This window comes from Pseudomonas cichorii (genome assembly GCF_019719005.1).
GTDB lineage: Bacteria > Pseudomonadota > Gammaproteobacteria > Pseudomonadales > Pseudomonadaceae > Aquipseudomonas > Aquipseudomonas cichorii_E.
Window position 1 is genome coordinate 55,760 of record NZ_JAIGPJ010000001.1, and the last position, 115,343, is coordinate 171,102.

Genomic DNA, 115,343 nt, shown 5'->3' on the forward strand with positions numbered 1-115,343 from the left:
CTTCCAGAACTGGCAGAGCGTGCGCTGATGAACAGCGAGCTGGCAGAGCCTCTGCTGGCAGTCTCCATCGATGCACGCAATCTCCCGAGCCACCTGACGCGTTTCCCGCAGATCCTCGCCGAACTTCGTGCACTCAATATCCAGTGCGACGTGCTCTACCTGGACGCCGACGAAGCGACGCTGCTCAAACGCTTCTCCGAAACCCGTCGTCGTCATCCGCTGAGCACGGCGAACCGATCGCTGGCTGAGGCCATACACGACGAAACGACATTATTGGGACCGATCATCGATCTGGCCGATCTCAAGATCAACACCACGCACCTGAACCTCTATCAGCTACGCGACACCCTCAAGCTTCGCCTGCTGAACAGGCCAGAAGCCGGTACCGCCTTCCTGATCGAGTCGTTCGGTTTCAAGCGCGGCATGCCGGTCGATGCCGATCTGGTGTTCGATGTGCGCTGCCTGCCCAACCCTTACTGGAAGCCGGAACTGCGCGATCACTCAGGCCTTGATGCCCCCGTTGTCGAATACCTGTCAGCACAGCCTGATGTCGAAGAGATGTTCCAGGACATTTTTTCCTACCTCAACAAATGGCTGCCTCGTTTCGCTGCCAGCAACCGTTCATACGTCACCATTGCCATTGGCTGCACAGGCGGGCATCACCGCTCCGTCTACCTGACAGAGCGCCTGGGTCAGGTCCTGCAACAATCACTCAAGAACGTTCAGGTCCGCCACCGCGACCTCAGCTGAAGGATTTTCACTGCGATGCCCGCTCGTCAAATCACCATCATCAACAAACTGGGCCTGCACGCCCGCGCAGCCGCCAAGTTCGTTGGCGTAGCAGGCAAGTTTCCTTGCCAGATCAGGGTTGGCCGCTCACCGGAGAGCATGGTCGACGGCAAGAGCATCATGGCCGTGATGATGCTGGCTGCCGGCAAAGGCACGGATATTCACCTGCTGACCGAAGGCGAAGGCGAGCAGGAAGCTCTGGACGGGCTGATCGAACTGATCAATAACAAGTTCGATGAGGGCGAGTAAGGCACCGATTGGCTAATGCCAGGCAGTCAAGAAGCTTGGGGAAAAATCCATGGGAGGGACCTTGGCCGCGCCCTTCACCTTGACTGGCACATTCCTCAATCAGGCACACAACTCGCGCAGTGCAGCAGTAGCCAGAAAGCCTGATCGCGAAGCGTAGCGGTGATCCTTCTGAACCTTTTCATCAATCCTGTTCAGAAGATGCTCTGGCAGAGAAGCGTTAAACCTCACCGACTTCCCCAGATAAGGAGTCAAGTCGAAGTCAACCAAAGCCCATATGCCATCTGCGTAATCCGGATTACCGAGATGCGCGTCTACTTCTTGCGCCTGAGGTAAAGCCTCATCATCAGCAACGAGCCCCTCCAGGTGCAGCGCCAGTGCTTCGTGTACATTTTCAAGCGCTTGCGAGAAGGTGGTACCGGCCGAGAAGCAGCCAGGCACATCGGGCACAGTCACACTAAAATCAGAGTCGGCATCTTTATGTATTACAACCGGGAATTTCATTAACGTAATTCTCCCTTGAGAATTAAAGCGCTCGTTACACAGAGCCCTTGAGAGCAGTAACTGTAGGTTTGAGAGCCCCGTAAGGCCGCTCAGTCGCCCAGTACTACTTTACTGACACCCTACCGGACCTCGGTAGTCACTCCGAACTCACTTGAGGCCGGCGCTTTTCAATATGTTGTGTAGCGTTCCTTTAGCTATTTCAGACTTGGGGTGTGGAACAGTCACCCGGCCTTTTTTAGTTGGATGTTTGAACTGATGATGGCTTCCCTTCACCGCCACTTCAAACCATCCATCCGCCTCAATCATTTCAATCAAATCTCGACTTCGCATCTGCCCACTCATCACGCCTTATGGTGTGTACGATACACACGCATAATGACTTCGTCAAAGCAGAATACACACGATACACAATAATTTTGTCAGCGCTCTCACGGCTGCTGCCCCTTCAAACCAGCGCCGTATCCAGCACCATCATCAAGCAAAAACCTGCAATCAATCCCAGACTGGCAATCTTGTTATGCCCGTTCAGGCGGGACTCAGGGATGATTTCATGGGTCACCACCAGCAGCATTGCGCCAGCCGCCAGGGCCAGACCGAATGGTAGCAGTTGCTCGGCAATGCCCACCAGCCAGGCACCGAGCAGGGCAAAGAGGGGTTCGACGAGGCCGGAAGCCGCGCCAATCAGGAACGCCTTGCCGCGCGACATTCCAGCACCTGCCAGCACCATGGCGATCACCAGCCCTTCGGGGACGTCCTGCAAGGCAATGCCGATGGCCAGGCTATCAGCCTCCGACAGGCCACCACCCGCCGAAACGCCAATCGCCATGCCTTCCGGGATGTTGTGAGCCACGATGGCAATCACGAACAGCCAGATTCGTGGAGCAATCACAGGATGTTCGGGAGTGCCGCTCAATGGCGAGCCTCTGGAGACGCTGTAATCGACCATGAACAGGCACAAGGCTCCCAGCACAATGCCCGCGCTGATCAGGCCACCCGCGCCCCAGGCCGAAAAACCAAGACCTTCGGCAGCTTCAAGTCCCGGCACAATCAGGGAAAACGCCGTCGCTGCCAGCATGACACCAGCACCGAAGCCGAGCAGTCCATCGGACACCATGATCGGCATGTTACGGATCACCAGTACCGGGACCGCCCCCAATGCCGTGCCCAACGCACAGATCGCGCCGCCTTCCAGCGCCCGCATCAGGCGCGGCTCAAGGTCGAGCCAGGCCAGCCCTTGTGCGCCCAGCAATGCCATGCCGGCCAACAGCAGAACTGTCCCGATCGCCAGACGAAACAACCGCACGCTGCTGACTGTAAGTATTTCCGAACGCATAAACTGCCTTAGGTCTTTATTGGAGAATCAGGCCACAGCGGCCTGGTAGCGCCGGGATACCTCATCCCAGTTGACCACGTTGTAGAACGCGTTGATGTATTCGGGGCGACGGTTCTGGTAGAGCAGGTAGTAAGCGTGTTCCCAGACGTCCAGGCCGAGGATCGGCGTGTTGCCGTTCATCAACGGGCTGTCCTGGTTACCGCTGCTTTCCACCACGAGCTTTTTCTCGGGCGTCACGCTCAGCCAGGCCCAGCCACTACCGAAACGGGTCAGGGCCGCTTTGGTGAAAGCGTCCTTGAAACTGTCGAAACCGCCCAGTTGCTCATCGATAGCCTTGGCAACCTCACCTTGAGGAAGACCACCGCCGCCAGGAACCATGACGGTCCAGAACAGGGTGTGGTTGGCATGGCCGCCACCTTGATTGATCACCGCCGGGCGCAGTTTTTCAGGCAATTGCTGGACGCTGGCCACCAGTTTCTCGATTGGCCACTCAGCGAACTCGGTGCCCTCGACAGCGGCGTTGAGGTTGTTGATGTAGGTCTGATGGTGTTTGGTGTAATGGATTTCCATGGTTTGCGCATCAATGTGCGGTTCCAGGGCGTCGTAGGCGTAAGGTAGTGCAGGCAAGGTATAAGGCATATCAATGTGCTCCGTAGAAAAGGCCAGGAGTGGCGGCTGAATCTCGCTGCAACGATGAGCGCGTATGCTCGCCGTTGCTGTTCAGCAATCTATGCGTCCTTGGGTATTCGCCGTGTTCGCTGATGAAGCCCAACAGTTCGGCATAGGTCTTGTTGCTGTGGCGCAGCGCGGCCTCACGCAAGGCCTTGGGCAGACGCGGTTCCTGCATGGTTTGCAGCAGGTGTTGATGGATCGCGCACAAATACTCGGCGCTCTCCTCCGGCTGCCCCAGGCTCAGGTGCAGATCGGCCAGGTTGTGATGGGAAATGACACAGGCCGCGACCGCTTCGTCGGCATCCGGCCAGCGTTCAAACAGCACTTGAGCCAGTGCCAGCGCCTGAAGGTAAAGCTCGCGGGCCTCGACCCACTCACCCTGGTTGAAACAGCGATTGGCCAGTTCGATGGTGCGTTTCCAATGCTGCATGACATACCTCCAGGCGGGCTTGAATCAGATGCCGCCAGCAGTGAGTTTTTCGGGATTGAGCAGCACTTCCAGCTGACTACGCTGCAAATCGGTGTGTTCAAGGGCTACATCGATGATCGGACGTCCTTGCTGGTACGCCTTCTTGGCGATTTCGGCGGCCTTCTGGTAGCCGATGATCGGATTGAGCGCCGTCACCAGGATCGGATTACGCGACAACGCTTCCTTGAGCTTAGCTTCGTTGACCTTGAAGCTGGCTATCGCTTTGTCAGCCAGCAGACGACTGGAGTTGGCCAGTAATTCGATACTACTGAGCAGATTCTGGGCGATGATCGGCAGCATCACGTTCAGCTCGAAGTTGCCGGACTGCCCTGCCACGGTAATCGCCGCATCGTTGCCGATGACCTGCGCCGCAACCATCGCGGTCGCTTCCGGGATCACCGGATTGACCTTGCCCGGCATGATCGACGAACCCGGCTGCAAGGCCTGCAGCTCGATCTCACCCAACCCGGCCAGCGGGCCGGAGTTCATCCAGCGCAGGTCATTGGCGATTTTCATCAGGGAAACAGCTGTTGCCTTGAGCTGCCCGGACACGGCCACGGCGGTGTCCTGGGAACCGATCAGGGCAAAAAGATCCTTGCCCGGCTCGAACTGCACGCCACTCAAAGCGCTCAGGTGCGTGCTGAAACGCTTTGCGAATTCAGGATGCGCATTGATGCCGGTGCCCACTGCCGTGCCGCCTTGAGCCAGGGCCTGCAGGCTTGGCTGCAGACCTTGCAGATGTTCGATGTTGGCGCGGATCTGCTGAGCCCAACCATTGAGGACCTGGCTCAGGCGAACCGGCATGGCATCCATCAAGTGGGTACGCCCAGTCTTGACGAAGGCGTGTACCTGCACAGCCTTGTGCTCGGTGACCTGAACCAGATGATTCAGGGCCGGCAGCAGTTGTTCGTGCAAGGCCAGGGCAGCGCTGACGTGAATGGTAGTCGGAATGATGTCGTTGCTGCTCTGGCCACAGTTGACGTGATCGTTCGCATTGACCGTTTCACCCAGCACGCGGGTCGCCAGGGTGGCAATCACCTCGTTGGCGTTCATGTTGGTGCTGGTGCCGGAACCCGTCTGGTAGATATCCACCGGGAAGTGAGTCATGAAATCACCGGTCAGCAGCTCTTTCACGGCGCTGACTATGGCTTTGCTCTGCCCTTCGCTGATCTGCTCCAGCTCAAGGTTGGCTTGAGCCGCTGCCGCCTTGGCCAGCAACAGCGCACGAATGAACTGCTTTGGCATGCGCTGCTGGCTGATCGGAAAGTTATCCACCGCACGCTGAGTCTGTGCGCCATACAAGGCCTCTGCCGGGACCTGCAATTCGCCCATGCTGTCGCGTTCGATACGGGTATTACTCATCGGAATGTCCTTGCACCAGTTCAGTGAGAGAAATCGAAGGCTGCAAAACGCAGGACGCCAGTTGATGCGCGCAGGCTGCCCAGCGTTGCTGTCGTGCGGGTGTGGAAGCCAGCGCCTTTACGTCGCGCAACGGCCGCCAGGCCTGATCCAGACACAGGCAGCGCCAGTGCCACGGCAAGACCGTGTCGCGTGCCGTGTCCATCAACAGGCGGAAAGTGGTTTCGGCGATAAGCATCTGTGGCGTAGCCGTGAAACGCGCCAGATAGCGCCCTTCGGCCAGGTAATGATCGATGAGGCGCGGTTCATCAGGCTCAAGGGCACAGCGAATCCGCAGACTCAGACCGCGCCAGTTTTCCAGGTAAGGCAGCTCGTGTAACACAGACCCCATGACCGCATCTCATTTCGGAAATGATATTCATTATTGAATGAGATTAAGAATCAAAACAAGTGTGTAGTTTGAGCGAACCGAAAGAGGAGGATATGAAAAGAGGAATGGAGGGATGGTTTTGATGCAATGGATTCGGTCCCCCCCTTGGAGCGGAGTCATTTTCGGAGAGGGGATTTTGGTACCCGCCCCAGTCATGCGCTCGATCAGCACCGAGCCTGTTCGAATGTTGCTGCGCAGTTCAAGATCGCTGCCAATCGCGACAATCTGCTTGAACATTTCACGCATATTGCCGGCAATGGTCACTTCCTGAACCGGGAACTGGATCTCGCCATTCTCGACCCAGAAACCCGCCGCGCCACGGGAGTAATCACCGGTCACGATGTTCAGGCCACTGCCCATCAATTCGGTGACCAACAGGCCGCGCCCCATGCGACGGATCAGTGCAGCCTGATCTTCGCTGCCATGAGTGACGAACAGGTTATGCACGCCACCGGCGTTCGCCGTGCTGGGCAGGCCCAGTTTGCGGCCTGAATAGGTGCTCAGGATGTAGGAAACCAGCGTGCCGTTTTCCACAAACGGCTTGGCGTAAGTCGCCAGGCCATCGCCATCGAAAGCGGAGCTGCCCATGGCGCGCATCAGGTGCGGACGCTCATCAATGGTCAGCCACTCGGGGAACAGCCGCTCCCCCAACGTGCCTTCCAGGAAGGAAGACTTGCGGTACAGGTTGCCACCGGCAATGGCTGACAACAGGCTGCCGAACAGGCCGCCCGCCATCTCGGCCGAGAACAGCACCGGAACCTCGCAGGTCGGAACAGGACGCGCGCCCAGACGACTGGCAGCACGTTGTGCAGCCTTGCGACCAATGCTCTGGGGATCTGCCAGCAGAGTGCCGATACGGTTGACGTCATACCAGTAATCACGCTGCATCTGGCCTTCACCTTCGGCGATCATCACGCAACTGAGGCTGTGACGTGTCGAAGCGTAACCACCGACGAAACCATTGCTGTTGCCATAGACCCGGCAAGCCTGATGGGTGTTGAGCGTGGTGCCATCGGCGTTCTTGATACGGCTGTCGGCGTCAAAGGCTGCGGCTTCACAGATCAAGGCCTGCTCGATGGCCTGCTCGGGCGTGATATCCCAGGCATGGAACAGATCGAAATCCTTGTTCTCTTTGGCCATCAACGCGGCATCGGCCAGACCGGAGCTTTCGTCCTCGGAAGTATGTTTGGCGATGGCCAAGGCTGCTGCCACGGTTTCGCGAATCGCGCCTGCGCCACTGGCCGAGGTGCTGGCCGAGCCTTTGCGCTGCCCCAGGTACAAGGTGATACCAAACCCCTGGTCGCGGTTGAACTCTACGGTTTCCACTTCGCGCTGACGAACGGATGTCGACAGCCCCTGCTCCAGCGACACGGCAACTTCACAGGCACTGGCGCCCTGGCGCCTGGCTTCGGCAATGATCTGCTCGACCTGTTCCTGCAGTTCGGGCAAGGCCTGAGGGCCGACGCTTTGGGTTGCACTCATGATTTTCTCCATCAAATTCTGCTTTCGGCACACGCCGAATACCGACCGGACCGGACAAGCGGCCCTCGACTGGTTATCATGGCGGCGTTTATTTGCGGACGGCCCCCATGGTTGATTCTTACGACGACTCCCTCGACGGGGAGAAAAGCAAAAGCCAGGTAAAACGCGAGCTGCATGCTCTGGTTGATCTTGGCGAGCGACTGACGACATTCAAACCCGATGTACTGGCCAAGCTGCCTCTGACCGACGCCTTGCGCAAGGCTCTGGCGGATGCGCCGAAGCACACCGCGCACATTGCCCGCAAGCGCCACATCCAGTTCATCGGCAAGCTGATGCGCGATCAGGACCAGGAAGCCATTCTGGAATTACTGGACCAACTCGATGCCTCCACTCGCCAGTACAACGAACGCTTCCACGCTCTGGAGCGCTGGCGTGATCGCTTGATCTCGGGCAACGACGACGACCTGGAAAAGTTCGTCATCGACTACCCGGACGCTGACCGCCAGCAACTGCGCTCATTGATCCGTCAGGCTCAACACGAAGTTGCACGCAACAAACCGCCGGCCACCAGCCGCAAAATCTTCAAATACATCCGTGACCTGGACGAGATTCAACGCGGTCTGCGTTGATCACGACCCTGGGGCTGACCGCAAGGGTCAGCCCCGTCACATCCTCACCCGCCAGTGCCACCGACCGTGATCGCATCGATCTTCAGGGTCGGCTGACCAACACCTACCGGTACTGACTGGCCATCCTTTCCGCAGACGCCCACACCGCTGTCCAGAGACATGTCGTTGCCGACCATCGACACTCGACTCATGGCTTCCGGCCCGTTGCCGATCAGGGTCGCGCCTTTGACCGGAGCGGTGATCTTGCCGTCTTCGATCAGGTAGGCTTCGCTGGTGGAAAACACGAACTTGCCGCTGGTGATGTCGACCTGACCACCGCCCAGGTTGGCGCAATAAATACCTTTCTTCACCGACGCGATGATTTCCTGTGGATCACTCTCGCCGCCCAGCATGTAGGTGTTGGTCATGCGTGGCATCGGCAGGTGTGCATAGGATTCGCGACGACCGTTGCCCGTACGGGCGACGCCCATCAGGCGCGCATTGAGCTTGTCCTGCATGTAGCCCTTGAGAATGCCATTCTCGATCAGGGTCGTGCATTCGGTCGGCGTGCCTTCGTCGTCCACGCTCAGCGAGCCACGACGCCCGGCCAGCGTTCCGTCATCGACGATGGTGCAAAGGCTGGAGGCGACCTTTTCGCCCATCCGGCCGCTGTAGGCTGAACTGCCCTTGCGGTTGAAGTCGCCTTCCAGGCCATGCCCGACCGCCTCGTGCAGCAGTACACCGGACCAGCCGGAACCCAGCACCACAGGCAAGGTGCCCGCCGGTGCCGGAATCGCTTCAAGGTTGACCAGTGCCTGACGCAGCGCCTCGCGGGCGTAGCCCATGGCGCGGTCTTCAGCGAGGAAATAACGGTAGTCGGTACGTCCGCCGCCACCATGACCACCGCGCTCGCGACGACCGTTCTGCTCGACGATAACGCTGACATTGAAACGCACCAGCGGCCGCACATCGGAGGCGAGCGTGCCATCGGCGGCAGCCACCAGAACCTGCTCCCAGACGCCAGACATGCTCACCGACACCTTCTGGATACGCGGATCAAGGGCGCGGGTGGCAACATCGACGCTCTTGAGCAGTTCGACCTTCTCGGCACGGGTCAGCACTTCCAGCGGGTTATCCGGCGCATACAAGCGGGCAACATCCTGAGAAGTGAATGCCTGAACCCGGCCATTCTGGCCTGCACGGGAAATCGAGCGAGCGGCACGAGCCGCCGTGTTCAAGGCTTCCAGAGTGATCGCGTTACTGTAGGCGAAACCGGTTTTCTCACCCGACTGCGCACGCACGCCGACACCCTGGTCAAGGTTGAAACTGCCTTCCTTGACGATGCCGTCCTCAAGAGACCAGGACTCCGAGATCATCCCCTGAAAGTAGAGGTCAGCCGCATCGATTCCCGGGCCGGCCAGCTCGCCCAGAACCGATTGCAGGCTATCCAGCGTCAAGCCACCGGGCGCCAGAAGATGTTCGCTGACAGAGGACAAGCCACTCATATTCACTCCGAAGCAGGCCGCACGGCGTCCTGCGAAAAAAAGCGCCGGTGACTGGACACCGGCATCCGCGCCCGTATGGACGCCTGTTCTTCATTGTCCCGTTCAGCCAGCAGCACAGCTTCACCCTGTTCCTGCCGACTCAGCACGCGACCCCATGGATCGACAATTGCCGCGTGCCCGTAAGTTTCCCGAGGCCCCGGATGAGTCCCACCCTGGGCAGCCGCCAGCAGATAACACTGGGTTTCGATGGCGCGCGCCCTGATCAGGACTTCCCAATGCGCCGCGCCGGTCACTGCCGTGAAGGCCGACGGCGCGGTAATCAATTCAGCCCCGGCTTCGCGCAGGGCGGTGTAAAGCTCCGGGAAGCGCAGGTCGTAACAGACACTCAGGCCCAACCGGCCTACGGGTGTGTCGGCAACAACCAAGTTGTTTCCATGAGCATAGTCATCGGATTCACGATAGCGACCGCGATTGTCCGCGACGTCCACATCAAACAGATGCAGCTTGTCATAGCGGGCAACCTGCTCGCCCTGCTCGTCCACCAGCAGCGAGCAGGCCGTGACCTTGCCCTCGGGCTGGTCATCGGGCGGCAGTGGCAATGTTCCGGCGACAATCCATAACTTGAGGTCACGGGCAGCCAGTTTCAACCACGGCAGGATCGGGCCTTGCCCACTGGCCTCGGCGCGGCCGATATCGGCAACGTCACGACGCCCCATGGCGGCAAAGTTCTCGGGCAACACCGCAAGGCGCGCACCGCTTTCGGCTGCTTGCTCCAACAGCCTGCGAGCCTGGGCAAGATTGCCCTGCACGTCGCTCTGGCTGACCATCTGAATCACGGCAAAAGACATGACGCTTCCCTTAAATGGCCTGCCGCCACTGTACTCCATGACGCGCTATTGAGGTTTTTCAAAAGGCTTGTCGAACGTGATTTTCGGTTCTTTCCAAGGTCCTTCGACCTTGTACTGCACGCTGGCAAAACGCGCAACGCGATCGCCCAGCAACTTGTCCACCAGAAACAGCGCACCACCGATGGCCGGAGCACCGACAATCAGCGCGGCAATCGGCAGGTTGTTGGTCACCGGCAAGGTCACCAGCAGCTTGGCATCGACCCGGTCACGCACCATGTCCAGCGTGCCGTTGAGTTCAAGATTGCTCGACGGCCCTGTCAGGGTAATAGGCTTGCGCGTGACGTAAACGCCGTCACTGGCCACCAGCAAGCCTTTGACCCGATCGTAACTCAGGCCTTTGCCCAGCAGGTCGGAGAAGTCCAGGCGCAGACGACGGCCAATGGAATTGAAGTTCAGCAAGCCGAACACCCGCAAAGCCTGAGCGCCACCTTCCACTTCAACGAACTGCCCCTGACGCAATGTGGCGTCCAGGCTACCGGAGAAACGCTTGAGCCCGACCCAGGCAGGCGAACCCGGCCAACGGCCATCGGCGTCCATCTCGAAGCTTTCGCTGGTAACCGTGGGCGCAAAACCCCATGCCTTGAGCACGTCAGCCAGATTCTTGCCACTGAGCTGACCTTTGAACCAACTGCTGCTGGTGCCCGGCGCGCCTTCCCAACTGCCCTCGCCCTTGAGCAACAGACCCTTGAGTTCAAGATTCATTTCGGACAAGCGAAGTCCGGTCGCCGAAGGCCTGATCTTCAAGGCCCAGCTCCCCAATAATTGCTCGCCCTGATACAGCTGGGCAATCCTTATATCCGTCGCGGGAATCTTGCTCGGGTCGACATCGGCCAGTGGGTCTGGCGGGTTTTCGACCACGGCAGCGTTTGGATCGGGAGCTGGCAAGCGCACATAAAGCAGATCGATGCCAATGGGTACGGATTTGCTGTCGGGCAACGTGGCCGAGCCCTTGACCAGCGCGCTGTCCAGAGACAACGCCCAGGCAGCGGCATTGCGCTGCAACTGCACCCGGACCTGATCCAGAGTCGTGCCCATTGCCGTCAGCTTGCCGACCTGCAGGTCCACACCACTGAGCAACTGCTTGGCACTGCCGCCAGGATCGTTACCCGAATAGCGCTGTGCAATGGCCTGCCAGGGCGCCACGTCCAGCTCCGACAGGTTGCCGCGTATGCGCAAGCCCTTGGCATCGGGAACCACAGCGTTACCCTGGCCCAGAAACAATTCTCCGCGCCCTTCGGTCAGCTTGCCGGCCGGCGTGGCAAAAGCCAGATTCGCCAACCCGCCATAAGCTGCATCAAAGCGCCGCTCGGCCCCCTGCAGCGTCATGTGAAACTCACTGTCACGCTCTTCTTCGGCGGCCTTGCCGAACGGTGCCGGCAGATCGACTGTCACGCCCTTGAGCCCGGAATTGATGAGCAACGAGCTGTCGCCCTCGTTGAGGGTCAGTTGCAGTTGATAAGGCAAGTCGCCTGAAACCGGCAACGGCTGAGTGATGCCCAGCCATTCGGTGAGTTTTTTCAGTGCCACCTGCCCGCTGCCAGCGACACGAGTCACGTTGGCGCCAGGCTTGCCTTCGGCAAAGACCTCGGCCGTCACCGGGCGATCAAACACTTGGGCACGAATCCCCTTGCCGCTTACACCCTTGGCACTGTCGAAGCGGAAATCGCCTTTGAGCTGAGTCAGCTCCAGCACCGGATCGGCGATCTTCAGGCGTGCGCCTTCAGTACTGAAATCCACCGCGACCTTGGGTTCAACTCCCTTGGCCAGCGGGATATCCAGCTTCAGCTTGCCCTTGAGCGGCCCTTCGCCCTGCCAGCCCGCAAAGGTGCTGCCGGTGCCGATGGGCGCTTCCTGGAGAATCTTCATGCCGTCGGCCACAGTGCCGGCAAATTCGCCATCCACCAGCAGATGACTCGGCTGCCCGGCCGGAACGTGGGGAATGTTCACCACGACTTTGCTGACTTGGGTATTGAGCAATTGCCCCTTACTGGCCTTGACCCTCACGCCGCTGTTTTCCACATAGACCTGACCATCGACGCCCTTGAGCGATGGCCAGCCCGGCTGGAAGTCCAGAGTGGCGTCATGCACATCGAAAAACAGACTGATGACGCGGGCCGTATCCGGCGAACCATGGTTAAGCGAACCCTGATACTGGAAATAGCCCTGATTGACTGCACCGCCCACTACCGCCGTGCGTAACCACTTGTCCAGTTCCGGGCTCAGCACGGCTGGCAGGTACTTGCCGGTGTAGCGACCATCGCCATCGACCATGCCGACCCGCAGGTCCATGTAGTCTTCCTGATCGTGGTTGAAATGCAGACGGATCAGGAAGTCGGCGGCAATCTTGCCCTCTTCCCCCAGCACCTTGATGTACGGTGCGATGAGGGTGAAGCCCTGATCATCCAGCTTCCAGGTCAGGCGTGCGTTGGCTTTCAGGTAATGCCATGGATTCTTGAAGATCGGGTCCAGGTGCAGCATGAAGTCATCGGTGGCCAGACGCAGTTCGCCCTGCCCCAGATCACCGCTGATGGCGCCACTGACGTTTCCGGCTGCCGGAGCGCCGTGATAGGCATTGAAACCCACCTTGTCCAGATTGGCAGCAAAGCTCAGACGCTTGTCGCCCACCGCCTGAGGCCGGTAATCGAGCAGCACATTGCGCAGTCCACCGCTAGCCTTGAGATTGTTGAGCGCCGCGCGAAAACCTTCCGGTAGCGGCGCGACGGAATCGAGCAGCGGCGTGACCGGTGTCAGATCCAGCCTGTCGGCCTGCACATGCCAGAGTTCTTCCTGGCCATCGCTGGCAACCGTCTGGGTCAGCTTCAAACGGCTTTCCCAGCGATCCTTGCCCAGACTCATGGCCAGCGAATCCAGCGTCAGGTCAAAACCTGTATCGCTGCGCTGGAACCAGGCATTGAGGGCCAGATTGTCGATGACTGCGGGCTTGCGCTCGGCATAACCCGTTTTGATCTGCGGTGCATTGAGACGTGCGACACCGCTTTGAACAGTCCCCTTGCCCCAGCTCAGCCAGAACTCGCCACCGGTCTTGAGCGTGGAAACCTTCCATTCACGGGTCAGGGCCTTGGGTAGCCACTTGGCCCAATCGCTCTGAGGCAGGCTCAGATACAGATCGGCTTCGCCGTCCTTCCACTGGCTGGCCTGGATTCGCGAGCGCAGGTTCAGGCTCAGCGGCTGGCCGTCCGGAAGGGTCATGCGCGCATCGAGGCGCTGATGATAGCTGCCGGTGAGCAGAGTGAAGTTGACATAAGTAAGGGTCAGCGGCGATTCGTCGAAAGGCTGCAGTGTCACCTGGCTGTCGAGCAGCGACAGGCGCGACACAATCTGCATCTGGTTGAGCAGCTTCTCGGGATCGAGGGAGGCGTTGTCCTGGACAGGCAGCCCCTGGACTGCCCAGGCCCCGTCCTTGTCCTGCTTGAGAATGACCTGCAGGCCGCCGACCTCAAGATGAGCGATACGCACATTTCGGGACTTCAGGCTGTCCCAGATATCAGGCAATACCGTGACCTGATCAAGACGCAAGGCACTGGCGCCCTCGCCCACCATCACATCATGGGCAACCAGCACCGGAGAGAACCCGCTCCAGCTTCCTTCCAGACTGCCGATGCTCAACGGCATGCCGAGCGCCGCACTGGCACGGGTTTCCACATCGACCCGATACTCGGCGACCATCGGCATCAACTGACGCCCGAGGCTGACATACAAGGCAGCCAGAATCAGCGCCAGCGCGCAAAGACCAAGCCCCCAGCGAGTCAGGGCAGAAAAGAAACGGGACAGACGCTCCATTCAGAGAGCCCTCCGCAATAAAGCCAGCCAGTCAGCGTTGCTGAAATGAACCCGGCTCAATAGTGCAGGTGCGGCCCGGTACAGGTTTTGCTCATTTACCACGCATCATTCTCGTTATAAGGGCGTACGGCTCGTCGTCGTGGGCATCAGGCTTTCACGACACGAGCAACTTCAGAGCAGCACCACGTCATATTGTTCCTGTGAATACATGGTTTCTACCTGAAAACGAATGGTGCGTCCGATAAAGCTCTCCAGTTCCGCCACATTGCCCGACTCTTCATCGAGCAACCGGTCAACCACGCGCTGGTTGGCCAGTACCCGATAACCCACCGCCTGATAGGCCCTGGCCTCGCGCAGGATCTCGCGGAAAATCTCGTAACAGATGGTTTCCGGCGTCTTGAGCTTGCCGCGTCCCTGACAGCAGTGGCAGGGCTCGCACAGCACTTGCTCCAGACTTTCACGGGTGCGCTTGCGGGTCATCTGCACCAGACCCAGCTCGGTGATACCGATGATGTTGGTCTTGGCGTGATCACGCTCCAGCTGTTTTTCCAGGGTGCGCAGGACCTGACGCTGGTGCTCGCCATCTTCCATATCGATAAAGTCGATGATGATGATGCCGCCCAGATTGCGCAGACGCAGTTGCCGCGCAATGGCCGTCGCGGCCTCCAGGTTGGTCTTGAAAATGGTTTCTTCCAGATTGCGATGGCCGACGAACGCGCCGGTGTTGACGTCGATGGTGCTCATGGCCTCGGCAGGGTCGACCACCAGATAGCCACCCGACTTGAGCGGCACCTTGCGCTCCAGCGCCTTCTGGATTTCGTCTTCCACGCCGTACAGGTCAAAGATCGGACGTTCACCGGGGTAATGTTCCAGACGGTCGGCGATTTCCGGCATCAGCTCGGCCACGAACTGCGTGGTTTTCTGGAAGGTTTCCCGGGAGTCGATACGGATCTTCTCGATACGCGGGCTGACCAGGTCGCGCAGTGTGCGCAGCGCCAGGCCAAGATCCTCGTAGATCACGTTGGGCGGGCTGATGGTCTTGATCTGTTCGCCAATCTGGTCCCACAGCCTGCGCAGATAACGGATGTCCATGAGGATTTCGTCGGCGCCCGCACCTTCGGCGGCGGTGCGCAGGATAAAACCGCCTGCTTCCTTGATACCTTCCAGTGCCACGCAATCGCTGACGACCTTCTTGAGTCGCTCGCGCTCGCCCTCGTCCTCGATTTTCAGGGAAATGCCCACGTGAGCCGTGCGCGGCATGTACACCAGATAGCGCGACGGAATCGACAGTTGCGTGGTCAGGCGTGCGCCCTTGCTGCCAATCGGGTCCTTGGTGACTTGCACGACCAGACTCTGGCCTTCATGGACCAGGGAACTGATGGTTTCCACTGCCGGGCCTTCACGCATGGAGATTTCCGACGCATGAATGAAGGCTGCACGATCCAGACCGATATCGATGAACGCGGCCTGCATGCCGGGCAGCACCCGCACCACCTTGCCTTTGTAGATATTGCCGACGATGCCGCGACGCTGGGTCCGCTCGACATGGACCTCTTGCAGGACACCGTTTTCCACCACTGCCACCCGCGACTCCATCGGGGTGATATTGATCAGAATCTCTTCACTCATGGCTTTTCACCTTCCAGGCATTGCCAACAGGGTATGCCGAAACTGCCCAGCAGTTCTGCGGTTTCGCACAGAGGTAGCCCAACGACTCCAGAATAGCTGCCATGCAGCTCTTCGACGAAAATCGCTGCAAGGCCTTGGACAGCATAACTGCCCGCCTTGTCCTGCGGCTCGCCGCTGGCCCAGTAGGTCCGGGCTTCATGGGGTTCGACAGGGCGAAAGCGCACGCGGCTGGTCACGATGCGAGCCTCGCTGCGCTGGTGATCGACCAGCGCAATGGCGGTCAGTACCTGATGTTCACGCCCGGACAGCGCAGCCAGCATTGCCAGCGCATCGGCCTGATCCACCGGCTTGCCCAGAATGCGACCATCAAGCACCACAGCGGTATCGGCACCCAGCACGCAAGCGTCTTCATCGCCCAGCAAGGCCAGACCGGCCGCGGCCTTGCCACGCGCCAGACGCTCGACATAGGCCGTCGGGGCTTCATCGTTGAGAGGAGTTTCGTCGATTTGCGCACTCAGCGCAGTGAAAGGCACACCGATCTGAGTGAGCAGTTCACGCCGGCGCGGTGAGCCAGAGGCCAGATAGAGCAAGGGCATAAGGACATCTCCGTGTCTGTGACGATAAGCGCAGCACGACGCAGTCCTGCGCTCACGCTGCGCTTAGTTGATTTTCAAACGCTTGCTCAACCCACGCAGACCATAACTCACCCATGGCCACAACAAGGCACTGACCAGTGCGGGCAGCACGAGCGCCAGGGTTGGCTGTCGATTGCCGTTCAGGGCACTGATCCACAGTTGCACAAGCTGCGCCAGACCAAAGACCACCAGCAACACCAGGCATTGCTGCCACATGGGGAACATGCGCAGACGCTGCTGCAAAGACATGACCAGAAAAGCGATCAACGTCAGGATCAGCGCGTTCTGACCCAGATAGTTGCCGTATAGCACGTCTTCCATCAAGCCCAGCAACCAGGCCGTGGTCATACCGACTTTATGCGGCAGGGCCAGAACCCAGAAACTCAGAAGCAACGCCAGCCACAGCGGACGAAAGATTTCCATGAACTGCGGCAGTGGCGAAATGCTCAGCAACAGGCCGATGGCGAAGGTGAGCCAGACCACCCAGCCATTGCGCCCGGAAACATGACTAACCATCGATTCGCTCCCGAGAGTTGGAAGGTGCAGACGCAGGAGGCTGTGACGTGGCAGGCCTTGCAGCAGGCCGCGCCGGGGCTTGCTGGGTTGCCGGCGCCGGGGTTGCAGCCGGAGCCGAAGTACCCTGGGCAGCCGGTCTGGCATGTGTGGTGCCGGTCGGGAACGATGGGACCGTTGGCATCGGCACCATCGGGAAAGCCGGTGATAGCGGCGGGAGCGTTGGCGCGACGGTCGGCTCAAGGCCCTTGTCGAGGGATTCCTGGGCCTGCGCCGCGTCGGCAGCGCGCTCTTCCGGCGAACGACCATCGGAGAACACCAGCAGCAGATAGCGACTGCGATTCAAGGCAGCAGTAGGAACGGCGCGCACAATGGCAAACGGCTGCCCGGAGTCATGAATGACTTCCTTGACTGTCGCTACCGGATAACCCGCCGGGAAACGCTGACCGAGGCCGGAACTCACCAGCAGGTCGCCTTCCTTGATGTCAGCGGTATCCGCCACATGCCGCAATTCCAGGCGTTCCGGGTTACCGGTGCCGCTGGCAATGGCGCGCAGACCGTTGCGATTGACCTGTACGGGAATGCTGTGGGTGGTGTCCGTCAGCAACAGGACACGGGAGGTATAGGGCATCAGTTCGACCACCTGCCCCATCAGGCCACGGGCGTCGAGCACCGGCTGCCCCAGGACCACGCCATCGCGCTCGCCCTTGTTGATGATGATGCGGTGGGTGAAGGGGTTCGGGTCCATGCCGATCAGTTCGGCGACTTCTACCTTCTCGTTGACCAGCGCCGAAGAGTTGAGCAACTCGCGCAGGCGAACGTTCTGCTCGGTCAGTGCCGCCAGCTTTTGCAGGCGACCTTGCAGGAGCAGGGTTTCGGTCTTGAGTTTCTCGTTTTCGGCGATCAGCTCGGTACGGCTGCCGAACTGGCTGGCAACGCCCTGAAACATGCGCTGCGGCAGATCGACGATCCAGTAGGTCTGCATCAATACCAGCGACATCTGGCTGCGCACGGGCTTGAGGATCGTGAAGCGTGCGTCCACCACCATCAACGCGACCGACAGCACGACGAGCACCAGAAGACGTACGCCCAGCGATGGGCCTTTTGCGAAAAGCGGTTTAATAGGCCGCTCCTCCCGGGCATGCGATCAACGGATCAAGCTTCAATTGGCTGTTATTCATGGGGTATGAACCGGCCTGGACAGATGAAAGAAATAGGCACCTTGTTTCGGCGTCAGCCTGACGCATACAGGTAGCACAAGCGCTACCTGCATACAAAAGACCCTATGAACAGCGCGCCGGCGAATTACTCGCTGGAGAGCAGATCCATGGTGTGCTTATCCATCATTTCCAGCGCACGGCCACCACCACGCGCCACACAGGTCAGCGGGTCTTCGGCAACGATGACCGGCAGACCGGTTTCCTGGGCCAGCAGCTTGTCCAGGTCGCGCAGCAGTGCGCCACCACCGGTCAGGACCAGACCGCGCTCGGCGATATCGGAAGCCAGCTCTGGCGGAGATTGCTCCAGGGCGCTCTTGACGGCCTGAACGATAGTCGCCAGAGACTCCTGAAGGGCTTCGAGCACTTCATTGGAGTTGAGGGTGAAGGCACGTGGAACGCCTTCGGCCAGGTTACGGCCGCGCACGTCGACTTCACGAACTTCGCCGCCCGGATAGGCTGTGCCGATTTCCTGCTTGATGCGCTCTGCGGTGGATTCACCGATCAGGCTGCCGTAGTTGCGACGCACATAAGTGATGATCGCTTCGTCGAAGCGGTCGCCGCCGACACGTACGGATTCGGCATAGACCACGCCGTTGAGCGAGATCAGAGCGATTTCAGTGGTACCACCACCGATATCGACGACCATCGAACCACGTGCTTCTTCAACCGGCAGACCGGCACCGATGGCAGCGGCCATAGGCTCTTCGATCAGGAATACTTCACGGGCACCGGCGCCCAGAGCCGATTCGCGAATGGCGCGACGCTCGACCTGAGTGGACTTGCACGGCACGCAGATCAGCACGCGAGGGCTGGGCTGCAGAAAGCTGTTTTCGTGAACCTTGTTGATGAAATACTGCAGCATCTTTTCGCACACGCTGAAGTCGGCGATAACGCCGTCTTTCATTGGACGAATGGCTGCGATGTTGCCTGGAGTACGGCCCAGCATACGTTTGGCTTCTGTACCGACAGCCACGACACTCTTCTGGTTGCCATGAGTACGAATTGCAACTACAGAAGGTTCATTCAGAACGATACCGCGCTCACGCACGTAAATAAGGGTGTTGGCAGTGCCCAGGTCGATGGAAAGATCACTGGAAAACATGCCACGCAGTTTCTTGAACATGGGATATGGGACCCTAGGGAACGCGTGGGTAAAAAAGTGCGGCAAACTCTAACAACGACAGGGATTTTGGGCAAGGAGCCAATATGTTAAATTGGCGGTTTTCTGAACACACCCCGCGACATTAGCGGCTTTAAGACCGCATAAATGCGGTGGTGTTCCGCAATTTGCTGGCAGACCGATCAGCCGGCATTCCACTGGAGATACCCCATGGCGCTTGAACGCTCCGACGTGGAAAAGATCGCCCATCTGGCCCGACTGGGCCTGGATGACGCCGATATCCCGCGTACTACCGAAGCACTTAACAGCATTCTTGGGCTGGTCGATCAGATGCAAGCGGTCGATACCACAGGCATCGAACCTCTGGCACACCCGCTGGAAGCTTCCCAGCGCCTGCGCGAAGACGCCGTTACCGAGCACAATCGTCGCGACACTTACCAAGCCATCGCACCAGCGGTCCAGGACGGGCTTTATCTGGTTCCGAAAGTCATCGAGTAAGGGAAAGAGCCTGCATGCATCAAATGACTCTGGCCGAGATCGCCCGCGGACTCGCCGATAAAAAGTTTTCTTCCGAAGAACTGACCCGTGTCCTGCTGGCGCGCATCGCGCAGCTCGACCCTCAGCTCAACAGCTTCATCACCCTCACCGAAGACCTGGCGATCACTCAGGCCCAGGCCGCCGACGCACGTCGCGCTGCCGGTGAGAACGGCGCTCTGCTGGGCGCGCCTCTGGCGCACAAGGACCTGTTCTGCACCCAGGGCATCCGCACCAGTTGCGCCTCGCGCATGCTCGACAACTTCAAGGCACCGTATGACGCCACCGTGGTTGCCCGACTGGCAGCAGCGGGCACCGTGACCCTTGGCAAGACCAACATGGACGAATTCGCCATGGGTTCGGCCAACGAGTCCAGCTACTACGGCGCAGTGAAAAACCCGTGGGATCTGGAACACGTGCCTGGCGGTTCGTCCGGCGGTTCGGCGGCTGCCGTTGCGGCACGCCTGTTGCCTGCGGCCACCGGCACCGACACCGGCGGCTCGATTCGCCAGCCAGCCGCACTGACCAACCTGACCGGCCTGAAACCGACCTACGGTCGCGTTTCCCGCTGGGGCATGATCGCCTACGCGTCCAGCCTCGATCAGGCTGGCCCCATGGCCCGCACTGCCGAAGACTGTGCCCTGCTGCTGCAAGGCATGGCCGGCTTCGATCCGCAGGACTCCACCAGCATTGATGAGCCTGTGCCGGATTACTCCGCCAGCCTCAATACCTCGCTCAAGGGCCTGCGCGTCGGCCTTCCGAAAGAGTACTTCAGCGCAGGTCTGGACCCTCGCATCGCACAGCTGGTACACGAAACCGTCAAGGAGCTGGAAAAGCTCGGCGCGATCGTCAAGGAAATCAGCCTGCCGAACAACCAGCATGCAATTCCGGCCTATTACGTCATCGCTCCGGCAGAAGCTTCGTCCAACCTGTCGCGCTTCGACGGCGTACGCTTCGGCTATCGCTGCGAAGAGCCAAAAGACCTGACCGACCTGTACAAGCGCTCCCGCGCCGAAGGCTTCGGCCCTGAAGTACAGCGCCGCATCATGGTCGGTGCCTACGCCCTGTCGGCTGGCTACTACGACGCCTACTACCTGCAAGCGCAGAAGATTCGACGCCTGATCAAGAACGACTTCATGAACGCCTTCGCCGAAGTCGACGTGATTCTCGGCCCGACCACGCCAAACCCGGCCTGGAAAATCGGTGCCAAGAACAACGATCCGGTTTCTGCGTATCTGGAAGACTTCTACACCATCACCGCCAACCTCGCGGGTCTGCCGGGCTTGTCCATGCCTGCAGGCTTCGTCGACGGCCTGCCGGTCGGTGTGCAATTGCTTGCGCCGTATTTCCAGGAAGGCCGTCTGTTGAATGTGGCCCATCAGTATCAGCAAGTCACTGACTGGCACACACGCACACCTGAAGGCTTCTGAGGAGCAACTTATATGCAATGGGAAGTCGTCATCGGGCTGGAAATTCACACCCAGCTTTCGACCCAATCGAAGATTTTCTCCGGTAGCGCCACCACGTTCGGCTCCGAGCCCAACACCCAGGCCAGCCTTGTGGATCTGGGCATGCCGGGCGTGTTGCCGGTGCTCAACAAGGAAGCCGTGCGCATGGCCGTCAAGTTCGGCCTGGCGGTCAATGCCGAAATCGGTCAGCACAACGTATTCGCCCGCAAGAACTACTTCTATCCGGACCTACCCAAGGGCTACCAGATCAGCCAGATGGAATTGCCGATCGTCGGCAAGGGCCATATGGACATCACCCTTGAGGACGGCACGGTCAAGCGCATCGGTATCACCCGCGCTCATCTGGAAGAGGATGCGGGCAAGAGCCTGCACGAAGACTACAGCGGCATGACCGGCATCGATCTGAACCGCGCCGGTACGCCGCTGCTGGAAATCGTTTCGGAACCGGACATGCGCAGCGCCAAGGAAGCCGTGGCTTACGTCAAGGCCATCCACGCGCTGGTTCGTTACCTGGGCATCTGCGACGGCAACATGGCCGAAGGCTCGCTGCGTTGCGACTGCAACGTGTCGATTCGCCCCAAGGGCCAGGTCGAGTTCGGTACACGCTGCGAGATCAAGAACGTCAACTCGTTCCGCTTCATCGAGAAGGCGATCAACAGCGAGATCCAGCGCCAGATCGATCTGATCGAAGACGGTGGCAAGGTCATCCAGCAAACTCGCCTGTACGACCCGAACACCAACGAAACCCGCGCCATGCGCAGCAAGGAGGAAGCCAACGACTACCGTTACTTCCCCGATCCGGACCTGTTGCCGGTGATCATCGAAGACTCGTTCCTCGACGAAACCCGCGCCACCCTGCCGGAATTGCCGCCACAGAAACGCGAGCGCTTCCAGAGCCAGTTCGGTCTGTCGGCCTACGATGCAAGCGTGCTGGCTTCCAGCCGCGAGCAGGCCGATTACTTCGAGCAGGTTGTGAGCATCGGCGGCGACGCCAAGCTGGCAGCCAACTGGGTCATGGTCGAGCTGGGCAGCCTGCTGAACAAGCAAGGCCTGGAAATCGAAGAATCACCAGTCAGTGCCGAGCAACTGGGCGGCATGCTCAAGCGCATCCTGGACAACACCATTTCCGGCAAGATCGCCAAGATGGTGTTCGAGGCCATGGCCAATGGTGAAGGCAGCGCCGACGAAGTCATCGAAAAACGTGGCCTGAAACAGGTTACAGACAGCGGCGCCATCGAATCGATGCTCGACGAAATGCTCGCCGCCAATGCCGAACAGGTCGAACAGTACCGCGCCGCAGACGAAGCCAAGCGCGGCAAGATGTTCGGTTTCTTCGTCGGTCAGGCAATGAAAGCCTCCAAAGGCAAGGCCAACCCGCAGCAAGTGAACGAACTGCTGAAGGCCAAGCTCGAAGGCTGACCCAAGCCGTAGGAGCGAATTTATTCGCGAAAGTCTTCACCGGGCTTTTCGCGAATGAATCCGCTCCCACATAAACAGGCATCACAGGATTAGACCCATGCGCCGACTTGCCACTGCCTGTTCCCTGTTCACCCTTCTGGCCGGTTGCGCCAGTCATGACATCGATCCCCACGGCTACGACGAAACCGGTCGCGCTTCGTATTACGGTGCCCGACATCACGGCAAGCGTACCGCCAGTGGCGAACCCTTCAATCAGAATGCCTTGACTGCTGCTCATCGCGAGCTGCCTTTCGGCACCCGCGTCAAGGTCACCAACCTCGACAACGACAAGACCGTCGTCGTGCGCATCAACGATCGCGGCCCTCATGTACGAGGCAGGCTGATCGACGTATCCCGCGAAGCTGCCGAACAACTGGGCATGCTGCGCAGCGGAACCGCGCCAGTGCGCGTCCAGAGCCTCGACTGAGGACAGCCCGAATTATCCAGCTATCGACCCTTCCCGCCCCCGCGCTCATCCAGTTGGTGAGTGGTCTTCTGCTGTTGCTGATCGGCGCAGAATTATCAGTGCGCGCTGCCGTGCGCCTGGCCTCGATCCTCAGGATTCGACCGCTGATCATCGGCCTGACGGTCGTCGCACTGGGCAGCAGCGCGCCCCAGATGGCCGTCAGCCTGCAAGCCGCCTTCTCCGAAAGCACCGACATTGCCGTGGGCAGCGTCATCGGCAGCAATATCTTCAATGTGCTGGTGATTCTGGGCCTGTGTGCCCTGATCATTCCCCTGCGAGTCGCCCGTCAGGTGCTGCGCATCGATATTCCGCTGATGATCGGGGCCAGTCTGCTGGTCATCGGTCTGTCCTGGAATGGTGAGTTCAGCAAGCTCGACGGGGTGCTGCTGCTGGGCACGATGCTGGGCTGCCTGTTCATCGTCCTGCGCCAGGCCAGTCATGGCGCACGTCACGGGCACACCCACAGCACTGAAAAACCACGCTCACTGACCTGTATCGCCCTGCTGACCAGCGGCCTGCTGTTGCTGGCGTTCGGCGGTCATCTGCTGGTGGATGCTGCGGTGGTGGTCGCGATCAATCTGGGGCTTTCAGAGAGGATAATCGGCCTGACGCTGATGGCCATCGTCACGTCCCTGCCCGCTCTGATGACGTCCCTGATCGCAGCCCTGCGCGGCGAGCGGGATATCGCGGTGGGCAACGTGATCGGCAGCAACCTGTTCAATCTGCTGGGCGTGCTGGGCGCGACCGCGCTGATCTCGCCAGTGCCGTTGTCGATATCCCCCAACGCGCTGGTTTTCGACCTGCCGATCATGCTCGGCGTCGCCGTGCTCTGCCTGCCGCTGTTTTACGCCGGTTATCGCATCACCCGCTTCGAAGGGCTGCTGCTGTTGGCGTTATATCTGACTTACGGGCTGCATATCGTGTCGTTCAGTACTGGCATGCTGTTGGCCGAAAGGCTTGAGCACCTGATGCTCCAGTTCATCCTGCCGCTGCTGGGGATCGCAGTAGCCTTTGGCATCGTGAAGGCCTGGCGGCGTCAACATTGACGGACGACTAGATCCAGCCGCCCCACTGCAACAGGAAGATCCCGATATTGGTTGTCACAGCCGCCGCCAGCGTGGTGATGACGATGATTGCGGCGGCCAGCTCGTAATTGCCGTTGGCCGTGCGGGCCATGATGTAACTGGCCGCCGCCGTCGGGCTGCCGAAATACAGGAACAGAATTCCAAGCTCCGCACCGCGAAAGCCCACCAGCCACGCTGCAAAGGTGCAGATCAGTGGCAGCCAGACCATTTTCACCATGCTCGCACTGATCGCCAACGCACCGCTTTTGCGCAAGGACGCCAGCGACAGCGTGCCGCCGATACAGATCAACGCCAGCGGCAGGGTCATCTGCGCCAGATAGCTGCCGGAGGTTTCCAGCCATTTGGGCAGGCCGATGCCGAAATAGGCGAAAGGCGAGGCAGCGATGACACTGATGATCAGTGGATTGGCCAGCACACTCTTGAAGATACTCCACGGGTCGGACTTGATCACCGGGCTGTAGACCGCCAGCACAATGGTCGAAAGCGCGTTGTAGAACACGATCACCAATGCCGCGAGAATCGCACCCAGGGAAATACCGTACGCCCCATACATACTGGCGGCCAGCGCCAGGCCCACCACGCCATTGTTGCCACGAAACGCGCCCTGGACGTACACCCCCCGATCTTCAGGGGGGCAATGCCAGATCGCCCAGCCCCAGGTGACCGCGAAACTCAGCAGGGTCGCAACGCTGAAGAAAATCAGCAGCTTGGGTTGCAACGCTTCATTCAGATTGGCGTGAATGATCCCCAGAAACAGCAGAGCCGGCATGGTGACGTTGAACACCAGTCCCGAAGCCACGACGATAAAGCCATCATTGATCGCATGGATGCGCTTGAGGATCACCCCCAGGAACAGCATGGCAAATACAGGCGCGGTGATGTTCAGGGTTTCAAGAAAAATAGCCAGCATGCCGCAGACCTGGTCCTGTCGTTAGGTCCCTCATCATAAGCCAGCAGGGAGTGAAGGTGTTGCAAGGAATTTCAGTTCCTGGCGTTCCAAGCACATTGTGGGAGGGGCCTTGGCCGCGACGACATCATGTGAGGTGCGCCCCAAAAGTTGGACACCCATCCAACCTTTGGGGCGCACTTCAGGGCGCTGTCGCGGCCAAGGCCCCTCCCACGAAAGCACACATGGCAACGACAAACTAAACCACAGGCTGCAACTTGCGCTCAAACACTGACACTCCATCCAGATCCCGCAGGGTTACGGTCATTTCTGCGGTCTGGCCATCGATGTTCACTTCCCCGAAGAACTGGAAGCCTGCAAAGGGCGAGGTGTTCTGGGCGGGCGGGGCTTTCTGGAAGACCAGCTCCGGGCCGAAGGTCTTGTCCAGTGGGTTGGGACCGAAGCTGCCGGCATTGAGCGGCCCGGCCACGAACTCCCAGAACGGGTCAAAATCCTGAAACACCGCAAGGTCCGGTTGATAGTGATGCGCAGCGCAATAATGCACATCGGCGGTCAGCCAGACGCAATCGCGGATCTTTTGTGCCCGCATGAACGCCAGCAATTCAGCCACTTCCAGTTCGCGCCCCAGGGCCTGGCCATCGTTACCGTTAGCGATGGCCTCCCAGCGCGCCACACCGGGGCTGACTTCGCCGTCCGGGACACCAAGACCAATGGGCATGTCTGCCGCGATAACCTTCCATTGCGCCTTGGAGGCCTTGAGTTCGCGCTTGAGCCAGTCCAGTTGCTCTCGGCCCAGAAAGGCCGTGGTCGGCCCCGGTTTGTCTGCAAGGTTGGCGTCATTGCCATCACGATAACTGCGCATGTCCAGCACGAACACATCGAGCATCGGGCCATAAGGGATTTTACGGTAGATGCGCCCGCCGTTATCGGCCTGCTGCAAACGCATGGGTGCATACTCCAGAAAGGCCTGCCGCCCGCGAGCCGACAGCAACTGGATGTCCTTGACCTTGTAGCGATCATCCAGCTGTTTGCTGGGCGACCAGTTGTTGGTGACTTCGTGGTCGTCCCACTGCCAGATCTGCGGCACCTCGGCATTGAAGCGGCGCAGGTTTTCATCCATCAGGTTGTAGCGGTAGTTGCCGCGATACTCGTCCAGAGTCTCGGCAACCTTGCTTTTCGCTTCGCTGGTGATGTTGCGCCAGATACGTCCGCCTTCGGTCGTGATCTGCTCCGGGATCGGTCCGTCGGCGTAAATCGTGTCGCCACTATGGATAAAGAAGTCAGGCAAGCGCAGGCGCATGGCTTCGTAGATACGCATGCCGCCAATGTCAGGGTTGATGCCGAAGCCCTGGCCGACGGTGTCGCCACTCCACACGAAACGGATGTCGCGACGCTGTTGCGGCATGCTGCGCAGATGGCCGAACCAGGGCTCGCTGGCCACACCCGACTGGGCATCCTCGAAATGAACACGGTAGAAGATCGCCTGATCCACAGGCAGGCCGCTCAGTTCGACCCGGGCCGTGAAGTCGGTGCGCTGATCGGCAAGCGCCGACACCAGCCGACGCGGATTGGGGAACATGCTGCGGGTGTCCCATTCGACCACCATGCGCGATGGCCGATCGCTGCGGCTCCAGACCATCGCCCGATCACCCAGCAGATCACCGGACTGCACACCGTCGGTCATCTTCGGGCGATCCTGCACCGAAGCAATCACTGCCGGTGCCAGGCCCGGCAACAGAAAGCCGGCTCCGACAGCCTGAATCACACGACGACGCTTGAGATCGAACTGGCTCATGGTTAACCCCTTTCAAGATGCGAAAGGGGAAACCTAGCAGGCCAATGTTGGAGGGATATGACAGCCAACGCCCACGTATCAGGCGGTGGCTTTGGCCAGCTCCATCTCTACCGCTTCAGGCCGTTTGAGCACTGCGTAGATCACGCCGGTCGCCACGCTGCCCACGACAATGGCCAGCAGATACAGCAACGCATGGTTGATGGCGTTGGGGATCAGCATCACGAACAGACCGCCATGGGGCGCCATCAGCTTGCAGCCGAAGTACATCGACAGTGCGCCAGTCAGCGCTCCGCCTATCACGCTGGCAGGAATCACCCGCAGCGGGTCCTTGGCGGCAAAAGGAATCGCGCCTTCGGAAATGAAACACAGCCCCAGCACGAACGCGGCCTTGCCAGCCTCACGCTCGCTCTGCGCGAACTTGCGGCGCGCCAGGATCGTGGCGATGCCCATGCCGATCGGCGGCACCATACCGGCAGCCATCGCCGCCGCCATGGGCGCATAACTCTGGGATGCCAGCAGGCCTACGGAAAACGCATAGGAAGCCTTGTTGATCGGCCCGCCCAGATCCACACACATCATTGCGCCCAGCAGCACGCCCAACAGAATCGCGTTGGTGGTGCCCATGCTGTCCAGGAAAGTGGTCAGGCTGGCGAGCATGCCCGCAACCGGCTGACCCACCACATAGATCATGACCAGGCCGGTGAACAGACTCGACAGCAACGGAATGATGAGAATCGGCTTGAGTGCTTCGACACTGGCTGGCAAGCGTGCGTAGCGATTGATCAACCACGCGCTATAGCCCGCCAGGAAACCGGCCACGATACCGCCGATGAAGCCCGCGCCCAACGTACTGGCCAGCAAGCCGCCGATCATGCCCGGAGCCAGACCTGGACGGTCGGCGATGGAGTATGCGATGTAACCCGCGAGCAACGGCACCATCAGTTTGAATGCCGACTCACCGCCGATCTTCATCAAGGCTGCCGCCAGAGTTCCCTCTTGCTCATAAGCCTTGATGCCGAACACGAACGACAGCGCAATCAGCAGACCACCCGCCACCACCATCGGCAGCATGAACGAAACGCCGGTCAGCAAGTGTTTGTAGACGCCGGTCCCTTCTTTTCTGGACGGTGACTTGGTCACTTCATCAGCCGACTCGACCTGCCCCTCAGCCAAGGCTTTTTTCAAGGTTGCATCGGATTGCTTGAGGGCAATGCCGGTGCCGCAGCGGTAGATTTTCTTGCCTGCAAAACGATCGGTATTGACCTCGATGTCCGTTGCCAGCAGCACCACATCCGCATCGGCAATGGCTTGCGGGCTGAGCGGGTTGCGCGCCCCGACCGAACCCTGGGTTTCCACTTGCAGGTCGTAGTTCAGACGCTTGGCAGCCTGCTGAATCGCCTCGGCCGCCATGAAGGTGTGCGCAACGCCGGTCGGACAAGCAGTAATCGCGACAATGCGCGGCTGGCTGCCGGAGCTGCCGACGGCGACAGCCTCATCGGCCACAGGCGCGGTATAGACTTGAGCATCCTCGGCGGCGCGCTTCAGGAAACCGTCCACATCCTGCAAGGCATGAGCGGGCGTGTCCTGGAACAGGCGCTTGCCGACAAAACGGCTCAGGTCCAGCGGGCCGGTATTGACCACCAGCACCAGATCGGCTGCTTCGATATCCAGCGCCGAAAGGTGTTGTTCGGGCTTGTTCGGGTCCACGACTTCGACGCTGGTTTCCCAACCCTGACGCTGGGCTGCCGCATCGAGCAAGCGTGCGCTGAGGACGCTGCTGACCTTGCCGTTCGGGCAGGCCGTTACAATGGCTAACTTCATCACGATCCTCTCTTATTGTTCTGTCAGGCTGCGTACAGTGACGCCGCTTTCAAGTCGTTTGAGTTGGGCGGCATCGGTAATGCCGAAACCGATCTGGGTCACTGCCATGGCGGCAATCGCGGTCGCCGTGCGCAAGGTTTTCTGTGGTTCATGGCCGCCGAGCAAACCGTGAACCATGCCTGCCAGCAGAGAATCCCCGGCGCCTACGGTGCTGGCGACGGTGACTTTCGGGGGCAGCGAATGCAGCGCGGTGCCGGAACTGAACCAGTGAACACCTTCGGAACCTTGGGAAATCACCACATGCTCGATGCCCTGGGCGCGCAGGCGAGTCGCCGCTTCGGCCTGGGCAGCAATGGAGATGATCGGTGCATCGAGCGCATCGGCCAGTTCTTCAGTGTTGGGCTTGATCAGCCAGGGGCCTGCCGCAAGACCGGCACGCAAGGCCAGGCCGCTGCTGTCCAGCGCCACCTTGAGACCAAGGTTCTTCAGCATGAGCAAGAGCTTTTGCAGCCACTCGGGCGTTACGCCACGAGGCAGGCTGCCAGCGACCACCACGGCATCGAAACCGGGGGCAATCTGCTCGACCCTGGCGAACAGGGCTTGCTGGGCCGCTTCGCTGACCTGCGGGCCAGGGCCGTTCAAATCCGTGATGCGACCACTGCCTTCGGCCAGTTTGATGTTGCTGCGGGTTTCGCCCGGCACGCGCACGAACTCGTCGACAAAACCACGCCGGGTGAACAGGGACTCGAACGGCTGTTGATTATCGATGCCGAGAAACCCGGCCACGGTCAGCTCATGCCCCAGATCGGCCAGCACTTGAGCCACGTTCAGGCCCTTGCCGGCCGCATGGCTGAGCATGGCGTCACTGCGATTGACCTGTCCGAGCTCCAGCTGGCACAACTGCACGGTCAAGTCCAGCGCCGGGTTCATGGTCAGGGTAAGAATTTTCGCCATTACAAAGCCTCCACCAGCGCACGCACTTCGGCTGCGCTGCCTGCCGTCAGCGCCTGTTGCGCCAGTTTTTGAGCGGTGCTCAGTTCCAGCTCACGTACGCAAGCCTTGACCTCGCCAATGCTGCGCGCCGAAACGCTCAACTCATCCACACCCAGCCCGACCAGTACCGGCACCGCCAGCGGGTCCGCCGCCAGCTCGCCGCAGACACCCACCCACTTGCCATTGGCATGGGCGGCACGCACGGTCATGTCGATCAGTTGCAGCACGCTCGGGTGCAAGCCGTCCGCCTGAGCGGAAAGAGTTGGATGACCACGGTCGATGGCCATGGTGTATTGGGTCAGGTCATTGGTGCCGACGCTGAAGAAGTCCACTTCCCTGGCCAGTACCGGTGCCAGCAACGCCGCTGACGGAACCTCGATCATGATGCCCAGTTGCAGATCGCTGACCGGGATTTCTTCACGCAGGCGCTGAGTCATGTCACGGGCCTGACGCCACTCTTCAACGGTGCCGATCATGGGAAACATGATGCGCAGCGGGCCGCTGTCGGCTGAGCGCAGCAAGGCGCGCAACTGGCTTTCCATCACGTCCGGGCGTTGCAGGGTCAGGCGAATGCCGCGCACACCGAGGAACGGGTTTTCTTCCTTGTCGATGGGCCAGTACGGCAACGGTTTGTCACCGCCGACGTCAAGAGTACGGACCACCAGAGGTCGACCGCCCAGATCGGTGAGCACGCGACGGTATTCGGCTTCCTGAGTCGCTTCGTCCGGTGCCTGGGAATGAGCCATGAACAGCAATTCGGTGCGCAGCAGGCCGATGCCTTCGGCGCCCTGCTCTACCGCTGCCGGAGTGCCGGTGCTGTCGCCGATGTTGGCGAAGACTTCGACGGCATGACCATCGCGAGTCACTGCAGGCTCCATGCGCGAGGCGGCTGCAGCCTTGAGACGCTGTTCACGGGCATCGCGGTCCTGTACGGCACGCTGCAGGACCGACTCATCCGGCGCGACAGTCAGACGACCCCGCTGGCAATCGAGCAGCAGAACGGTGCCCGGCTTGAGTTGCAATACTTCATCACCAGCTCCCACCAGCGCCGGAATACCCAGGGCACGGGCCACGATCGCGCTATGCGCCGTTGCGCCACCCCGAGCGGTGAGGATGCCCGCGACATGCGCCGGGTCCAGTCGCGCCACGTCGGACGGGCCGACTTCATCCATCACCAGAATGTAAGGTTCATCAGGAGCGGCAACGGTTTCGACGCCACAGATTTGCGCCAGCACACGGCGCCCGACATCCCGCAGATCAGCAGCACGCTCGGCCAGCAGCACATCATTCAACTGCTCTTGCTGGGAAGCGGCGGCATCGATCACTCCGGCCCAGGCGGCAGCGGCGCTTTCACCCTTGTTCAGGCGCAGTTCGGTCTCGCTGCCCAGCTCCGGGTCATCGAGCATTTCCTGATGGGTGATGAAAATTTCGCGAATGGCCTTGGCCTTGCTGCGCTGGATCAGGTTTCCGATATCCCGGCGCACTTCGGCCAGAGCCTGTTGCAGGCGCTCACGCTCGGCAGCTACAGACTCGCCCTGCTCTGGATAATCGAAGGCTTGCAGCACTTGAATATGAGCAGGCCCGATGGCAATGCCCGGCGAGGCCGAGACGGCTTGCAGCACCGCTCCATCAAGAGGTGCAGCCACGGCCTTGGCCACAGCCGCTTTTTGTGGCGCGGCTTGCGGCTCGCTTGCGACCGGCAATGGCTCGACTTCTTCACCCAAGCCTTGTTCTACAGCCGCCAGCAAGGCAGGCAAAGCGTCGTCTGCAACAGTCGGTTCCGCGATGAATTCCAGCGTCTGTCCGCGACGTGCGCCGAGGCTGAGCAACTTGCTCAGGCTCTTGGCCGACACGGCGGTTTCGCCGGTTTCCACCACGCGCACACGAATCTCGCCTTCAAATTCCTTGGCCAGTTGCGCCAGCACCTTGGCTGGACGGGCATGCAGGCCGTGGGCGTTGGCCAGGCCAATCTGCCGGGTCGGCCACTCAGCTGGCAATTCACCGCCCAGAGCTTGCAGGATGACGCGGCTGTTGGTGGCATGGCCCAGTTCGTGACCACGCCCTTCGATCAACAGCGAGCACAGGCGCTCAAGCAGTGTCTGGTGAGCTTCCCCGAGGCTGGCCAGGCAGAACAGTCCCGTCAGGGGTTGGCCCAGATAGCGCAGAGGTTTGTCCGGTGTCACGAAGGCAAGGCCAGGACGCTTGACCGTCTGCTCGCTGTGCAGCCACCACAGGCCATCACCCAGCGGCAGGGCTTCGACCTGCTGGAGAATCGCGGCAAAACCGTTATTGACGCAATCGGCCCGGCGCAGCAGTCGCGCACCGCGCCAGACCAGTTCTTCAAAATCGTCGGCCGATACGCCGAGGCTGATCATCTGTGCGTCAAGGGCCAGTTCCTGAGGTGCGCCCTGCAAGAGCCGCAGCAGGTCTTCCGGGGTTTTCGCCTCACGCAGAGCCTGACCAAGGTCCGCTTCACCCAAGGCGCGGGTCAGCAGTTGCAGCAGTCGCAAGTGCTCGTCCGACTTGGCAGCAATACCGATGGCCAGGTAAACGATTTGCCCGTCACCCCAATCCACACCTTCAGGGAATTGCATCAGGCGCACGCCGGTACTGAACACCAGATCGCGGGTTTCAGGGGTGCCATGGGGGATTGCGATGCCTTGGCCAAGAAAGGTAGAACCTTGCTGCTCGCGATTCATCAGCCCGTTGAGGTAACCCTCGGCAACCAGACCGTCAGCGACCAGATGGTCGGCGATCAGTTGCAACGCGCCCGACTTATCCACAGCCGTGCGGCCCATGGATATTTGCTCCAGAGAAAGTTCGAGCATGTCCTGACTCCTGTGCAGCGCCATAGCGCTACCTGATTCTTGTTTTAATGACGACCATTGAGTGATCGACAGCCTGGGAGATGAAAGTGCTGCCTGTCGGATGGCAATTTCATCCTGATTTGCAGCAAATATCAGCTTGCTGAATCGTTTAATCTACAATTGCACGGCACGTTACTCGATTATGGCCTCTCGTTGAAGCCCAGTCGGTCCGATAGCTGTAGGAGGCGTCTCAAAATACACCGAGCACTTGGGCATCCCCTATGGTCTGGTGTAAAGATGCTCCGCGATCAGCGAAACTCCTCGTTGATACGAGACAACCACGAAAAGGAACTTTTCGCGTGAAACTCAGCGATATTGCGCGTCTGGCAGGTGTCTCCGTCACCACAGCCAGTTACGTAATCAATGGCAAGGCCGAACAGCAACGCATCAGCCCCTCGACCGTCGAGCGTGTGAGGGCGGTGGTCGAAGAACATGACTTCCGCCCCAACCCTCAAGCCGCAGGCTTGCGTACCCGTCACAGCCGTACCCTGGGCTTCATACTGCCGGACCTGGAAAACCCCAGTTACGCCCGTATCGCCAAGCTGCTGGAGCAAGGCGCCCGCGCCCGCGGCTATCAGTTGCTGATCGCAAGCTCCGACGACGATCCTGCCAGCGAACTGCAACTGCTGCAGGTCTTTCGTGCCCGACGCTGCGATGCGTTGCTGGTCGCCAGTTGCCTGCCCGCCAGTAACGACAGTTACCGCGAACTGCAGAACAAAGGCCTGCCGATCATCGCCATTGACCGGGAAATGAACGCCGAGTTCTTCTGCTCGGTGGTCAGCGATGACCACGACGCCAGCCTGCAGCTGACCCGCAGCCTGTTACAGACGAATCCCGAACACATTGCCTTACTGGGTGCGCGCCCTGAACTAAGCGTCAGCCAGTCGCGTGCCGACGGTTTCCGGCATGCGCTCGGCGGCTTTACCGGCACGACCACGATCGAACATGGCGAGGCGTTCAGCCGCGAGTGCGGCCAGCGTCTGATGAGTGACATGCTGCAACGCCTGGGGCACTTGCCAGATGCACTGATCACTACGTCCTACGTGTTGCTACAAGGTGTTTTCGATGTGCTGCAAAGCCAGTCACTCAATCCGGCGCAATTACACCTGGGCACTTTCGGTGACACCCAGTTGCTGGACTTCCTGCCGCTGCCGGTCAATGCCATGGCCCAGCAACATCAGTTGATTGCCGAAAAGGCCCTGCAACTGGCACTGGCCGCCATCGAAAACGATCAGTACGAACCCGGCGTGCATGCCATCGTGCGGACCTTCAAGCAGCGGATTCACGAGGGCTGACCGGCAATGCTGATCGACACCCACACGCACCTGGACTTCCCGGATTTCGACGATGATCGTCAACAGGTGCTCGACAGGTGCCGCACCCTGGGCGTGGAGCGCATGGTGGTGCTGGGGGTTTATCAGCGTAACTGGCAGCGGCTGTGGGGCCTGACACTGGAGCATCCGGCGCTGTCTGCGGCGTTCGGCCTGCATCCGGTCTATATAGACGAGCATCGCCCCGAGCATCTGACTGAACTCGGCGACTGGTTGAGCCGCCTCAAAGGTCACCCTCAACTGTGCGCTGTGGGGGAGATCGGGCTGGATTACTACGTCGAAAAACCGGACCGCCAGAACCAGCAGCAGGTCTTCGAGGCGCAACTGCAACTGGCGGCTGACTTCAATCTACCGGCACTATTGCATGTACGGCGCAGCCACGCGGATGTGATCGCGACGCTCAAGCGCCACAAGCTCAGGCACAGCGGGATCATTCATGCGTTTGCAGGCAGTCGGGAAGAAGCTCGGGAATATATAAAGCTGGGGTTCAAGCTCGGCCTTGGCGGTGCCGCGACCTGGCCGCAGGCGCTACGCATGCACCGGGTCATCGCCGATCTGCCACTGGAAAGCATTGTGCTGGAAACCGACTCGCCGGACATGGCTCCGGCGATGTATCCGAATCAGCGCAACAGTCCAGAGCATTTGCCGCAGATATCCCAAGCGCTGGCCGGGCTGTTGAACGTCAGCCCGGAGCAGTTGGCACAGGTGAGTACGCGCAATGCCTGTGAGCTGTTCGGGTGGCCTGTTCGCGAATGAATTCGCTCCTACAGATCAGATCAACAATGTCCACAGCGCAAAACCCGCATACCAGACGACTGCGGCGCGCACCAGCAACTCCCAGAGCATATCGAGGCTGGTCACGCCATCGGCGCCCATGACAGGTGCCGGGACTTCGCTGGCAACACGGCCGATGCGGGTAATCAGTTGCGCGGCGCTGATGTTCCAGTTGAGCAATTCATGCAGCATCACCCGGCTGACCGCCACGAAGTTGCCCACCAGCGCGAAGCTGGCCGCCAGCAGCCTGACCGGCACCCAGTCGAAGGCATGACGCAATTGCGTCGCCCGCTCCACCAGCGCCGGAGTCTTGCCATATTCAGCCGCCAGGGCCAGTAAGCGATAAGCCAGCGCCGCGACAGGCCCCAGCAGGAAGTACCAGAAGATCACCACGAAGAAGCTCTGATAAGCCTGCCAGAGCATGTAGCCCTGAACGCCCTCAAGCAGTTGCTCGCCGTTGTCGGCCTGCACGCCCATGTCTCTTTCGGCCACATGCACGGCAGCCTGTTCATCACCACGTCGGCAGGCATCGCGAAACGGACCGAGCGCGGCCAGCAGATCACCACGGCCAAGGCTATAGATCAGCACCAGAAGATGCACAGGCAGCGCCAGCCAGCCGTAAGCCACCGAACCGACGATGGTCAGCGCCAGGTGCAGTATCAGAAGCGGCAGCAGGACCAACAGAGCCAGCATGATCCAGGGGCGAGAAGCGGTTCGCGGACTTGACTCGAGCCTGGCCAGTTCCTTCAGCCATGGCCCGTCACGTTGTACACGCTGGCGCAGCGCCGAAAACTTTTCGACCCACACTGCCAGCAGCAACACCAGAAAACTCATCGCTTGATCCTCACTTCAGTCCTGCAAGGCGGCTTGAAAACGAGCCCAGTCGAAACACGGCCCCGGATCGGTCTTGCGTCCGGGTGCGATATCGCTGTGCCCACAAATGCGATCGGGCGTGATCGCCACAAATGCCTGGCGCAACTGGCGCGTCAGAGCGATCAAGGCGGCATATTGCGCATCGGTAAAGGGCTGGTCATCCGTGCCTTCCAGCTCGATACCGATGGAGAAGTCATTACAGGCTTCGCGCTCCTGGAAACAGGAAACGCCAGCATGCCAGGCCCGGTCAAGACATGAGACGAATTGAGTCACCTCGCCATCACGTTCGATCAGAAAATGCGCCGAAACACGCAGATCGGCAATACCCTCGAAATAGGGATGCTCGGTAATATCCAGCCGGTTCTGGAAAAACTCCTGGACCTTGCCTGTCTTGAACTGAGCAGGCGGCAGGCTGATGTTGTGGATCACCAGCAGCGAGATTTCACCTTCGGGTCGCGCATTGAAATTGGGTGACGGGCAATGCTGCACATCGTCACACCAACCGCTTGCGAGGTCCAACTGCATGAAAGCTCCTTGAAGATGGGTTTCGATAGGCGCAAGTATGCCCAAACAGCACCTGCGGTAGGAACGAATTCATTCGTGAAGGTATTTCAGGCGATGGATCTTCGTGGGCCGCTTGCCGGGCGGCCCTCTCCCCGATCAGGTTTATGCGCCCTTGAGCTTGCGCAGGCTGCTGATCACCGACTCAAGCGCACGGTCGAACAGCAAGGCGTCGTCGAGGATGCGGATGGTGCCGCGACGCAATTCGATGGCCAGCCCCATGCGGGACTTCTCCAGAACCTTCATGCCGGTACGATTGACGAACACGTAACGCCCGGAAGGCTCGACGATAGCCGTGAGCTTGCAGCGCAGCTTGTTCTCTTCGTCTTCCTGGATCTCGACCCAATTGCCAACGCGCAGCTTGTCGACCATCTGCAGGCCTGCATCGTCATTGGGCAATTGCAGGACACTTTCATTGCTCAAAGGCTCGTCCGGCGCAGTCAGAACGATCTCTTCCATCACGACCATCATGGCCGGACCTTCAGCAGGCTCAGCGTCAGTCAATGCTGCTACAGACTGAAGCTCATCGCCTTGCGCATCCTGCAGGCGGGAAAAGTGCTGGAAAGCCTGAACATGGAGCACTTCAAGCTGACTGAAGAATTCACTGGTAGCGAACGGGTCAAAGGCAGCGCTGGTCAGACCCTCGCGCAGTGACTTCAGCAGTCCCGGCACCAGTTCGAGCAGCTTCTGCCGTGACTCCGGGTCTTCGTGCAGTTCGACACTCCAGACCAGATCGTCCATGGCTTGCAAACCCGCCAGCCACTCGCTCGAACCTTCGCCATGCTTGAGGCAGGTCAGCAGCAGCACCTTGCTCCAGGCCTGTTCCAGCAGACGCACCACCGCTTCGGGCAGAGTTTTACCCAGCAAGCGCTGATTCAGTTCATGCTGAACCAACTGACGCGCCAGCTCGGCACGGGTGCGACCCTCTTCGGCATCCCGAGTACGTTGCTCAAGCAGTTCGCTGCGACGACGCTCGTCACTGGTGAAGGCCAGGAAGTCCGCCAGCAATTCGGAGAAAATCGCCGGATCATCGACAAAATCGTTGAGCAGACGCTGCACGATCTGGTCGACACGCATGTACAGCGAGTCGCGCTGATAATCGTCGCGCCCGCCCCAGCCCAGTGCAGCAGTGGCAATTTCGTTAAGCAGACGACGGGCAGGATGGCTGCCACGACTGAAGAAACTCTTGTCGATCACTGCAACCTTGAGCATCGGGATCTGCAAGCGCCCGATCAACGCCCGCAGCGAGTGCGGCAGGTTGCGGTCATCGAGGATGAATTCAAAGAGCATGGCGATCAGGTTGATGACGTCCTCGTCACCAGCACCAACGCCACGAGACTTGCCGCTCTTGACGCTGACACGTGTCAGCAGTTGCTCGAGCTGGTTGCGCAGGTCGAAATCTTCAGGGGCATCCGAAGTCGGCACGTATTGCTGCAAGTGCGAAAGCAGACGCAGCAGGTCTTTGCTGGAGATGGGGCGAACCTCAGAGCTCGGGCCATGGCGCGGCGTCAGGTTGCCGCGCACTTGCAGCAAGAGTTCCTGCAGCGCCGAAAACACTTCGAGCACGCCCTTGTCGAGCTTGTCCGCCGCCTGCGCCAGTGCCGGACCGGACAGTTCGCTGACCCGCGCCCTGGGAACAGAACGGTCGGAAGAACGACGGGCAGGCAAGGCTTTCATTTCAGGCAGGATGCCGGTGGCGATCAACAGCTGGTTGGCCTCGCCATACAGGTGATCGATGTTGGTCAGGATGTATTTCTCGAACAGCTTGAGAACGATCAGCTTGACCTTGATCTCGACCCCCAGGCTGCGCTTGGCCTGGAGGAAGAAATTGCACAGCATTGCCGGCCCCATGGGGTTGGTTTCGACAGTGATGGGCTGGGGAATCAGCTCGTTCAGGCGCGCCGTCAACTGGCTCAGGGCAACGCCATCACGGCTCATGACCTTGGCGACCATCGAATCGACGGCCACGGTTTTTTCCAGCTCGTCGTTGGGCACCAGCGACAGCTTGTCGAAAGCGACCGCTGCAGGCAGCACAGGCTCGGTGATCTGGTATTGGCCCAGTGCCAGGAAAGACTCGTAGAACTTGTCGAGAAACGCCCGCTCGATGCTTTTGCGCTTGAGGCGCAAATCGCGCATGGCCTCGAAAAACAGGTTCTGCTCAGTGTTGCTGACAGCGCGGTCGGCCATCTCGAAGAGGGTGTCGTCAGCGTTGTCGAACAACGCCTGCAAAGCATCCTTGAGCTGCTGTGCGGCTTTATCACGCACCTGCAACAACACGACGGGCAGCCGGGCCAGAGGCGTACTTGTACCCTGGGCAGGAATTCCCTTGCTCAACGGCACAACGTTTTCGTCGTTTTGCATCAAACCCCCTGACAGGAAACGGCTTAAATCCCATCACAAACGCGGCTTGCAACCTTCGCCTGTGAAGCGATCCCCATGGTCTTTGCGCTACGTCAAAGCTATGACGTCAAATACAAGTCGGATTATCTTTCAAAACTTGTATCGAACGCCAGCGAAGTATTGCGTCTTGTAACAAGCGCATTACAGATCAGGGGATGTGCAGCGATAGACAACGCTAATCGACATATATCGCAAAGGAATTTACAAAACCGACCAACTGCACGCTTTGCGAGCGTGACCAGCCGTACAGGTGGGTTACAAAGGTGCGGTGCCTTATACTCCTGCGACTTTGTTAGTGGAGCCCGCTATGCCGAATTTACGACTCGCCGACCTGACAGCCGAAATAGAAGCCAATGTGCGGCGCGCATTGCTTGAAGACGTCGGCAGTGGCGACATCACCGCTCAACTGATCCCTGAAGAGCGGCTGGCCAAGGCCACCATCATTTCTCGCGACGAAGCCGTGATCGCTGGTGTGGCATGGGTCGACACGGTTTTTCGTCAGCTCGACCCTCGGGTTGCCGTGCACTGGCAAGTGACCGATGGCGACCGGGTCAGCCCCAATCAGGCGCTGTTCCATCTGGAAGGTCCGGCCCGCTCGCTGCTGACCGGCGAGCGCAGTGCGCTCAACTTTCTGCAACTGCTGTCTGGCGTTGCCACCCGTGCGCAGCACTATGCCGACATGGTGAGCGACACTCAGGTCAAGCTGCTCGATACCCGCAAGACCCTGCCCGGCCTGCGTCTGGCGCAGAAATATGCCGTGACCTGTGGCGGTTGCCACAACCATCGCATCGGCCTGCATGATGCCTTCCTGATCAAGGAAAACCACATTGCTGCCTGTGGCGGCATTGCCCAGGCCGTTGCCGCCGCGCACAAGATCGCCCCCGGCAAACCTGTGGAAGTCGAAGTGGAAAGCCTGAGCGAACTCAAGCAGGCGCTCGAAGCCGGTTCCGACATCATCATGCTCGACGAATTGAGCCTGGATGACATGCGTGAGGCCGTGCGCCTGACCGCTGGACGCGCCAAGCTCGAAGCCAGCGGCGGTATCAATGACGATACCTTGCGGGTGATTGCCGAAACCGGCGTGGACTATATCTCCATTGGCGCGATGACCAAGGATGTGAAAGCGGTGGACCTGTCCATGCGCTTGAGCCTCTGACCTGTCCACAGCTCAAAAGAGAGGAGCCGTCATCTTGGAACAATGGTTTGTAGTGAATGCGGGCAAGCAGCTCGGCCCCATGGACGCAGCGGCGGCTCGCCTCATTGCGCGTGAAGCGCCGGGCGCATGGTGCTGGAAGCAAGGCATGCCGGACTGGCAGCCGATTTATCAGGTGCAGGAAGTGCGGGCCATGAAGAAGGATGGCATCACGCCGTTTCCAGACCCGTCGCCCGACATGATCCAGCCACGGCCATCGGCCTTGCCCGCACACGCTGCTCCAGCTCCAGCTCCAGCTCCAGCTCCAGCTCCAGCTATTAGACGACCTTCGTTCACGCCCGATCCAAACAGCTCAAGCGGTTTTGGCTCCGGGCAAGCCACCGATGGCGTGGACTTCAAGCTGTACGGCACCGAAACGCAGTTCGTCGAGCTTGAGCTGGACCGTGGCGAAAGCGCCGTGGCCGAGGCCGGCTCGATGATGTACAAGACCTGCGACGTGCAGATGGAAACCATCTTTGGGGACGGCAGCAACCAGTCTTCAGGGCTGCTGGGTTCGCTCTTCGGCGCGGGCAAACGCATGCTCACAGGCGAAAGCCTGTTCACGACCGTGTTCTCGCAACAAGGCTCCGGCAAGGGTCGCGTCGCATTTGCAGCGCCCTACCCCGGCACCATCCTGCCCCTGCACCTGCGCGACTTCGGCGGCAAGCTGATCTGTCAGAAAGACAGCTTTCTGGCAGGCGCCAAGGGTGTGTCCATCGGCATTCAATTCCAGAAGAAAATCCTCACCGGCCTGTTTGGCGGCGAAGGCTTTGTGCTGCAAAAGCTCGAAGGCGACGGCTGGGTGTTCGTTCACATGGGCGGCACCGTTCGCAAGATCGAACTGTCGGCGGGCGAATCCCTGGACGTGGATACCGGCTGCCTCGCGGCCATGACCCAGAGCGTCGATTACGACATCCGCATGGTGGGCGGCATCAAATCCATGCTGTTCGGCGGCGAAGGTGTGTTCTTCGCCAGACTGACAGGTCCCGGCACGGTATGGCTGCAAAGCCTGCCCTTCTCGCGCCTGGCCGGGCGCATGCTGGCGGCGAGCCCTGCAGGAGTGGCACGAAGCGAGCGCTGAATAATCCCCGGGCCGGTTTGCGGCCCGGAATGCACAAGGAAGAGACATGCAAATCACCCAAGGCCAGCGAATCCCGCTTTCCAGCCTGATTCAGGGCTCGGATCTCACCCTGTCCATCGACATCAAGTCCGCCCATGTGATCGATTACGTCTGCTTCGGCGTCGACGCCCAGGGCAAGCTGTCGGATGACCGCTACATGATCTTCTTCAACCAGCCCAACAGCCCTTGCAACAGTGTCAGGCAGGTAAACGGCGGTGACTTTCAGATTGCCCTCGCCGGGCTGCCCGCCTCTATCGACCGACTGGTGTTCACCGCATCCATCGATGGCGCGGGAGCGATGAGCGACATTCAGACCAGCCATTTCAGCATCAAGGACGCAGGTCGCGAAGTCGCTCGCGGCGAGTTCTCTGCCGCAACCTTTGCTGCCGAGAAAGCCATCATGGTCACCGATATCTATCGCAAGAATGGTGAATGGCGCATTGCATCTAACCTGCAAGGCTACAACGCCGGCCTGGATGCATTGGTGGTGCATTTCGGCGGCGAAGTCTCGCAAGCACCGGAGCCTGCGCCAGCCAGGGTTTCCCTGGAGAAGAAAATCGCCGAGGCCGCGCCTCAACTGGTCAGCCTGGCGAAAAAAGCTCAGGTCAGCCTTGAGAAAGCCAGACTGACTGACACCAAGGCTCGTGTCGGTCTGGTACTGGATGCGTCCGGCTCCATGAACGCGCAATACAGCCGTGGCCATGTGCAGGAAGTGGTCAACCGCCTGATTCCGCTGGCGGTGCATTTCGATGATGACGGCGCACTGGACTGCTGGGCCTTCGGTGCCCGACCTTGTCAGTTGTCGTCGGTGTCGCTGAGCAACTTCAAGGACTTTATCCAGACCGACAACGGCGGCTGGAAAAACTGGGAGTTGGGCGCACGGGTGAATGATGAGCCCAAAGCCATGCGCATGGTCATCGACTACTACAAGCAGTCAGGCGACAAGACGCCGATCTACATCCTGTTCATCAGCGATGGCGGCGTTCATCAAGACAGGGAAATCACCCGACTGATGATCGAGGCGGCAAAACTGCCTATCTTCTGGCAATTCGTGGGCCTGGGCGGACGCGGCTACGGAATCCTGGAAAAACTCGACGACATGACCGGACGGGTTGTGGATAACTGCAACTTCTTCGCCCTGGACAGACTGGATGAAGTCCCGGAAGAGAAGCTTTACGACTTGCTGATGGAAGAGTTCCCGGACTGGCTCAAGGCAGCCAAGGGTGCCGGGATTCTGTAGGTTTTCGCTCCTGCACCAATAAAAAAACCCTGCCATCGCTGGCAGGGTTTTTCATGACGCGGACCGGGTTTAGCCGATCGATACGCCGTGAGCTTCTGCCAGTGGCTTCAGGCCGCCTGCGAAGCCTTGGCCGATGGCCTTGAACTTGAACTCGTCGCCATGGCGATACAGCTCGCCGAAGATCATCGCGGTTTCAGTCGATGCGTCTTCCGACAGGTCGTAACGAGCGATTTCCTTGCCATCCGCCTTGTTCAGAACGCGGATGTAGGCGTTGGCCACTTGACCGAAGCTTTGCTTGCGCTCGTCAGCGGAGTGGATGGTGACGCCGAAAACCAGCTTCTTCACAGCAGCGTTCAGGGTTGGCAGCTTGACCAGAACAGACTCGTCGTCGCCGTCGCCAGCGCCGGAGCGGTTGTCGCCCAGGTGCTCGACCGAACCGTCAGCCGACTTCTTGTTGTTGTAGAAAATGAAGCCGCTGTCGTCCAGCACCTTGCCGTTCTCGCCCACGATGAATACCGAAGCGTCCAGGTCGAATTCGGTGCCGTCGGTCACACGTGGGTCCCAGCCCAGGCCTACGGTGATTTCGGTCAGGCCTGGAGCCTCTTTGGACAGGGAAACGTTACCGCCTTTACTCAGACTTACAGCCATTTGCGTAATCCTTTTCTAAAGAAGTAATAAGGGTATGAATCAGAAATTCATACCGTGAGCGTTGGCAACAGCCTTCAGGCCACCGGCATACCCCTGGCCTACGGCGCGGAATTTCCACTCACCGTTATTGCGATACAGCTCGGCAAAAATCATCGCGGTTTCGGTCGAAGCATCTTCGGCCAGATCGTAGCGAACGATTTCAGCGCCAGACTTCTCGTTCAGTACGCGGATGAAAGAACCGCCCACCTGACCGAAGTTCTGCTTGCGGCTGTCAGCGTCGTGAATGGTCACGACGAATACGATCTTATCGACATCGGCAGGCACGCGAGTCAGGTCGACCTTCACGACTTCATCATCACCATCACCAGCGCCGGTACGGTTGTCACCGGCATGCTCAACGGAGCCATCGGCGCTCTTGAGCTGGTTATAGAAAATGAAGTCGGCTTCGCTGCGGACTTTACCGTTGGCACCGAGCAGGAATGCGCTGGCGTCCAGGTCAAATTCCTGGCCGTCAGTGGCGCGCGGGTCCCAGCCCAGGCCGATCAATACATTGGTCAAGGTCGGGTCGGTTTTGGACAGCGAAAGGTTGCCACCTTTTTGCAGAGTCAAAGCCATGATTCGTTTATCTCCTTTTTCCAGTGTTTACGCTTTTTCTTCAGCCGACTCGTCTTTTCCCGGGAAGAGCAGGCTAGCGACAATACCGATTACCAGCACCACCATCACAACCATGAGGCTGGCGTTGGCGCTGATGCTGTAACCATGATGGAACAAGTGGTCAGTTGCGTTCAGGCCCAGTTTGATCGCGATGAAGAACAGCAGTGCGATAACCGCTTTCTCCAGGTGAACCAGGTAGCGCTTCAGGGCTTCGAGTACGAAGTACAGGGTACGCAGGCCCAGGATCGCGAACAGCATGGCCGAGAATACGATCAGCGGCTCACGGCTCACGGCGATGATTGCCGGCACCGAGTCGAAGGCGAAGAGTACGTCGGAAATTTCAGCCACGACCAGACACAGGAACAGTGGGGTCGCAAAGATCGCGCCTTTGGCAGCCAGGGTGATGCCGCTGTTCTCAGGCTTCTTGATTTCTTCTTCCAGGACAGCGCGGCGTACGAAGAAGTTGTTGCCGTGCAGTTTTGGCCACACCGGGAACAGTTTCTTGGCGAAGCGATATGCCATGTGCTGGGAGTAGTCGATTTCTTCGTCGTCGTTATCGCCAGCTCTGAGCATCATGATGGCAGTCCAGGCAACGATTACCGCAAACACCACTTCGACCCACGGGCCCAGAGCCAGAAGGCCTGTGCCGATGGCGACGAAAATGCCGCGGAAGACGATTGCGCCGATGATGCCCCAGTACAGAACGCGATGGCGCAGGCCATCCGGGATCTTGAACCAGGCGAACAAGGCCATGAACACGAAGAGGTTATCGACGCTCAGGACTTTTTCCAGTGCATAACCAGTCACGAACAGCGTGGCGACTTCAGAGCCGTGCTGAACGTACAGGAAGCCGGCGAATGCCAGCGAGATAGCCACCCAGAAAATCGACCAAGCCGATGCCTGGGTCAATGTGATCGGCTTGTTTCCCCGGTGGGAAAACATGTCGACGGCCAGGGCCGAGATGGCCAGACCGATAAAAACGGCCATGGTAAGTGGAGGGAAGCCAAGAGCGGTGCTTTCCATTTAACTGCGTTCCTCAAGAGGGTCAAAAATTACAGGTCAAAGTCGGAAGGATTCAGGCCGAGCTCATTACAGATGGAGCGGCAGACAGCACGTTCCTTCTCGTCGAAGCTGCCATCTGCGCCACCGATGGCACAGCAGACGCGCACCAGAAGGCGGGCAGCATCTTCTTTTTTCTTGATCTTGCCGATGGTTTTCAGCGCTTCGGCGCGACCGATTTCGACATCGAAGTCGAATTTGGCGCATGCATCCTGAAAAGCCTGGATGACGTCTTTCATGTCAAAAACTTTCAGTTCCTGAGAGTTCTGAATGAAGCCGGCCATTTTCTGTTTTTCACTGGAGCTGATTTCGCCATCGGCTGCAGATACCAGGGCACAACCTGAAACCACTGCATCCATGAACTCACGGTTCTTGAACTTCGAGACTTCGGAAGCAAGCTTGTCGCGAGCTGCTGTTGCGTTTGTTTTCAACCAGTCCAGCATTTCAATCCCCTACGAGGCAGCCAGGCCACCTCAGAAAAATCAATCGTGTTGTTTACTTGGAACCAGCAGCCCAGCGCATGCCCCAGCCATAGGCCTTGTCCATGTTGCTGTGACCGTTGTGGAAGTCCACGCGACGGGTCACCTTGACGGCACCATTGTCGTTTTCCAGCAGAGCGATCGCACACATGCCCTGACGACCGCCTTCCTCGTTGAGGCGAACCTCGATAGGTGGCTGGCCCGGGGCGTGGATGGTGACAACACCGTCGGTTTCTTTCCAGTTCGGTGCGCCTTCATAAATGAATGCGTAAACCAGAATGCGGCGGATCTTGCCCCAGTGGGCGCCGTTGATATGCAACCACTCGCCGTCGCTGATGGAGCCAGTACGGTCATCGCCCATCAATTTGATGAAAGGCTCGGTGTTGAGCGATCCAAACGAATTGCCCAATGCCTGGACCGCGCCTTTGTAACCGTCCTGTAACTCGAACAGGCAGCCTACATCAAGGTCGATCGCATTGCTCTTCTTCATCGAGAAGAAGCCGCTGCTTTTGCTCTCGCTGCGGCGGTTCCAGTTCAGGTTGACCCTGATTTCACCGAAACCGGCACTGGTTTTCTCCAGGCTGACGGAAGCTCGAGTCTTGTCCAGCGTGATCTTGCTGAGGCTGACCGTGGGTTTCGGCGCGGCGACTGGTGCAGGTGCAGGTGCAGGTGCAGGTGCAGGTGCAGGTGCAGGTGCAGGAGGCTGGGCCTCTGGCGCAGCGACTTCAACACCAAAGTTCTTCGCCAGAGGCTCAAGGCCACCGGCAAAGCCCTGAGCGACGCAACGGAATTTCCAGGCGCCCTGACGCAGGTAGAACTCACCGAGAATCAGCGCGGTTTCCTTCATGCCACTGGTAGGAATGGCCGCTTCGATTCCGCCGGTGACGGTCAGGGCAAGATGCGACACGCTGTCGAAGCTGGCCTTGTTTTCATAAATGGTCGCAGTGAGTGCGACCTTCTCGATGGCTGCATCCAGACGGCTCGGATCAAGACTGAAGACAGCGCGGCCCGCTGACGCCTCCGTCAACTGCACCGCACCGCCACTCACGCTCTTCTGGCCGAAGAAACACATGTCGTGATCGCCACGGACCTTGCCGGCACTGGTCAGCAGGAACGCGGAGACATCGATGTCCGCGCCCGCTATAGGGGAATAGCTGACGTCGACCGTCAAGGGTCCAGCAGCTACTGGCGCATTGGCGCCTGGGACAAGTTGAGTCATGCGCGTACCGCTCCGATGGCCAGGTCGACCAGATCGTCAGCGGTACGGCCATTGGTGGCCTGACCTACAGCGGTGAAATCCCAGCCGCTGGAGGTGCGCGACAGGTAGGACATGACTACGCCTGTATGCTGACCTTTTTCGGACAGATCGAAGCGGCCCAGCTCATTACGAGTGCTCAGGTCGACGATACGGCAGTAGGCATTGGCGACTTTTTCGAAGTTCTGGCCGGTGAACGAGTTGACAGTGAACACCAGATATTTCACGGCTGCCGGCAGTTTTTCCAGATCGACGCTGATGGTTTCGTCATCGCCTGCGCCTTCACCGGTACGGTTGTCGCCGGAGTGATGAATGGCACCGTCACGCGATTGCAACTGGCGGAACCAGACCAGATCGAGAGGTTTCTTGTCGGCATCGAGCATGATGCAGGAGGCGTCCAGATCGATATCCCCGCCACCGCCGCCCAGCAGCTTGCCGAAGAAACCGCTCGGCTTTTCAGGGTCCCATCCCAGCCCCATGCTGACTTTCTTAAGGCCTGTACCAGCGGTTTTCTCAAGCGAGATCGTCTGGTTTTTTGCCAAAGTGAGTGCCATTTTTCGCTCCATGTGAACTACGGAATTCGGATAAAAGTGTTACAGCCTTACCGCGATGAGCCATCATTGCCATCCCGATTATGTAACTTGGCGTTAACGGGGCCTTTATAACGGCCCCGACGCCACGCCGGGTGGAACAGGCGCCAGTGCGCATCCTGTGCCGCCGCGAGCAATTCGTGGTCACCCCGCGTGTCGCCCCAGGCCCGTACGCGAAATTGTGAAAGCGGCCCGTAAACTCCTTCCAGGCGCATCACCTTGGAGTCGCAGCGACAGTTGCTGCCTTCGATAAGACCGGTGAGTTTGCCGTCGATCACTTCCAGATTGGTGCCGATCAGTTCGACTTTCAGGCGATCTGCGAAAGGTTGCAGGACCATAGCAGGCGATGCTGAACATAGCGTGACAATGGCGCCCTTTTCGATTTCCGCTGCCACGGACTCCAGCGCCGCAGGACGCATCAGGCGCGACCAGTACAGCTGGCAGAAGGCTTCGGCCTTCTGTTGCAGCCAGTCCACCTCAACGCCGGTCAGAAAGGCCTTGATCAGACGGCCCTTGAGCTCATCGCGGGTCACGCGCTTGGCAAGGTAGCCCAGGCTCGGCAGTACCAGCCGGGCCATACGAACGGAAAAAGCACGCTGCCCAAAAGCGAATTTGAGAAATGGGACAAAGCTGTCATGGCGGGTCAATGTCCCGTCAAAATCGAACACCGCCAGCAGGCGCTGCTCCACTTCCACTTCAAGATCAGGCTCTATCATTTAACTAACTGCCTCAGCGAGTCGAATGCTGGCATCCACGATCGAAGCGGGGGTCGGCAGGACTCCATGCCATTTGGCGCGCTCCATGATGTGGGTTGCCCATTTGTAATGAGTGGCCGGTTCACACATCGCATCGTTGTACTTGAACACCGCCGGAGCGACAGAGTTCAAAATCATCCGGGCGCAATTCAGGTCTGCCAGGCTCACACGAAACGCATTCTGAATGATATTGACCTGCGAGGGGTGGATTGCTGTCTTGCCTACCATACCGTTGGAGATATCCAGCGCCAGTTCCTGCTCCATGATGTCGGGAGTCGCCAATTGCTCAAAAACCGGTGCGGTCAGGGCAAACCCCTGGGAACCCATCACGCCGGACAGCATCGGAATCACATAGCCCATGGGCGTGCCATACAGCGTCATGGCCGGATTGCGGCGCAGCCCCAGACAGCCCATCAGATCGTTACCACCAATACGCAAGGCAATGATCCGCTCACCCAGATTCACCTTGAGTGCCTGCCCCAGTTCGACCATGGCCGTGGGGTTGAACACTTCAGGCGTCTCCAGTGTAGGCATCAGGGCCAGCTCTGGATTGGTAACGGCGTCCTCCCAACTTGTCAGACTTTGCAGCGAGAGCTTGGGAACAACGAACCCGTCGACGTGGGCCATCAGCGGCCAGTCATTGAGAATTTTCGCCATTGCCGCATCACGAGGACGAACAAACAGCAACGGGCCATTGGCCGGCCGTCCGCCACGGTCCTGAATGCGTGTCAGCACATTGCGCAGGTTGACCAGCGCCGTCTCGACATCAATCAGCGCCACGGCGTCTTCCAGGCACACGACCAGCGAACGCAGTTCGGGGATCTTTTCTGCGAATACCACATCGAGAATGTCGTCGCGGGTGGCAGGCATATACAGCGTTGCACCCAAAGCATAAGGCGAAGGTATGGCCATTAGCTGAGACTCCGAATGATGGTTACCGCCCGATAGGGCCCCAGGGCATTTGCGGCTTCCTCGACAGGGATGCCCGCTTTTTCAGTCAGGTGCATGAGCAGTTGCACATCGCTGTCAGTGGTATTGCGTACCAGCACATGATCGGGCACACGGCGCATGACGGCACGGGTGGCCTCGGCAATCCCCGGTTTTACCCGGTTGAGATTGTTGATACCGAACCTCTCGGCCAGAGTGTCGATCACTTGCCGGGCTGTACTTTTAAGCTCGCTGCGCTGCTGCGGCGTCCAGGGTTGCGCCGCAACGACGCCCTGCAGATTGCGGCGCAGACTTTCGATTCGCTCGATGAACGAGCGGGTCACGTCATGCTCTTGCAGGTGATCGTAAACGACACACCCGTGCAATCCGCCATCAGCAGGCCATATGGAACGTGAAACCAGGCCTGATACCGTAGCGCCCAGAATACCGGACGGGATGACCCAATCCTCCGAAGACGCCGCCAGCCACGCACTGCCGCACGGGTCGGCCAGCACCACCAGACGCGGCTCTTGGGGGAACCGCGCATCGCCCGCCAGACTGCGCTTGATCTCCCCGGAAATCGCGCCCTTGCCGGTCCAGCCATCCACGAAAACAATGTTCTGCGCGCCATGAGCCTGAATGATGGCCTCAAGCGCTACCGAGTCGATGCCCCGGTCACGAATGATGCTGATGCCATAGTGATGCGCTTCACGGCCCAGCTCGATCAAGGCGCGACGCAACAAGACACCCAATGGCAAACCGGCACGCACGAATGACACCAGAACGATCTCGCGCCCCTGGTACGCCTGATCGAGGGCCAGCGCCAAAGCCTGCACGTCGGTCGCCATGCGCAGACCATTCTGCATCAGCGCACGTTCGAACAATGCGCCATGCGCCTCGCCCGGAGCTGACTCCAGGCTGATCATTTCTGAATAATGCTTTTGCTTCGTCTGGATCAGACGCTCTTTTTCCTCGACATCGGTGGTGTCCATCTCGACGCCGCGCAGCAGAAAATGCACGTCATCCGCGAGATAGCTACCGCTGCCCACTGTATCGAGCCCGTGAACGGGATTACTCATGCGCAGCACCGGCGAACATCTTCGCTAACTGGCTGCGGGCAGGCGTTGCCCACCAATGGCACTCGTCCATGAAGCCCAGATCAGTGATGCTGTCACCAAAGCCCAGCACCGGACGCTCGCCGTTAACGGCCCGATCACGACGCAGCCATTCCTGCACGGCATAGCGCTTGGCCAGACCGTTGGGCAGGAACGCCAGGTTATTACCGTTGCCATGAACATGCATGTCGTCGAGCAGGCCACGTGCCTGCACTTCGGCAAGCACGCGAGTCAGGATGCTGTCATCGCTTTCATTGTGCTTGGTCACCACATAATGGAAAAGTTTCGCCTCCTCCACTACCCAGCCACGCAACGAAACGCCCATTTCCTGACCAATGGCCAAGGTTGCGGCGCTCAGCTCATGCAAACGTCCCTGATAAGCGGCCAGGGTCTGTTTCATCTGCGCATTCCAGTCGCTGTCCAGGCGACCGGCAGCATCGAGCATCACGCCGCCATGGGAGCAGATTGCGCCCGAGCTGAACGGCAACTTCACCCGGCTGTAGGCCTCTACGCTACGCGCCGTGACCGGCACCACATCGGAATGGGCCAGCAGCCAGTTCACGAAGGACTTCTGCACATTGGTCATGTAGCCATTGGCATTGCCGGTGAGGTCGACGGTTGCCACATGCTTCTCAATACCGGGAGCCGTTTTGCGGGCGGTCTGGAACAGGGTGTCGTCCAGATCCACGAATATCAGCGGGCGTTCGTTACTCATCACAGATGACCTCGGCATTCAGCGCTTCGACCAGCTCGGCGGGCACAGCCTGCTGAGGGGTTTCGGTGCAGATCAGTACGCGATCGAACTGACCGGGCCGTACGTTGTAAAGAAAATTGGGAATCCCCAGGCCGTAGTTGTCGGAGAACGACAAGGCATGATCGATGGCATGCCCCAGCGCAATCGGTGAACGGCTGGTGGAACTGAAATGCACGTCGGCACCGGCCTTTTCCAGACGCTCGGCCAACAGGAACGGGCGCCAGACGAATTCGCTGGTGCCCACCACCAGAACACGCTCGCCCTTGGCGACCTGAATGTCGGGGGCCAGGGTGTCGAGTACCGAGCGAACACCGAGACGTCCCCAGTCATTGGCCGTAACCAAAGGCCAGTCACCCATGGCGACGGTGCCGACTTCCGGCATGTCCGGCAGTGGCGCGGCCAAGTCCTCGGCAAAGGAGTAAGAACCTTGCAGCAACGAAACCTGCTCGGCCACATCGCCCATGGTGGTACTGACCGCACCGGCCGACCAGTCGGTGAGAACGCAGGTCACAACACGCTCGACCTTGCTCAGCCCAGCCTCGACAAGCGCCCGATAGAGATTGATGAATGTCTTGCCGGTGGACGCTTCGTCATCCACCAGCACCAGCGAACGAGCGCCCAGCATCATCTCGCGCAGCGCAGGGTCGGTGGGCAAGTGAATCAGGTGAGCACTGGCGTGGCTGTGTTCTTCCTCGAAACGGGCGAACAGCTCGGTGCCCGTCGGGTGGCGAGTGCTGACCAGATACAGCGAATCCGGACGCGACTCGCTGTAGGCGCGATGCACACCGGCACCCAGCCCTACAGCCGTCTCGGCCATGCCGATGACCAGCACCGGACCAGGAAGATCGGCCGGAATCTTGTGGGCAAGGTCCTGGAAGCTCTTGAGCATCACGCCCGGACGCACCGGGATATGTCGCCCCAACACGCGGGAAACGAAGAGAAACGCCCGCTTGGGATTGCGTCGCTCGGCAAAGCCGAACAGGGAGTCCGGCGCGATGGTGGACGAGTCGACCATCACATCGAGACGACCACGAAGCAGATCAGCGCGAAGCCTTGTAGGGGTTGAAAGAGCTGAACTGCTGTCCATCGATAGATTCCTGGTTAACGGGGCCAATGCCCCTTGCGCCTGCCCGTTTCCCGGAGGAAAGCGGTCGTTACGTGCGCGAGGCCTCAAGGAGCCAGAGCGCCGACTGGGCAGAGCGTGTAATTTCAGTTGTGGTGTACGTCCTCTCAGGACGGGCATGGGATGCCGTTACGCGGCAGGCTTCCAGAAAAGACAGAAGCAATGCCGACTTCACCGCGAAATTCATGTTCTGTGCATCCGGCACACTTGAGGTCACCATCCCGATAACCGCGCCACCGTTGTCGAACAGTGGACTGCCACTGGAGCCCGGCTGAATGGGCGCCGTGAACTGAAACAGGCTGGCATCGCTGTGCAAGCCGAACAGGCCGGATATCCCGCCCTGAGTCACTTGCAGGCTGCCGCCAGAAATAGAAGCCAGTGGATAACCCAGCGCCACCACCGTATCACCAGGCTCCGCGCCCGTGCCTTCCCGGAACGTGACCGGTTTGAGCGGCGAAGCGCCTTGTACCCGCAACAAGGCGATGTCGTTGCGTCGATCAACCACCACCGGCTCGACCTTGAAACGCCCTTCCAGGGAGCTGATATGCAGCACGCTCATGTCTTCGATGACATGGGCACAGGTCATCACATGGGAAGGCCCGACCACAAACGCGGTACCGGTAGCCGACTGATGCTGGTGACCGCCCGGAGAGTTGATGGAACTGCGCCGAGGGTGATGATCATCGACATCCAGCCCGATCTTGCGCCCAAACGCTGCCAGCCCGTAGGCAGAGCCTTCATGCAGCGCCCGAAACTTCCATTGATCGTTGCGCTGGTAAAACTCACCGATGATGATCGACGCTTCACCGTTGTCCCGCAGATCCGCCTGGACTTCGATTTCCTTGTCGATCACCAGCCGCAGACTGGAAATTTCGCGGATCGGGCCAGTGGCGGCATAGACGTAAGCCATCACCAGAACACGGTCACTGCCCGCGGGCAGTCGATCAAGCTTGAGGGAACAACCGACACGCTCCGGCCCGTCGCTCCACTCCATCCAGTCCTGCTCGCGATGCAGCAAGGCAGGATTGCCCTTGGGCTGACGTTTTTCGTCGACCGGCAGCAACGCTACCGCCACGTATTCGCCAAATACCGACGCCTTGCCGCTTTCCAGCAGCCACGTGCAATGTGCATTCGCAATAGCTGTATTTGCGCCCGGTGCCAGCAATTTCATGCCCAATCCTCCCTGATAAGAGCAAGGCAATAGCAAAAAACTATTATCCCGATCAAACCGTAGCCAGTACAGCCACGGTTATGGCCTTGACCCGAATATTATCCCGCCAATGTGTTTCCGGTTCTTTCAGCCCAAGCCGCCGGGTCGCGAAAATACCCGGCAGATTGATACCTGTTTCCCGCGTGTAACCAATACCGCCCGAGTAGCGCGGGTTGATTTCCAGCAAGTGCGGCTTGCCATCGGCGTCGTCACGGGTCTGCACGTTGATCAGGCCGTCGCAGCCAAAGTGCTCGGCGGCCTCCACGGCCAGCCGGACAGCCTCGCTGTCGCGCTCGAACGTCTGGTTCATGCCCTGCTTGCGGCGCCCGACGAAGGCCACCGCCTTGCCGTGCTCACACACCATGTCCACCGAACACTCACTGCCCGGCATATACGGCATGAGTAACATGGGCGGCCTGTCATCGGACTGGCGATAAGCGTTCAGGTACGCCTCGAAGCTGGTTTCCCGAGCGTCGGGGTTGGCGAAGCAACGGAAGTCATCGACGCCTGCCTTGAAGCGCCAGAATCCATGCCCGAAAATCCCCACCGTCGGCTTGATGCACACCTCTCCCGTGCTAGACAGGGTTTCGTAGGCGGCCTGCAACTCTTCGGTATTACTTGCGCTGATCCCCGGTATGCACGCCAGACCAGCCTGTTCGGCAGCGGCAGTGAAAAGGCTTTTGTCGTCTACATTGATAAAAGTCTGCATGCTGGTGCCGCCGGTGACCAGATCAAAACCCTCCGCCACGAAACGCTCACGATGCGCTTCATAAAAACTGCCGACACGCCCGGCAATAATGACTTTTACGCCCAGCTCGCGGGCCGTTTCGAGGACCCAGTCAATGCGCTCTGCGTTATTGCGCGGCTCCTGCAAGGCAACGTCGGCCTGCCCGGTAATTTCCGAGCGATCCTGACGATGGGACGCGATAATCCGCACCGAGGCCGGCAACGCCTCACGCGCGCCCATGATGACTTCGCGCTGGCTGGACTGGCCTTCAAGGAACCAAATCATGTGACTCTCCAGAAAACAAAGCAGCGTTCTAAGCAGCTTTGACGAATTTTGTAATAACTGTTTTGCTTCAAAATGTACGGATTAAGGCAAAGTCACGCCATTTTTCACTAGGGGACAATGACATGAAGTGGCTCAAGCGGTCGATTTGGCTTTTGGTTTTCGTTGCATTCGGGCTCGGCGCACTCAGCCTCTACTACGTATTGCCGCGCCATGATGTCGTGATGGTCACGGGCGTGGAAGTAAAAAGAATGGACGCAGACGGCGTGATCAACGCCGACAACGTGGCCGACGGCCCGACCCGCGATGTCTACTTCATCAACACCGAAGACCCGGACACCAAGAAAGTCGTGGTCTACCGCAACGAAGACACCGGCTGGAGCTTCCCGTGGTACTTCAAGTTCGACTCGGCAGACATCCAGGCCAAAGCCCAGGGTTATTCTCGTGATTCACAACAACTGGCCCTGATCCGCTACTACGGCTGGCGCATCCAGATCCTGTCGATGTTCCCCAACATCACTCAGGTCGAACTCACCAACAGTCGCGAGCAACCCTTTCCGATCTTCAACGCGATCTTCTTCGGCGTGCTGATTCTGTTGGTGCTGGTCGTGGTGATTGCGGTCAAGCGCCGGTTTCGCAAGCAGCCGCGGGTGGATGGGGTTGTGAGGGGGTAGGCGAATTTATTCGGGGGGATGCGCAATGCTCCCCCGCAGCCAGAAACGAGGCAGAGAAGGACCTCCAAAACTCTGCCCGGACTGCTGCTGAAGATTCTCCAGGTCGGGAAAGTCGCGAATGATCGTATAGAAAATCAGGCCTGCTCCCAGAACAAGACAGGCCATCCATAAACGATCAAGAATCAGGTTGCGCGAAACCGGTGTGACCTGCCACTCATGCAAGGCCAATAACCAACCAATAACTATTGCCAGCCATAACTGCGAATACGGCATGACAATGACGCCATCGACCATGGCCTGTGTCAGCGCACCAACCAGACTTGCGGACAGGCAAAGCCGTAGCAGATCGACAGGTTCTAGAGAGTAAGCTCTCTTGCGTAACAAGAGGCCGGTCACCACAAGTCCATAAAGAGCCAGCCCGGCCACGCACAATGTGGAAGGTATTCCCCACTCGCTTGCCCACTGCAGGATCGCCTGATGTGGATGCGCGCCATAAGGGTTCCAGATATCAGCAAAATGCATCGGCCCAAAACCCAGCAGCGGACGCTCCTTGATCATGGTCCATGCCTGCTGCCACAACAGCTCACGGGCAGACAGCGAAGTATTCAGCCGCTCACCGGCAAAGTTGACGACGTCAATGCCCATCCAGGCTGGTAAAAGACTGAAAAGAAGAAGAAACAGTAATACCCCCACTGAGGCGGCCGCCAGTTGCCAGCCTACCCAGTGGCGTCCGGCACGTCCGAAACAGGAAGCCACGACCACAGCAGCGCCCATCCCCAGCCATGTACCTCGCGTACCACCTGTCACGGCGATCATCCACCAGAGACTCAACAGGATAAAGATCGATACCTTGATAGAACGCCGCGCAGAAACCAGAAGCAGCGGCAAGGCGAGTAACGGCAACGTAAACGTCTGAAACTGGCCATAGAAACGCTTGTTGGAAAAACCTTCCAGCAACAGATCGGTATCCAGGGCAGGAGGAAAACTCAGGAAGGCTGCGGCAGTTGCAGAAAGAAACTGAAGTATTTTGATAGAGCAGATGAAGACAACGAAGCCAATGAAAAGCCGGTCAAGCTGAGCGCCGTGATTTTGTCGCTGTTGGGCAAATGCACTGGCGATGGCACAACACAGCAACAAGACCGATAACTCGATCAATGCCCAAAGAGGCTGATGGGCTGTCAGGCTGGAAATGATTCCGCCCAGCAATACACATGAAAAAACAGCCTTGATGCCCGGTTGAAACACACTGACATTCAGGCCCTTGATCGAATATAGACAGAGGGTCAATACGGATAAGGTGCCAATAAGAAACTGTGCCAGTCTCTGGAAGTTGTGGCCGGAAAACTCAAAGGTGCCAGCGCAGATAAAAAGCGTGATGCAACAGAAGAAGAAAAAAATATGTTTTTTTGCTGTAGATAACACTTGGAGACTCCAGACCTCCGACATCAAAAAAGGCGCCGAAGCGCCTTTCTTTCAAGCTATTACGAGCCTTGGCATGTTGCAGGAGAGGCGTTCGTCGGGCTGACAGTACATGTCCAAGTGATGCTTCCGCCTACGCTTCCAACACCCGTAGTTGGAGGTGGTGTTGGAGCCAAGATAACGGTAACAGGAGCACGAGTAGCTGTTAATGTGCCGTTGCCTGAGCAGCCTGTAATAGCAGTAGCCCCCGTACCACAAAGAGCAGTGCCAGTGAGGCCATTGCTCCAGTTCTCTGCTACCGCAATCTTGGCGGAGTCCAGCGTCGCGAGCAGAGCAGAGGCCTGCGCGCGCAAGGTGTAATTTTGATAGGACGGAATGGCTACTGCGGCCAGAATACCGACAATCGCAACCACGATCATCAGTTCGATCAACGTAAAACCTTTTTGTGTTTGCATGGATACATCTCCAAGGCGTCAATGAGGTGGTGCCTTGCAGGAATAAAAGCACAGGCCATGCCAAATCCAGATACCGCGCAATTGATTGACCAAAACCAGCCATAAGTGCTCTTTGCGACCACCGAAATCATCAGAAACTGACAATTTTCGTCACATGCCACACTGCCATTTGGCAGCAAAGCCCGACTGCGCTATAAACCTCACACTGTCTGTGTCTGGTGGTTTTATGTCTGATGTCGTCCTCACCGGTCTGGCCAAGCAATTGGTCGAAGCCGAGCTTCTTACTGAAAAAACTGCGCAGCAGGCTTACCAACAGGCACGGCGCGACAAGATTTCGCTGGTCAGCTATCTGGTACAGAACAAACTGGTCAAAAGCCTGGTGCTGGCAGAGCTGGCATCCGATCAATTCGGTGTGCCATTCCTCGACCTCAACTGCCTGGATAAAGAAAGCCAGCCCAAGGGACTGGTCAGTGAAAAGCTGGTACGCCAGCATCATGCCCTGCCTTTATGGCGGCGCGGCAACAAACTGTTCGTGGGTGTATCGGACCCCACCAATCATCAGGCCGTCACCGATATCCAGTTCAGCACAGGCCTCAATACCGAAGCGATTCTGGTTGAAGACGACAAACTCAGCGATGCCATCGAAAAACTCTTTGACACAGGCATGGGTCTGGGAGAAATGGCCGATGTCGATCTGGGTCTGGATATCGAGCAGGCCGATAACGCCAAAGAAACCTCGATCTCTGGAAAAGACGACGCCGACGACGCGCCCGTAGTGCGCTTCGTCAACAAGATGCTGATGGATGCCATCCGTATGGGCTCCTCGGACTTGCACTTCGAGCCTTATGAAAAGGTCTTTCGCGTGCGCTTTCGTACCGATGGCATCTTGCACGAGGCCGCCAGGCCCCCTATCCATCTGGCCAGCCGGATTGCCGCACGCCTGAAAGTCATGGCGAGCCTGGATATATCGGAGCGGCGTAAACCTCAGGATGGCCGGGTAAAACTGCGAGTGTCCAAAAGCAAAGCCATCGATTTTCGTATGAACACCCTACCAACGCTGTGGGGCGAAAAGATCGTGATGCGGATCCTTGATCCTACCAGCGCCCAGATGGGCATCGATGCGCTGGGGTATGAGCCGGAGCAAAAGGCCTTGTACCTGGAAGCACTCAAACAGCCACAAGGCATGATTCTGGTCACCGGCCCAACCGGCTCGGGTAAAACCGTTTCGCTCTATACCGGCCTGAATATCCTCAATACTGTGGATATCAATATCTCTACCGCAGAAGACCCGGTGGAGATCAACCTCGAGGGCATCAACCAGGTCAACGTTAACCCACGTCAGGGCATGGACTTTTCCCAGGCACTGCGGGCCTTTCTGCGTCAGGACCCGGATGTGATCATGGTGGGCGAGATCCGCGACCTGGAAACCGCCGAAATCGCCATCAAGGCCTCCCAGACCGGCCATATGGTGCTGTCCACCCTGCACACCAATAGCGCGGCGGAAACACTGACTCGCCTGCATCATATGGGTGTCGCGGCCTTTAACATTGCCACGGCCATCAACCTGATCATTGCACAGCGACTGGCCCGTAAACTCTGCCCTCATTGCAAGAAAGAGATCGATGTGCCACGGGAAACACTGCTCAAGGAAGGTTTCCCGGAATCGGAAATCGGCAAGTTCAAGATCTATGGCCCAGTAGGCTGTGACCACTGTAATGGCGGCTACAGAGGCCGGGTCGGTATTTACGAAGTGGTCAAGAAAACCCCGGAGCTGGAACGCATCATCATGGAAGAAGGTAACTCACTGGAAATTTCAAAACAGATGCGCAAGGACGGTTTCAATGACCTGCGCACCTCGGGCTTGCATAAAGCGATGCAGGGCATCACCAGTCTTGAAGAAGTCAACCGCGTGACCAAGGATTAAACATGGCTAGCAAAGCAGTCAAAGTCACTGTTTACACCTGGGAAGGCCTGGACAAGAAAGGCTCGAAAATGAGTGGAGAGTTGAGTGGCCATAACCCGGCACTCATCAAGGCACAACTGCGCAAGCAAGGCATCAACCCCACCAAGGTGCGGAAAAAGTCCGTCTCGATATTCGGCAACGGCAAGAAAATCAAACCTCTGGATATCGCCTTTTTCTCAAGGCAAATGGCAACGATGATGAAAGCGGGGGTTCCGTTGCTGCAATCCTTCGACATCATCAGCGAGGGTGCCGAAAACCCGAACATGCGGGCGCTGGTGGACTTCCTGAAGCAGGAAGTGTCGGCGGGTAACAGCCTGGCAACGGCCCTGCGGCAAAAGCCCGAATACTTTGACGACCTGTATTGCAACCTGGTGGATGCAGGCGAGCAGGCCGGAGCCCTTGAAAGTCTGCTGGATCGGGTTGCCACCTATAAGGAGAAGACCGAGGCACTCAAGTCCAAGATCAAGAAGGCCATGACCTACCCCATCGCAGTCATGTTTGTAGCGGTGATTGTTTCGGGTATTTTGCTGATCAAGGTCGTGCCGCAATTTCAGTCGGTATTTGCAAACTTCGGAGCAGACCTTCCCGCCTTTACCTTGATGGTCATCGGGCTATCAGAGATCGTGCAAAATTGGTGGCTGGCCATCGTCGGTCTTTTTTTTGTGGGCTTTTTCATGTTCAAACGAGCCTACAAGCAATCTCAGAACTTTCGTGACCGTATCGACAGATTCCTGTTGAAAGTTCCGATCATTGGCCCGCTGATTTTCAAATCTTCCGTAGCCCGCTACTCACGAACCCTTGCAACAACCTTCGCAGCAGGTGTTCCGCTGGTGGAAGCACTTGACTCGGTAGCCGGCGCTACCGGCAATGTGGTGTTCAAGAATGCGGTCAACAAGATCAAGCAAGACGTTTCAACCGGTATGCAACTGAACTTCTCCATGCGTTCAGTGAATGTATTCCCGAGCCTGGCCATTCAGATGACCGCGATTGGTGAAGAATCCGGCGCTCTGGATTCCATGCTCGACAAGGTTGCGACTTACTACGAGGACGAAGTCGATAATATGGTCGACAGCCTGACCAGCCTCATGGAGCCGATGATCATGGCAGTACTCGGCGTTATCGTGGGAGGCCTGGTGCTTGCCATGTACTTGCCTATCTTCAAACTCGGAAACGTCGTCTGATATGCCCCTTCTCGATTTCCTGGCCAGCTCCGTGCTGGCCTTCGTCATTTTCACCTCTGTTCTAGGCCTGCTGGTTGGCAGCTTCCTGAATGTGGTGGTTTATCGACTGCCCAAAATGATGGATCGCGACTGGAAGATTCAGGCACGGGAAATACTGGAGCTGCCCGCCGAACCCAAGCCAGACACGTTCAACCTGATCCTTCCGCATTCCAGCTGCCCGCAATGCAACCATCGGATTCGCGCCTGGGAAAACATTCCGGTCATCAGTTATCTGGCCCTTGGCGGTAAATGCTCGAACTGCAAGACCCCCATCAGCAAGCGCTACCCACTGGTCGAGCTGACTTGCGGAGTGTTATCAGCCTATATCGCCTGGCATTTCGGTTTTGGCTGGCAGGCTGCGGCGATGCTGGTGCTGAGCTGGGGCTTGTTGGCCATGAGCCTGATCGATGCCGATCACCAGTTACTGCCGGACTCTCTGGTTCTGCCCTTGTTATGGCTAGGGCTTATCGTCAATGCCTTTGGCCTGTTCACATCCCTCAACGATGCCATCTGGGGAGCCGTGGCCGGCTATCTGGCGTTATGGTCGGTGTTCTGGCTATTCAAGCTGCTGACCGGCAAGGAAGGCATGGGCTATGGCGACTTCAAGTTGCTGGGGATGCTCGGGGCCTGGGGCGGCTGGCAGATCCTGCCGTTGACGATCCTTTTATCGTCGCTGGTGGGCGCTGTGCTGGGCGTGATTCTGATGCGCATTCGCCAGGTCGAGGCGGGGACGCCGATTCCCTTCGGTCCCTATCTGGCCATTGCGGGGTGGATCGCTTTGCTCTGGGGTGGTCAAATAACCGACTCCTATTTGCAGTTTGCCGGTTTCAAATGACCAACCCTGCTTTCAAACCTTGGATTCTTGGCCTGACAGGCGGCATCGGTAGCGGTAAAAGTGCGGCAGCACAGTGCTTTATCGACCTGGGCATCCATACCGTGGATGCCGACCATGTTGCCCGCTGGGTGGTCGAGCCCGGACGTCCGGCGCTGGCGAAGATTGCCGAGCACTTCGGCAGCGATGTGCTTCAAGCCAGCGGTGAGCTGGACCGCGGCGCTCTGCGCGCACGGATTTTCCAGCACCCTGAAGAACGGCGCTGGCTGGAGGCCCTGCTGCATCCGCTGATCAATCAGGAGATCGTCAGCTATCTGGCCCAGGCGCAATCGCCTTATGCGATTCTGGTTTCGCCGCTGCTGATCGAGTCCGGGCAATACAAGATGGTGCAACGGGTTCTGGTGATCGATGCTCCCGAAAACCTGCAAGTAGAACGCACCATGCAGCGCGACGGCTCCAGTCAGGAGCAGGTCCAGGCCATTCTCAAGGTCCAGGCGCAACGTGAAGAGCGCCTGCGCCACGCCGACAATGTGCTGACCAACGATCGCGACCCGGCATGGCTGAAAAGCGAAGTCGAACGCCTGCATCACTTTTTTCTTACTTTGCCCGGAGGCCAATCGTGAGCCAACCAACAATCGTCCAATGCCCGACCTGTGGCGCCCCGGTGGAATGGAGCACCGCCAGCCCTGCCCGACCGTTCTGCTCCGACCGCTGCAAGCTGATCGACCTGGGCGCCTGGGCGTCCGAAGAACATGCGATTCCGGTCAGCCCGGATGCCGAGGACGAACTGTTCTCCGGTGATCTGGACCGGCCGCTACGCGATCACTGACCTTGCCGTTCAAGCGCGGCCAGTAACTGCTCGGCACTGCTGAACTGTTGCTGGCTCACCAGTTGCCCGTCGCGCAACTGCAACCACAGCACCTTGTCTTCATCCCCCGCATACTGCGGCACGATGCGCGCATCGCGGTCGAGGATGACGCGGTAGGAATAGTTACGCATCTTGGGGATCGCAAACAGGCTGGCAATCAAACTGGGCATCTTCTGGATATCGGCCACAAATACGGTTTGCCGAGACTCCAGAAAACCCTTGGGCTTGTCCTTGAGCGCTACATTGACCAGCTTGGCTGCGTCCATGCTGCGGGCGACCAATAGCGTCTGAGTCTGGTTGTTCAGGGTATAAGGCTGATCGTGCTGGTCGAGCAGCGTCCAGGGTGTCAGCCGCTCACCGACTTGCAAAGCCTGTGCGGTCAGAGGCAATAAGGCCAGAAGCAGGATGGGCAAGAGTTTCAATGTGCGAGTCCTTGAGCATGAGTGGCAGTGGGCATGAATGCTTTCACAGACATGCCCACCCAAGTCAACTGCCCAGCGTGTTTAAGGCGTACATTTTCGGCGCCTTCAAACTGGCTGTCGCGGCCAAGGCCCCTCCCACGGTTCCCAACCACCGACTGACGTACACCGTCTCTACAAGCTAAACCTCAGACATTGAAACGCCTCAGCAAACGATCCTGCTGATCGACCTGCTCCACCATCAAAGCACACTGGCGCACCTGAATTTCGGCACTGGCCGCCACTTCATGGCTGATGTCGCGGATATTGGTGGTATTGAGATTGATCTCTTCAGTGGTCGCGCTCTGCTGTTCTGCGGCAGTGGCGATCTGCATGTTCATGTCATTGATGCGGATGATTGCCTGACGGATATCCGTCAGCATTTCATTGGCCGCGCCCGCCTCTTCAGCGGTCTTGCTGGCACTGTCGCGGTTCAGTTGCATACGCGACTCGGCTTGCTTAACGCCGGTCTGCAACTGATCGATCATCTGACGAATTTCCTGGGTCGATTGCTGAGTACGCGAGGCCAGGGAACGCACCTCGTCGGCAACCACCGCAAAACCACGCCCGGACTCACCTGCACGTGCCGCTTCGATGGCCGCGTTCAGGGCAAGCAGGTTGGTCTGCTCGGCAATGCTGTTGATCACCGACAGAATCGACTCGATATTCTGGCTGAGCCTGGCTAGTTCGGTAATCGCCTGGCTGGCCTCATCCATCTCCACGGCCAGGTTCTTGATGGCATTGGTCGAACGCGACACCACACGCACACCGCTGTCGACCTCATCATTGGCAGAGAGCGCCGCCTGAGCCGCTGCCTGAGCGTTACGCGCCACCTCTTCGGCCGTAGAAGCCATCTCCTGCATTGCAGTAGCCAATTGATCGAGTTCCTGCAGTTGTCGTTGCAGGCGGCCATCGGCCTGATTGGCTTCGCCGGAAGTCCGGTTGGTGCTTTCATGAACCTGCTTCGAGCTGCCCATCACCTGCACGATGAGGGTTTGCAGGCTTTCCATGAAGCGATTGAATTCACGGGACAACAAGGCAATTTCATCATTGCCGGAGTCAGGCAAGCGTCGGGTCAGATCGCCCTCACCGCTGTTGATTTCCCGCAAGGAGGTGTGAAGCAGATCAAGGGGCTTGAGCAGCCGCTTCATCAGCGCGCCCAGCACCAGCAAGCTGATCAGAACACCCAGCAGCGTGGCAATAGCAGCTCGCCAGCTCAGGCTATTGGCCTCGGCCATGACGATACTGTTATCCAGTACGACGCCGATGTACCAGTTCATGCCCTTGAGGTTGGACAGCGGAGTGAAAGACACCAGCAGGTCCTTGCCTGAGGCGCTGACCGGCTGCAGCCTGTTTTCCAGAACCGGGCTCTTGCCCTCGAACAGCTCGCTGTAGCTCTTGCCATTCAAAGCACTGTTCGGGTGAGAAATGATGTTGCCGCTACTGCTCATCAGAAAAGCGTAACCGGCACCATTGAAGTCCATGGTATTGATCGTATCGGACACGCTTTTCAAGCGGACATCGCCGCCGATCACACCAAGAAACTCACCCGCATTGCGCAATGGCGTAACCGCAGAAATCAGCGTCTCTCCGGTTGTGGAGTCGACATAGGGTTCAGTGAGCACAGCCTGCCCGGTCGCCTTGCCCGTCGCATACCAGGGACGCGTGCGGCCATCCCATTCAGGCTTTGGCTTCCAGGAATCCAGGTTCTTGATGGGCTTGCCATCGCTTTGCAAGGCACCAAAAACCAGAATGAACTCGTCCTTGAGCAGAGGGCTGCCAATCAGGTGCTGAAGGTTCTCGGCGCTGTAATTGCTGTCGATATTCTGGCTCAACAGATCCATGAGTTTGAGCTTGGAGTTCAGCCAGTTCTCAATCTGTCTGGCCAGCGTATTGCTCGATTCGGCAATGCTTGCCGATACCTGACTGTGAAGAGTGTCACGAACCTTTGCGACCTGCGTCACCGACAATAAACTGGTGGTACAGAACAGTACGAAAGCTGCGGCAAGGCCAGCCTTGTGGACAATCTTCATCAAGTCGCTCCATGCGTTTAGAAAGAAGATTCATCGTAAACAGGATGGTAGCCATATGCAATCAAGCGTTTGATTGAATAGAGCTTTTGTACTATGTCTGTTTTGAATGTGAATTTTCGGAAATACCGAAAAGCATGCTTGTAAACGACAAAGAATGCCAACACACGACAGAATTCAACGATGCAGAAGAGATTTTCAGAGTAATAATCTCTTTCGCAAACACCCGGAAATGTCCCGGAATTCCCCCGCTTACAAAGGCGAAATGGTACCCAGCAGACCAATGCCGATGGTCAGGATCAAAAAACCAATCAGGAAGAATGCAAGCTTAGCCATCTCAGGCCTCCTACAGGGACAGAGTTGCGATACAGCGCGTGGCAGATGACTCGGGGAGCGCTGCGGTGTGGAGATTGTGAGGTGAGGGTGGATTTCGGTACAGATTCAGGTGATGGAGAAAAATGCGGATCAGATTGGATGCATCAATTCAGGGGTTAGTATGAAACTGCACAGAATCACAGTTCAAAAAATTTGGTGAGCGAATCTTAAATAACGCTCACCAGACACGGTCATTTTTTCCTGGTTTTCATTTCTGCCTGCGGATCATCACAGCTTGGTCTTTGGCAAGGTTGAACAGAAGCATCTCCTGTCATTGTAAAGGTTCCTTTTCGCTGCCCATCTTTTGCGCACCTATCACACCAGACCTCAGATGAGTTATCTCGAGCTTCAACATTTCCTGTTTGCATAAAAACTCCTTAAGTTTTCATAAAGCTTTACGGACTGACGATTTATTTAAATCAAGAAACTCTTCCACACACGAAAGCCTATCTGAACGCACAAACCTTCAACTCTCTTTAAAAAGAGGTGCACCGTTACCGGCACACCTCTTCCCAATACTTACTGCCAGTTAGCAGCCAGCACTGCCTCCAGTTGCGTTTGTTGTGCAGCCGTCAGGTTTCTCTCTGCTCCTGCATCGACTCCGAATGACGCCATGCTGTCGACCAGGTTTTGTACCTGGCTGTCGAGCAAGGTTTTGCCATCGGCCGTTTTGAACTGATCCACCTGGTAGTCGTTGGCCGCGTACCAATTGCTCACCAGCACTTTGTCATTAGTGTCGATGATGCTGACTTCCAGATCGTTGCCACTGCGACGGAACCACAGGTCTTCCAGGCTGACATCGGCACCGAACTGCAACACATCCGTGCTGCTGCCGGTGTCGTAGTTGCTGATGGTGTCTCTGCCCGAACCGATGCCGAACTCGTAGGTATCACTGCCATCACCACCGCTGAGGTAGTCATTGCCAGCTCCGCCATTGAGCACGTCATTGCCCGTCCCACCATAGAGCGTGTCGTTGCCGGCATCACCGAAGAGGTTATCGTTGCCTGCGTCGCCATACAGCGTATCGGCACCGGCACCGCCGGTCAGGTTGTCATTCCCGGCATCACCAAAGAGACTGTCATCGCCATCGCCAGCGCTGATGACATCGTCACTGGTGTAGCCACGCAGGGTCTGATCGGATGTACTGCCGAGCAGTACGTGCGACTTGATGAGCGACTGGCTCCAGATCGTGCCATCGGCAAATTGCAGCTGGTCGATCTGATAGCCGCTTGTTGCGTCCTCGGAGAAGTGACTCATCACTCGCAGACTGTCGGTCGTACCGTTCACGCGAATGATCAGATCATTGCTCTCACGAACGATGCTGACATCGTTCACGTTGAGATCAGCAAGCTTCACGGTATCGAGTTTGCCGGTACGGCTTTCATGGGCGTAGTAGATGGTGTCCTGGCCTGCGCCTTTACCGAACAGGTAAGTATCGTCGCCGTTACCGCCGTTCAGTTGGTCATTGCCTGCACCGCCGTCCAGGACGTCGTTGCCGTCTCCGCCGTAGAGCGTGTCATTGCCGATGCCTCCTTGCAGCCAGTCGTCGCCAGCATCGCCGTTCAGGGTGTCAGCGCCAGCGCTGCCTGAGAGAGTGTCGTTACCACTGCCGCCATTGACCGTATCGTCACCAGCACCCGCGTCGATCACGTCATTGCTGGACGTTCCCGAGAGGGTTTCATCAATGTCCGAGCCTTGCAGGACCCGGAACTTGATCTGGTTCTGATCCCAAACAGTGCCATCGGCAAACTCGATGCGGTCGATCTGGTAGCCATAAGTTGCATCGCTGGTGAAGTGGCCGACTACACGCAGGCTATCGGTGCTACCCAGCACGCGAATGAGCAAGTCGTTACCTTCACGAAGCACACTGACATCTGCCACGCTCAAGTTGGTCAGTTTTACGGTATCAAGCTTGTCGGCACGACTTTCATAGGCATAGTAAATGGTGTCCTGACCCGCCCCCTTGCCGAACAGATACGTATCGTTGCCATCGCCCCCGTCGAGTTGATCGTTGCCCAGGCCGCCATCAAGGATGTCATCACCGGTGCCGCCATTGAGCGTGTCGTTGCCCGAACCGCCCTGCAGCAGATCATTGCCCGCACCGCCGTTCAGCGTATCGGCACCGGCATTGCCCATCAGAGTGTCGTTGCCAGCAGCACCATTGATGACATCGTCGCCCGCTCCGGCATCGATGACATCGTCACCGTCGGTCCCTGTCAGGGTTTCCTCGGCTTCGCTGCCCTGAAGCACCTGATTCCTGATGGCTGCCTGATCCCAGAAGCTGCCATCGGCGAACTGGATGCGATCAATCTGGTAACCATAGGTCGCATCACTCATGAAGTGATAAACAACGCGCAGGCTATCAGTGCTGCCCAGCACTCGAATGAGCAGGTCATTACCATCACGACGCACGCTGATATCCGCGGCGTTCAGATCAACCAGCTTGACGGTATCGAGCTTGCCTGCACGATTCTCATAGGCGTAGTAAATGGTGTCCTGACCGGCCCCCTTGGCAAAGAGGTAAGTATCGTCGCCATCTCCGCCATCGAGACGATCATTGCCTGCACCGCCATCAAGGATGTCGTTACCAAGCCCACCATTGAGGGTGTCGTTGCCCAGACCGCCCAGCAACAGATCATCCCCGGCGTCGCCATTGAGCGTATCTGCGCCCTTGCTGCCTGACAGCGTATCGTTGCCGCTGCCACCATTGACGGTATCGTCACCTGCACCCGCATCAATGCTGTCGTCACTGGCAGTGCCTGCCAGTGTCTCATCGGCATCGGTGCCTTGCAGAACAGCGGACTTGATCGCGGCCTGATTCCAGATGCTACCGTCAGCGAACTGGATCTGGTCGATCTGGTAACCATAGGTTGCGTCGTTGGTGAAGTGGCTCACCACTCGCAGACTGTCGGTGGTACCCAGCACGCGAATGAGCAAGTCGTTACCCTCACGACGCACACTCACATCCACCGCATTCAAGTCGGTCAGTTTCACGGTATCGAGCTTGTCGGCGCGACTTTCATAGGCGTAGTAGATGCTGTCCTGACCCGAGCCTTTGCCGAACAGATACGTGTCGTCACCGGCACCACCGTCCAGCATGTCATTGCCGGCGCCACCATCCAGTTGGTCGTTTCCGTTGCCTCCATAGAGAGCGTCCTTACCGTCGCCTCCATTCAGCACGTCATTGCCATCCTCGCCATTCAAGGTGTCGGCACCGCTACCGCCCGAAAGGGTATCGTTGCCGCTGCCGCCGTTGACGACATCGTCACCCGCAGCGGCATTGATGATGTCATCGCTGCCCGTACCGGCCAGGGTTTCATCCGCTTCAGTCCCTTGCAGCACTTGCGCCTTGATCGCGGTTTGATCCCAGAAACTGCCGTCAGCGAAGCCAATCCGATCAATCTGGTAGCCGGCTGTGGCATCGCTCATGAAGTGATAGACGACACGCAGGGTATCGGTTGTGCCGTTGATACGAATCACCAGGTCATAACCGTCACGCGCGACGCTGACATCGGCAGCATTGAGGCCAACCAGTTTCACCTGATCGATTTTGTCTGCACGGCTTTCATTGGCGTAGTAGATGGTGTCCTGGCCCGAGCCTTTACCGAACAGATAGGTATCGTCACCGGCACCGCCATCCAGGCGATCATTGCCAGCACCGCCATCGAGGATGTCATTGCCGCTGCCACCGTAGAGGATGTCGTTGCCCGATCCGCCTTGCAGCAGATCGTTACCCTCGTCGCCATTCAGGGTATCGGCACCATCGCCTCCCGACAGGCTGTCGTTGCCTGCTGCGCCACTGAGTGCGTCGTCGCCTGCACCGCCATCGATCAGGTCATCGCTGGCAAAGCCGGTGAGGGTCTGATCGGCTGGAGTGCTGGTAAGCACTTGCGCCTTGATTGCGCTCTGATCCCAGAAGCTGCCGTCGGCAAATTCGATGCGATCGATCTGATAGCCCGCCGTGGCGTCGCTCATGAAGTGATAGACAACACGCAAGCTGTCGGTCGTGTTGTTGATACGAACAACCAGGTCATAGCCATCGCGTGCAACGCTGACATCCGCTGCATTCAGGTCAACCAGCTTGATGGTATCGAGCTTGCCTGCACGACTTTCATTGGCGTAGTAGATGGTGTCCTGGCCCGAGCCTTTACCGAACAGGTAGGTATCGTCACCGGCACCGCCGTCTAGACGATCATTGCCAGCACCACCATCAAGGATGTCATTGCCTGATCCGCCGTTGAGGATGTCGTTGCCCGCTCCGCCTTGCAGCAGATCGTTACCTTCATCGCCGTTCAGGGTGTCGGCACCTGAGCCACCGGACAGGCTGTCGTTGCCTGCTCCGCCACTGAGGGTGTCGTCACCGGCACCAGCCTCGATCAGGTCATCGGTGGCGTAACCCGCCAGAGACTGGTCAGCCTCATTGCCTTGCAGTACCTGAGTCTTGATCGCGTCCTGATCCCAGGCGCTGCCATCGGCGAACTGGATACGGTCGATCTGATAACCGGAGGTCGCATCACCCATGAAGTGATAAACAACACGCAGGCTGTCGGTCGTGCCGTTGATACGAATCACCAGGTCATAACCATCACGCGCCACGCTGACATCAGCGGCATTCAGATCAACCAGTTTGACCTGATCGAGCTTGCCTGCACGGCTTTCATTGGCGTAGTAGATGGTGTCCTGACCCGCCCCTTTACCGAACAGGTAGGTGTCGTCACCGGCACCACCATCCAGACGATCATTGCCTGCGCCGCCATCAAGCACATCGTTGCCAGCACCGCCGTTGAGGGTGTCGTTGCCCGATCCACCTTGCAGCAGGTCGTTGCCCTCATCGCCGTTCAGGGTATCGGCACCGGAGCCACCGGACAGGCTGTCGTTGCCTGCCCCGCCATTGAGGCTGTCATCACCGGCACCACCGTCGATCACATCATCGGTGGCGTAGCCCCACAGAGACTGGTCGGCATCACGCCCTTCCAGCACCTGGGTCTTGATGGCCTGCAGATCCCAGACGCTACCATCGGCAAACTGGATCTGGTTGATCTGATAGCCGTAGGTCGCATCGTTGATGAAGTGATTGCTGACTCGAATGCTGTCCGTGGTACCGATTACCCTGATCACAAGGTCACTGCTTTCACGGGAAACGATCACATCGCTGCTGTTCAGCCCGACCAGTTGGACGGTATCGACCTTGTTCTGGGTTGAATCATAAGCCGAGACAATATCCTGGCCCGAGCCCTTGCCGAACAAGTAAGTATCATTACCGGCACCGCCATCCAGACGGTCATTGCCTGAACCGCCATCAAGCGCATCGTTGCCAGCACCACCGTTGAGGGTGTCATTGCCCGACCCGCCTTGCAGCAGATCGTTACCGTCCTCACCGTTCAGAGTATCGGCACCCGCACCACCCTCGATCAGATCATCGCTGGCATAACCCCACAGAGACTGATCGGCATCACGCCCCTTCAGCACCTGGGTCTTGATAGCCTGCTGATCCCAGACAGTGCCATCGGCGAACTGGATCTGGTTGATCTGATAGCCATAGGTCGCATCGCTGATGAAGTGACTGCTGACTCGAATGCTGTCAGTGGTACCGGTTACCCTGATCACAAGGTCACTGCTTTCACGGGAGACAATCACATCGCTGCTGTTCAGCCCGACCAGTTTGATGGTATCGACCTTGTTCTGCGCTGGATCATAGGCAGAGACAGTATCCTGGCCTGAGCCCTTGCCGAACAGGTAGGTATCGTCACCGGCACCGCCATCCAGACGGTCATTGCCAGCACCACCATCAAGCACATCGTTGCCGGCACCGCCGTTGAGGGTGTCATTGCCCGATCCGCCTTGCAGCAGATCGTTGCCCTCTTCGCCGTTCAGGGTATCGGCCCCCGAACCACCGGCCAGAGTGTCGTTGCCAGCACCACCACTGACGGTATCGTCACCAGCACCGCCGTCGATCAGATCATCGGTGGCGTAGCCCCACAGAGACTGATCGACATCGCTGCCCTGTAGCACTTGAGCCTTGATGGCCTGCTGATCCCAGATGCTGCCATCGGCAAACTGAATCTGGCTGATCTGATAGCCATAGGTCGTATCGCTCACGAAGTGGCTGCTGACTCGAAGGCTGTCCATGGTACCGATGACCTTGATCACCAGGTCACTGCTTTCCCGAGAGACGGTCACATCACTGCTGTTCAGCCCGACCAGCCTGACGGTATCGACCTTGTTCTGAGCTGGATCATAGGCCGAGACAGTATCCTGGCCCGAGCCTGCGCCAAACAGATAGGTGTCATTGCCAGAACCACCGTCCAGACGGTCATTACCGGCACCACCGTCTAGCACATCGTCGCCACCATAACCGTAGAGCGTATCGTTACCGGCGCCACCGGTGAGGGTTTCGCTTCCTTCCGTGCCGGAGACAGTCAAAGCACTGACCACTGCAGGTGTGAACAGATTGGTGTTGATATCCTCCTTGCTCCAGATCACACCGTCGGCAAACTGCACCTGATCGATGCCATAGCCGTAGATGGCACTGCTGTAGAAGTGCGCGCTGACCCGCAGGATTTCGCCACTGTCCTTGATCTGAATGATCAGGTCATCGGACTCACGGCGCATCACCACATCGGCAGCATTCAGGCCTTCCAGACGAATCACGTCCAGTTTGTTGGCCGTGGTGTCGTTGTAGGCGTAGTTGTTGATGGTGTCCTGGCCTGAGCCCTTGCGGAACACATAAGTGTCGGAGCCATAGTCACCACTCAACGAGTCATTGCCACTGCCACCATCCAGAGTGTCGTTGCCATCTCCACCATTGAGGGTGTCACGGCCATCGCCACCATTGAGGATGTCATCACCGGCACGGCCATTCAGGGTGTCGTTGCCCGACAGGCCGAACAGACTGTCTGCCGAATCGTACCCTGTCAGGGTCTCATCGACTTCCGTACCGGTCAGCAGCGCTGTACGAATCTGCTCATTGCTCAGCACCGTACCATCGGCAAACTGCACCTGATCAATGTTATAGCCGTAGAGAGCGCTGGTGCTGAAATGCGAGCTGACCCGCAGGGTTTCGCCACTGTCCTTGATCTGAATGATCAGGTCATCGGACTCACGGCGCAGTACCACATCGGCAGCGTTCAACCCTTCCAGACGAATCACGTCCAGTTTGTTGGCCGTGGTGTCGTTGTAGGCGTAGTTGTTGATGGTGTCCTGGCCTGAGCCCTTGCGGAACACATAGGTGTCGGAACCGTAGTCACCACTCAACGAGTCATTGCCACTGCCACCATCCAGAGTGTCGTTGCCATCTCCACCGTTAAGGGTGTCATTGCCATCGCCACCATTGAGAATGTCATCACCAGCACGTCCATTCAGGGTGTCGTTACCCGACAGGCCGAACAGGCTGTCTGCCGAATCGTACCCTGTAAGGGTCTCATCGACTTCGGTACCGGTCAGCAGCGCCGTACGAATCTGCTCATTGGTCAGAATCGTGCCATCAGCGAACTGCAACTGATCAATGCCATAGCCATAGATCGCACTGCTGTAGAAGTGCGAGCTGACCCGCAGGGTTTCACCGCTTTCCTTGATCTGAATGATCAGGTCATCAGACTCACGGCGCAGCACCACATCGGCAGCGTTCAGGCCTTCCAGACGAATCACGTCCTGCTTGTTAGCCGTGGTGTCGTTGTAGGAATAGTTATTGATGGTGTCCTGACCCGAACCTTTGCGGAACACGTAGGTGTCGGAGCCGTAACCGCCATCCAGCGAATCATTTCCGCTACCGCCGTCCAGAGTGTCGTTGCCATAGCCACCCGTCAGGGTGTCATTGCCTGCGCCACCCAGCAGCGTGTCGTTGCCATCGTCACCATTCAAGGTGTCACGGCCATCGCCACCGTCGAGGATGTCATCACCGGCACGACCATTGAGGGTGTCGTTGCCCGACAGGCCGAACAGGCTGTCGGCCGACTCGTAACCTGTAAGGGTTTCATCGACTTCGGTACCGGTCAGCAGAGCCTCTCTGATCTGGGCATTGGTCAACACCGTGCCATCGGCAAACTGCACCTGATCGATGCCATAGCCATAGATCGCACTGCTGTAGAAGTGCGAGCCGACCCGCAAGGTTTCACCGCTGTCCTTGATCTGGATGATCAGGTCATCGGACTCACGGCGCATCAACACATCGGCTGCATTCAGGCCTTCCAGACGGATTACGTCCAGCTTGTTGGCCGTGGTGTCGTTATAGGAATAGTTGCTGATGGTGTCCTGGCCCGAGCCCTTGCGGAACACATAAGTGTCGGAGCCGTAGCCGCCATCCAGCGAGTCGTTACCAGCGCCGCCGTCCAGAATGTCGTTGCCATAACCACCGGTCAGCGTGTCGTTGCCTGCACCGCCCAGCAACGTGTCGTTACCGTCTTCACCGTTGAGGGTGTCACGGCCATCGCCACCGTCGAGGATGTCATCACCGGCACGACCATTCAGGGTGTCGTTGCCCGACAGGCCGGACAGACTGTCCGCCGACTCATAGCCTGTAAGGGTCTCATCGACTTCGCTACCACTCAGCAACGCTGTACGAATCTGTTCGTTGCTCAGCGTCGTACCATCGGCAAACTGAACCCGGTCAATGTTATAGCCGTAGAGAACGCTGGTGCTGAAATGCGAACTGACCCTTAGGCTTTCACCGCTGTCCTTGATCTGGATGATCAGGTCATCGGACTCACGGCGCATCACCACATCGGCAGCATTCAGGCCTTCCAGACGAATTACGTCAAGCTTGTTGGCCGTGGTGTCGTTGTAGGCGTAGTTGCTGATGGTGTCCTGGCCCGAGCCCTTGCGGAACACATAGGTGTCGGAGCCGTAGCCGCCATCCAGCGAGTCATTACCAGCGCCGCCGTCCAGGGTGTCATCGCCATAACCGCCAGTCAGCGTGTCATTACCTGCGCCACCCAGCAGAGTGTCATTGCCGTCTTCGCCGTAGAGAATGTCCTTGCCGCCACCGCCTTCAAGCAGATCATTACCAGCACGGCCACTGAGGGTGTCGTTACCTTCAGCACCGGACAAACGATCATCGCTGGCGTAACCAGTGATGCTGTCGTCGATTTCTGTGCCGATCAGCAAGGCTGCTGTGATCTGAGCCTGATCCCAGACGACACCGTCGGCGAACTGCAACTGGTTGATCGCATAGCCATAGCTTTGATCGCTGTAGAAGTGCGAGCTGACCCGCAGGGTTTCACCGGTCTGGCGAATCTGGATCACCAGGTCGTCAGACTCGCGACGAATGCTGACATCTTCTGTGGTCAGCCCCTCCAGACGCACAACATCCAGCTTGTCCGGCGTGGTGTCGTTGTAGGCATAGTTGTTGATCGTGTCGCGGCCATAACCCTTGCCGAATACATAGGTGTCAGAGCCTTTGCCGCCGTCCAGGGTGTCGTTACCGGCACCACCGTCAAGCAGGTCGTTACCTGTTCCACCGCTCAGAGCATCGTTACCTGCGCCACCCAGCAGCGTATCGTTACCTTCCTCGCCGGAGAGCGTGTCCTTGCCATCGCCCCCATCAAGCAGGTCATCGCCGGCACGGCCACTCAGGGTGTCATTGCCCGACTGACCGATGAGGTTATCGTCACTCGCGTAGCCAGTGATGCTGTCATCGCCCTCAGTACCAATCAGCAAGGCTGCCGTGATCTGCGCCTCGTCCCAGACAGTGCCATCGGCAAACTGCAACTGGTTGATCGCATAGCCATAGCTTTGATCGCTGTAGAAATGCGAGCTGACCCTCAGCGTTTCGCCGGTCTGGCGAATCTGGATCAGCAGGTCGTCGGATTCGCGACGAATACTGACATCATTGGTATTCAAACCCTCCAGGCGAACGACATCCAGCTTGTTGGGCGTACTGTCGTTATAGGAGTAGTTGCTGATGGTGTCCTGACCGGAGCCCTTGCGGAAGATATAAGTATCCGAGCCCTTGCCACCCTCCAGGGAATCATTACCGGCACCGCCATCGAGCGTATCGTTACCAGCGCCACCGGACAGGGTGTCGTTGCCAAGTCCTCCCAGCAGCGTGTCATTACCCTCTTCGCCGTAGAGGGTATCGCGACCATCACCACCGCTGAGCAAGTCGTCACCAGCACGACCACTCAATACGTCGTCACCTTCCAGACCAGTCAGCTCATCAGCTGTCGCATAGCCGGTAATGTTGTCGCTGCCCTCCGTGCCAATCAAAAGTGCCGAAGTGATTTTGGCCTGGTCCCAGACGGTGCCATCAGCGAACTGCAACTGATCGATCGCATAGCCATAGCTTTGATCGCTGTAGAAATGCGAACTGACCCGCAGAGTTTCGCCCGTTTGACGGATCTGAATAATCAGATCGTCGGACTCGCGGCGGATACTCACGTCATCGGCGTTCAAGCCTTCCAGACGGACAACATCGAGCTTGTTCAGCGTAGTGTCGTTGTAGGCATAGTTGCTGATGGTGTCCTGGCCCGAACCTTTGCGGAACACGTAAGTATCGGAGCCAAAGCCGCCGTCCAGCGAGTCATTGCCGCTGCCGCCGTCCAGAATATCGTTGCCAGAACCGCCAGAGAGCGTGTCATTGCCAGCGCCACCCAGAAGGGTGTCATCACCCGCCTCGCCGTTCAGGGTATCTCGACCGTCACCGCCATCGAGTACATCATTGCCATTACGCCCGTTGAGGGTGTCATTGCCAGCCAACCCGGACAGCGTATCGGCAGTGTCATAACCCGTGATGGTGTCGTTGCCTTCAGTGCCATTGAGAAGGCTGGCGGTAATTTGCGCTCGATCCCAGACGGTTCCGTCGGCAAATTGCAGTTGATCGATGGCATAACTCCAGTTGCTGGATTCAGCACTGAAATGCGAACGGATACGCAGGGTTTCGCCAGTCTCACGAATCTGCACAATCAGATCATCGGACTCGCGACGCAGACTGACATCTTCGCCATTCAAGCCATCGAGACGTACTACATCGAGTTTGTTGGCAGTCGTATCGTTGTAAGTCGAGTTATCGATTGCATCGGAGCCAGACCCTTTGGCGAAGATATAGGTGTCCGATCCCTTGCCGCCTTCAAGCGTGTCATTACCCGCACCGCCATCCAGAACATCGTTACCGTTTCCGCCACTCAGACTGTCGTTGTCGGCACCGCCGAGCAGCGTGTCATCACCGTCGTCGCCATATAACGTATCGCGCCCGGCACCTCCCAGCAGAGTGTCGTTGCCAAGGGCACCATACAGCGTGTCATTACCTGCCAGACCTTGAAGGGTATCGTCTGTTTCGTAACCGGTAAGCGTGTCGTTGAACTCGCCGCCCGTCAGCAGCGACGCCTTGATTTGCTCCACGCCCCAGACCGTACCGTCAGCGAATTGCAGTTGATCAATGGCGTAGTTGTAGTAAGTGCTGGCAGGAGAGAAGTGTGAGGAAACACGCAGGGTATCGCCGGTTTCCTTGATCTGGATGACCAGATCACTGGACTCGCGACGCAGGCTGATGTCGCCCAGGTTGAGCCCTTCCAGACGGATCACATCCTGCTTCCCCACCGCAGTTTCGTTGTAGACGCTGTTGTAAATGCTGTCCTGGCCCGAGCCTTTGCGGAAGACATAGGTATCGGAGCCGGAGCCGCCATCCAGCGAGTCGTTACCGCTACCGCCATCCAGCACGTCATTGCCATAGCCGCCACTGAGCGAGTCATTACCTGCACCGCCCAGCAAGGTGTCGTTACCTTCGTCACCATTCAGGGTGTCTGCCCCGTTACCGCCGTCGAGCACGTCATCGCCTGCACGGCCACTGAGCGTGTCATTCCCGTCCTGCCCGGAAAGGTTGTCGGCTGTGGCATAACCTGTAAGGGTGTCAGCAACCTCCGAAGCCTGGATAACGGCAGACTTGATCTGCGCGCCGTCCCACACGGAACCATCGGCAAACTTCAGTTGATCGATTGCATAGGCCGTGGTGCCTTCCTGACTGAAATGCGAGCGTACCGTCAGGGTATCGCCTGTCGCCTTGATCTGAATGACAAGGTCGTCACTCGAACGCGAGAACCGCAGATCGGCTGGATTGAGGCCATCGAGCTGGATGGCATCAACCTTGTCTGCAGCTGTTTCGGAGTAGGTACCATTATTGATAACGTCCTGACCATAGCCCTTGGCAAACCGATAAGTGTCGGAGCCACGACCACCGTCGAGAGTATCGTTGCCGGTGCCGCCATCCAGGATGTCGTTACCGTCTTCGCCATACAGGTAATCCGAGCCGGCACCACCGTTCAAGGTGTCCTGGCCAATGCCGCCGTACAGGGTGTCGTTACCGCCATCGCCATTCAGAACATCGTCACCGGCAAGGCCGTTAAGGGTGTCGCCTCCCAGACCACCACTGACACGGTCATCAGAGGCGTAACCAGTAAGAACATCACTGCCGTCGGTACTGGTAAAAGCAGCCATGATCTTGACTTGCTCGACGCTCCACTGCGTACCGTCAGCGAAGCGAATCTGCTCTATAGCGTATGGAGTATCGCCGTCATTCTGGAAGTAGCTGGAAACAGTAACCTTGTCAGTGGCATTTTTCAGCGACAGCACCAGATCATTGCCTGACCGGGTGATGATGATATCGCCAGGAAGAATATCGGCTGCGAACTCGATAACGTCGGTCTTGCCGGTACTTGAGTCGTAGTTGTTGATCGAGTCCTGACCCCAGCCACGGCTGAAGAGGTAGGTATCGGAGCCATCACCTCCAGTCAGATAATCGTTGCCGATACCGCCATCCAGTTGATCGTTGCCCGAGTCGCCATAAAGGTTGTCGTTGCCTGCATCGCCTGCCAGGGTGTCATTGCCATCGCCACCCGTCAGGTAGTCCGAGCCCTCGCCACCGGACAACTGATCGGTACCAGTGCCACCGTACAGATAGTCATTGCCAGCTTCACCGAGCAGAGTATCGTCACCGGCTTCGCCCGAGAGACTGTCAGCACCGGCTCCACCTTGAAGGGTGTCGTTACCTGCCTGACCATACAGGCTGTCATCACCCAGGCCACCGCTCAGCGTGTCATCGGTCGCGTAACCCCAGACATTGTCATTGCCGTCTGTAGTGACGATGGCAAAGGCTTTGATCTGATCGAGATTCCAAGTGGTGCCGTCAGCGAAGCGGATCTGCTCCAGGGCATATGGGGTAACACCATCATTCTGGAAATAGCTGGAGACCGTGATTCTGTCCGTAGAGTTTTTAAGTGACAGGATCAGGTCGGTGCCTGAGCGAGTGACAACGATATCTGTCGAGAGAATATCTGCCGCAAACTCGATAGCATCGATCTTGCCAGTGCTTGAATCGTAGTTGTTGATCGAGTCCTGGCCCCAGCCACGGCTGAAAAGGTACGTGTCGGAACCTTCTCCGCCAGACAGATAATCGTTGCCAATACCGCCATCCAGTTGGTCGTTGCCCAAGTCGCCATATAGCGTGTCGTTGCCTTCATCGCCTGCCAAGGTGTCATTGCCATCGCCACCCGTCAGGTAATCAGCACCCTCGCCACCAGACAACTGATCGGTACCAGTGCCACCGTACAGATAGTCATTGCCAGCTTCGCCGAGCAGAGTATCGTCACCGGCTTCGCCCGAGAGACTGTCGGTACCAGCTCCGCCCTGAAGGGTGTCGTTACCTGCCTGACCATACAGGCTGTCATCACCCTGGCCACCGCTCAGAGTGTCATCGGTCGCGTAGCCCCAGAGATTGTCATTGCCGTCAGTAGTGACGATGGTAAGGGCTTTGATCTGATCGAGACTCCAGACGGTACCTTCAGCAAAGCGGATCTGTTCCAAGATGTAGGAGCTAACGCCATCATTCTGGAAATAGCTGGAAACCGTGATTCTGTCAGTAGAGTTTTTAAGTGACAGAACCAGATCATTGCCTGAACGAGTGACAACAATATCGCTCGGGATAATGTCGCCTGCAAACTCGATAGCATCGGTCTTACCCGTACTTGAGTCGTAGTTGTTGATCGAGTCCTGGCCCCAGCCACGGCTGAAGCGGTAAGTGTCGGAGCCTTCTCCACCAGTGAGGTAATCGTTACCCAGACCACCATCCAGTTGGTCATTGCCCAGGTCACCATAGAGGTAGTCAGCCCCCTCACCACCAGATAACTGGTCGTTACCAGTGCCTCCGTACAGATAGTCATTGCCGGCCTCACCGAGCAAGGTGTCGTCCCCGGCTTCACCCGAAAGGCTGTCAGCACCGGCACCACCTTGAAGCGCGTCGTTGCCTGACTGGCCATACAGGTTGTCATCACCCAGACCGCCGCTCAGGGTGTCATCAGTGGCGTAACCCCAGAGATTGTCATTGCCGTCAGTAGTGACGATGGCAAAGGCTTTGATCTGATCGAGGCCCCAGGTGGTGCCGTCAGCAAAACGGATCTGCTCCAGGACGTAGGGGGTACCACCATCATTCTGGAAGTAGCTGGAAACCGTGATCCTGTCCGTAGAGTTTTTCAGCGACAGCACCAGCTCATTGCCTGAACGGGTGATGATGATATCTGTCGGGAGAATATCTGCTGCAAACTCGATAGCATCGACCTTGCCGGTGCTTGAGTCGTGGTTGTTGATCGAGTCCTGGCCCCAGCCACGGCTGAAAAGGTACGTGTCGGAGCCTTCTCCGCCATAGAGGTAATCGTTACCCAGGCCACCATCCAGTTGGTCATTGCCCAGGTCGCCATAAAGGTAGTCAGAGCCCTCACCACCTGATAACTGATCGTTACCAGTACCTCCATACAGATAGTCATTTCCGGTTTCACCGAGCAGGGTATCGTCACCTGCCTCGCCCGATAGACTGTCCGTACCGGCACCACCTTGAAGGGTGTCGTTACCTGACTGACCATACAGGCTGTCATCACCCAGACCGCCCCTCAGGGTGTCATCGGTGGCGTAACCCCAGAGATTGTCATTGCCGTCAGTAGTGACGATGGCAAAGGCTTTGATCTGGTCGAGGCCCCAGGTGGTGCCGTCAGCAAAACGGATCTGCTCCAGGACGTAGGGGGTAACACCATCATTCTGGAAGTAGCTGGAAACCGTGATCCTGTCCGTAGAGTTTTTCAGCGACAGGAGCAGATCATTGCCTGAGCGGGTGACAACGATATCTGTCGGGAGAATATCTGCTGCAAACTCGATAGCATCGACCTTGCCGGTGCTTGAGTCGTGGTTATTGATCGAGTCCTGGCCCCAGCCACGGCTGAAGCGGTAAGTGTCGGAGCCTTCTCCGCCATAGAGGTAATCGTTACCCAGGCCACCATCCAGTTGGTCATTGCCCAGGTCGCCATAAAGGTAGTCAGAACCCTCACCACCAGATAACTGGTCGTTACCACTACCTCCGTACAGAGAGTCATTTCCGGCTTCACCGAGCAGAGTATCGTCACCGGCGTCGCCCGAGAGGCTGTCAGTACCGGCACCACCTTGAAGGGTGTCGTTACCTGACTGACCATACAGGTTGTCATCACCCAGACCGCCACTTAAAACGTCGTTCGAGGAGTAACCCCATATCACGTCATTTCCAGACGTAGGTACCGAAACGAAAGCTTTTATTTGTTCCAATTCCCACATGACACCATTGGCGAACTGAATGGCTTCAAGCTGATAACTGCTAACCGCATCATTTGAAAAATAGCCATAAACCGTAATCTTGTCGGCACTCCCCCTAAGCGAGAGAACCAGATCTAATTGGCTACGTGAAACCTCAATATCGGCAGGCGAAATATCAGCAGAAAATTCGATTACGTCACGTTTCCCGGTACTGAGATCATAATTCCTGATGGTATCTTGCCCCCATCCACGGCTAAAATAATACTTATCCGAACCCGCACCACCGTACAGATCATCATTACCTGCCCCACCATTTAGCAGGTCATTGCCCTCATCACCCGAAAGTGTATCGGCCCCCACGCCGCCAACAAGAATGTCGTCTCCTACACCACCGTAAATTGCGTCATTACCTTCCCCTCCCATCAGAACATCATTACCCTCATTACCGATAAGATTGTCCCCCCCCGCTCCACCGTGAAGATAATCCCCGACAAGAGATCCCATCTGTGAGTCATGGTTTGAATCCCCTATGAAAACTTTATTTGCCCCTGAATACAATTGACTCAGTTGCAACTTCTGGGCATCGGTCAATTCAGCCACCCAGATACTCAGTTGCTCACTCCACTCTCCATTCTCCATACCAATAGAAAGCTCTGACGCATCCACAATGCCCTGAATGGGGTCAGCGGCATGGGTTTCAATGAGTTTCTGGGTTATACGAGATGTATCAACTCCCACGCCCTCGGCGCTAAGAGTAAAACGCACTTGCGACACATAATCACTTAACCGTGTCTGAAGCACCAGACTTGTATAAACCGAAGACGTCAGAGTATCGTAAGCCTTGTTGATCTGAACGATCTGCTGTGCCTGAAATGAAAACATCTCCTCCGTGACATAAACAATTCCAATTGGATAAGAAACAGAACGAACCACGCCCGTTTTACGATCACCCGTGGAAGATGAAACCAATACCTGTTTCTTTTCCTCTTCACCTGACTCCTCTTTGGCGAACCTGAAATACTCAATACCAGTAAAGGCCTCAAGAATCTTGATCTTTTCGATCAGAGCCTTAGTTTCTAGCTGGCTGGCAGTCGGTTCACGAGACTGGATGGGCTGACTACCTGCACCGCCATTGTTACTGGCGATGAATTCAGTATTGGGCTTTTCCCAAGAATAGGAGAAGCGAACCTGATAACCCGCGGTAGAAAGGTCTTCGACCCGATCGTCAAAACTCTTGAGCGTACTGGTGCCGGCCCAGGCAGCCACCAGACCATCTATCAATGCAATCTGTCCCTGACGGCTGGTTGTCGATTTGTAAACGGCCAGCACATCCTGAAGATCGCTATTAATCATCGCTGCCTGCCGCAGATCGCGCACAGCACCGGAGCCCGTCATTTCAGGCAAAGCTGCTACTTCAGAGCTGATCTCAATCTCGTCAGCAAACTCTCGATAAAAGGTATTCTTTACAAAGTTAATGCTACCTACCGCGCTGCTCACAGACTCCCCGCTCTGAACGTCGGTATGTGTGTAGGAGCCTGTCGCGGTAATGATATTACCGTTACTTCCATAGCCGCTTTCAACACTCTGTAACCCGACACCGGTAATTCCCAGTTCGTCTAGAGTCTTGAGCTCTGACGTCTGAGAAATACCGTCTTGGTTAGCATCACGCCAAACCTTGACCAAGTTAAAGTTCTCATCCGCCACATCAAAAATGCCGTCGGCGTTACTATCCAGATCAGCCAGAGCTTCAAAGCCATTAGTGGCCTTGACACCATTGGACATCACCCGGTCCACACCAAATAATTCAGTACCATTATTGATAATGTTGTCGCCATTGAGGTCCATGACCAGCAAGCCGTCATCAGAGCCTACCCACCCTGTGCCGGTCTTATGACCGTCGCCATCATGATCGAAAACAATTCCGATATTGCTGGATACCGTTTCGATTCCGTCACCGTCAAGATCAAGAATCAAAGGGTCGACAAACTGAAGCGCAGCACTTAACTGGGAATAAGTACCAAAACCGACTCCTGGATGTCCAAGTTTCTGTTTTAGCCACTCAGCGTGAGACAAGTCTGACTGCGAATCAATCCATTCGCCACGCGTTTTCATGAGTTGACCGGTCCACGACCCTTCTACCAAGTTATAGAAAGACTCCGCAATATCAGTGAGACTCTGACCTAAAATTTTTGCCCCTTGTTCAGTTTCCAGGGTCCAACCGCCCTCAGGGGTATAGGTCGCTTTCGGTTGCCCTGTCAGTTCTATTGCACCATAGGGACTTTTTATGCCGATTTCGGGTCCGGATATTTCTGCCTTGGTCAGAGTGGCACCGCTACCGTTCACCTGCCCAGACAGCTCTACCGAAGCGCCGCCAGGCAGGCCAACAGAGATACCAACCTCCCCGTTTCCATTACCTTTTACCGTTGTATTACCCGCCCCCCAAGTATAGGAAATATCTCCACCAGAATATCCGATCTCATTACCATTTTTATCTGAAATCTTGATATCTCCGCCGGTACCAATATTCAGAGTATTTCCTGCCGAATCTTTGACCGTAATGCCGTCAGCACCAATAGACACGCCCATAACCAAACCCCTTTTAATATAGAGAGTAAATCTGTTAACCAGCACTGGCATCACGATCCCAAGATCGCAGAAGCACACCAAATACAACTAAAAGCTCAGTTAAAAACAACCACTAGAAGCAAAACATTAAACTACCGCTCCCTCAAACTCTCCTGCGCATGCTGCTGCAACGGACTCAAGAAATACTCAATCACCCGCCGCTTGTTCGTCTTAACTTCCGCCGTCACCGCCATACCCGGCGACAATTTGATATCCGTGCCATTGATATTCAGCGTGTCGCTGTTAAGGCGGATCTTGCTGCTGTAGATCAGGCCGCGTTTTTCGTCTTCGATGGCGTCGTTGGAGACGCTGATGACTTCGCCTTCGATGGTGCCGTATTTGGTGAAGGTGAAGGTTTCGACTTTGACGGTGACGGGCTGGCCGGCGCGGACGAAGCCGACGTCCTTGTTTTCCAGCATGGCTTCTACTTCCACCGGCTGGCCATCGGGGACGAGGACCATCAGGGGTTGTGCGGGGGTGACGACGCCGCCGACGGTATGGACGTTCAGTTGCTGAACGGTGCCGTCCACCGGGGCTTCGAGGGTGGTGAGGTCTTCCTGGTAGCGGGCTTTGGTGAGGTCCTGGCTGAAGGTGGCGATTTTCTGGTCGGCCTGTTGCAGCAGGTCGAGCATGGCGCGGCGGGTCTGGGCGACGACGCCTTCGCGGCGGCGTTCGGCTTCCTGGCGGGCGGCGGTGGATTGCAGCACGCTGGCTTGCTGGACGCTGAGCTGGCGTTCGAGGTCAAGGCGGGCCTGTTCCTTTTCCAGGTAGGCGTGGCGGGCGATGTATTGTTTTTGCAGGAGGCTTTCGTAGTCGTTGGCCAGTTTGGTGGCGATGGGCAGGGTTTTCTGCAGGCTCGCGACCTGGATGCGGGCGGCCTGGATATCGGCCTGGCGTTGCTGGATCTCGGCCTCAACCAGATCCAGGCTGCTGCGGTACTCCTGATATTGACCTTGCAGCCAGCGCTCGGCGGCCAGCACGTGTTCGGGATCGGCTTCAGGGATGGTGCCCGTCAGGTCCCGAGGCGGTTTGCGCTGGTTGATGGAGTCGAGCATCGCGGCAGCGCGGGCGCTGTCGATGCGGGCTGCCAGCAGGTCGCTGCGCACGCGGCCAACATCGGCATCGGCAGAGGTGGAGTCCAGTTCCAGCAGCAACTGGCCAGCCTTGACCGACTGTCCGTCACGCACATGAATCGCCTTGACCACCGCCGTCTCGCTGGACTGAATGGTTTTGGTCTTGCCGCTGGGGATGACCTTGCCGCTGGCGGTGGCCACTACATCGATCCGGCCCAGGCAGGCCCAGAGCAATGCTAGTGTGGCAAAGGCCATGATCGCCCACATGAAGATCCGCGGCGCGGGGTGGCTGGGTTTGTCCTGCAGCTCCAGAGCGGCGGGCAGAAATTGCACTTCATGGGCCAGACGCTTGGGCGCATCCATTTCATGACGGCGACGCCATGACTGGCGCCATACCCGGCGATAACGTTGCATCAACCCGCTGGATTCGGCGTTAGACATGACCACCTCCTTGCTGCAAACGATGCAGACGTGAGTAATGGCCGGCCTGATGCGTCAGCAGTTCGGCATGGGTGCCTTGCTCGACGATCTGTCCGCGATCAACGACCACGATACGGTTGGCATCGCGCACCGCCGACAGCCGGTGAGCGATGATGATGACGGTGCGGCCCTTGCAGATGGCCTGCATGTTTTGCTGGACGATACGTTCGGACTCATAGTCCAGCGCACTGGTGGCTTCGTCGAAAATCAGGATGCGCGGGTTGCCCATCAAAGCCCGGGCGATGGCGATACGTTGGCGCTGGCCACCCGAGAGCGAGGCGCCGTGCTCGCCGACCATGGTGTCGTAGCCTTCCGGCAGTTCCAGAATGAAGTCATGGGCACCTGCCAGTCTGGCCATTTGCATGACGGTTTCCAGCGGCGCACCGGCATCGCTCAGGGCGATGTTTTCGCGGATGCTGCGGTTGAACAGCATGTTGTCCTGCAGCACCACACCGATTTGCCGACGCAGAGAGGAAACGTCAGCCAGAGCGAGGTCCATGCCATCCACCAGCACGCGGCCCCGCTCGGGTACGTAAAGCCTCTGCAACAGGCGCGTCAGAGTGCTTTTGCCGGAACCAGAGCGCCCCACGACGCCAATTACCTGACCCGGCATGATGGTGAGATTGATGCCGCGCAGGATCTCAGAACCGTCCGGGCGATAACGAAAATGCACCTGATCGAACTCGATGCGGCCCTTGATCGGCGGCAAGGCGCTGCGGGTGGCCTGGGAGAGTTCGTTACGGGTGTTGAGGATGTCGCCCAAGCGCTGAACCGAGACACCGGTCTGCTGGAAGTTGGTCCACAGTTGCGCCAGGCGCATGATCGGCTGGGCTACACGCCCGGCCAGCATATTGAAGGCAATCAGCTGGCCCACCGAGAGTTGGCCATCGATCACCAACCGCGCTCCGAACCACAGGGTCGCAACAGTGACCAGCTTGCCGATCAGGGAGACGCTTTCGTTGGCAATGGTGGACAGGTTCTGGGTCTTGAAACCGGCAGCGACATAGCCCGCGAGCTGGTTGTCCCACTTGCGGATGGCCTGGGGTTCCACGGCCATGGACTTGAGGGTGTCGATGCCGTTGACGGTTTCCACCAGGAAGGCCTGGTTCTCGGCACCACGGGCAAAGCTGTCGTTGAGGCGTTTGCGCAGCACCGGGGTAATCAGCACCGACACCAGCACGTAAAGCGGAAGCGATAGCAAGACGATCAGAGTCAGCCAGCCGCTGTAATAGAACATCACCGCAATGAAGACCACGGAGAACAGCACATCCAGTAACAGGGTGATGGCGTTGCCGGTCAGGAAGTTACGGATGTTTTCCAGCTCACGCACCCGCGCCACGGAATCCCCAACACGACGCGCCTGAAAGTACGACAGCGGCAAGGTAATCAAGTGACGGAACAGCTTGGAGCCGAGTTCGACATCAATGCGGCTGGCGGTGTGGGCAAATACATAGGTGCGCAAGCCCGACAGCGCCGACTCGAACAGCATGACGCCCGCCAGACCGATAGCGATCACATCCAGCGTCGTCAGGCCGTGGTGCACCAGCACCTTGTCCATGACCACCTGAAAGAACAGCGGCGTAATCAGCGAGAAAATCTGCAGGACAAAGGACACCAGCATCACTTCGCCCAGCAGCTTGCGGTATTTGACGATGGCCGGGATGAACCAGGTGAAGTCGAAGCGTGAAGACTCGCCTGGCGTACCGGCTTCAGAGCGGATCAGCACCAACTGGCCGGTCCAACGCTCCTGCAAGGCCTCGAAGGTAATGACTTCGGGACGCTGGGCAAGCGGATCGTGGATCAGTGCCTTGCCTTGATCCAGACGCGCAATGATAAAGAAGCCGCCGTTGTTGTCGGCCGCGATGGCGGGCAGTGGCGTGCGATCCAGACGTTCTGTGGTGGTCTTGGCGGCCTTGGCTTTAAGACCGAGCTTGCGGGCGGCCAGCAGCAGACTGTCCAGCGACAGGTTCTGGTCGGGGCTGCCAAACTCATGGGCGAGCTGATCGGGCGACGCCGCCACCTGATGAAAGCGGGCAAGCATGACCAGTGAAGCCAGGCCAGTGTCGACGCGCGGAGCGCTTTCGGGCACCGCAGTGCCCATTCCTGAATCGTTCATTGCGCTTCCCTGCCGACATGCCGCTTGAATGGGCAAATCTGATCAAGTTGTTGAACAGTAGCAATAAGCCACTGTGACGAATATCACATTTTTTGAAACTAATGTATCGAGATCGCTACTTTTGAACTACGCAACGTCAAAAACCTCGTTCAAAGCCCGGGCGGCAGAAAATCCCGGGCCGGGTCGTAGTCCTGTTTCAGGTAGAGGGCGAGCGTCTTGAGGTCATCAGGGCTGAGGGTACCCGCAGCCTGTTTAAGCCTGAGATTGTCGAGAATGTAGTCATAGCGGGCATCGTTGTAGTCACGGACTGCCGCGTACAACTGACGCTGGGCATTGAGCACATCGGCAATGTTGCGCGAGCCGACATCCACACCGACCTGGTTGGCTTCCACGGACTTCTGGCCGGACACGATGCTTTGCCGACGAGCCGTGATCTGCTCTATCCCGGCGTTGATACCGCGAAAGGCATTGCGGGTGTTCAACACCACTTCGCGGCGACGGTCTTCCTGTTCGTCCTGGCTCTGATAAAGACGCTCGGTGGACTCCTTGATCTGGGAGTTGGTCATCCCGCCCGAATACAGAGGAATGCTCAGCTCGATACCGATGCTGCTTTGCGCAACCTTTTCGCGATAGCCGTTACTGCCGAAGTCGGTAGGGTTGCTGTAGCCAAAACTGTCGTTGTCGCCCTTGCGGTAGGAGGCTACGGCGTCGATGGTCGGCGCATGCCCGGCCTTGCGCTGGTTGAGCGTCTGTTCGGCGGCACTGACCGCGTGCTCGCTGGCCTGTAGCTCCAGATTCTGCCGCACGGCGGTATCCACCCAGGCGCGAGCATCATTGGGAACCGGCGCCTCGACCGGCAGTTGATGGCCCATGCCGGCAATCGAGGTGTAAGTGTGTTTGGTCAGGCGCTCCAGTGCCTCGTAGGCATCGTCCACTCTGCGCTGTACCTGCTGACGATTGGCGCGGGCATTGTCGTAGGCAGCCTGAGCGTCATACACGTCGGTGATACTCGAAGCGCCATCTTCCAGACGCCCCTGGGCCTGGTCGCGCTGGCGCAGCAGTGCGGTTTCTTCAGCCTGGGCAGCGGCAAAACCATCCAGTTGGCGCAAGGTTTCAAAGTAGGCTTGAGCGGCCGTCAGCACCAGGGTCTGTTCCTGAGCGGAAAGCGTCAGTTCAGCCTGACTCACGCTGGATTGGGCAGCCTTCAATTGAAACCAGCGATCAATACGGAACAATGGCTGGTTGAGGTTGGCACGAAAGGTTGTGCCGCTGCGCTCGCGGCTCAACGCAGGTTCGTCACGCTCAAGACGAGTCACTTCGGAAGTCGCACCGGCAGTCAGGTTCGGCAAAAGACCGGCTCGCGCCTGCGGCACCGCTTCGCGCTGGGCCTGGTAGGCGTGACGTGCAGCCGACAATTGCGCGTCGTTGAGCGCAGCCGACTGATAAACGCCTAACAGATCGGCATGTTGCCCAGGCAAATCACGGGATAAAGCCGACCCGCTGTAAGCGCTGGCGCAACACAGGATGACCAGACCAAGGGAGAAATAGGGATTCATCTACGTTCCATGCGAGAAAGGAATTCCTGAGCGTCATTTAATTGGCTCGCCATGGGTTCGGCGCAAAGAACAAAAGCTTTAGGCAATAAAACCGGTATTTTTTGCCACAGGCCTGCGCCGCCTGAAATCGGTACAAAAAACTCTCGAAACAGCCAAGTCTTTGTTTTTCACGTTCACATTTGGACGCTAAGCTTGGGCCATGGATGACTCAGACTATTTACGCCTGCTCACGAGCCAGGCCGAACAAGCCAACGCCTTCCTTTCCAATGCGCGAAAGTGGGAGCGCGAGCGCTGGGTTTGTGAACGCCTGCTGCAAGGCCTGAACATCCCTCATCGCCATGAAGACTTTCTGCCTGCGGGTCAGGAGCCTCCTGACGTGCTGTTTCGCGACGCCTGTTTCGAGGTGTTCTTTGTGCTGGATGAAGGGCGACGCCTCAATGATGAGTGGCGCGAGGAACTGGAGCGACGACGTAGCGCGTTCTCGCTAAGCCAGTTGGTGCGACGGGAGGCCAAGCCCAAACGCATCCCGGCGTCGGAGCTGCTGCGCAGGCTGGCCCCGACACTCAGCAAGAAAGCCAGCAATTACCGTGAGCGCGGCCTGAATCTGGGCGAGCTGGATATCATTGCGTTTGCCAGCCTCAAGCGTGAAGTGCTGGATCTCAACAGCCACTTTCCACCACCGACTGAATACCTGCGCCAGGGCTGGCGCTCGTTGTCGCTGGTCGGCCCGACCTTCGCGCGGGTATTGTTTGCTCATCCGGACGCCCCGGACTTTCTGCGGACCAACCTGGGACGCAGTGTCGTCTTCGATGTTGGAATCAGTTTATGAGCCCTTTGCAGGAACTGCTGGCCGATGTGCCTCAACAAGGCCTGGTGCGCTGGATCGGCGTACGCCCGCAATCACGTCTCGACATGATCGAGCTGGAAGCCGTGGAGGCCCGTCGCGAGGCAGGGCTGACCGGCGATCACTCGCGCCCTGGCCCGCGCAATGCCCGGCAGGTGACGCTGATTCAGTGGGAACATCTGGCGGTGGTCAGTTCGCTCTTGGGCAGGCCTGTGGATAACCCTATCGTGCCCCAGGACCTGCGTCGCAATCTGGTCATCAGCGGCATCAATCTGTTCAGCCTAAAGGGCCGCCGTTTCAAGGTCGGTCAGGCAATCCTGGAAACAACCGGCTGGTGCCAGCCCTGCGCGCGGCTCGAACAACGTCTGGGCCACGGGACCTTCCAGGCCGTACGCGGCCATGGCGGAATCACAGCCCGAGTGATACAAAGTGGAATCATTCGACTGGATGACATGCTGCGAGTCGAACCACTGGATCTGCCGGCGGTATAAAGTACTGACAGCAGACAACCTCTACGCGAGGCAAAAATGAGCAGCCGTCTGAACCCGGACGACCAAAGCCGTGTCCAACACTACCTCAACGCCCCCCAGCATCAGGTTGAGCGCAGGCCTTTTAGGCCATGGCTGCTCCTTGTTCTGGTAATTGCCGTGGTCATCGGTCTGGGTTTGTTGAGCCGTTTACTGAGCTATCTGACGCTATGAGCTGCCTTGCGCTCGCGAAGATCGAGCTCCTGCCCCCGAATTCCTTAAACCTTCCGAGTAATCCTTATGACTCATCGTATTGTCATCGTTGGCGGAGGCGCTGGCGGTCTGGAGCTGGCAACCCGTCTGGGTAAGACCCTGGGCAAGAAAGGCATCGCCAGCGTAACGCTGGTAGACGCCAATCTGACGCACATCTGGAAACCCTTGCTGCATGAGGTGGCCGCCGGTTCCCTCAACTCTTATGAGGACGAGCTGAATTACGTGGCCCAGGCCAAGTGGAACAACTTCCAGTTTCAGCTCGGCCGCATGACCGGGCTGGATCGTGAAAGTCGGCAGATTCATCTGGCAGCCACTCTGGACGAGGACGGCGCAGAACTGGTGCCGGCACGCAGCCTGGGTTACGACTCGCTGGTACTGGCAGTTGGCAGCACCACCAACGATTTCGGCACCAAGGGCGCGGCCGAGCACTGTCTGTTCCTGGACAGTCGCAAGCAGGCAGAACGCTTTCACCAACAACTGCTCAACCACTACCTTCGCGCCCACGCCGGACAAGTCGACAGTGCTCAGGAAATCACCGTGGCCATCGTCGGCGCGGGCGCAACCGGTGTGGAACTGGCAGCCGAGCTGCACAATGCCGCCCACGAGTTGGCATCCTACGGGCTGGGCCAGATCAAACCGGAAAACCTGCGCATCACCGTGATCGAAGCCGGGCCACGGGTTCTACCTGCCTTGCCTGAACGCATTGGCGCGCCGGTGCATAAAACTCTGGAGAAACTGGGCGTGACCGTGCTGACCAACTCGTCAGTCAGCGAAGTGACTGCCGAAGGCCTGGTCACGGCCAGCGGCCAGGTCATACCGGCGGTCCTGAAAGTCTGGGCAGCCGGCATTCGGGCCCCGGCCTTCCTGCATGAACTCGACGGGCTGGAAAGCAACCGCATCAACCAGCTTCAAGTGCTGCCGACTCTGCAGACCACCCGGGATGAAAACATCTTCGCCTTTGGCGACTGCGCTGCCTGCCCACAGAAAGGCACCGACCGCAACGTCCCGCCTCGCGCCCAGGCCGCTCACCAGCAGGCTTCGTTGCTGGTCAAATCCTTGCGCCTGCGGATCGAAGGCAAGGAACTGCCGGAGTACACCTACAAGGATTACGGCTCACTGATTTCCCTGTCGAGCTTCTCGGCTGTGGGTAACCTGATGGGAAATCTGATGGGCAGCGTGATGCTGGAAGGCTGGCTGGCGCGCATGTTCTATATCTCGCTGTACCGTATGCACCAGATGGCGCTCTATGGTGCCTTCCGTACCTTGATGCTGATGCTCGGCAGCAAGATCGGTAAAGGGACCGAGCCGCGGATGAAGTTGCACTAAGCTGTAAGCTGTAAGCTGTAAGCTGTAAGCGTCAAGTTTGAATGAGCGCCTGGAGGTTCAGGCGCTTATTTCGTATTTTTTCATTTTTGAATACAGTGTCGGACGACTTATTCCCAAGGCCAAAGCGGCTTTGGAGACATTGAAGTTCATGGCTTGCAGTGCAAGAAAGATGGCTTGCTTTTCGGCATCGTGCATCAAGGGCTGATCGAAATCAGGGCTTATGGCTTGATGGGAAACAGCGGACTGCCTGGTAAGATCATTGATCTCATTGGTGTATTCATCCTCGGACTTGAAGCGTCGGGGCGCATTGGCCAACTGTCGAACGACCCGTTTCAATTGTGAAATGTTTTCCTTCCAGTCCTGCTTTTTCAGAAGTTTGCCAAGGCGGACGGGAATGGCTGATCTTTTACCCTCATTCTCTTCATTCCAGAAAAGGCTCGCATAAAGCTCCACATCTTTTGGCCTTTTGCGCAAAGGTGGAAGCTCAAGGTTATGACGACTTAATATTCCGAGCAGTTTTGGGTGCAGTCTCTGCTCATGGAGTACAACGCCCATTGTATCGGTTGTTGCCATAAGAATCTTGAGCCCTGATGTGTGTTGATGCTCTTTCAAGGCCTGAAAAAGATACAACTGTATGGAGATGGGCAGAACATCAACGCCGTCAATAAACAAAGTACGGTTCTTGAAAATATCAGGATGAAACTCCCACCTGCCGACTTGATCGTCCGTAATGACGTAACACAGGATTTTGTCCTTGAAATCTGCGACAGACAATCGGGAACAGTCGATGACCCGCATTTCTTTATGAGTGCTTTCGTCTACACCATGAAGCGCCTGTGCAAAAGTGCTCTTTCCGGTGCCTGGCTCTCCAGAGATCAACAGAGCCTCGTTCAAACCGGCATACTGCTTTGCAGTCTCTATTGCATTCTGAAAGAGAGTGGACGCTCCCAATAATTTATCGAACCCGATACCTGACTCTTCCCTCAGACCTTGATCGGGAAGCGTGGGCGCTGTAGAAAACCTTCTGAATATATTTACAACGGAAACGATTCTACCGTCGTCATCCGCAATGGGAATGGCCGTATCCACCAGGGGAATTTCGTCTTCACCTCGTAGAATGACAACCTTCTTGTTTACGTAGCCACGCTTTTGCGTGAAGACATCTCCGATGATCGGCTCAAACCCAAGCAGATCGCGAAACTGGCGTTTTGCATCGTCTATCTTGAGAATTTTCTTTCCGGCTTCATTTATATACTTCAGGAAACCTGACTGATCGAGAACGAGCAAACCATCTTCAATGAGCCCACTGACGGCATCTCTTTCCCGAATGGATTGCCGGAGGAATATTGAGAATTTGTTGAGCAGGATATTTTGCCCAAAAATGTGGACACCGATACGACCGACCGCTGACAGAATGTGTTCATCAACCTCTACATGACCGTCTTTCTTTAATGAGACGACAAAAAACATACCGACCTGATCGGGAAGGATCTTCCAATAAAACAAATGCGTATGACTTTCGGATGAAGACAATATCCCCGAGTTTTCTTTCAGGTTTTCTGGCAGCACACCGGGAATGTAAACCAGACCGCGAGACACAACCATTTTACTGCTGTGATCATAAAGGGCGAGCGAGAAATTATACTCGCCCCAAACAGGGCTAAGTACGTCCCCTATCAGATTCAGCTCATCATCAAAATCACAAGACTCGCCGTGGTGTGATGCCTTCATTCCATTGATGCCCACTTCATAGCCTGCCATGTAGATTATCGCCCTCTTTCTACCATAAAATAATACCCACCTGCTGACTCCCTCAAAAGCGGCTAATATTTCACCGCTCCCGCCCCGCGAAGATATGACTGCATCCGCACAAATGTAAAGTTTTTTTACAACAATTCAAAAACACCCTTATTCCATTCTCTAAGAATAGATTTTTTTGTTCTTTGCCAAGTACTTGAGCGACTGATAGTTTACCGAACCAATTGTGAAGTCTCCATACGCTGAACGTACCCAGCAGTATCAAGGGATATCTCGCTTCCCACCATGGAGTTACTCAATGCTTGAAGCCAAAGAATTATATAAATTTTTTGGAGATAGAGCCGTATTGGACGGTGTATCCCTTTCTCTTGAAAAAGGAAAGGTGCTGGCACTTTGCGGTCCCAGTGGTTGTGGAAAAAGCACTTTGCTACGGATCCTGAGCGGGCTTGAACCGTCCACTCGGGGCTCGGTATTTCTGGGAGATATTCCCATCAATCGTGAAGCCTTGCGCAAGCCTGAAGTACGGGGGCGTATAGGTTTTGTTTTTCAGCGCCCGGCGCTCTACCCCAATATGCGAGTGATGGAAAACATCACGCTGGCCTTGCGCAAAGTCAGGCAGCTTTCTCATCAGGATGCAGAAGAAAAAGCCTATGAAGCGCTGGGTAAGGTTCGCCTTACCGACAAAAGTACAGCCTGGCCCGCTACGCTGTCCGGTGGCCAGGCACAGCGCGCATCCATCGCCCGCGCACTCGCACTTGAGCCTGACGTGTTGCTACTGGATGAACCCACTTCTGCCCTGGACCCGGAACTTGTCCACGAAGTGCTCGAAGTCATGCGCGGCCTGGCTCGCGGCGGCACAACGATGGCCGTGGCCACTCATGAACTCGCCTTTGCCCGGGAAGTGGCGCATGAAGTTGCCTTTTTCGACCACGGAAAAAACCTGGAGACACAACCTGCCGAGGACTTTTTCAAAAGTCCGCAAACGGATCGGGCCGCTCGTTTTATCGAAAGCATCTTGCATCGCTAGCTGGGCTCACAATCCGTGACATGCATGCCTTGGCTTATCGGCATTAATACGCTGGAATAAATTTATTCCGGGACAACCCACGATATTTATATGGAGCAAGCCTATGAAAACAAACTTGTTGTGGGCAGGAATTCTCGCGATCTCTTCTTTTCTTTCTTTACCCGCCATCGCAGCCGAACCGGTATCGGTGCTGGATCAAGTCAAGCAGCGCGGCAAACTGGTCATTGGCGTAGATCCCAGCGCACCGCCCATGGCGCAGATCGGCGCGGACGGTAAGAGTGTCGGTTTTGCTCCAGACCTTGCTCGTGCAGTGGCCAAAGAGCTGAATGTGAGTGTCGAGTTCAAGCCCATCTCCGGGGCTGTTCAGATTCCCTCCATCAATAACGGCGACATCGATGCGATGTTCGGGTCCACTACACCCACTGTAAAACGCGAGCAGGTACTGGACTTCACCATCGTCTATAACTGGGACTATGTGGTGCCGCTGGTTCGAGCCGGTGACAGTGGCGATATCAAGACCTACACGCCACCCAGACGTGTTTCAACTTCAAAGAACAATTACGCCGCCCAACTCTTCAAAGACCTTGTGCCCACCGGCCAGGTAACGTTTTTTGATAACTACAGCGATGCCGTTGAAGCTCTGCGCTCCAACCAGACAGATGCCGTGCTGCTCAACAGCTTTTCAGCCAAGGCCTACGCCAAACGTTATGGCGACAGCCTGAAAATTGGTGAAGCGTTCTTTACTGATCCACAGGCAATCATCGTGCGGCAGAACGACTCGCTCTGGCGTAATTACCTGAACCACACCATTCAGAAAATCTGGGCGCGTGGCGAGTTTGCCGAACTGTACGAAAAGCACTTTGGCTACAAGCCTGAATTCACTATCTGGTCCCAATACAGACTGCAGCCAGGTATCGAGAATTGACATCGTTCTGGGATGAGGCGAGCACTCTATTCGCCTCGGCGTTTACCACGACTCTGCTTTTGGCCGTCATGAGTCTGGTTATAACTGCACTCCTCAGCGCCCCTGTCGCCCTGGCGCTACACGGCAGGTCTGCATGGGCGCGGGGGTATGTAGACCTGGCGATGAAAATCCCTCTGATCGTCAAACTTTTCGTGTGCTTTTATCTTCTGCAACTCAACCCGCTGGCATGCGGGGTTATCGCGCTTGTATTGCATCAAGTGGGGTATTGCGCCGAAATCCTGTCGGGAGGGCTTAGAGCGGTTCCCACCGAATATGAAGACGCCGCCCTGAGTTCCGGCTTGTCATGGTCGCGAACCGCTTTTTCAATCCGCTTGCCCGAAGCCTTGCGCCTGGTCGCACCTTCGCTGGTGCTACAAACCGCGGAAATCATTAAAAACACCTCGATCGTCTCACTCATTGGCGTTGTTGAACTCACCGGCGCATCGGAAACATTACAGTCGCAAACCTTTGAATACTTGCGCGGCTTCCTCGCCGCAGCAGCCTCATATGCCGTGTTGACGCTACCGATAATGGCCGCCGGCTACTTCATGGAAAAAAGATTACGGAGCAGGATATGAAAATCATCCTGTCCATTATTGGCCGATACCGGCTGCTGATCATCCTTGGTCTTTTTGGTGTATGGGCACTGATCGACCCTATCTGGAAAGAGCTGGCTTCGTCCTGGCCGTTTTTCCTGGAGGGGCTTTATACGACAGCTATTTATTCCGTGACGGGTGTCGTGCTGGGTCTGGTCTTTGGCGGATTATTGGCAAGTCTGCGACTCGCCGGTGGCCCGCTGGGTTTCATCGGGGGCTTCATTGTTGTAGCCACGCAAGCCGTGCCGCCGCTTTTCATTATCAGCGCAGCCTATCTGGTATCACCCGAGGTATTACCCTTCAGAGTGACACCGGCAACAGCCGCAGTCGTGGCGCTGACTCTGATCGGGGGAAGCTATTATTGCGAAGCCCTGCGCAGTGCAATTGCGGGAGTCGAACGGCTACAGATTGAAGCCGCCGAAATCACGGGCCTTTCACGCAGAACAATATTGCTGCGCATCCTATTGCCTCAGGCACTGATCTCCTGCGTCCCGACACTGGGCGCGATATCCATTGTGGTTTTCAAACTGTCCACACTGCTTTATCCACTCGGCATTACCGACTTCTTCAGAACAACCGTGCTGGTGAATAACCGGGTGGTTGCCCCGTGGCAGTGCTACGCCCTTATCGCCGCTTTTTACTATGTCATGAGCGATGTACTGCAGTGGGTCATAAACCGGATATCCGCACGTATTGCTGGCAATTCCCCCCTGGAGCATAAGAACCAGAGCGCCAAAGTTGCCGTCAGTTGAAACCCCATACAAGGAGTAAACCATGACCACTCAACGCCAACTGCACCTGGCTGCATTCGGCGCTCTTGGGGGTAACCATATTGCCTCCTGGCGTCATCCCGAAGCGGACACTTCTCAAGTACTCAACGCCGCTTACTACAAGGATTTCGCACGCCTGGCCGAGCGCGGCCTGTTCGACCTGATCTTCTTTCCGGACATTCTGGCGGTGGCACAGGACCGGGATAAAGACGGCTTTAAAAACATAGCCAAAGGTATTCCCTTTCGAGCAGAGCCCATCAGCACCCTCGCATTGATTGCCGGGGTAACAGAGCATATTGGCCTGGTGGGCACGGTATCGACTGCCCACACACAACCGTTCAATGTGGCCCGCACGTTTGCCTGGCTGGATCATCTCAGCGGTGGGCGCGTTGGCTGGAATATCGTGACGACAGCCAGCGAGGCGGAATCGCGCAACTTTGGCTCAGGCCTGCCACCTCATGATGAGCGATACGCCCGCGCCGAAGAGTTCGTGGACGTGGTGCGCAAACTTTGGGACAGCTGGAAAGACGACGCCATTCTCGGTGACAAGAAAAACGCCCGTTTCGCCGATCCGGCACGGGTGACGCCTATCAACCATGAAGGCCGGTTCTACAAGGTTGAAGGTCCGCTTAATGTCCCTTGCTCACCTCAAGGCCATCCGGTGCTGTTCCAGGCTGGCGCTTCCGATGTCGGCAGAAGCTTCGCTGCCCAGACTGCGGATGCCGTGTTCTTTGCGGCGCAGACCCGTGAGGAAGCCCAGCGAATTGGCTCGGATATCCGCCAACTGGCGCAACGCCATGGACGTCCTGCGGACACATTACGCCTGCTGCTTGGTGTTCTGGTGATCGTTGGCGAAACCGAAGCACAGGCCCGCGAGAAACAGGCCGAACTGGGACGCCTGCTGGAACCCGAGGTCGGCAGAGCCTTGTTGTTTGAACTGATCGGTGTCGATCTCTCGGACTCGCCACTGGATGGACCATTCCCGGAACTCGATCCGGCTACCGTTCCCGGCATTAAAAGCCGCTACGAGCTGCTTCGGGACATGGCGAAGCGTGAACAGATGACGCTAAGGCAGGTTATCGAGCGCGTAGCCAGCGCGGCAGGACATCGGGTCGTGGTGGGTAATCCGCAGCAAGTGGCCGACCAATTACTGGACTGGTTCGATGCAGGGCTCGTGGATGGCTATGCAGTCATGTGGCCACACTTGCTGGGCGGCATGCAGGACTTCGTCGATCTGGTCATACCTGAGTTGCAACGACGCAATGTCTATCGCACCGCTTACACGGGCAATACGCTGCGCTCGCACCTGGAATTACCGAACCTCGACCTGCCGGCGTAAAGCCGACACGCAGCCCCATCTCACGGCAGGTGGGGCTCATGCTGCATTGAATCAGGCAAGGGTGATGCGGTTGGCAGATTTAATTATTTAATTTGGAAGGGCACCACCTTCAAGCTTCAAGCAAAGTACTTACGCAATGAACTCTGGATAGTTAATCGACAGCGGAATCTCTTTATGCGGGTTGAAAGAGTCATAGGGGTTGGAAATATGCCCTTTCTTGGTCGGGTGCCGTGTAAAGAAAATCAGCATGTCTCGCGTGGCTCGTGAATCACTCACGGCCGCATGAACAGGCGAAAGACTGTGCTTTCTCTTGTGATCGACGATCAGCAATGTATCCAGAAAATTTTTGTGCTGCGCCTGCCCCAGGCGATATTCGGGGCTGGCCTCGTTCCATCGGGTGCCATTCTTTTCTCTGTTGTCATGGATAAACGTAATGGCACTGTTATCCGTAATATTCTCTTTGCCCAACAGCGTCGTCATCGTATGGTCGACCCCATCGGCATGTACACCCTCAAGAGCCGGCTCCCCAAGCAATTGCGGCGTCGTGATGGTTCTCAAATTGAACACCGTTGACACCAGGCTGGTGGAATCATAATCAAGGCTTGGCCTTGGTGTAATGGAAGTGTTCTTGATGAGAAATGCCTTGAACAGAAGCAGCGCCTGAAACGCGCGGTTCAATTGCAAGTCGTCACCGATCCCCCTGAACTCTCTTATTTTCCCCGAATCGTGGCGAACAAAGTCCTCCTGGACAGAGAGGACAAAAGGTTGAAACTCGATCCTGTTGATTTTCGAGTTGGCGAAGTCCAGTTCAAAACGACCATTTCTGGACTCTCGAAAAGGCAACGTTGGGTCAGGGGGTAAGTTATCACTGACACGTTTGAGGCTTTCCAGATCCTCATCCGTGGCCCCCAACCCTTTTACTATTTTCGTGACATCAGCCCCGTCAAGGGAAACAAAGCTTTCCTTGACGTAAGCGGATTTTATTTCCGACAAAAAACTGACCAGATTGAAACTACCCATTTTAAACCTCTTTTAAATTAATGCTGCCATGCACTGATGAGTTTGATATCACTAAAACTGCACACCACGATGATACGTAGATTAATTACTTGCCAGAATTCACGCCTCCTACACCATTGACAATCCGAAAAGCCGAACTCAAAATCGCTGACCACTTGATGCTTTCAGGGAAGAACATGTTAAAAACCAAGTTCCATAACAATGCCGTTCTGCTTGTTTCCTGCCTGTGCGTTGTACTGTGGTCCACCGGGTTTATCGTTGGAAGAATGATCGTGGGTTCCGCGTCCCCCAACATTTTCCTTGCCATTCGTTTTTTTCTTTCCTTTTTACTGTTTACCCTCGCCGCAGCCCTGCTGAAAAAAATATGGCCGCCACTTGATGAATGGCGCAAACACATATTGGCGGGGCTGCTCATTAACGCCTTGTATCTGGGCGGAAGTTACTGGGCCATTTCAAAAGGATTGCCCGCCGCTCTGATGGCCCTGCTAGGCGCGTTGCAGCCGCTGCTGACGGTCGTGATTTCGATAGCCTTTCTGAAAGGAAGAATCGTGCCCCTTCAAGCCCTGGGTATCTTTATTGGGCTGTGCGGTGTAACCCTTGTGCTGTCACCTTCGTTTCAAACAGGCAATCATATTGATTACTCGTTTTCAGTTCTGCTGGTTGCCATCCTTTCCGTTTTCGCAATAACGTTTGGCACAATCCTGCAAAAAACCTCACTCGGGAAATCCGAACTTTTACCCTCCATGGCCATACAGAACCTGTTTTCGGCTGTTGCCGCACTGATCTTTATCGTCTTCCTTGGCGAGTCGCACCTGATCATTAATGATCGTTTTATATTTTCTATTACCTGGGCCGTTCTGGTCTTGTCAGGGCTGGGAACACTGTCCCTGGTCTGGCTGGTTAGAAACGGGGACATGACCAGAACAACATCTCTATTGCTACTCGCCCCGCCCTTGGCAGCGTTAGAAGCATGGGCCATTTTTGGAGATAAACTCGTGCCGGTACAGATTGCCGGGTTTATTCTTTCCTTGCTGGGCGTCTGGTTTTGCAGGACAACAAAATCCACCCCTGTGACTCAGTAGCTTTTTATACAGCCTCTATTTGCCGATAATTCCTCAGCGAAACCGCTGAGGAATTATCGCAACCCTCACCCAGACTTGTGGCCCTGTGAGAAACTCCAGATCTTGTGGACCTCCATTGAAAATGGTGAGTTTTAACGCCATTTGATCGTGTCGTCAGGCGTGTTTTATTTCTTGTGAAAATTTAAAGTAGATAATAATCACAGGCTAATATTTGGCAACTACCATTTTTCAACATGATTATTCCAGCATGGAATATACTTCGACTGACAAGTGGTTCTGTAAAGAAACATTACACTGACGTGTGATTTTTCAGAGTTTATTTTCCACGCAAATAACCTTATAACTTCTTTTTATAAGAATACTTCGGGTGATTTTTATCGGGTATCGGGCCTTTCGCGAATGAATTCGCTCCTACGCCGTTCTCAAAGCACCGTGCAGGATCGAATTCATTCGCGAAACTGTTTATTGTGCGGCGATTACAGCAGGAGGCGTGTTCTTTTTCATCGCCAATATCAAGCCAGCCATGATGCACAGCGCACCGATTGTCCCTGCAAGCCCCAACGATTCCCCAAAGAAAGAGAATGCAAACAGGGTGGCAAAAAGTGGATCACTGGTTTCAATGATCTGCACCTTGCTCGCCTCGCCCTGATCTACAGCCTTGGTCGTGAAGTAAAAACCGCCAATAGTGGGCAGCAATACCAGAGCAGCGATGGCCAGCAGAGCAATACCATCTGGAATGGCAAATCCTTCTCTGAGCAAAGGCACCAGCAGATAAAGACTGCCAAAACCAAAGAGCCAGGCCAGTTGTGGCAATCCACTCCCCACGTTCATCAATTTGGAAGTGAAGATGAACAAGGCATAACCCAGGCCACCCAGCAGCGCGAGGGTGATGCCAAGGTAGCTGCCGCTGATCTCGCCTTCGTAGCTCAGAATCAGATAGACGCCCGTAAGGATGGCTGCAAAAGCGATGACTTTGTACAGCCCGATTCGCTCACCCAGGAAAATGGCAGACAGAACGATGGTCATTGCGCCAGCGGCGTAAAGCAGAAACGCTACCAGCGGTATGGAAGCCTCTTCAAAGGCCCATGTCTCAAAAAAGTAGAGGCAGAATATTCCCAGAAAGGCGAGCACGGCGAATTGAGGCCACTTGCTGGTCAGCGCGAGGGTTTCTCGCCTGCGAGCCTGGCTGGTAGCGCAATAGAGGGCAATGACCAGAAAGGCTGCGAAGCATTTCCAGAATGCGATCTGATTGGAGGTTGCCCCGTGTGCGAAGCCCATACGGGTGAAAACACCGATAGTGCCGTTCAGAATCGCGGCAATCAGTGCAAAAAACTCGGGGCGTTTGAATAAGCTGGTACTCATGGATATTCCTTACCTGGAAATAAAGTAGCCGCCTCTTGCATGAGCAGCGGCGATGCTTCCTTGCACAGTGCGCTGATTTTTATAGCGCACAAAAGAAAAATGCCCAGCTTCAGCAGTTACGCTAAGGCCAGGCACTTTTCAGTTCGCATCAGAAGTAAAATCTCTACTTCTGTGCTGATGTATGGTCGGGGTAAGGGGATTCGAACTCCTGACATCCTGCTCCCAAAGCAGGCGCGCTACCGGACTGCGCTATACCCCGTTGAAATCAAGACACCTCAACAAGCTGCCTGCGATTTGATGCTAATGGCATCAGATCTTTAAGATTCGGCCTCAAAGATCACTTTGAAGCCAAAAATGGTGGGTCGTGTGGGATTCGAACCTACGACCAATTGGTTAAAAGCCAACTGCTCTACCAACTGAGCTAACGACCCAAATTATGGTCGGGGTAAGGGGATTCGAACTCCTGACATCCTGCTCCCAAAGCAGGCGCGCTACCGGACTGCGCTATACCCCGACTGAAACTACTGCATTGAACCTTGTGAAATCTGGCTCCACGACCTGGACTCGAACCAGGGACCCAGTGATTAACAGTCACTTGCTCTACCAACTGAGCTATCGCGGAACTTCGGACTTCAGATTCAACTTACTGCCTTGAATCAACTCGCTGTTAACTCGTTGATTCAACCTCTTTGACCTTGCCCGCTTCGTTTGCAACGTTGCGTTCACGTCTCTGAGGCGCGCTATTCTACATTTTCAAAAACACCTGTCAACCCTCTAAATTGCTTTTAAGACAATGATTTGCGATTTTTTTTCAGATCGCCTGCACGCCACCCGCAAACCCGATTTCCTGCCTCCAGCCTCCACGATAAAAAAGGGCCCTCACCTGGAGAGCCCTTGCGTTCAGCTATATATAGAAGCGATCAGCCAAACACGATCTCGTCATCCACCACCTTGCCGGTGATGCTGGAGCCAGGCACGAGGCTGCCCGACAGGATCAACTGAGCCAGCGGGTTTTCGATCCAGCGCTGGATCGCACGCTTGAGAGGCCGTGCGCCATAAACCGGGTCGTAGCCAATGGCAATCAGCTTGTCGAGGGCTTCGGGGCTCAGCGTCAGGGAAAGCTCGCGCTCCGCAAGGCGGCTGCGCAGACGTCCCAGCTGAATTTCCGTAATGCCCGCGATCTGATCCCGCGCCAGCGGCTCGAAAATCACCACTTCGTCGATACGGTTGATGAACTCCGGACGGAAATGCGTACTGACCGCATCCATCACCGCAGCGCGCTGGGCTTCACGATCACCCACCAGTTCCTGGATCTGCGCCGACCCCAGGTTGGACGTCATGACGATCACGGTATTACGGAAGTCCACCGTACGACCATGACTGTCTGTCAGGCGCCCATCCTCCAGCACTTGCAGCAGAATGTTGAAGACGTCGGCGTGGGCCTTTTCGACCTCATCGAGCAGGATCACCGAATACGGCTTGCGACGCACCGCCTCGGTCAGGTAACCGCCCTCTTCATAACCGACGTAACCCGGTGGCGCACCGATCAGGCGAGCGACGGAGTGTTTCTCCATGAACTCGGACATGTCGATCCGCACCATGGCCTCTTCGGTATCGAACAGAAACTCCGCCAGCGCCTTGCACAGCTCGGTCTTGCCGACGCCGGTCGGGCCCAGGAACATGAACGAACCGCTCGGGCGATTGGGATCGGACAGGCCGGCACGGGAACGGCGCACGGCACTGGCCACCGCCACCACGGCTTCGCTCTGGCCGATGACGCGCTTGTGCAGCAGGCTTTCCATCTTCAGCAGCTTCTCACGCTCGCCTTCAAGCATTTTCGAGACAGGGATGCCGGTCCACTTGGAGACGACTTCGGCAATTTCTTCCTCGGTCACGCGGCTGCGCAGCAGCTGGTTTTCCGGCTTGCCGTGCTGATCGACCATTTGCAGGCTGCGTTCCAGATCAGGAATGATGCCGTACTGCAATTCAGCCATGCGGTTCAGGTCACCGCGACGGCGTGCCGCCTCCAGTTCCTGACGCGACTGCTCGATTTTCTGCTGGATTTGAGCCGAGCCAGTCACTTCGGCCTTCTCCGAAGCCCAGACTTCTTCGAGGTCAGCGTATTCACGCTCCATGCGCTCGATATCGAGTTGCAGCTTCTCCAGACGCTTGATCGCGGCTTCGTCCTTTTCCTTCTTGAGGGCCTGGGATTCGACCTTCAACTGGATCAGGCGACGCTCAAGACGATCCAGCACTTCAGGCTTGGAGTCGATTTCCATGCGAATACGGCTGGCAGCTTCGTCGATCAGGTCGATGGCCTTGTCCGGCAACTGACGATCGGTGATATAGCGATGGCTCAGCTTCGCAGCCGCGATGATCGCACCGTCGGTAATCCCGACTTTATGGTGGACCTCATAACGTTCTTTCAAACCACGCAGGATGGCGATGGTGTCTTCTTCGCTGGGTTCTTCCACCAGCACTTTCTGGAAGCGGCGCTCAAGGGCGGCGTCCTTCTCTATATATTGGCGATACTCGTTGAGCGTGGTCGCACCGACGCAATGCAGCTCGCCACGGGCCAGAGCCGGCTTGAGCATATTGCCCGCATCCATCGAGCCCTCGCCTTTACCGGCGCCGACCATGGTGTGCAATTCGTCGATGAACAGGATGATCTGGCCTTCCTGCTTGCTCAGCTCATTGAGCAGCGACTTCAGGCGCTCCTCGAACTCGCCACGGTATTTTGCACCGGCAATCAATGACCCCATGTCCAGCGACAGCAGACGCTTGCCTTTGAGGCCGTCCGGCACTTCGCCGTTGATGATGCGCTGCGCCAGGCCTTCGGCAATGGCGGTCTTGCCCACGCCGGGTTCGCCGATCAGCACCGGGTTGTTCTTGGTACGCCGTTGCAGAACCTGAATGGTGCGGCGAATCTCGTCGTCGCGCCCGATCACCGGATCAAGCTTGCCTTCTTCGGCGCGCTTGGTCAGGTCAACGGTGTACTTGTCCAGCGCCTGACGCGACTCCTCGACGTTGGGGTCATTGATCGCGCCGTCACCGCGCAGGTTATTGATGGCGTTCTCAAGCGCCTTCTTGCTCACGCCCTGACCAAGCAACAACTTGCCCAGCTTGCTGTTCTCGTCCATGGCGGCGAGCAGCACCAGTTCACTGGAAATGAACTGATCGCCCTTCTGTTGCGCCAGACGATCCGCCTGATTGAGCAGGCGCGCCAGATCCTGGGACATGTTGACGTCGCCGGTAGGGTTCTGAATCTTCGGCAGATGGTCGAGCTCTTTGCTCAACTCCTTGCGCAGGCTGTTGATATCAAAACCTACCTGCAGCAATAGAGGCTTGATGGAGCCGCCTTGCTGTTCGAGCAGGGCATGCATCAAGTGCGCGGGCTCAATGGCTGGATGATCCATGCCAACGGCCAGCGATTGGGAATCTGATAAGGCCAGTTGCAATTTGCTGGTCAATCTATCGATACGCATTAGTCACCTTCCTTCAGAGCAGGCCGGAGCAATGAACACACCTATAACGAAAACCTGCTGGATAGTCAGTTAGATGCGGACGATTCTGCGGGTTTCAAGTTTGACTTGATTGATGCATATCAGCCTGACGCTGAAGCGGACTGCAATCAGGCTTGATCGATCCAGATCAGCGAGGCGAAACGGCCCGTGGTGGCACTGCGGCGGTAGGAAAAGAAACGCGAGTCAGTGAAGGTATCCAGCCCGCCACCATGGACTGATAAAACACCATAGGCGGCAAGGCGCAAACGCGCAAGGACGTAGATATCGGCCATGAAACGCCCGGCGTTGACGCTTGGGATAAAGGCATCGGCCGTTTGCGGATGGGTCGCCATGAAGGTTTCACGGACTTCCGGGCCGACCTCGAAAGAAGGCTGCCCGATGGCCGGGCCGAGCCAGACCATGATGTCTTCAGGGGCAACACGCAAACTGTCGGCCGTAGCCTCGAGCACACCTGCCGCAAGCCCTCGCCAGCCAGCATGCGCTGCGGCGACACGAGTGCCCTCACGATTGCAGAACAGAGCAGGCAGGCAATCGGCGGTCATGATGGTGCAGGCAATGCCCGGCGTGTCGGTCCAGCTTGCGTCGGCCTCGGCCACCGAAGCAGGATCGGCATGCGAAACTGCGACGCCGTGTACCTGACGCAACCAGGCAGGCTGCACATTCAGCTGTGAGGACAGGTATTGACGGTTGCTGGCGACCGCTTGCGGATCGTCGCCCACGTGATCGCCCAGATTGAAGCTGTCGAACGGCGCCTGGCTGGCCCCGCCCGAACGGGTGGTGATGCAGGATCTGACGTGCGCAGGCGCAGGCCAGTCTGGAGTCAGCCAGTCACTCACCCGACAAACGCCTCACGGTCCTGCTTGAGCAACGACAGCAACCAGACGAAATCGTCAGGCAGCGGCGACTCCCAGCTCATGCGCTGGCCTGTGACCGGGTGATCCAGCTCAAGGAAACGGGCATGCAGCGCCTGACGCGGGAACGTCTTCAACGACTCGACCATGGTCTGGCTGGCCGCTGGCGGGATACGGAAGCGACCGCCATAGGCAGGATCGCCCACCAACGGGTAGTTGATGTGCGCCATGTGTACGCGAATCTGGTGAGTACGACCGGTTTCCAGCTTGACCCGCACGTGAGTGTGGGAGCGGAAGCGCTCAAGTACGCGATAATGACTGACCGCCTGCTTGCCGCCTTCCATCACAGCCATGCGCTGACGCTGCTGGCCATGACGCCCGATCGGCGCATCGATCTTGCCGCCAGCGGTGACGACACCGATGACGATGCATTCATAGATACGACTGACACTGCGGCTTTGCAGCTGCGTGACCAGTTGTGTCTGAGCCTGGAGCGTCTTGGCGACCACCATCAGGCCTGTGGTGTCCTTGTCCAGACGATGCACGATGCCAGCACGCGGCACGTTGATGATGTCGGGAACGTGATGCAGCAAGGCATTGAGCAAAGTGCCGTCGGCATGACCCGCGGCAGGATGCACCACGAGACCGGCAGGCTTGTTGATCACCAGGATCTGGTCGTCTTCGTAGACGATATCCAGCTCGATATCCTGGGCAACCCACTCGCCCTGAGCTTCCTGCTCGGCAATAAGTTGCAGGACGGAGCCACCGTGAACGATGTCACGCGGGCGCAGGACACCGCCGTCCACAGTCAGACGGCCGTCCTTGATCCAGGCGGAAAGGCGCGAGCGCGAGTGCTCTGCGAATAATTGTGCGGCGACTTGATCGAGGCGTTGACCGCCCAATTCGGACGGCACCTCTGCGCGAAGTTCTATATTTTCGGACATGGCCAGACTAGAAGGCGCGGCTAGCCTTTGGTTTCGGCAGCGCGCTTGTGGTTAAATACGGCGTCTTTTGCCCCGCGGGTCTTGCGGGGCGCTCATCATAACAGGACGGCCCCGCCCAAGACAGCAGGCCGTTATAGGGACGCAAGCCGCCATGCAAGTGAAACACCTGCTGCTGATCGCCATCCTCGCACTGACTGCGGCCTGTTCGTCGAAGGAAGTCATCGACGAGAACCTCAGTGAAGTCGAGCTGTACCAGCAGGCGCAGGCCGACCTGGACAACAACAGCTACAACAGCGCCACCGAAAAACTCAAGGCGCTGGAGTCACGCTATCCGTTCGGTCGCTATGCCGATCAGGCACAACTCGAACTGATCTACTCGAACTACAAGAACAGTGAGCCCGAAGCAGCCAAATCCGCTGCCGAGCGCTTCATTCGTTTGCACCCGCAGCACCCCAACGTCGATTACGCGTACTACATGAAGGGCCTGACCTCCTTCGACCAGGACGTCGGCCTGCTGGCGCGCTTCCTGCCGCTGGACCAGACCAAGCGTGACCCGGGCGCTGCACGGGACTCGTTCAACGAGTTCGCCCAACTGACCAGCCGCTACCCGAACAGCCGTTATTCGCCTGACGCCAAGCAGCGCATGATCTACCTGCGCAACCTGCTGGCGGCCTACGAAATCCACGTAGCCGACTACTACCTGACCCGTCAGGCTTATGTCGCCGCCGCCAACCGTGGCCGCTACGTGGTGGAAAACTTCCAGGAGACGCCTTCGGTCGGCGACGGTCTGGCAGTGATGGTCGAGTCCTATCAGCGTCTGCACCTCGACGAGCTGGCAGCCACCAGCCTCGAAGTCCTGAAGACCAACTACCCGAACCACCCGCAACTGGCTGACGGCCAGTTCACGCCTCGTCAGGCCGAAGCCGACAACCGTACATGGCTGTCGAAAGCGACACTGGGCCTGATCAACGGCAGCGCACCGCTGCCACCGGGCGAAACCCGCGCCAACCAGGACATCCAGAAGCAGTACCAGGATGCCAAGGACGCCATCCCGAAAGAACTGCTGCCGGAAAACCAGGCAGAGCTGGATGAGCAGGCCAGAGAAGCCGAAGAAGCGAAAGGCACCAAAAGCCGCTCTTGGTTCAGCTACATGACATTCGGCATGTTCGACTGAAACCGGTGATGACAACGAAGAGGCCTGCGGGCCTCTTTTTTTGTGCCATACATTTGTGGGCGCTCCGCTTATCCGCGATGGCGGCCTCTTCGCGAATAAATTCGCTCCTACTTCATTCCCGCCTGCGCCTTGGCTACACTGCGAACTCTTCAATCATTAAGCCTGGTAGTCATGATTCGCATAATTATGTGGGTCGCGTTGATCGCGGCAGCGGTGTGGTTCGTCAAGCGCCTGCTCAACCCACCTGCTCCGAAAAAACGTGCAGAGCCGCCAGAAGCGGTGGCATCGCCCATGGTGCGTTGTGCCCATTGCGGCGTTCATCTTCCTCGTGATCGTGCATTGAGCCAGGAACAACAATGGTTTTGCAGCGAAGCGCACAGGCTAGAAGGCCCAGCGACTCGTGACCGCTGAGACGCTTTCACTCGGCAGCCCCCAAGCGCAACGGATCCTGCGGCTGTATCACCTTTATCGACTGACCATTGGCATCGTGCTGGTGCTGTTGATCTCCAGCGACCTGGACACCGAACTGTTGCAACTGGCCAACCTGAATCTGTTTCGGGCTGGCTGCTGGCTGTATCTGGTATTCAACATTCTGGTTGTGGTGCTGCTAGAGCGCCCCAGCCATAAAGTACAGCTCTTCAGCCTGGCAGTGACCGATACGGTGATGTTGTCAGGGCTGTTCTATGCAGCGGGCGGCACTTCAAGTGGTATCGGCAATCTGCTGATTGCCTCGGTCGCCATCAGTAATGTCCTGTTGCGCGGCCGCCTCGGCCTGCTGATTGCTGCTGTTTCCGCCATCGGCATCATTTACCTGACGTTCTTCATCAGTTTCATCAGCCCGCTGGCCTCCAATGACTATGTGCAGGCCAGTACGCTGGGTGCCTTGTGCTTTGCCGCCGCCCTGCTGGTACAGGCCCTGACCGCCCGCATGCAGGTGAGCGAAGTACTGGCCGAACAGCGTGCCGCCGATGTCGACCAGCTCGAAGAGCTCAATGGCCTGATTCTGCAACGCATGCGCACCGGCATTCTGGTGCTCGACTCGCGCCGCCAGGTGCTGCTGGCCAATCAGGGCGCCTTGAGCCTGCTGGGCCATGAGCAGCTGGTCGGCCAGGTCATCGACCAATACTCGCCACAACTGGTGGATCGCCTCCGGCAATGGCTGATCAACCCCATCATGGCTCCGCGCAGCATATCGACCTCCGCCATCGGCCCGATCCTGCAACCGAGCTTTGCCGCACTCAACCGTGGCGACCAGCGCCAGACGCTGATCTTCCTGGAAGACCTCTCGCAGGTTGCCCATCAGGCCCAGCAACTGAAGCTTGCAGCACTGGGTCGCCTGACAGCCGGCATCGCCCATGAGATCCGCAACCCGCTGGGCGCTGTCAGCCACGCGGCGCAACTGCTGAATGAATCGGAAGAGCTGTCAACACCGGACCGACGACTCGGGCAGATCATTCATGATCAGTCGCGACGCATCAATGTGGTGATCGAGAACGTCCTGCAATTATCGAGACGCCGCGAAACCGAGCCCGAACTGCTGGACCTGAAAACCTGGCTGGAGAACTTCGTTGCAGACTTTCGCAGCTCGGCACCAGCCAACCAGAATGTGCATACCGAGATCGGCCAGGGCATGCTCACCACGCGCATGGACCCGGAACAATTGAACCAGGTGCTGAGCAACCTGCTGCAGAACGGACTACGGTACAGCGGTAAACACCATGAAATGGCGCAGGTCTGGCTGAGGCTGTTCCACAACCAGGAAAACGACCTGCCGACCCTGGAAGTGCTCGATAACGGGCCAGGCGTATCCGAACAGCATCTGGCCAAACTCTTCGAGCCGTTTTTCACCACAGAAAGCAAAGGTACGGGCCTTGGCCTCTACCTTTCCCGGGAGCTGTGCGAAAGCAACCAGGCGCATCTGGATTACACCCTTCGCCCCGAAGGCGGTAGCTGCATGCGCATCACTTTCGCTCACCCGTTCAAGTTGAGCTGAGCATGACCCAACGGCAAAAGATCCTGATAGTCGATGATGAGCCGGACATTCGTGAACTCCTGGAGATCACCCTCGGCCGCATGAAACTCGACACCCGCAGCGCCCGCAATGTGACCGAGGCCCGCGAGTGGCTGGCCCACGAGCCATTCGATATGTGCCTGACCGACATGCGCCTGCCTGACGGTAATGGCCTGGAGCTGGTGCAGCATATTCAGCAGGTTTACCCACAGACACCCGTGGCAATGATCACCGCCCATGGCAGCCTGGATATGGCCATCCATGCACTGAAGGCCGGGGCATTCGACTTCCTGACCAAACCGGTGGACCTGACCCGGCTTCGTGAACTGGTCAGCAGCGCCTTGCGTCTGAAGCCCTGCGCCCCGGCAGAACGCAGCATCGACAGTCGCCTGCTGGGCAACTCGCCACCGATGCGGGCCTTGCGCAAGCAAATCGACAAGCTGGCGCGCAGCCAGGCGCCGATCTATATCAGTGGTGAATCGGGGAGCGGCAAGGAACTGGTCGCCCGGCTGATTCATGAGCAAGGGCCACGTATCGACAAGCCTTTCGTGCCGGTCAACTGCGGCGCGATCCCGTCCGAACTGATGGAAAGCGAGTTCTTCGGCCATCGCAAAGGCAGCTTTACCGGCGCCCACGAAGACAAGCCAGGCCTCTTTCAGGCCGCCAATAACGGCACGCTGTTTCTGGATGAAGTGGCTGACTTGCCGCTGGCCATGCAGGTAAAACTGCTGCGGGCCATTCAGGAAAAATCCATCCGCAGCGTCGGTGGTCAGCAAGAGCAAGTGGTGGATGTGCGCATTCTCTGCGCCACCCACAAGGACTTGAACGCCGAGGTCGCTGCCGGGCGCTTCCGGCAGGATTTGTATTACCGCTTGAACGTCATCGAACTACGAGTCCCGCCCTTGCGTGAGCGGCGTGAAGATATCGACCAACTGGTCGGCAGTGTCCTGCAACGTCTGGCGGCCAACTGCGGTCAGGCCTCGGCACGCCTGCACCCTCAGGCGCTGGAAACCCTGAAAAGCTACCGCTTCCCCGGCAACGTTCGCGAGCTGGAAAACATGCTGGAACGTGCTTACACCCTTTGCGAAAACGATGAAATCCACGCCTCGGACCTTCGCCTTGCCGAGTCTGGTACGCCTCAGGAACACGACGGCCACAATCTGGCCGATATCGATAACCTGGAAGATTACCTGGAAAGCATCGAACGCAAACTGATCCTGCAAGCCCTGGAAGAAACCCGCTGGAACCGGACTGCGGCAGCGCAGCGCCTGAGCCTGTCATTCAGATCGATGCGTTACCGGTTGAAGAAGTTGGGGTTGGATTAAACCCTTTTCGCGAATGAATTTGCTCCCACTCACAGCGAATTCATTCGCGAAAAACCCGGTACATAAGGAGCCGGATCGATAGTCGGCTCACGCCCCACCAGCAAATCCGTCAACAACTGGCAGGACGCAGGCGCCAGCACCAGACCATTGCGGTAATGCCCGCAATTCAGCCACAACCCATCGAAACCCTCCAGCGGACCGATAAAGGGAATGCCTTCGGGCGAACCGGGGCGCAGCCCTGCCCACTGGGAGACGGGCTCGGCATTGGCCAGCTCGGGGATCAATTCGATGGCCGAGGCCTTGAGGCTTTCCAGCGCTGCGGTGGTCGGCGTCTTGTCGAAGCCCTCGTGCTCCAGCGTGCTACCGATCAAGATATGACCATCACGACGCGGGATCGCGTAACGCCCCTTGGCCAGCACCATGCTGGACAGGAAATCGGACTCGCACTTGTAGAGAATCATCTGCCCCTTGACCGGTTCGACGGGTAATTCCAGGCCCAGGGTCTTGAGCAACTCACCGCTCCACGCTCCCGCCGCCAGCACGACACGATCGCCCAGGATATCGCCCGATTGCGTGCTGACACCACGAACAATATTGCCCTCGCGCACAAACCCGCTGACCTCGCACTGCTCGCGAATCTCGACATTGGGCAACGCCAGCAGCGCAGCCTTGAGGGATTTCACCAGACGCGGGTTACGCACATTGGCCACATCAGCCATGTAAATGGCCCTTGAATACCCTTGCCCCAACGCCGGCACCGCATCATGAACAGCCGACACGTCGACACTGCTCAGCGGCCGTTGCTCGCGGGCCGCCCAGTCCAGGGCCTGCTGCTCATCGTCCAGATCCAGCCAGTACAGACCTGTTTTATGCACTTCAGGGTCAACGCCTGTTTGGGCGAACAGGCGTTCGGCCAGATGCGGGTAGAAGTCCTGGGACCAGTGCGCGAGGGCGGTGACTGCCGGGCTGTAGCGCCATGGATAGAGTGGCGACACGATCCCGCCACCTGCCCATGAAGACTCCTGACCGACGCCGGAGCGATCAAGCAACACGACACTGGCCACTTCGGCGGCAAGGTTGAAGGCAGTCAACAACCCGATAACACCACCACCGACGATCACTACATGTTGCTTGTGCATTTTGGTCTCTAGGCAAAGGAAAAGAAGTTAACGTCCCCAGCAGTCCTTGGTTGTCACGCCGCTGGTAGCGCCTGAGTTGCTGATCGCCCCGGTGTTCTTGATGACAAAACTACCGCATTTGTCACCGTTCATAAGCGATCCGGCGACAGGGCTGGCGGTCAAGGTGAAGTCCGTGGCGGTGGGGACCGAGCCGATGTTGTAATAAGCATTGCCGCCACTCAAACCTTGCACTCCAACGTAAGTGCCATTTCTCGAAAAGAAACGCTCAAGTACCTGGGTCTGCTCTGAAAGGAGGCTGGCAATGGCCGAGCGCTGAGTACGCTTTGTGTACTCGACATAACTGGGGTAAGCAACGGCCGCCAGAATACCGATAATCGCCACGACGATCATGAGTTCGATCAAGGTAAAGCCTCTGGATACTGCTCGCATGAATCACCTTCCCTACTGGATTTGTCGCCACATGATGCGCTGGAAAACGTTGGCACTGCCGCCCTTCTCCAGTAGCTTGACTGGCGTTCCGCCACTGGAGTCGATCAGGTACTTGTTGTCGTTGGTGCCGTTAGTGCCTGCAACGATGGAAGCAACCACCGGAATCCCCGTGCCGATGCCAAGGCCTGCAACAAGGGTGTCGGAAGCGGTAATGTCATTGTCGCCGTTGGTATCGAGCACCTGGTAATTGAGCATGCTACCGGTGGCGGCATCCAGCTCGAAAAGACGCCCGGTACCGGTACTTTCACAAGGGTCAGTGGAGTTCACCGACGCCGTGGTGAAAATGATACGGCCACGAGAGGTCTGTGCAGGATAGATGATCCGCTCACCCAGATAAGGCGCAGCGGTTGCCAGTGGCATGTACCAGCCTTTCCTGGTGGCCCAGTCCACATCGTTGGAGGTTGAGGTGAAATAAGTATTGCCATTACCGGTCACCGAACCATTGACCGCCTGGGCCTGCAGGTTGGCTTCAACGATACTCCCCGAGCCCGCATCGCCATCCCAGATCGCGTAGAAGTCCTGCAAGGCACTGGTCTGCTTGTCGGTAGCCTCACTGAATTTGCCAGTACCGAAATACACCAGCTTGCCGTTGAGCGGGTGATCGATCAGCAGAGGCTGAACCGTAATCGGCTGGTTGGCACCTCTTGGCGCAGTGAATAACGGCGAACCATTGAAAGCGACCCTCCAGCTGGAAGCCGCGGCACCACTCATGTCGAACTTCCACATGCGCCCCTTGAGGTCGCCAGCATAAGCGGCCTGAACAACGTTCTGCGAGTTGACCCGCAGCTTGACCGAGGACAGACCGTTGTCTGTCTCGCCACTGACGACAACCGGTGTCTGGATTTCCGCAATGAATGCGCCGGTATTGGCATTCAGTACATACAGCGACGCCCGGCCTGTAAAACTGCCATAGCCATTACCCACCACCATGATGCCAGTCCCGTCGGCCATGCGCGCGACATCAGGCTTGGAGTAGCTGTAACCCAGGTTATTGAACCTGTTAGTGGTGTCAGAGGTGTCCGGTGCCTTGACCTCCCACATGACCTCAGGGGTATTGCTGCTACCTTCGAACAGTTTGATTGCGAAGAATGCCTTGCCGCCCGCCCCAAGCCCTGAGAAAGCGACTGTACGCCATGCAGAGCCAGCGGATAATTGAGTATCGAAAACCGCAATCTGCCCATCAACCGTGAACTTGTGCACCCCTGAACCGTAGTTGGTTGAAGAAATGGTCGCCAGAGACGCTAGCGACGTGGAAGGCATATAGGCGTATCGCCGCACTCCGTTACTGGCATTGATGACATTGAAGAGGCCATCGTTGGCATTGGCCAGAAGGCTGTAGCTCATGTTGCTGTTCTTGTTGGCCAGATAGGTGGCGTAACTGGTATCGCCAACCAGATCGGTAGCTGTCTTTTCGGTGGGCAGGCCCGCGCCCAGCGTAGAGTTGATGATGTCACCCAGCAGCCTGGTACGCGCGCGCAACTTGGCGTTCGCAGTGCCCTTGGCCCAGGCAATCACCTCTGGCCCCGTCACGCCTGTAGGCAGTGTGGTCGTGAATGCAAGCTGCTGTGCCGGACTGAAGTTGGTGTAATCCAGTGCGATTCTCGCAGGTGTAGTCCCCGTGCTCCATGACTCGAAAACAGGTGCAGTAGAACCACTGACAATCGTGCTGTCTGTTGTCCAGACAGGGCTACTCAAGGCGCCGGTCGTGGCATTGAGATTGTAGGCCCTGACAGTACCGTGCCAGTCGGTCGGGTCGTAGAGCGTCTGGTAGAACTGTGTTCCGGCCTGGAGGGTCGATGAACTTGATACGCCACCACCGCCAGAACCTGCCTTGGCGTAGATGTCTGTAAGGGCAAGGTTCAATGCGGTATTCAGGCCGGCACTGTCATTGGCCTGAAAGTATTTGCCATGGCCATGGTTATCGTCCGCAGCATCGATAAGCATCTGGTTATCGAGCGTGAAGCCGATCGTGTATGTACTCAGGTTCTGCCTCGGGAAACCGGCATTGTCCCAGCTTCGCCCCGTCAGGTCGCCACCTGGTGAAGTAGAGTCCTTGCGCATGTCAATGTCATAGGCAAACTTGGCAATATCATCCAGATATAGCGTATCCCCTTCATTTTCCGGATTGATATTCGGACCATCATTGTTAACGCGATCCCAGTTAGGTAACCAAGCAGGGTCGAAATCATCGACGTCATTTGTGGGGAACGTTTTGTCGTGAGTGGGCAAGCCATCAGTCAGTACAACACCATAGTTTTTCTGGCAACGGTATTGAATCGGGCTTGTAAACGTTCTCGGTGAGCCGGTGTATGACGGGAAAGGAGTAAGCCCACGAAAATAACGAGTCACCTGATAATAGGTTTCAGCAAGAGGCGTGTTGGCTTCTGCAGTCAACGCCGAAATCGCGGCGCGCAGATTTCTGTAGTTTGTATCAGCCGTCGCCTGTGTAACACCCGCTTGGTAAGTTGTGGCAGGAACAGGCGACAAGTCGACTATCGCCTGCTTGATATTCCCGCCCGGCCCAGGATCGTTACTGTTTGGTGGATTGTAAGTCGCCAAACCGATGCGCAATGACCGGTTGGCATCGACCAACCCCAATGCAACGGAAATGGCAGACGTCAGACGGCTTTCAGTCGGTATATTCGCCACACTGTTTCTAGAGCTGACCTGTGACACCAGATAAGACAGATAAGCACCGGGATAACGTGTATTGCCGGACCTCGCCGGATCAGGCAAGGATATGCAATAAATGGTGTTTTCATTGGACTTGGCAAAACTATAGCCACTGAAGCAGCGATCCCTGCTCAAAGCGCTCAAAAATACATATTGCCCAGCACCTGTCGGAATTGTTTCCCTTACACAAAACCCTAAAAAATTGCAATTGAAATTATCAACAGTCGGCCAGGAAGCCGACGCATTGAACCCCGAATCAAAAATGATCGTATCCATACTGCCCGAGTTATCCACCTGCAGCATGACATTGGGCGTAACGGCAGAAGCACTCAGCAACGGTACTTGTGAAGGTGTGAACGCATACACCGGCGCAGACAGATAAAGCGCAGCCAAGGCACCATACGCATACTTCAACCCGTGACGAAACGCCTTAGCAATTGCCATAAATACTCTCCAGCACCGTTCTCGATGTGCCTTGAATGGCGACGGCTGTAACACGATAAAGCGTCACGCTAGCCCTCTCATCACAGGTAGGCGGTCGTTTTATGGGTGTTGCCGTGGTGCCAAGATTCTGGATGCCATAAAAACCACCTCCCGTTGCTGCAACCCAGCTCACCCCGGACGTGCCATTTGTACCTGCCGCCGTCAGTGTGGTGGATTCGGCAGGCGGGGCGCAGGTTGTGTTATTGGTGCATTTGGCCATGGTAAAACCCACCACCCGGATGGACGACTCACCCAGTCGCAATGCCGCCTCGGCCCTCTGGAAAGTCTGATTGCGCAAAGCCACACTGCCCGCCATCTTTTCCTGCAAGGTGGCGTTCTGCATGGAGGAAATCCCCAGCAATGTCAGCAGCAACAGAAATACCAGGCTGACCAGCAATACCATTCCGGATTGTCGGGCCGGGAATGCCGGCATGATGCAAAACCGCTTTGTATTCATTGCATACGGCCCTTTCAAAAGCGATTACGCAGGTAGGCAACCACATTGTATTGCTGAGGTCTGACGCGATTATC

88 protein-coding genes, 4 tRNA genes and 2 pseudogenes (2 of these 94 running past the window's edge) are annotated in these 115,343 nt (G+C 57.5%); 33 read left to right on the forward strand and 61 right to left on the reverse strand.

Going from position 1 to position 115,343, the window contains the following annotated elements; all coding sequences use genetic code 11:
• Together rapZ and K5D32_RS00300 are read left to right on the forward strand one after the other, a co-directional pair.
• On the forward strand, window positions 1-750 hold the 3' portion of the coding sequence (gene rapZ, locus K5D32_RS00295; RefSeq protein ID WP_221578360.1) for an RNase adapter RapZ. 108 nt of this gene lie to the left of the window's left edge; 750 of the gene's 858 nt are visible here — the last part of the coding sequence; its start codon lies beyond the left edge, outside the window; it ends in the stop codon at window positions 748-750.
• Window positions 751-765: 15 nt separating this feature from the next.
• Window positions 766-1,038 (forward strand): HPr family phosphocarrier protein, encoded by a 273-nt coding sequence (locus K5D32_RS00300; protein ID WP_221578359.1) that lies wholly within the window; start codon window positions 766-768, stop codon window positions 1,036-1,038.
• Between the two features lie 99 nt (window positions 1,039-1,137).
• On the opposite strand, the gene K5D32_RS00305 is transcribed toward K5D32_RS00300, so the two are convergent.
• From K5D32_RS00305 to pmbA, 8 genes and pseudogenes are all read right to left on the reverse strand, one after another.
• Window positions 1,138-1,539 carry a type II toxin-antitoxin system HicB family antitoxin gene (locus K5D32_RS00305; protein ID WP_221578358.1) on the reverse strand — a complete coding sequence of 134 codons (402 nt, stop codon included), beginning with the start codon at window positions 1,537-1,539 and terminating at the stop codon, window positions 1,138-1,140.
• A 147-nt stretch (window positions 1,540-1,686) separates the two neighbouring features.
• Window positions 1,687-1,869, reverse strand: a complete 183-nt coding sequence (locus K5D32_RS00310) for a type II toxin-antitoxin system HicA family toxin (protein ID WP_200994626.1) — start codon at window positions 1,867-1,869, stop codon at window positions 1,687-1,689.
• Between the two features lie 115 nt (window positions 1,870-1,984).
• Window positions 1,985-2,872, reverse strand: a complete 888-nt coding sequence (locus K5D32_RS00315) for a ZIP family metal transporter (RefSeq protein ID WP_221578357.1) — start codon at window positions 2,870-2,872, stop codon at window positions 1,985-1,987.
• A gap of 27 nt (window positions 2,873-2,899) precedes the next feature.
• Entirely contained in the window at window positions 2,900-3,511 is a 612-nt protein-coding gene (locus K5D32_RS00320; protein WP_221539856.1) for a superoxide dismutase, read from the reverse strand.
• Between the two features lies 1 nt (window position 3,512).
• On the reverse strand, window positions 3,513-3,974 hold the full coding sequence (locus K5D32_RS00325) for a tetratricopeptide repeat protein (protein ID WP_221539854.1): 462 nt from the start codon (window positions 3,972-3,974) through the stop codon (window positions 3,513-3,515).
• A 24-nt stretch (window positions 3,975-3,998) separates the two neighbouring features.
• A complete protein-coding gene (locus K5D32_RS00330) occupies window positions 3,999-5,375 on the reverse strand; it encodes an aspartate ammonia-lyase (RefSeq protein ID WP_221598978.1) in 1,377 nt (458 codons plus the stop codon).
• Window positions 5,368-5,763, reverse strand: coding sequence for a FagA protein (locus K5D32_RS00335; RefSeq protein WP_200994630.1), 396 nt, complete (start codon window positions 5,761-5,763; stop codon window positions 5,368-5,370). Before K5D32_RS00335 ends, K5D32_RS00330 begins: the two co-directional genes overlap by 8 nt.
• A gap of 180 nt (window positions 5,764-5,943) precedes the next feature.
• A pseudogene (gene pmbA, locus K5D32_RS00340) lies at window positions 5,944-7,284 on the reverse strand (metalloprotease PmbA); the annotation flags it as partial.
• 107 nt (window positions 7,285-7,391) lie between these two features.
• Between pmbA and yjgA the strand changes: the two are divergent.
• Window positions 7,392-7,913 (forward strand): ribosome biogenesis factor YjgA, encoded by a 522-nt coding sequence (yjgA, locus tag K5D32_RS00345; RefSeq protein WP_025261789.1) that lies wholly within the window; start codon window positions 7,392-7,394, stop codon window positions 7,911-7,913.
• Window positions 7,914-7,957: 44 nt separating this feature from the next.
• On the opposite strand, the gene tldD is transcribed toward yjgA, so the two are convergent.
• From tldD to mreB, 8 genes are all read right to left on the reverse strand, one after another.
• Complete coding sequence (gene tldD, locus K5D32_RS00350; protein ID WP_221598979.1) at window positions 7,958-9,397, reverse strand: metalloprotease TldD; 1,440 nt, start codon at window positions 9,395-9,397, stop codon at window positions 7,958-7,960.
• Between the two features lie 2 nt (window positions 9,398-9,399).
• Window positions 9,400-10,245, reverse strand: a complete 846-nt coding sequence (locus K5D32_RS00355; protein ID WP_221598980.1) for a carbon-nitrogen hydrolase family protein — start codon at window positions 10,243-10,245, stop codon at window positions 9,400-9,402.
• Between the two features lie 45 nt (window positions 10,246-10,290).
• Window positions 10,291-14,106 carry a YhdP family protein gene (locus K5D32_RS00360; RefSeq protein ID WP_221598981.1) on the reverse strand — a complete coding sequence of 1,272 codons (3,816 nt, stop codon included), beginning with the start codon at window positions 14,104-14,106 and terminating at the stop codon, window positions 10,291-10,293.
• A 171-nt stretch (window positions 14,107-14,277) separates the two neighbouring features.
• Window positions 14,278-15,735 (reverse strand): ribonuclease G, encoded by a 1,458-nt coding sequence (gene rng / locus K5D32_RS00365; RefSeq protein WP_025261793.1) that lies wholly within the window; start codon window positions 15,733-15,735, stop codon window positions 14,278-14,280.
• Entirely contained in the window at window positions 15,732-16,331 is a 600-nt protein-coding gene (locus K5D32_RS00370) for a nucleoside triphosphate pyrophosphatase (RefSeq protein WP_221598982.1), read from the reverse strand. The genes rng and K5D32_RS00370 overlap by 4 nt, the downstream gene beginning before the upstream one ends.
• A 63-nt stretch (window positions 16,332-16,394) precedes the next feature.
• Window positions 16,395-16,886 (reverse strand): rod shape-determining protein MreD, encoded by a 492-nt coding sequence (mreD, locus tag K5D32_RS00375; RefSeq protein WP_198723660.1) that lies wholly within the window; start codon window positions 16,884-16,886, stop codon window positions 16,395-16,397.
• Entirely contained in the window at window positions 16,879-17,958 is a 1,080-nt protein-coding gene (gene mreC / locus K5D32_RS00380) for a rod shape-determining protein MreC (protein WP_374107955.1), read from the reverse strand. Before mreC ends, mreD begins: the two co-directional genes overlap by 8 nt.
• 230 nt (window positions 17,959-18,188) lie before the next feature.
• Window positions 18,189-19,226: a rod shape-determining protein MreB gene (gene mreB, locus K5D32_RS00385; protein WP_002555108.1), complete on the reverse strand. Its 1,038-nt coding sequence runs from the start codon at window positions 19,224-19,226 to the stop codon at window positions 18,189-18,191.
• Between the two features lie 207 nt (window positions 19,227-19,433).
• Between mreB and gatC the strand changes: the two genes are divergently transcribed.
• The 5 genes from gatC to K5D32_RS00410 all read left to right on the forward strand — a co-directional run bounded on the left by gatC (window position 19,434) and on the right by K5D32_RS00410 (window position 24,196).
• A complete protein-coding gene (gene gatC / locus K5D32_RS00390) occupies window positions 19,434-19,721 on the forward strand; it encodes an Asp-tRNA(Asn)/Glu-tRNA(Gln) amidotransferase subunit GatC (RefSeq protein WP_025261797.1) in 288 nt (95 codons plus the stop codon).
• A gap of 14 nt (window positions 19,722-19,735) precedes the next feature.
• Window positions 19,736-21,187 carry an Asp-tRNA(Asn)/Glu-tRNA(Gln) amidotransferase subunit GatA gene (gene gatA, locus K5D32_RS00395; RefSeq protein ID WP_221598983.1) on the forward strand — a complete coding sequence of 484 codons (1,452 nt, stop codon included), beginning with the start codon at window positions 19,736-19,738 and terminating at the stop codon, window positions 21,185-21,187.
• Window positions 21,188-21,199: 12 nt separating this feature from the next.
• On the forward strand, window positions 21,200-22,645 hold the full coding sequence (gatB, locus tag K5D32_RS00400) for an Asp-tRNA(Asn)/Glu-tRNA(Gln) amidotransferase subunit GatB (protein ID WP_221578350.1): 1,446 nt from the start codon (window positions 21,200-21,202) through the stop codon (window positions 22,643-22,645).
• 97 nt (window positions 22,646-22,742) lie between these two features.
• Window positions 22,743-23,111 (forward strand): septal ring lytic transglycosylase RlpA family protein, encoded by a 369-nt coding sequence (locus K5D32_RS00405; RefSeq protein WP_025261800.1) that lies wholly within the window; start codon window positions 22,743-22,745, stop codon window positions 23,109-23,111.
• A 53-nt stretch (window positions 23,112-23,164) separates the two neighbouring features.
• Window positions 23,165-24,196, forward strand: a complete 1,032-nt coding sequence (locus K5D32_RS00410; RefSeq protein WP_221578349.1) for a calcium/sodium antiporter — start codon at window positions 23,165-23,167, stop codon at window positions 24,194-24,196.
• A gap of 7 nt (window positions 24,197-24,203) precedes the next feature.
• Here K5D32_RS00410 and K5D32_RS00415 read toward each other — a convergent pair whose 3' ends face one another.
• The 5 genes from K5D32_RS00415 to ptsP form a co-directional block, all read right to left on the reverse strand.
• A complete protein-coding gene (locus K5D32_RS00415; protein ID WP_221598984.1) occupies window positions 24,204-25,145 on the reverse strand; it encodes an AEC family transporter in 942 nt (313 codons plus the stop codon).
• A gap of 235 nt (window positions 25,146-25,380) precedes the next feature.
• The gene (locus K5D32_RS00420) at window positions 25,381-26,937 is read right to left on the reverse strand and encodes an alkaline phosphatase (protein WP_221594006.1); all 1,557 of its coding nucleotides are present in this window, start codon (window positions 26,935-26,937) and stop codon (window positions 25,381-25,383) included.
• A 78-nt stretch (window positions 26,938-27,015) separates the two neighbouring features.
• Window positions 27,016-28,758 carry a PTS fructose-like transporter subunit IIB gene (locus tag K5D32_RS00425; RefSeq protein ID WP_221598985.1) on the reverse strand — a complete coding sequence of 581 codons (1,743 nt, stop codon included), beginning with the start codon at window positions 28,756-28,758 and terminating at the stop codon, window positions 27,016-27,018.
• A gap of 12 nt (window positions 28,759-28,770) precedes the next feature.
• The gene (pfkB, locus tag K5D32_RS00430) at window positions 28,771-29,712 is read right to left on the reverse strand and encodes a 1-phosphofructokinase (protein ID WP_221598986.1); all 942 of its coding nucleotides are present in this window, start codon (window positions 29,710-29,712) and stop codon (window positions 28,771-28,773) included.
• Complete coding sequence (ptsP, locus tag K5D32_RS00435) at window positions 29,712-32,579, reverse strand: phosphoenolpyruvate--protein phosphotransferase (RefSeq protein ID WP_221598987.1); 2,868 nt, start codon at window positions 32,577-32,579, stop codon at window positions 29,712-29,714. The genes pfkB and ptsP overlap by 1 nt, the downstream gene beginning before the upstream one ends.
• A gap of 338 nt (window positions 32,580-32,917) precedes the next feature.
• On the opposite strand from ptsP, the gene cra reads away from it, so the two are divergent.
• Together cra and K5D32_RS00445 are read left to right on the forward strand one after the other, a co-directional pair.
• Entirely contained in the window at window positions 32,918-33,913 is a 996-nt protein-coding gene (gene cra, locus K5D32_RS00440; RefSeq protein ID WP_221578344.1) for a catabolite repressor/activator, read from the forward strand.
• Between the two features lie 6 nt (window positions 33,914-33,919).
• The gene (locus tag K5D32_RS00445) at window positions 33,920-34,705 is read left to right on the forward strand and encodes a TatD family hydrolase (RefSeq protein WP_221598988.1); all 786 of its coding nucleotides are present in this window, start codon (window positions 33,920-33,922) and stop codon (window positions 34,703-34,705) included.
• A gap of 15 nt (window positions 34,706-34,720) precedes the next feature.
• Here K5D32_RS00445 and ampE read toward each other — a convergent pair whose 3' ends face one another.
• The 3 genes from ampE to K5D32_RS00460 all read right to left on the reverse strand — a co-directional run bounded on the left by ampE (window position 34,721) and on the right by K5D32_RS00460 (window position 38,518).
• Entirely contained in the window at window positions 34,721-35,557 is an 837-nt protein-coding gene (gene ampE / locus K5D32_RS00450; protein ID WP_221578342.1) for a regulatory signaling modulator protein AmpE, read from the reverse strand.
• 15 nt (window positions 35,558-35,572) lie between these two features.
• Complete coding sequence (ampD, locus tag K5D32_RS00455; RefSeq protein WP_221578341.1) at window positions 35,573-36,121, reverse strand: 1,6-anhydro-N-acetylmuramyl-L-alanine amidase AmpD; 549 nt, start codon at window positions 36,119-36,121, stop codon at window positions 35,573-35,575.
• 141 nt (window positions 36,122-36,262) lie between these two features.
• Complete coding sequence (locus tag K5D32_RS00460; protein ID WP_221594010.1) at window positions 36,263-38,518, reverse strand: DUF1631 domain-containing protein; 2,256 nt, start codon at window positions 38,516-38,518, stop codon at window positions 36,263-36,265.
• Window positions 38,519-38,864: 346 nt separating this feature from the next.
• Here K5D32_RS00460 and nadC point away from each other — a divergent pair, with 346 nt between their 5' ends.
• From nadC to K5D32_RS00475, 3 genes are read left to right on the forward strand one after another with little or no spacing between them, the layout of a single operon-like run.
• A complete protein-coding gene (nadC, locus tag K5D32_RS00465; RefSeq protein ID WP_221594011.1) occupies window positions 38,865-39,713 on the forward strand; it encodes a carboxylating nicotinate-nucleotide diphosphorylase in 849 nt (282 codons plus the stop codon).
• Between the two features lie 34 nt (window positions 39,714-39,747).
• On the forward strand, window positions 39,748-40,830 hold the full coding sequence (locus K5D32_RS00470) for a TIGR00266 family protein (RefSeq protein WP_221598989.1): 1,083 nt from the start codon (window positions 39,748-39,750) through the stop codon (window positions 40,828-40,830).
• Between the two features lie 46 nt (window positions 40,831-40,876).
• Window positions 40,877-42,109 (forward strand): VWA domain-containing protein, encoded by a 1,233-nt coding sequence (locus K5D32_RS00475; protein ID WP_221598990.1) that lies wholly within the window; start codon window positions 40,877-40,879, stop codon window positions 42,107-42,109.
• A 69-nt stretch (window positions 42,110-42,178) separates the two neighbouring features.
• On the opposite strand, the gene K5D32_RS00480 is transcribed toward K5D32_RS00475, so the two are convergent.
• From K5D32_RS00480 to K5D32_RS00540, 13 genes are all read right to left on the reverse strand, one after another.
• Window positions 42,179-42,757, reverse strand: a complete 579-nt coding sequence (locus tag K5D32_RS00480) for a TerD family protein (RefSeq protein ID WP_201005832.1) — start codon at window positions 42,755-42,757, stop codon at window positions 42,179-42,181.
• A gap of 39 nt (window positions 42,758-42,796) precedes the next feature.
• The gene (locus K5D32_RS00485; RefSeq protein WP_221578337.1) at window positions 42,797-43,372 is read right to left on the reverse strand and encodes a TerD family protein; all 576 of its coding nucleotides are present in this window, start codon (window positions 43,370-43,372) and stop codon (window positions 42,797-42,799) included.
• Between the two features lie 27 nt (window positions 43,373-43,399).
• On the reverse strand, window positions 43,400-44,434 hold the full coding sequence (locus tag K5D32_RS00490; RefSeq protein WP_122321175.1) for a TerC/Alx family metal homeostasis membrane protein: 1,035 nt from the start codon (window positions 44,432-44,434) through the stop codon (window positions 43,400-43,402).
• Window positions 44,435-44,463: 29 nt separating this feature from the next.
• Window positions 44,464-44,913: a tellurite resistance TerB family protein gene (locus K5D32_RS00495; RefSeq protein WP_025261818.1), complete on the reverse strand. Its 450-nt coding sequence runs from the start codon at window positions 44,911-44,913 to the stop codon at window positions 44,464-44,466.
• Between the two features lie 52 nt (window positions 44,914-44,965).
• Window positions 44,966-46,168: a TerD family protein gene (locus K5D32_RS00500; protein ID WP_221598991.1), complete on the reverse strand. Its 1,203-nt coding sequence runs from the start codon at window positions 46,166-46,168 to the stop codon at window positions 44,966-44,968.
• A complete protein-coding gene (locus K5D32_RS00505; RefSeq protein WP_221536460.1) occupies window positions 46,165-46,758 on the reverse strand; it encodes a TerD family protein in 594 nt (197 codons plus the stop codon). The genes K5D32_RS00500 and K5D32_RS00505 overlap by 4 nt, the downstream gene beginning before the upstream one ends.
• Window positions 46,759-46,805: 47 nt before the next feature.
• Complete coding sequence (locus tag K5D32_RS00510) at window positions 46,806-47,510, reverse strand: HAD-IB family hydrolase (protein ID WP_221578335.1); 705 nt, start codon at window positions 47,508-47,510, stop codon at window positions 46,806-46,808.
• Window positions 47,511-48,461: an HpcH/HpaI aldolase/citrate lyase family protein gene (locus K5D32_RS00515; RefSeq protein ID WP_221598992.1), complete on the reverse strand. Its 951-nt coding sequence runs from the start codon at window positions 48,459-48,461 to the stop codon at window positions 47,511-47,513. It lies immediately after the preceding gene.
• On the reverse strand, window positions 48,461-49,555 hold the full coding sequence (locus K5D32_RS00520) for a cysteine protease StiP family protein (RefSeq protein ID WP_221598993.1): 1,095 nt from the start codon (window positions 49,553-49,555) through the stop codon (window positions 48,461-48,463). Before K5D32_RS00520 ends, K5D32_RS00515 begins: the two co-directional genes overlap by 1 nt.
• Window positions 49,548-50,306, reverse strand: a complete 759-nt coding sequence (locus tag K5D32_RS00525) for a trehalose-phosphatase (protein ID WP_025261824.1) — start codon at window positions 50,304-50,306, stop codon at window positions 49,548-49,550. Before K5D32_RS00525 ends, K5D32_RS00520 begins: the two co-directional genes overlap by 8 nt.
• Window positions 50,299-51,432, reverse strand: a complete 1,134-nt coding sequence (locus K5D32_RS00530) for a phosphoribosyltransferase domain-containing protein (RefSeq protein WP_198723622.1) — start codon at window positions 51,430-51,432, stop codon at window positions 50,299-50,301. The genes K5D32_RS00525 and K5D32_RS00530 overlap by 8 nt, the downstream gene beginning before the upstream one ends.
• A 67-nt stretch (window positions 51,433-51,499) precedes the next feature.
• Entirely contained in the window at window positions 51,500-52,639 is a 1,140-nt protein-coding gene (locus K5D32_RS00535) for a trypsin-like peptidase domain-containing protein (protein WP_221595943.1), read from the reverse strand.
• A gap of 52 nt (window positions 52,640-52,691) precedes the next feature.
• Window positions 52,692-53,690: an ATP-grasp domain-containing protein gene (locus tag K5D32_RS00540; protein ID WP_221578331.1), complete on the reverse strand. Its 999-nt coding sequence runs from the start codon at window positions 53,688-53,690 to the stop codon at window positions 52,692-52,694.
• A gap of 122 nt (window positions 53,691-53,812) precedes the next feature.
• Between K5D32_RS00540 and K5D32_RS00545 the strand changes: the two genes are divergently transcribed.
• The gene (locus K5D32_RS00545) at window positions 53,813-54,361 is read left to right on the forward strand and encodes a DUF1523 family protein (RefSeq protein ID WP_221598994.1); all 549 of its coding nucleotides are present in this window, start codon (window positions 53,813-53,815) and stop codon (window positions 54,359-54,361) included.
• A 6-nt stretch (window positions 54,362-54,367) separates the two neighbouring features.
• On the opposite strand, the gene K5D32_RS00550 is transcribed toward K5D32_RS00545, so the two are convergent.
• Both K5D32_RS00550 and K5D32_RS00555 read right to left on the reverse strand, forming a co-directional pair.
• Window positions 54,368-55,783, reverse strand: a complete 1,416-nt coding sequence (locus K5D32_RS00550; protein ID WP_409372850.1) for an O-antigen ligase family protein — start codon at window positions 55,781-55,783, stop codon at window positions 54,368-54,370.
• A gap of 59 nt (window positions 55,784-55,842) precedes the next feature.
• Window positions 55,843-56,235 carry a prepilin-type N-terminal cleavage/methylation domain-containing protein gene (locus K5D32_RS00555; RefSeq protein WP_221598996.1) on the reverse strand — a complete coding sequence of 131 codons (393 nt, stop codon included), beginning with the start codon at window positions 56,233-56,235 and terminating at the stop codon, window positions 55,843-55,845.
• A 226-nt stretch (window positions 56,236-56,461) separates the two neighbouring features.
• Between K5D32_RS00555 and pilB the strand changes: the two genes are divergently transcribed.
• Genes pilB through yacG form a run of 5 tightly spaced genes read left to right on the forward strand, consistent with a single transcriptional unit; the run spans window position 56,462 to window position 61,079 of the window.
• Window positions 56,462-58,159, forward strand: coding sequence for a type IV-A pilus assembly ATPase PilB (pilB, locus tag K5D32_RS00560; RefSeq protein ID WP_221598997.1), 1,698 nt, complete (start codon window positions 56,462-56,464; stop codon window positions 58,157-58,159).
• A 2-nt stretch (window positions 58,160-58,161) separates the two neighbouring features.
• Window positions 58,162-59,379 (forward strand): type II secretion system F family protein, encoded by a 1,218-nt coding sequence (locus K5D32_RS00565; protein WP_221598998.1) that lies wholly within the window; start codon window positions 58,162-58,164, stop codon window positions 59,377-59,379.
• A 1-nt stretch (window position 59,380) separates the two neighbouring features.
• The gene (locus K5D32_RS00570; protein ID WP_221539815.1) at window positions 59,381-60,253 is read left to right on the forward strand and encodes an A24 family peptidase; all 873 of its coding nucleotides are present in this window, start codon (window positions 59,381-59,383) and stop codon (window positions 60,251-60,253) included.
• Window positions 60,250-60,873 carry a dephospho-CoA kinase gene (gene coaE / locus K5D32_RS00575; RefSeq protein ID WP_221598999.1) on the forward strand — a complete coding sequence of 208 codons (624 nt, stop codon included), beginning with the start codon at window positions 60,250-60,252 and terminating at the stop codon, window positions 60,871-60,873. The genes K5D32_RS00570 and coaE overlap by 4 nt, the downstream gene beginning before the upstream one ends.
• Window positions 60,870-61,079 carry a DNA gyrase inhibitor YacG gene (gene yacG / locus K5D32_RS00580; protein ID WP_221578323.1) on the forward strand — a complete coding sequence of 70 codons (210 nt, stop codon included), beginning with the start codon at window positions 60,870-60,872 and terminating at the stop codon, window positions 61,077-61,079. Before coaE ends, yacG begins: the two co-directional genes overlap by 4 nt.
• On the opposite strand, the gene K5D32_RS00585 is transcribed toward yacG, so the two are convergent.
• From K5D32_RS00585 to K5D32_RS00610, 7 genes and pseudogenes are all read right to left on the reverse strand, one after another.
• Window positions 61,073-61,540, reverse strand: coding sequence for a hypothetical protein (locus K5D32_RS00585; protein WP_221539810.1), 468 nt, complete (start codon window positions 61,538-61,540; stop codon window positions 61,073-61,075). The genes yacG and K5D32_RS00585 overlap by 7 nt on opposite strands.
• A gap of 185 nt (window positions 61,541-61,725) precedes the next feature.
• A complete protein-coding gene (locus tag K5D32_RS26160) occupies window positions 61,726-62,586 on the reverse strand; it encodes a methyl-accepting chemotaxis protein (protein WP_409372852.1) in 861 nt (286 codons plus the stop codon).
• Window positions 62,584-63,609, reverse strand: a pseudogene (locus K5D32_RS26165) (cache domain-containing protein); the annotation flags it as partial. The pseudogene K5D32_RS26165 and the gene K5D32_RS26160, both read right to left, overlap by 3 nt.
• An 891-nt stretch (window positions 63,610-64,500) precedes the next feature.
• Window positions 64,501-80,322, reverse strand: a complete 15,822-nt coding sequence (locus tag K5D32_RS00595) for a calcium-binding protein (protein ID WP_409372853.1) — start codon at window positions 80,320-80,322, stop codon at window positions 64,501-64,503.
• A 1,916-nt stretch (window positions 80,323-82,238) separates the two neighbouring features.
• Window positions 82,239-83,660: an HlyD family type I secretion periplasmic adaptor subunit gene (locus K5D32_RS00600; RefSeq protein ID WP_221576559.1), complete on the reverse strand. Its 1,422-nt coding sequence runs from the start codon at window positions 83,658-83,660 to the stop codon at window positions 82,239-82,241.
• Window positions 83,653-85,815 (reverse strand): type I secretion system permease/ATPase, encoded by a 2,163-nt coding sequence (locus K5D32_RS00605; RefSeq protein ID WP_308125065.1) that lies wholly within the window; start codon window positions 85,813-85,815, stop codon window positions 83,653-83,655. The genes K5D32_RS00600 and K5D32_RS00605 overlap by 8 nt, the downstream gene beginning before the upstream one ends.
• Window positions 85,816-85,964: 149 nt before the next feature.
• Window positions 85,965-87,371, reverse strand: a complete 1,407-nt coding sequence (locus tag K5D32_RS00610) for a TolC family outer membrane protein (protein WP_221599002.1) — start codon at window positions 87,369-87,371, stop codon at window positions 85,965-85,967.
• A gap of 199 nt (window positions 87,372-87,570) precedes the next feature.
• Here K5D32_RS00610 and K5D32_RS00615 point away from each other — a divergent pair, with 199 nt between their 5' ends.
• The 4 genes from K5D32_RS00615 (at window position 87,571) to K5D32_RS00630 (ending at window position 90,281) form a co-directional block, all read left to right on the forward strand.
• A complete protein-coding gene (locus K5D32_RS00615; RefSeq protein WP_025261843.1) occupies window positions 87,571-88,200 on the forward strand; it encodes a DUF1780 domain-containing protein in 630 nt (209 codons plus the stop codon).
• Window positions 88,197-88,706 (forward strand): MOSC domain-containing protein, encoded by a 510-nt coding sequence (locus tag K5D32_RS00620; RefSeq protein WP_221599003.1) that lies wholly within the window; start codon window positions 88,197-88,199, stop codon window positions 88,704-88,706. Before K5D32_RS00615 ends, K5D32_RS00620 begins: the two co-directional genes overlap by 4 nt.
• Before the next feature lie 36 nt (window positions 88,707-88,742).
• Window positions 88,743-88,916 carry a DUF3094 family protein gene (locus K5D32_RS00625; protein WP_038400033.1) on the forward strand — a complete coding sequence of 58 codons (174 nt, stop codon included), beginning with the start codon at window positions 88,743-88,745 and terminating at the stop codon, window positions 88,914-88,916.
• Between the two features lie 66 nt (window positions 88,917-88,982).
• Window positions 88,983-90,281: an NAD(P)/FAD-dependent oxidoreductase gene (locus K5D32_RS00630; RefSeq protein ID WP_221599004.1), complete on the forward strand. Its 1,299-nt coding sequence runs from the start codon at window positions 88,983-88,985 to the stop codon at window positions 90,279-90,281.
• Between the two features lie 57 nt (window positions 90,282-90,338).
• On the opposite strand, the gene K5D32_RS00635 is transcribed toward K5D32_RS00630, so the two are convergent.
• A complete protein-coding gene (locus K5D32_RS00635; protein WP_221599005.1) occupies window positions 90,339-92,042 on the reverse strand; it encodes a sigma 54-interacting transcriptional regulator in 1,704 nt (567 codons plus the stop codon).
• 295 nt (window positions 92,043-92,337) lie between these two features.
• On the opposite strand from K5D32_RS00635, the gene K5D32_RS00640 reads away from it, so the two are divergent.
• The 5 genes from K5D32_RS00640 (at window position 92,338) to K5D32_RS00660 (ending at window position 96,735) form a co-directional block, all read left to right on the forward strand.
• Window positions 92,338-93,066: an amino acid ABC transporter ATP-binding protein gene (locus K5D32_RS00640; RefSeq protein ID WP_221576564.1), complete on the forward strand. Its 729-nt coding sequence runs from the start codon at window positions 92,338-92,340 to the stop codon at window positions 93,064-93,066.
• A 103-nt stretch (window positions 93,067-93,169) separates the two neighbouring features.
• Window positions 93,170-93,991, forward strand: a complete 822-nt coding sequence (locus K5D32_RS00645) for an ABC transporter substrate-binding protein (protein ID WP_221576565.1) — start codon at window positions 93,170-93,172, stop codon at window positions 93,989-93,991.
• Window positions 93,988-94,608, forward strand: coding sequence for an amino acid ABC transporter permease (locus K5D32_RS00650; protein ID WP_221594418.1), 621 nt, complete (start codon window positions 93,988-93,990; stop codon window positions 94,606-94,608). Before K5D32_RS00645 ends, K5D32_RS00650 begins: the two co-directional genes overlap by 4 nt.
• Window positions 94,605-95,378, forward strand: coding sequence for an ABC transporter permease subunit (locus K5D32_RS00655; RefSeq protein ID WP_221599006.1), 774 nt, complete (start codon window positions 94,605-94,607; stop codon window positions 95,376-95,378). The genes K5D32_RS00650 and K5D32_RS00655 overlap by 4 nt, the downstream gene beginning before the upstream one ends.
• A 22-nt stretch (window positions 95,379-95,400) precedes the next feature.
• Window positions 95,401-96,735, forward strand: coding sequence for an LLM class flavin-dependent oxidoreductase (locus K5D32_RS00660; RefSeq protein WP_221599007.1), 1,335 nt, complete (start codon window positions 95,401-95,403; stop codon window positions 96,733-96,735).
• A gap of 129 nt (window positions 96,736-96,864) precedes the next feature.
• Here the strand turns inward: K5D32_RS00660 and K5D32_RS00665 are convergent, their stop codons facing one another.
• A complete protein-coding gene (locus tag K5D32_RS00665) occupies window positions 96,865-97,755 on the reverse strand; it encodes a 2OG-Fe dioxygenase family protein (protein ID WP_221576570.1) in 891 nt (296 codons plus the stop codon).
• 176 nt (window positions 97,756-97,931) lie between these two features.
• Between K5D32_RS00665 and K5D32_RS00670 the strand changes: the two genes are divergently transcribed.
• Complete coding sequence (locus tag K5D32_RS00670) at window positions 97,932-98,837, forward strand: DMT family transporter (RefSeq protein WP_221599008.1); 906 nt, start codon at window positions 97,932-97,934, stop codon at window positions 98,835-98,837.
• A 462-nt stretch (window positions 98,838-99,299) separates the two neighbouring features.
• On the opposite strand, the gene K5D32_RS00675 is transcribed toward K5D32_RS00670, so the two are convergent.
• The 8 genes from K5D32_RS00675 to rluD all read right to left on the reverse strand — a co-directional run bounded on the left by K5D32_RS00675 (window position 99,300) and on the right by rluD (window position 105,518).
• Window positions 99,300-100,199: a DMT family transporter gene (locus K5D32_RS00675; protein WP_221576572.1), complete on the reverse strand. Its 900-nt coding sequence runs from the start codon at window positions 100,197-100,199 to the stop codon at window positions 99,300-99,302.
• Between the two features lie 182 nt (window positions 100,200-100,381).
• A tRNA-Pro gene (locus K5D32_RS00680) sits at window positions 100,382-100,458 on the reverse strand.
• Between the two features lie 96 nt (window positions 100,459-100,554).
• Window positions 100,555-100,630 (reverse strand) — tRNA-Lys (locus K5D32_RS00685).
• A gap of 6 nt (window positions 100,631-100,636) precedes the next feature.
• Window positions 100,637-100,713 (reverse strand) — tRNA-Pro (locus K5D32_RS00690).
• A gap of 32 nt (window positions 100,714-100,745) precedes the next feature.
• Window positions 100,746-100,821, reverse strand: a tRNA-Asn gene (locus tag K5D32_RS00695).
• Between the two features lie 298 nt (window positions 100,822-101,119).
• Window positions 101,120-103,684 carry an ATP-dependent chaperone ClpB gene (gene clpB, locus K5D32_RS00700; protein WP_221599009.1) on the reverse strand — a complete coding sequence of 855 codons (2,565 nt, stop codon included), beginning with the start codon at window positions 103,682-103,684 and terminating at the stop codon, window positions 101,120-101,122.
• Between the two features lie 146 nt (window positions 103,685-103,830).
• Complete coding sequence (gene pgeF / locus K5D32_RS00705; RefSeq protein WP_221599010.1) at window positions 103,831-104,559, reverse strand: peptidoglycan editing factor PgeF; 729 nt, start codon at window positions 104,557-104,559, stop codon at window positions 103,831-103,833.
• Window positions 104,556-105,518, reverse strand: a complete 963-nt coding sequence (gene rluD, locus K5D32_RS00710; protein WP_221576575.1) for a 23S rRNA pseudouridine(1911/1915/1917) synthase RluD — start codon at window positions 105,516-105,518, stop codon at window positions 104,556-104,558. Before rluD ends, pgeF begins: the two co-directional genes overlap by 4 nt.
• A gap of 151 nt (window positions 105,519-105,669) precedes the next feature.
• On the opposite strand from rluD, the gene K5D32_RS00715 reads away from it, so the two are divergent.
• The 4 genes from K5D32_RS00715 (at window position 105,670) to K5D32_RS00730 (ending at window position 110,028) form a co-directional block, all read left to right on the forward strand.
• Window positions 105,670-106,692, forward strand: coding sequence for an outer membrane protein assembly factor BamD (locus K5D32_RS00715; protein WP_095067761.1), 1,023 nt, complete (start codon window positions 105,670-105,672; stop codon window positions 106,690-106,692).
• A gap of 171 nt (window positions 106,693-106,863) precedes the next feature.
• Complete coding sequence (locus K5D32_RS00720; RefSeq protein ID WP_038400034.1) at window positions 106,864-107,103, forward strand: PP0621 family protein; 240 nt, start codon at window positions 106,864-106,866, stop codon at window positions 107,101-107,103.
• Window positions 107,093-108,685 carry a PAS domain-containing sensor histidine kinase gene (locus tag K5D32_RS00725; RefSeq protein WP_221599011.1) on the forward strand — a complete coding sequence of 531 codons (1,593 nt, stop codon included), beginning with the start codon at window positions 107,093-107,095 and terminating at the stop codon, window positions 108,683-108,685. Before K5D32_RS00720 ends, K5D32_RS00725 begins: the two co-directional genes overlap by 11 nt.
• 2 nt (window positions 108,686-108,687) lie before the next feature.
• Window positions 108,688-110,028, forward strand: a complete 1,341-nt coding sequence (locus K5D32_RS00730; RefSeq protein WP_221599012.1) for a sigma-54 dependent transcriptional regulator — start codon at window positions 108,688-108,690, stop codon at window positions 110,026-110,028.
• A 29-nt stretch (window positions 110,029-110,057) separates the two neighbouring features.
• Here the strand turns inward: K5D32_RS00730 and thiO are convergent, their stop codons facing one another.
• The 5 genes in view from thiO to K5D32_RS00755 are tightly spaced (at most 27 nt apart) and all read right to left on the reverse strand, a layout consistent with a single transcriptional unit that may run on beyond the window.
• Window positions 110,058-111,167 (reverse strand): glycine oxidase ThiO, encoded by a 1,110-nt coding sequence (gene thiO, locus K5D32_RS00735; RefSeq protein ID WP_221599013.1) that lies wholly within the window; start codon window positions 111,165-111,167, stop codon window positions 110,058-110,060.
• 27 nt (window positions 111,168-111,194) lie between these two features.
• Window positions 111,195-111,596: a type IV pilin protein gene (locus tag K5D32_RS00740; RefSeq protein WP_221599014.1), complete on the reverse strand. Its 402-nt coding sequence runs from the start codon at window positions 111,594-111,596 to the stop codon at window positions 111,195-111,197.
• Between the two features lie 12 nt (window positions 111,597-111,608).
• Window positions 111,609-114,773 (reverse strand): pilus assembly protein, encoded by a 3,165-nt coding sequence (locus K5D32_RS00745; RefSeq protein ID WP_221599015.1) that lies wholly within the window; start codon window positions 114,771-114,773, stop codon window positions 111,609-111,611.
• A complete protein-coding gene (locus K5D32_RS00750) occupies window positions 114,760-115,269 on the reverse strand; it encodes a PilX N-terminal domain-containing pilus assembly protein (protein WP_260406839.1) in 510 nt (169 codons plus the stop codon). Before K5D32_RS00750 ends, K5D32_RS00745 begins: the two co-directional genes overlap by 14 nt.
• A gap of 14 nt (window positions 115,270-115,283) precedes the next feature.
• Window positions 115,284-115,343 carry the 3' end of a PilW family protein gene (locus K5D32_RS00755; RefSeq protein ID WP_221530110.1) on the reverse strand. 645 nt of this gene lie beyond the right edge of the window, so 60 of the gene's 705 nt are visible here — the last part of the coding sequence; the start codon falls outside the window, past its right edge — the gene reads right to left on this strand; it ends in the stop codon at window positions 115,284-115,286.

Excerpts from the sequence above, each read along its gene's own strand:
- rluD (WP_221576575.1), bottom strand. The coding sequence starts at position 105,518 with ATGTCCGAAAATATAGAACTTCGCGCAGAGGTGCCGTCCGAATTGGGC.
- K5D32_RS00665 (WP_221576570.1), bottom strand. The coding sequence starts at position 97,755 with ATGGGTAGTTTCAATCTGGTCAGTTTTTTGTCGGAAATAAAATCCGCT.
- K5D32_RS00745 (WP_221599015.1), bottom strand. The coding sequence starts at position 114,773 with ATGGCAATTGCTAAGGCGTTTCGTCACGGGTTGAAGTATGCGTATGGT.
- K5D32_RS00645 (WP_221576565.1), top strand. The coding sequence starts at position 93,170 with ATGAAAACAAACTTGTTGTGGGCAGGAATTCTCGCGATCTCTTCTTTT.
- K5D32_RS00720 (WP_038400034.1), top strand. The coding sequence starts at position 106,864 with ATGATTCGCATAATTATGTGGGTCGCGTTGATCGCGGCAGCGGTGTGG.
- nadC (WP_221594011.1), top strand. The coding sequence starts at position 38,865 with ATGCCGAATTTACGACTCGCCGACCTGACAGCCGAAATAGAAGCCAAT.
- K5D32_RS26160 (WP_409372852.1), bottom strand. The coding sequence starts at position 62,586 with ATGGAAAGCCTGCAAACCCTCATCGTGCAGGTGATGGGCAGCTCGAAG.
- K5D32_RS00715 (WP_095067761.1), top strand. The coding sequence starts at position 105,670 with ATGCAAGTGAAACACCTGCTGCTGATCGCCATCCTCGCACTGACTGCG.
- K5D32_RS00415 (WP_221598984.1), bottom strand. The coding sequence starts at position 25,145 with ATGCTGGCTATTTTTCTTGAAACCCTGAACATCACCGCGCCTGTATTT.
- K5D32_RS00530 (WP_198723622.1), bottom strand. The coding sequence starts at position 51,432 with ATGGACAGCAGTTCAGCTCTTTCAACCCCTACAAGGCTTCGCGCTGAT.
- K5D32_RS00545 (WP_221598994.1), top strand. The coding sequence starts at position 53,813 with ATGAAGTGGCTCAAGCGGTCGATTTGGCTTTTGGTTTTCGTTGCATTC.
- K5D32_RS00525 (WP_025261824.1), bottom strand. The coding sequence starts at position 50,306 with ATGAGTAACGAACGCCCGCTGATATTCGTGGATCTGGACGACACCCTG.
- yjgA (WP_025261789.1), top strand. The coding sequence starts at position 7,392 with ATGGTTGATTCTTACGACGACTCCCTCGACGGGGAGAAAAGCAAAAGC.
- mreD (WP_198723660.1), bottom strand. The coding sequence starts at position 16,886 with ATGGTTAGTCATGTTTCCGGGCGCAATGGCTGGGTGGTCTGGCTCACC.
- K5D32_RS00555 (WP_221598996.1), bottom strand. The coding sequence starts at position 56,235 with ATGCAAACACAAAAAGGTTTTACGTTGATCGAACTGATGATCGTGGTT.
- K5D32_RS00310 (WP_200994626.1), bottom strand. The coding sequence starts at position 1,869 with ATGCGAAGTCGAGATTTGATTGAAATGATTGAGGCGGATGGATGGTTT.
- K5D32_RS00630 (WP_221599004.1), top strand. The coding sequence starts at position 88,983 with ATGACTCATCGTATTGTCATCGTTGGCGGAGGCGCTGGCGGTCTGGAG.
- gatB (WP_221578350.1), top strand. The coding sequence starts at position 21,200 with ATGCAATGGGAAGTCGTCATCGGGCTGGAAATTCACACCCAGCTTTCG.
- K5D32_RS00535 (WP_221595943.1), bottom strand. The coding sequence starts at position 52,639 with ATGAAATTGCTGGCACCGGGCGCAAATACAGCTATTGCGAATGCACAT.
- K5D32_RS00540 (WP_221578331.1), bottom strand. The coding sequence starts at position 53,690 with ATGATTTGGTTCCTTGAAGGCCAGTCCAGCCAGCGCGAAGTCATCATG.
- K5D32_RS00655 (WP_221599006.1), top strand. The coding sequence starts at position 94,605 with ATGAAAATCATCCTGTCCATTATTGGCCGATACCGGCTGCTGATCATC.
- K5D32_RS00500 (WP_221598991.1), bottom strand. The coding sequence starts at position 46,168 with ATGACTCAACTTGTCCCAGGCGCCAATGCGCCAGTAGCTGCTGGACCC.
- K5D32_RS00640 (WP_221576564.1), top strand. The coding sequence starts at position 92,338 with ATGCTTGAAGCCAAAGAATTATATAAATTTTTTGGAGATAGAGCCGTA.
- K5D32_RS00460 (WP_221594010.1), bottom strand. The coding sequence starts at position 38,518 with ATGCAAAACGACGAAAACGTTGTGCCGTTGAGCAAGGGAATTCCTGCC.
- K5D32_RS00425 (WP_221598985.1), bottom strand. The coding sequence starts at position 28,758 with ATGAAGTTAGCCATTGTAACGGCCTGCCCGAACGGCAAGGTCAGCAGC.
- K5D32_RS00320 (WP_221539856.1), bottom strand. The coding sequence starts at position 3,511 with ATGCCTTATACCTTGCCTGCACTACCTTACGCCTACGACGCCCTGGAA.
- coaE (WP_221598999.1), top strand. The coding sequence starts at position 60,250 with ATGACCAACCCTGCTTTCAAACCTTGGATTCTTGGCCTGACAGGCGGC.
- K5D32_RS00570 (WP_221539815.1), top strand. The coding sequence starts at position 59,381 with ATGCCCCTTCTCGATTTCCTGGCCAGCTCCGTGCTGGCCTTCGTCATT.
- K5D32_RS00515 (WP_221598992.1), bottom strand. The coding sequence starts at position 48,461 with ATGGCCATACCTTCGCCTTATGCTTTGGGTGCAACGCTGTATATGCCT.
- K5D32_RS00420 (WP_221594006.1), bottom strand. The coding sequence starts at position 26,937 with ATGAGCCAGTTCGATCTCAAGCGTCGTCGTGTGATTCAGGCTGTCGGA.
- K5D32_RS00660 (WP_221599007.1), top strand. The coding sequence starts at position 95,401 with ATGACCACTCAACGCCAACTGCACCTGGCTGCATTCGGCGCTCTTGGG.
- K5D32_RS00490 (WP_122321175.1), bottom strand. The coding sequence starts at position 44,434 with ATGGAAAGCACCGCTCTTGGCTTCCCTCCACTTACCATGGCCGTTTTT.
- K5D32_RS00730 (WP_221599012.1), top strand. The coding sequence starts at position 108,688 with ATGACCCAACGGCAAAAGATCCTGATAGTCGATGATGAGCCGGACATT.
- K5D32_RS00615 (WP_025261843.1), top strand. The coding sequence starts at position 87,571 with ATGGATGACTCAGACTATTTACGCCTGCTCACGAGCCAGGCCGAACAA.
- thiO (WP_221599013.1), bottom strand. The coding sequence starts at position 111,167 with ATGCACAAGCAACATGTAGTGATCGTCGGTGGTGGTGTTATCGGGTTG.
- K5D32_RS00635 (WP_221599005.1), bottom strand. The coding sequence starts at position 92,042 with ATGGCAGGCTATGAAGTGGGCATCAATGGAATGAAGGCATCACACCAC.
- K5D32_RS00305 (WP_221578358.1), bottom strand. The coding sequence starts at position 1,539 with ATGAAATTCCCGGTTGTAATACATAAAGATGCCGACTCTGATTTTAGT.
- K5D32_RS00510 (WP_221578335.1), bottom strand. The coding sequence starts at position 47,510 with ATGATAGAGCCTGATCTTGAAGTGGAAGTGGAGCAGCGCCTGCTGGCG.
- pilB (WP_221598997.1), top strand. The coding sequence starts at position 56,462 with ATGTCTGATGTCGTCCTCACCGGTCTGGCCAAGCAATTGGTCGAAGCC.
- clpB (WP_221599009.1), bottom strand. The coding sequence starts at position 103,684 with ATGCGTATCGATAGATTGACCAGCAAATTGCAACTGGCCTTATCAGAT.
- pfkB (WP_221598986.1), bottom strand. The coding sequence starts at position 29,712 with ATGGCGAAAATTCTTACCCTGACCATGAACCCGGCGCTGGACTTGACC.
- rng (WP_025261793.1), bottom strand. The coding sequence starts at position 15,735 with ATGAGTGAAGAGATTCTGATCAATATCACCCCGATGGAGTCGCGGGTG.
- K5D32_RS00315 (WP_221578357.1), bottom strand. The coding sequence starts at position 2,872 with ATGCGTTCGGAAATACTTACAGTCAGCAGCGTGCGGTTGTTTCGTCTG.
- gatC (WP_025261797.1), top strand. The coding sequence starts at position 19,434 with ATGGCGCTTGAACGCTCCGACGTGGAAAAGATCGCCCATCTGGCCCGA.
- ampE (WP_221578342.1), bottom strand. The coding sequence starts at position 35,557 with ATGAGTTTTCTGGTGTTGCTGCTGGCAGTGTGGGTCGAAAAGTTTTCG.
- mreB (WP_002555108.1), bottom strand. The coding sequence starts at position 19,226 with ATGTTCAAGAAACTGCGTGGCATGTTTTCCAGTGATCTTTCCATCGAC.
- K5D32_RS00485 (WP_221578337.1), bottom strand. The coding sequence starts at position 43,372 with ATGGCTTTGACTCTGCAAAAAGGTGGCAACCTTTCGCTGTCCAAAACC.
- K5D32_RS00330 (WP_221598978.1), bottom strand. The coding sequence starts at position 5,375 with ATGAGTAATACCCGTATCGAACGCGACAGCATGGGCGAATTGCAGGTC.
- K5D32_RS00565 (WP_221598998.1), top strand. The coding sequence starts at position 58,162 with ATGGCTAGCAAAGCAGTCAAAGTCACTGTTTACACCTGGGAAGGCCTG.
- K5D32_RS00675 (WP_221576572.1), bottom strand. The coding sequence starts at position 100,199 with ATGAGTACCAGCTTATTCAAACGCCCCGAGTTTTTTGCACTGATTGCC.
- K5D32_RS00520 (WP_221598993.1), bottom strand. The coding sequence starts at position 49,555 with ATGAGTAATCCCGTTCACGGGCTCGATACAGTGGGCAGCGGTAGCTAT.
- gatA (WP_221598983.1), top strand. The coding sequence starts at position 19,736 with ATGCATCAAATGACTCTGGCCGAGATCGCCCGCGGACTCGCCGATAAA.
- K5D32_RS00445 (WP_221598988.1), top strand. The coding sequence starts at position 33,920 with ATGCTGATCGACACCCACACGCACCTGGACTTCCCGGATTTCGACGAT.
- K5D32_RS00335 (WP_200994630.1), bottom strand. The coding sequence starts at position 5,763 with ATGGGGTCTGTGTTACACGAGCTGCCTTACCTGGAAAACTGGCGCGGT.
- K5D32_RS00370 (WP_221598982.1), bottom strand. The coding sequence starts at position 16,331 with ATGCCCTTGCTCTATCTGGCCTCTGGCTCACCGCGCCGGCGTGAACTG.
- ampD (WP_221578341.1), bottom strand. The coding sequence starts at position 36,121 with ATGCAGTTGGACCTCGCAAGCGGTTGGTGTGACGATGTGCAGCATTGC.
- K5D32_RS00670 (WP_221599008.1), top strand. The coding sequence starts at position 97,932 with ATGTTAAAAACCAAGTTCCATAACAATGCCGTTCTGCTTGTTTCCTGC.
- K5D32_RS00600 (WP_221576559.1), bottom strand. The coding sequence starts at position 83,660 with ATGTCTAACGCCGAATCCAGCGGGTTGATGCAACGTTATCGCCGGGTA.
- K5D32_RS00360 (WP_221598981.1), bottom strand. The coding sequence starts at position 14,106 with ATGGAGCGTCTGTCCCGTTTCTTTTCTGCCCTGACTCGCTGGGGGCTT.
- K5D32_RS00405 (WP_025261800.1), top strand. The coding sequence starts at position 22,743 with ATGCGCCGACTTGCCACTGCCTGTTCCCTGTTCACCCTTCTGGCCGGT.
- K5D32_RS00605 (WP_308125065.1), bottom strand. The coding sequence starts at position 85,815 with ATGAACGATTCAGGAATGGGCACTGCGGTGCCCGAAAGCGCTCCGCGC.
- K5D32_RS00610 (WP_221599002.1), bottom strand. The coding sequence starts at position 87,371 with ATGAATCCCTATTTCTCCCTTGGTCTGGTCATCCTGTGTTGCGCCAGC.
- K5D32_RS00750 (WP_260406839.1), bottom strand. The coding sequence starts at position 115,269 with ATGAATACAAAGCGGTTTTGCATCATGCCGGCATTCCCGGCCCGACAA.
- K5D32_RS00300 (WP_221578359.1), top strand. The coding sequence starts at position 766 with ATGCCCGCTCGTCAAATCACCATCATCAACAAACTGGGCCTGCACGCC.
- K5D32_RS00355 (WP_221598980.1), bottom strand. The coding sequence starts at position 10,245 with ATGTCTTTTGCCGTGATTCAGATGGTCAGCCAGAGCGACGTGCAGGGC.
- K5D32_RS00325 (WP_221539854.1), bottom strand. The coding sequence starts at position 3,974 with ATGCAGCATTGGAAACGCACCATCGAACTGGCCAATCGCTGTTTCAAC.
- K5D32_RS00475 (WP_221598990.1), top strand. The coding sequence starts at position 40,877 with ATGCAAATCACCCAAGGCCAGCGAATCCCGCTTTCCAGCCTGATTCAG.
- ptsP (WP_221598987.1), bottom strand. The coding sequence starts at position 32,579 with ATGCTCGAACTTTCTCTGGAGCAAATATCCATGGGCCGCACGGCTGTG.
- K5D32_RS00625 (WP_038400033.1), top strand. The coding sequence starts at position 88,743 with ATGAGCAGCCGTCTGAACCCGGACGACCAAAGCCGTGTCCAACACTAC.
- K5D32_RS00740 (WP_221599014.1), bottom strand. The coding sequence starts at position 111,596 with ATGCGAGCAGTATCCAGAGGCTTTACCTTGATCGAACTCATGATCGTC.
- tldD (WP_221598979.1), bottom strand. The coding sequence starts at position 9,397 with ATGAGTGGCTTGTCCTCTGTCAGCGAACATCTTCTGGCGCCCGGTGGC.
- K5D32_RS00495 (WP_025261818.1), bottom strand. The coding sequence starts at position 44,913 with ATGCTGGACTGGTTGAAAACAAACGCAACAGCAGCTCGCGACAAGCTT.
- K5D32_RS00505 (WP_221536460.1), bottom strand. The coding sequence starts at position 46,758 with ATGGCACTCACTTTGGCAAAAAACCAGACGATCTCGCTTGAGAAAACC.
- K5D32_RS00480 (WP_201005832.1), bottom strand. The coding sequence starts at position 42,757 with ATGGCTGTAAGTCTGAGTAAAGGCGGTAACGTTTCCCTGTCCAAAGAG.
- K5D32_RS00620 (WP_221599003.1), top strand. The coding sequence starts at position 88,197 with ATGAGCCCTTTGCAGGAACTGCTGGCCGATGTGCCTCAACAAGGCCTG.